Raw genomic sequence first — 115,343 nt, forward strand, 5'->3', positions numbered from 1 at the left:
TAACCTCTACCGGAGGCTCTCCAAGGACTATGAACGCAGCACCAAATCAGCCGAGACAATGATTCAGATTACCATGATACATATCATGCTTAAGAAATTATCTAAATGAAATCAAAACAGCCTCTTAAATGAGAAGGCTTTTTTATTTTAATTTTATGATAGGTCTAATATCAATATCAGTTGGTTCATGCGCATTGCATTTTCATTGACTGCAGATTGCCCTCCTTGGAGGGGCAGGGGTGGGTTCTATAGAACAGCCTCGTACGCAGTATGCAGTTGATAATGGTATAAAGCGTATAGTCTCCCAGCGGGAAAAACTGTCCATAGAAGTAAAGCTGCTCTTCTTGGGCTCCAGCGGAGCATTCTGTTTAAAGTTTAACAGGTCGCTCCTCTGGAGCTGAGGGTATTTCCTTTTTGTCTGGCTATCAACAGTTCGTCCCGCTGGGACTCTAGAAAACTATATATCCGCAGGCAATGAATGAAGACCTGATATCGTAGCAAAATCAGAAGGGATAGCCGATACCGATTTGCAGCGTACTTTGGCTGTTTCTGGTAAAGAAATCCGAGAACCTGAAATCGTTCAGGATAAACTTGTTTCCATAAAGCCCTGCCGGGTCATATACCTTTGTAGCCAGGTCGAAGCGGAGTATCAGTACGGCCAGGTCGAAGCGGATACCAAAGCCTGTGCCCACTGCCAACTCTTTGTAGAACCTGTTGAAGTCGAAGTTGGCTTTTGGTCTGTTGACGTCTTCCTGCAGCAGCCATACATTTCCTGCATCCACAAATAAAGCCCCATTCAGGAAGCTGAAGATATTAAAACGATACTCTACGTTTGCCTCAAGCAAAACTTCACCGGGTTGCTCCAGGCTATAGTCCCGCTCAACACCTACCGTGTAAGCCCCGTCATTTCCATTTTCCTCTACAGGTCTCACAGAAGCATAAGAACCCAGGCCCAGGCGGCGCGACTGCCAGGCACGTACACTACTGGCGCCTCCAGCAAAGAAATGCTTTTCATAAGGCAGCACCTCAGAATCTAAAATAGGGGAGGCTACTCCTCCGTTCACGCGGTACACGAAGTACCTTTTCCCTCCCAAGGGGATGTAGCGCCTAAAATCCGGGTTGATTTTGGCATACTGAAAGGTCTGAAGGTTGTTGTAGCCTATGTCAAGTCCCAGCTGCCTTGATAGTCCGCCCACTTCCACAAGGGTACGGAAATAGTGCGCGTTTCTGGTTTGCGTAAAATCGTTGGTGTTATAGATAAAGTTAAACCCTACAAATGAGATAATACCATCTGAAAAACTCTCTATCAGTGACCTGCTGCCCTCGCTGTTGTTTATGAGATTTTGCCGGAAATTATTGTCCAGTATTTCTCCCTGCACAATGTTCAGGTTTACAGGAGAAAAGATGAACTGCATCACCGGTGGCCGAAGCGGATTTCTTGTAATCTGCCAGATATAGTCGAGGCCAAGCTGGTAGTTTGTGCGGGTGTACTGCTCCCGGTCACTACTCGTATAGCCGGTATAAAACCGGGTTCTGGGGCTGTATTCTGATAGAAGGCTCCTGTTGGTAAACGGAAACAGGATAACAGGAAATGACAATGACACATCAGCACCAAATTCCTTAATAAGTACAGCTCTGTTAGGATCTGTGAAGCTTGCCTGCCCCTCAATACCTCCTCTCAGGCCTATATCCAGGTTTTCTGCCCCGCCAAAGATATTCCTGATTCGCAACCTGATACTTGAAAAGGGACCTGGAATCCTTTCAGTATAGTTTAGACCTATCTCCAGTGTTTCCTGAAATTTCTTGGCTGGTAAGGCATTGATGTAAGCATTCAGCAGGTAACTGGAGTCTGTGGTGGCGTCTATCCTGCTGTACAGCACATTGTTGAATTGAAAGACGTCTAACTCTGCCAGCTTGCGCTGCGTGGTGGACGTGCGTAACTGGCTGAAGCGCTGGCCGGGGTATATATCAATTTTCTTATCCAGAATACCCGGTGAAAACCTGTGTCTGTAGGCAACATAGTTAATGCCATTGTACACTATCGTGTCGCGCGGAATACCAAAACGGTCCTCATCGGTTTTAAAATAAACTTCATTAATTGTGTATAACCTATGCGTGGAGTCCTGCTCCGGGTTCTGTATGTTGGTTTTGATGGTAGCGGCTCTACCAGTAGAACTTGTATCAACTTCGAACTCTATATATGCACGTGCAAAGTCATAATAGCCCCTGTTTCTCAGCAAGCTGTACAATCGGTCGCGTTCTGCGGTCAACACATCCTCATCATATTTATCCCCTAACTGCAGCAAGGATCGGTGGGCGGTAGCCTGCACCAGTTGACGAATGTCTCCGTCAGGGATGCCATAGTTAAACTCCGTGTACCGGTATGGGGCATTTTCCTCTATATTGATGGTGATGTAAACCAGCTTGTCCCTTTTTACTTCCTTCTCATAATCCGTTTGGTGGTTGAAGTAGCCTTTGGCGTTCAGGTAAATGTCAATCTGATCCATTGTCTTCTCCATCAGCGTAGAATCGTAGATGGTGGGAGGCTCTCCAAGCTGCATCAGAAAATTGCCTTCTGTTTTTCTTTCCTGTAGCCTGTCGATGCGGCTCTCAAACTTTAGCCGCAGGCGCTGTATCTTTGCTGAATCAGTGCCTGCCTCTTCGATTTGTTGCTGCATCCTAGCTTCCTGCTTTTCGATGCGCGCCTGGATCTGCTGCGGATCGTAGAACCTTTTGCCGAAATTATAAAGAGCCAGATAGGGGGTTGAGCCAAGCACCATACGGTTTGGCTCCTGCTGGTAAAGTGCCTGTATAGCAGTGGGTTCCACTGTTTCAAGTCCTTCGGGTTGTATGCTTACCAAAAGCCTTTCATCCTCACCTATATACCTGGTGGGCACACAGGACTGTACACACAACATTGTTAATACCAGTACAGATATGTATAATCGTGATTTCAAACGTTGAATTATGTTATCAAAAGCAGTTGTAAAGTATATCAAATCGTTGCAAATAAAAAAATACCGCAAGCAACACCAGGCCTTTGTAGTAGAGGGAGCCAAGAGCGTACTGGAATTACTTCAAGCTGATTTTGAGCTGGAGTATGTGTTTTTAACCGAACCATTTTACAGGCAACATACCAGTAGTTTGCCACAGGGACTAGCTTTTGACGTTGTTACAGAAGAAGAACTAGTAAAGGCAGGTAGCTTCTCAAGCAATAACGCGGCGCTTGCCGTGGCTCGTATACGGCAGCTGCCTCCGCTGCAAATTAAAAAAGAAGAACTTGTTATTGCTTTAGACGATGTAAGGGATCCGGGTAATCTCGGCACCATTATCCGCATCGCCGACTGGTACGGCATTAAATCGATTGTATGTTCTGAAACATGCGCTGACTTTTACAATTCAAAGGTTATTTCTGCCACCATGGGTTCTTTTACACGTGTTAACGTGCATTACCTGAACCTGGCGGAATGGTTACAGCAGCACACAAAAGAATTCAATATTTACGGTGCCTCACTGTCCGGGGAAAACCTGCATGCCATGGCTCTGAAACCGGAGGGTATAGTGGTGCTGGGCAACGAAGCGAATGGCATACGTCCTGAAATAGCGGCCCAGGTGAATCAACTCATCAAAATACCCTCATTCGGCGAAGCCGAGTCGTTAAACGTGGCTACTGCTACTGCCATTATCATCGATAACTTCCGTCGCCATACCCAATCATAATAAAAAAAGAGGAGTGGTACACCGCTCCTCTTTTTTACTTATCACATAAAACTCAGTTACGTTACAAGAACAACCGCAATCCGAAGCTCACCACATTTGTCTGTGGGCCGCGATTATCTTTAAAAAGGTCGTTCATATTGTACTTGGCAAACAGGTTCAGACTACCGTAGCCTACTACACCTTCCACGCCGTACTGTAAATCGCTTAGGTTATAGGAGTCACGGGTTTTATCTTTTTCTGTTCTGCCATCTTCCTGGTACTTCAGTTTGGTGTGGCTTCCCAGGCGGTAACCTACAAAAGGGCCAGCACCAATCATAAAGCCGTCTTTGCCGTTTTCACGCTGAAACTGTAGCAGTGCCATCAGGGGAAGATTTACGGACGAATGCGTTAGTTTAGTTTTCTGGAAGTTTACGTCCTGCACCTCCCTGAAAAAGGTTGTGTTTCCTGTTTCCTCCACCACTATGTTGTCTTCAAACATATAGTTGTTGAAGGCAAACTCAAGGCCGGACACGATGAGGAAAGGGCTTTTGCGGCCACCCACCCGGGACTTCAGGCGCCAGTTCAGACTCACATAGCGGGAACCCCATGGTTTAAGGTCCGGGATATCTGCAGCGTCGCTTGTAAAGGCATTCAGGCCCAGGTCCAGGTCAAAGCCCATTTTAGTGGCTTTATAGTTTTCCTCCTTACGAGCGGCACGGGTACTGTCGCGCTCTGCTTTGTTCGGCACATCCACGTTTACTCTGGTGTTGTCACCGTCTTCCTCCACTTCCACATCAATCTTAAATGACTTGTTAATGCGGATTTCGTGACGCTCCTTTCTTACTTCACCCTGGGGAGTGGTTTCCTGCACCGTTACGGTCACCTCGTCACCAGAGCCATCCGCAGCTTCAGATGTGTTGAATGTTACGGTCATGTCTTTAGAGCCAGGGTTAGAGTTCTCCATCTGGTCTACCCGATCCACATACGTGTTAAGCTCCCGCATCAGCGAGTCCAGGCTGTAGTTCTGGAAAGCTTTCAGTTGCTGAATGTTCTGCAGTTGCAGTATCATTTTAGCACCATTTGCCATTCTGATTATGATGGTGTCCTGTTCGTTTCCGAGTCGTTCGCCTATGGTAGGACCGCCTTTGGCAGACACACCGGTAGCGGTGGCCATGAAAATGGCCATGAGTAATAATATTCGTTTCATGATTTTGTAGGGTTAGAGATTGATTACTTTAGAGAATTTTTGCTTGCCGATCTGCGTGTTCAAAGCCACCTTATCAGCGTTAATACCCAACTCAGAGAGTTCCACTTCTTCGCCACTTGCCAGGTTACGCACCTGCTTAAAGATATTCTTTGCAAGTCTTGCTCTTTTGTCTAAACCACCAGGAGTGTCTTCCGTCTCTGCCATGGCAACTTGCGTTGGTGACGTATTGGCACGTTTGATGATGATTTCGACAGGCGCAGCGTTCATGTTGGCGTCGGCATTGGCTACAGCGAGGGACGTGGAGGTAACAGGCTTCTCAGCTGGTACAGTCACGGCCTCTGCAGCTTCAGCGGCTCTTTCAGAAGGTGTATTTGCGGCGATGGCCTGCTGCACAGTCGCCTGAGGTTGTTTTGAGGTTAAAGCCTTCACTTGTTTTTGCTGTACAGCTTTGGGTGTCGCTTTGGCTATGGCCTCGGTTTTAACATCCTCTTCTGCTTTATTAGATGCGGCAAGATTTGCATCGGTTGCCTGAGGGGTAATATTTTTTTCTTCAGTACTACTTTCTTTTGTAATATCAGCCTGCGCCATAGCCTCAGGTGCTGGTTGGGTGATAACAGGCGTTTCATGTAACTCCACACTGCCTTTCTCTGTGATAGCCTGATTAATTTCCGGTGAACCCGTGTTGATGTTAAAGAACACAACACCTACTGTTAGCACCAGCGAAATAGAGGCAGCCACAGAGGAGTAAATCCACATATAGCTGCGCTTTTCCTCTTTTGGCTGTAGCGGTGCCTTTTGTGGCATCTCTTCCTCCATGCGGTCCTGCAGGCGGCTCCAAAGATCTGCGGGAGGCGTGGGGGAGGTGTTTCCCAGGCGCTCCTTAAATAACTTGTCTATGTCTTCTGGTCTCATGGTCATCTCCTTGTTGTTATATGGTAATAGCTTCCTGGCCTGTGAGCCGGCGCTGCAGCATGGCGCGGGCCTTGCTCAACTGCGACTTGGATGTGCCCTCGGTTATACCGAGCATGTCGGCTATTTCCTTATGTGAGTATCCTTCAATGGCGTACAGGTTAAATACCGCTCTGTAACCAGCGGGTAAAGTTCTTAACAGCTCCATCAGTTCTTCCTCTGCCAAATCCTGATCTGCCCCTGATGTGCCAGCCACTTGTACGTGGCTGTCGTCGATAGCGAGGTGCAGCAGTTCTTTCTTTCTTAAAAAAGCGAGGGCCTCGTTCACCATAATGCGGCGCACCCAGCCTTCAAAGCTGCCTTTCGCTTCAAAGCGATCAATGTTCTGGTAGATCTTCATAAACCCGTTCAGGAGTGCTTCTTCTGCGTCCATCTCGTTTTTGAGATACCGCTTGCACACCCCATACATTTGCGACACGAAACGCTCATACAGGAGCTTCTGCGCCTTAGTGTCTGCCTTCTGGCATCCTGCTATCAGTTCTGCTTCTGTCACGCTTTGTATAGGTTTATCAAATAATCTTAATTAAGTCGAAATTCTGGAGCAATCTGTTGCTCTTTACCCCTTAGATGCAAGGTACCCGTGGTGTGGTTGCCTGAGACTAAATAAATATTTTATTTTTTTCCGAATGTGCCAACTCCTTCACTAGAAATAGTTGATGTTCAACCATAAAATTAATCTGCTTGTGCTATATATGCTAAACTTATTTTAGTTATTGAAGGTGTGTGTCCTGGATGTTGAGGCAGGGCAGGAGTTAAAGCGTTTTATAAAAGAAAAAAGCGCCTACGAATGAGGCGCCATACAGATAAGTATCTTAAAAAAAGAGAAAGGTTTAGTTTATCCAGGAAGTAGAAAATAGGGATGCAACAGGCCATAAATAGCCGGAGTAGCAGTCGAGTTGTTATTTACAGGCTGAATGAAAAAAGAAAAGGCTCCTGCAGATGAGGAGCCTTTTCTTTTTTTGAAAAATTAAATTTTCAACTTTTAGCCATACACATATACGCTTTCCGGTCAAAGTAGTTGTTGTTGCTTCCTAATTTAATTCAACAGCAAATTGTTATTCATCACCGTTTCTTATACTTCCTCCTCCTGTATTTCCTCTTCCAGAACAAGAGTTTCTAAAGTATCCCACACATTTTCAGCCAGAATCTTTTGGCCTTCCTCCGTCGGGTGTATGCCGTCTCCCTGATTTAGCTCCCTGTTACCCGCTACACCTTCCAGCAAGAAAGGAATAAGTGCTACGTTTTCTTCTTCAGCGATGCGTGTATACACATCTCTGAAGTCCTGAGCATATTGCTGTCCCATGCTAGGGGGGATCTGCATCCCTGCCAGCACGACTTTTACATCCGGGTATTTTGCGCGCACTTTGCCTATAATAGCCTTCAGGTTGTTGTAAGTTTCCTCTGTACTAACACCGCGTAGTCCGTCATTGGCGCCCAACTCCAGCACAAAAACGTCAACAGGCTGTTTCAGGAGCCAGTCGATGCGGCTTCTGCCTCCGGATGTGGTTTCGCCGCTAACACCCGCGTTGATAACTTTATAAGGCAGATTCAGGGAATCAATGCGCTGTTGTATAAGCGCTGGAAAGGCCTGGTCCGGTTCCAGTCCATAGCCTGCCGTCAGGCTGTTGCCAAAGAAAAGAATTCGCTTCGTTTCAGTTTCTGTATTAGCCGCTTCAGTTCTGGGAACTTCTACCCGTGTCTTCTGCTCCGTTTCAAGCTGATCTGCGGTATTCACGTTACCACAACCGTATAGAGCCAGCAAACTGGCCAGGCATATCGTTAAAAATCTATTATCTATCTTCATACAAGCAATTGTTTGCTAATTTTATACTCCTCCAACCAAAACTAATAACGTGCTGTAGTAGTTATTTGGTTTAAGATGGAGGTGCTTTGGTATAATATGTGTTAACAAACGTTATACCAGTACTTATACATAAAAATAATTATTCGTGTCTACAATTCTCGATATTCAGGACTTAAAGAAAACCTATAACAGCGGCGACCGCCATTTAACGGTGCTGGAAGGTATTAATTTTTCACTTCAGGCTGGAGATACCTGCTCCATTGTAGGTCCTTCCGGTAGCGGCAAAACAACTTTGCTCGGCCTCTGTGCAGGGCTCGACCGCGCCAGCTCCGGTTCTGTTATTCTGAATGGTGTTAAATTAGACAATTTGTCAGAGGATGAACGGGCACAGGTACGAAATCAATATGTAGGATTTATTTTCCAGAACTTCCAGTTGATACCAACCCTGACAGCGATGGAGAATGTGATGGTGCCGCTGGAACTTAGAGGCGAGCGCAATGTGCAGCGGCAGGCCATGGAACTGCTGGGCAGGGTAGGGTTGGCTGAACGCCACGACCACTATCCAACACAGCTCTCAGGTGGTGAGCAGCAGCGGGTGTCGCTGGCCAGGGCATTCTCTAATCGACCGACTATTCTTTTTGCAGATGAGCCAACCGGCAACCTGGACGAAGAGACAGGCCAGCGGGTGGAGCAGCTGCTATTTGACCTGAACCGGGAGAGCGGTACGACCCTTGTGCTTGTGACGCATGACCTGGACCTGGCAGAGAAAACGCAGCGCATTATTCGGATTAAAGGAGGCAATGCTGTCTCTGATACAGGCGCTCCTGTTTCTGTGAGCAGAGATGAACTATAGGAAGATGTAGCACGACGAGAATGTATGGCACCTAACTTCTGGTAAACGCTTTTTCTGCCATTTTACATACAAGAGCCCACTGTTGTAAATGTTTATTTACAACAGTTCATGAATAAAACAAATCAACAAGCAACTATCAGCAATATAGCAGTGCCCGACACCATCATCCATTTAGAAAAGAAAAACAATCTGAACCTGCGTTGGCTCCTGAAAATGGCGTGGCGTGATAGCAGGCGTAACCGGGGTCGTCTGGCCCTGTTTATTTCTTCTATTGTGCTGGGTATTGCAGCGCTTGTGGCAATCAATTCTTTTTCCGATAACCTCCGCACTGACATAGATAACCAGGCGAAGTCCCTTATAGGAGCAGACCTGGTAGTAGCCAGTAATAAGGAAATTGAACCCGAGATGCAGCAGTTGCTCGACTCCATTGCCGTGGGAGGCGACCGTTCTGATGAGGTTCGTTTTGCCTCCATGGTTTACTTCCAGGCATCTGAGGGTACGCGGCTGGTGCAGGTGCGGGCGCTGGAGGCAGGTGGATTTCCCTACTATGGCGAGATAGAATCTGAGCCGCAGGACGCCAGCACGACTTTCCGCAGTGGCGGACGCAAAGCACTCGTAGACCATACGCTGCTGCTACAGTACAACTCTGAACCCGGTGACTCAATAAAGGTAGGTAACCTTACATTTGAAATTGCCGGCGCACTTCATAAAATTCCAGGTCAGTCAGCCATGACGGCCACCATAGCTCCAGCTGTTTATATTCCAAAGCAGTACCTGGAAGAGACGGGCCTGCTGCAGAAAGGTAGCCGCATCAATTACTACCATTACTACCGCTTACCCGCTAACACAGATGCTGATGAGCTTGCAAAAAAGCTGGAGCCTCGGTTTGATGCAGCGGGCTTTGGTTTTGATACCGTGCAGAGCCGCAAAGAGAGCACAGGGGAATCGTATGCCAACCTGGCGCGCTTCCTGTCGCTGGTTGGCTTTGTGGCCTTGCTGTTAGGCTGTGTGGGTGTAGCCAGTGCTGTGCATGTGTACATCAGGGAAAAGTTGTCTACCATTGGCGTGTTGCGCTGCCTGGGCATGAGTGGCAAACAGGCCTTCCTGATTTACCTGTTCCAGGTGGCGGCAATGGGTCTGATTGGTTCTATAGCAGGCGCTATTCTTGGCAGCTTAATTCAGCTGTACTTACCACAATTGTTCCAGACTTTCCTGCCTGTGGAGGTCACAATGGGAATATCATGGACCGCCATTGCCGAGGGTATCGGAATTGGTCTGGTTGTGTCTGTCCTGTTTGCGCTGCTGCCGCTGCTGTCTATCCGGAATGTTTCTCCCCTCATTACATTGCGTGCCGGAATAGAGCATGTCTCAAAGCAGCCCGATAAATTGCGCTGGGCAGTGAGTGGACTGATATTAGCCTTTATTTTCGTTTTCGCTTACCTGCAGCTAGGTACCTGGCTGAGAGCATTGTCGTTTACAGCGGGTGTACTGGTTGGCTTTGTGGTGCTTGCCCTGATTGCCCGCCTGATGATGGGGCTGGTGAAGCGGTATTTTCCCAGGAGCTGGGGTTATGTATGGCGACAAAGCCTGGCAAACCTGTATCGCCCTAATAACCAGACACTGCTGCTCACTGTATCTATCGGTTTAGGAACGGCCCTGATTGCGACACTTTTCCTGATGCAGCGCCTCCTGTTGAGTGAAGTAGCCATTGCCGGAAGCGAGAACCAGCCAAACCTGGTCTTGTTTGACATTCAGAATGCCCAGAAGGAAGAAGTAGCCCAACTTACCCGGGAACAGGGCCTGCCTGTGTTGCAAATGGTACCGGTGGTAACAATGCGCATCGATGAAATTAAAGGATATACGGCTGCTGATGTGCGCAACGACACGACACTCGGTATTTCAGAAAGAGCTTTCACTAACGAGCTCCGTGTAACGTACCGCGACTCGCTGATAGACTCTGAAAAGGAAGTAGGCGGAAACTGGCAGGGAAAAGTAGGTTCATCCGGAGGAGCTATACCCATTTCTTTAGAAGACCGCTATGCAGATAGACTGGAGGTAGCTGTTGGCGACACTATTGTATTTAATGTGCAGGGAGCTTTGATACCGACCATAGTGGCCCATTTGCGTGAAGTCGAGTGGAACCGGGTACAGACAAATTTCAGGGTGGTGTTTCCGGAAGGTGTTTTAGAGGAAGCTCCCCAGTTCCATGTGCTTATGACGCGGACCCAGACAGATAATCAATCGGCGCAGTTCCAAAGAACAATGGTGCAGCGCTTTCCAAACGTGTCGGCTATAGACCTGGACCTGATATTACGTACGCTAGATGATATTTTGGGAAAAATCGCCTTTGTGATTCGCTTTATGGCGCTCTTCAGCATAAGCACCGGCTTACTGGTGCTTATCGGCTCGGTGAACATCAGCAAGTTTCAGCGGGTACAAGAGAGCGTGCTGTTACGAACACTCGGTGCCAGCAGAAAGCAGATACTATCTATCAATGCATTTGAATACCTGCTGCTAGGGGCATTAGCCGCAGGCACGGGTATAATTCTTTCGCTGGGTGCCAGCTGGGCCCTTGCGGTGTTTAGCTTCGAAGTGCCTTTTGCTCCTGATCTGGCACCGCTTCTACCCATTTTCTTAGGTATAACCGCCCTGACTGTTTTTGTGGGAATGCTGAATAGCCGCGGTATCTTAAACCGACCACCACTCGAAGTATTGCGCAGAGAGGGCTAAACATTATAGACTGTTTCTTTAGTCTTGGTATTAGCGCATAAGCTAGTTATAAATCTAAAGCCCAAGGCATTGCGTTGGCTTTCGATTTTTTAGCTGATAGGCTTCTGCTGTTTTTTGTTAAACCTGCCTCAATACGGCCTTAAACGATGTTCAGAAGCGCCAGGAATACTCGGAGGCAACCCATTTGCTGTTTAGTTGGTAAAAGATAACACTGCCGCATCTTGATGGCAGTACTGGAACTTAAACTATGAAAGCAATGAACGAGAACAACAGAGGAAAAACAGTATTGATAACGGGCGCTTCAAATGGCTTCGGTCTGGAGTTCGCCAGGCTTTTTGCAAAGGACGGTTATAACCTGATACTGGTATCCCGCAGCACCGACAGAATGAAGAAGCTAGCTTACAAACTGCAGGACGACCACCAGTTAGAGCATGTCTGCGTTGTTACTTCTGATCTGGCACGTCCGGAATCAGCGAGAGAGGTATACGAAGAGGTGAAGAAGAGCGGCATTCAGGTAGATGTATTGGTCAACAATGCCGGGGCTGGTATACATGGCTTTTTTCATGAAACAGACCTGGAGCGGGAGAATGCTATCATACAACTGAACGTTAACACACCCGTGGCTCTCACCAAGCTGTTCCTTCAGGACATGAAGTTGCGCGACGAAGGTAAAATATTGAACGTAGCTTCCGTCGTAGCCCAGATACCTTCGCCGCTAATGGCTGTATATGGTGCAACAAAAGCCTTTCTGCTTTCATTTTCTGAAGCATTAAGCAATGAACTGCAACATACAAACATAACCGTGACAGCCTTATGCCCGGGTGCCAGTAACACCATGTTCTTCCGAAGAGCCGGTGCTGCACATACCAAAGCAGCGCATGGGCCCCTATCAGAGCCAGCAGAGGTTGCCAGAGATGGATATGAAGCGCTGATGAGCGGAGAAACTAAGATTGTTTCCGGTATGATGAACAAAGTGCAGGCTACAGCATCTAATATGGTGCCTGACAGTACGTCTGCCGCCGCCATGCGCAAAATGATGGAAGAAGCGGAAGGTGAAGAAAAGTATCATGTTGAAACCTGATACTTAACCTTCTGAAACAAAACCCCATCTGCTTTTAAATAAAAGCTGATGGGGTTTTTTATTTGCTATGCCAAAAAACGAAAGAAGGGACCTTGCCTTAAGGTCCCTTCTTTGAGCATAGACAACAAATGCCATCTGCTATTTTCTTCCTTTTACGTGCTGATATGTGTCAGGTTAATCTTTTTTTAAATAATTTTTAAAAAGATTAGTAGCTATCGGTGGCCAGCATAACGAGCGTGCAGTGATGCAGTGTTGTGATGTTTGCTTTCTCGGCCATTTGCTCAAATTCCCTGTTTTCTGTTCCCGGGTTAAAGATGATGCGCTTCGGTTTCAGGTTCAGGATATAGTCATACCAGGAAGGCTGGTTCTGCGGCCCTACATATAGTGTCACCGTATCTACATCCTCAATGGGTTCGTCTTTATCGTGAATAATTTTCTTACCGCCCACTTCTCCTTTTTTTATACCTACAGGCACCACTTCATGACCATGCTGCTGCAGCCTGTGTACAGCTTTGTAGGCATAACGCGCAGGGTTATCGGAGGCACCTAATACAACTGTCTTTTTCATATATGATTAGTTTTAAATGCTTCGTTCAACAAGTCTGTTCTGTATTTTACCGCTATGTGCCCTAAATAGTTGGTGTTTCTACCTACTTTGCCCTGCAATACCTCAATGATTAGTAAGATTATAGCCATTTTAAGGCCTAATTAGGCACTGTAACACCAGCTCTTAGGGCTGCCATCTCAGCACAACGCTCACCATCCATGGCTGCAGATACAATGCCACCAGCATAGCCGGCTCCTTCACCACAAGGGAAGAAACGCTTAACCTGCACATGTTCCATTGTCTCTCTATCACGGGGTATTCTGACAGGGGAGGAGGTACGGCTTTCCACCCCCACGATCTGGGCCTCATTGGAGAGGTAGCCACGCATTTTGTTGCCAAAGGCTTTGAAGCCTTCGCGCAGGCGGTAACTCATATCCTCCGGGAACAGTTCATTCATATCTACCGGCACCAAACCAGGCTGGTAAGATGTTTCTAACAAGGCGCCACCTGTTTTGCGACGGGTAAAGTCCTGCAGCAATTGGGCAGGAGCCGCTTGTGTACCACCCGCCATCTGACAAGCCTTCTGCTCCAGGGCCTGCTGCATACGCAAGCCAGCCAAAGGACCATACTTTTCCAGTTCCATATCTTCCAGTTCAATGGCCACCACAATGCCTGAGTTCGAGAAGCGGGAGTCGCGGCGGCTTGGGGACATACCGTTCACTACTACCTCACCGGGCGCTGTGGCTGACGGAACGATAAAGCCACCAGGGCACATGCAAAAAGAGAATATACCGCGCTGCCTGTTATTGTAGTGGGTCTGTTGCACCAGGGCATAGGAGGAGGCAGGTAACCAGGGACCGCGATCTTCGCACTTATACTGTATGCTATCAATCAGGCTTTGCTGGTGTTCTACCCTAACGCCCATCGCAAAGGGCTTGGCCTCCACTGTAATGTCCTTCTGATGCAGCAGCTCAAAAATGTCGCGGGCGCTGTGGCCGGTGGCAAGTATAACTGACTCGCCTGTATAAGCTTGTCCATCCTGCGTAACCACACCGCGCATTTCCCCCTTCTCCAGAATAAAGTCTGTTACACGCTTATCAAAAATAACTTCGCCACCGGCGTTTCGGATGGTTTCCCGGATGGCTTCAATAATTTTGGGAAGTTTGTTTGTGCCAATATGCGGGTGGGCATCAAACAGGATATCCGGTGTGGCTCCATGCTGTACCAGTATCTGCAGAATACGCTGCAGATCGCCGCGCTTTTTGGAGCGGGTGTATAGTTTTCCGTCAGAGTAGGTACCGGCACCTCCCTCTCCAAAGCAGTAATTAGAATCCGGGTTAACGGTATGCTCCTTATTGATGGCAGCTAAATCACGGCGGCGGCTGCGTACGTCCTTCCCGCGCTCCAGCACGACTGGTTTCAGTCCGAGCTCAATGCAACGCAAAGCAGCAAATAAACCGGCAGGACCAGCACCCACAATCACCACATGCCTGGCGTTGGTTACATCAGGGTAATGGTACTGCGGAGAAATAATATCTGTAGGAGGATTGTCTAAGTAAACGTCTGCCCGGACACGCACCTGAACTTCCCGTCCACGCGCATCGATGGAGCGCTTAATACGGTGCAGAAATTTTACATCTTGGGGCTTGAGATGGGCACTTTTCAGGATTTCGTGCTCTAATTGCTGCGCATCAAACGCAACCTCTGGCGCTAACACCAGATCAAGTTCTTTTTTTCTCATGATATAGTGGGTAAGGGATTTATCCTTAAACCGATTGAATTGTTGATTCCTTATAGTTGATTGTTGCTCTAGAACAAGATTTATGTAGTAGTAGTTCTATATAGGCTGCAAAGGTATGTGCCTAAAAACCACCATCAATTAAACATCATCATTTAGAATCTTCTCAACCCATCCTTTGCCCCATTCCTCTACTTCCTGCGGTGTCCAGAGTTCAGGATAAAAGATACGCTTCTGGAAACGCGGAGGCAGGTATTTTTGCCAGTTGGTACCACCGGTAGCCGCTATAATTTCCGGATCTTTCTGCAGGTAACGAACAGCGGATTTATAATGCATCAGCGGCCAGTTCACGTTCACATTGCTATCGAGTGAGCGCAGGGCATTTGTGATTTGAGGATTCTGCTGGTCTTCTACCGGAAGCCGCTTATAAACAGACCATACATTCGTATGCTCATATTCCTTAGCAAACTGTATCAGTTGGCTTGTGTATTTTTCCTCAAACCGGAGCAGCGTCAGTGTTTTCGTGCCTGAAGCCACTTCCGTAGCACCTTCTTTCCAGTAAATGCAGCCAATCATCTCTTCCTGCGTACTTTGCAAACCCAGTGCCGCCCGCTTCGCTTTGTCCACGAGGTTGCGCAGATCGGTGGAGGCAATTTCGATCATGCGGTATTGCACCGATTGAAACCCACTGGCAGGCATGAGGGCCATCCGGAAGTGCAGGAACTGCTGCGGGTCCATGCCCTCCACCATCACATCAAAGGAACTGATCAGGTTATCGAAATAGCGGTTGATGCGCTTTAAGCGGCGCAGGAATATGTCGGTTGTTATCTCCCTGTCTTCAGCAATTTGCCTGTACTCTTCCAGGCAAAGCTTAAAGTATAGCTCTGTTATCTGGTGGTACATAATAAAGATTTTCTCATCCGGAATATTGGTGCGCGGATTCTGAAGGCTTAACAGTGTATCGAGGTGAATGTAGTCCCAGTAATTTAGGAAGTCAGTATAGTAAAGCCCTTCGAGGTAGGCGGCCAGGTTCTGGCCTAGCGGAACGTATTTCTCCTCCAGCCGCTTTAGCTGCTCCAGCACTTCCGGGTCAAATCTGTGCTCCATTTAAAGACGATTTGTGGTACGTGATTTTTGAACAACTACAAAGTACGTAAATCTCACCTTTGCCACCCAGCATGGGTTTAAATAATTTCCCCTATCCAAAAAATGGTGTATCTTCATGTTGAGGCAACCAACTGCAAAAAAATTGCATCCTTAGTACATAGTGAAGCAGGAAAATAGGTAAGACGCCTGGAAGTTTTGTGAGAAACCAGAAGAAAACTCTCTCCTTCAATAGATTTGTCTCTTTATTAGTGGAGGCTGCTCCTTGTTTTGTAGATGGAAATGCGGTGTTGGTAGAATTAAATCTAAATAAACTTTTTAATAATGCAAAACTCTTAGTTTCTTGCTAAATTTGATTTTTGCGATATTATTACGGGAGCAAGGGTATGGCTGAGAAAAGCAGCGTTTTTGATATGATTGGGCCTGTCATGATTGGCCCCTCCAGTTCGCACACGGCAGGAGTGGTACGGATAGCCCGGGCTGCTATCAGGTTGCTAGGTGCCGCACCGGAAGAGGCTATCATTACTTTTTATAATTCATTTGCCCGCACCTACGAGGGCCACGGCAGCGATCGCGCCATTGTGGCTGGGCTTCTTGACTTCAAGACAGATGACAAGCGAATCAAAGATGCTTTTGAGCATGCAGTGGAACGTGGGCTGAAATATACTTTTAAATCGGTAGGCAATTCTTCTACCATGCACCCCAACACTATTAAGCTAAATCTTAAAGCAGATGGCCGCGAGGTAGAAGTAATAGGGCAGAGCCGTGGAGGTGGGGTTATCAAAATTGTAGAAGTTGATGGCTTTGCTGCTAACTTTTCGGCAACACTGCATACTTTGATCATAGACGCGGAGGATGTGACAGGCAGTATTGCTTTTATCGCCTCGGTACTGGCACATGACCAGTGTAATATAGCCACCATGAGCGTGTCAAGAAAAGGACGGAATGAGCTTGCCCGGCAGTTTATAGAGATGGATTCAGGTATCAAACCCATTACCCTGGAGTACCTGCGGCAACTAGACTGGGTAAAGCATGTAATCTATATTCCCAATATCGATCTATAATTATATCACTATGAAAAAAATGTCTAAAAAGCTGCTTCTGGTCATTGGCCTGTCTTTAACAGGCATGGCTGGAGCTATGGCTCAGCAGCAGGGAGCGGGATCCGACAATGTCTGGTCGCTGGAGGAGGCTGTGAGTTATGCAAGGGCAAACAACCTTCAGGTGAGACGTAGCATGCTAACTAATGAATTAGCTAGAACAGATCTCACACAGTCAAAGTTTGGACGCTTGCCTTCCATAACCGGCGGGTCCTCTTACAACTTTAACTTCGGTACTTATGTGGATCCGACGACATCTGAACTGCGTTCTGAGGAAAGCCGCACGAACAACTGGCAGTTAAATGCAAACCTCCCTTTGTTTGCGGGGTTTCAGCAGGTAAACACCATTAAGCAAAACGAAATTGAACTGAGGGCCAGCGAGCAGGACGTGCTGTCAGCGCAAAATGACATTACCATTCAAATTATCAACTCGTATCTGAACATCCTCTTTGCTGATGAGCTCATAAAAATTTCACAGCAAACGAAAGATTTAACCCAGCAGCAACTAGACCGCACCAGGATTCTTTTTAAGGCCGGCAGCGTGGCAGAGAACGCCGTGCTGGACCTGGAATCGCAGTTAGCTGCAGATGACCTAGAACTAATTAACGCACAGAATCAGCGCGATTTTTCACGCCTCACCCTCATGCAGGTGTTAAATCTTCCTTCTTCTGATGATTTCCGGATTGTAGTGCCAGAAATTCCAGAACCAGATCAGGACCCTGTGCTGATAAACGGGCAGCAGGTATATGAAGTGGCGCTACAGACACTACCAGCCATACAGGGAGCGGACCTTCGGGTGCTAAGTGCTGCAAGAGGATTGGAAGTGGCAAGAGGAGCTTATTATCCGCGGCTGTCCATGTTTGCGGGATATAATACCTTTTATTCGAGTGCGAGGGACTTCCGCTTTCCGATTGAAGGCGTTTTGCAGCCATCTCCTATTGGTTTCACAGATTCTCAAGGAACAAACCCCTTCATTGTTTATACTCCTGTCACCAGAAGAGAAACCTATGCTTATCTTGATCAATTGAAAGATGGAGTAGGTAAGAACTTCGGCTTCTCGTTGCAGGTGCCTATCTTCAACGGGATGCAGGTACGCAGCAATGTACAACGGGCAAAATTACAGCAACGGGATGCTCAACTAAATGCTGATATTGCCCGTAACAACCTGCGCCAGACGATAGAGCAGGCTTATGTGGATGCTGTAGCCGCCCAACGCAGGTATTCCTCTGCAAAAGAGCAGCTGAGGGCCGCTGAGAAAAACTACAGCAATGCGCAGCTAAGGCTGAACAGTGGTGTAATCAACACCGTTGACTTCAACATTATTGCGAATACCTATCGCGCTGCCCAATCCAACCTGATGCAGGCGAAGTATGAGTATACATTTAAACTTAAGGTCTTGGACTTCTATCAAGGCGAAGATATATCTTTCTAAAAAACCATGGCTAAAAGAAAATCAAAGTTAATTCCTATTCTGATCGCAGTACTTGTATTTGTGCTTGTGGGTGTTGTAGTCGCTAAAAAAGCAGGCTGGATAGGACAAGACGAAGGCACTGAAGTTATGCTTGCCGAAGCAAAAAGAACTGAGATTGTAGAAAAGGTAAGTGCATCCGGTAAAATACAACCGGAAACAGAAGTTAAAATCAGCCCGGACGTATCCGGAGAAATCACTGAACTGCATGTAGAAGAAGGAGACTCTGTTATAAAAGGACAGTTACTGCTTCGTATCCGCCCTGATAACTATCAGTCAATGGTGGATGCACAAGAAGCATCGGTTAATTCACAGCGTGCCAACCTGGCCCAATCCAAAGCCAGACTGGCGCAGGCAGAGGCTAACCTTTTACAGATCGAGCAAAACTTTGATCGTAACAAGCCTTTGTTTGACCAGAAGGTGATTTCAGAATCAGAGTGGCAGCAGATTAAAGCTAACTATGAGTCTGCGCGCCAGGAGGTGGCATCGTTGCGTCAGAGTGTTCGTGCTGCTGAGTACAATGTAGAGAATGCCCAGGCCTCCTTAAAAGATGCACGTGAAAACCTGAATAAAACCACTATTTACTCGCCTGTAAGCGGCACTGTATCTAAGTTAAATGTGGAGCAGGGCGAGCGCGTGGTAGGTACCTCACAAATGGCCGGTACTGAAATCATGAGTATCGCCAATTTGAACAACATGGAGGTACGCGTGAACGTGAATGAGAACGACATTATCCGGGTAGAGCTTGGTGACTCAGTGATGGTAGACGTAGATTCTTATGCCAGCCGGGATGAGAAGTTTAAAGGCGTTGTAACGGCTATTGCCAACACAGCGAAAGACGCGACCACCCTGGAGGCTGTAACTGAGTTTGAAGTGCGCATCCGCCTCATCAACGACTCCTATAGCCACCTTACCGCTCAAACCAGCCGCCCTTTCAGGCCGGGAATGACCGCTTCTGTTGAAATTATAACAGAAAGAAAACCTAATGTTTTATCTGTACCTTTGTCTGCGGTAACAACACGTTCTCCAGGTGTAGCTGGGCCGGGTTCAAGCCCTGAGGCAGAAGAAGGGGAAGAAGGGCAGCAGCAACAACAGAATGTTCCTCCTGCTACACCGCCTGCACAGGTAGAGGAAGTTGTTTTTACCTATAACAGCGCCACAAACACAGTTGAGACTGTTAATGTTAAAACCGGTATCAGTGACTTTGAAAACATCGAAATAATCAGCGGGCTGGAGCCGGGGCAGAAAATAGTGGCAGGTCCTTTCAGGGCAGTATCACAGACGCTGAACGACGGTGCTAAAGTAGCTGTGAAAGACGAAGCAACCCTGAACAAGCAGGCAATTGCCGCTGACACTCAATAGGAATAACCTAAAACACACCCTTGGAAAAAGTAGCAGTATTGGGAGGAGGTAGCTGGGCTACAGCCATTGTAAAAATTCTCTCAGAAAATAAATCTCAGGTACATTGGTGGATGCGCAACAGGAATGACGTGCAGCACCTGATAAGTTACAAACATAATCCGCGTTACCTCAGCCAGGTATCGTTTGATTTAAATTATGTAAATCCTTCTTCTGATATACAGGCAGTGCTTGCTGCCGCTGATTGGGTAATATTGGCAGTGCCAGCCGCATTCGTGCGGCTGGCACTTGCTGATTTAGCAGAGGATGCACTGCAAGGCAAGGTGGTTGTATCAGCAATTAAAGGCATGATACCAGAGGAGAATGTGCTGATTACTGATTATGTGGAGCGCACCTATCAGGTGCCAGATTCGCACCAACTCGTTATTGCCGGCCCTTGCCATGCCGAGGAAGTGGCCTTAGAAAAGCAATCGTATCTCACCATCGGGTCGCATAACATGGCAGCAGCAGAACATTTCTGCGAACTGCTCCGAAATCGCTATGTGAAAGCTAACCCACTTGATGACCTGGACGGAATAGAATATTGCGCCGTAATGAAAAACATCATTGCCATGGCCTGTGGAATAGCACGTGGCCTGAATTATGGCGATAATTTTCAGGCGGTGCTGGTATCAAACGCGATGTTTGAGATCGAACGTTTCCTGGATGCAATTATGCCCATTCACCGCGACCTCAGCGGGTCCGCTTATTTAGGGGATCTGTTGGTTACAGCTTATTCACAGTTTAGCCGTAACCGCACGTTTGGTAACATGATTGGACGAGGGTACACCGTAAAGTCAGCCCAGATAGAGATGAACATGGTGGCAGAAGGATATTATGCGGTGCAGAGCATTTTCGAACTTAACAAAAAGCTTAAAGTTGACATGCCTATTACCAATGCGGTATATCATGTATTATATGAACGCATAGCGCCAGCCGTTGAATTTGAAATTCTGAAAGACAAATTCAAATAAAAGAAAGAGGCATGGCAAAACCCGATGTTGAACGCTGCTGAGTGCCAGAATAGGTTAGAACAGGTTTTGGGATCTTTAGCTTAAAGCAGTATAAGATTACTTTTCAATACGAACAGAGCACATTTGCTAAGATGCAGATGTGCTCTGTTTGTTTAACCTACTCTTACGAAGCATAGTATAATCACCTAAAGCTCTGTAAACAGAAATCACAGTTACCGCCCCAGCCACCGAACCCGCATGGAGCAAGAAAATGACCATATACTCCTGGTATGGCACCTGTTCTACTTGAATCAGCCGGAATAAAAAGAGCGTAAGGGAAGCCATTAAAACACCTGCCAAGCCAAGCATGAATGCCCTTTGCAGGAGAAACTTAGGAAGTCTGTCAATGAGTGTTTGGCTTTTGAGGTGCCAGTGCAGTGGCAGCACTTTTTTAGCCAGCAAGGCCTTGTGTGTTAACTTTGTGGCAATCATGCTTAAAATAAAGCCCAGAGCAAAGCTGAAAGTAAGAAGTTCGGTAGAGAGGCTTTTCTGCCCCCAGAGAGGCACCATTTCTGCACGATGCCCCAGCACCTGCATCAGCAGCACACTCAGCAAGCCTGTGGCCAGCACTAACCAGCCTCCAATGCGAAAAAGAAACCTGTAATTTATGCTGATAGTCATGTGCTGGTTTAATGGAGCAAAGGATTCTGACCTGGAGTATAAATAAGTTTTAATCTGATAACGCACTATTGCAGTTCAAAGTAGAAAGCATAAGATATGCTATCATGGCTTTTGCACAATTAATATACTGAATTTTAATTAAATGTATTATAAAATTTTCTCATATAAGATTATTTATGTGGTTTTCTAAACAACTTATAGCTTTCTGTTTCAGATTATTGCTGAATACAACTAAAAGTCACCTGCATGTTTTCCTGGTAGGCATACCGAACTTGTTGTTGGAGCCGACTGATTTCATTTATAATTTTTAGATAAGGATGCTAAAAGTAACGTGTGCCATTATAGAACATGAAAACAGGGTGCTGGTAACGCAACGCGGTGAAGCGATGCCTGATCCACTGCTGTGGGAGTTTCCGGGAGGTAAAATGGAGCCAGGCGAAACAGAAGAAGAATGCCTGGCGCGGGAAATAAAAGAAGAATTGAACATAACCATACAGCCCCTACAAAGGCTGACTCCCGTGTTGCATCGTACCCAAACGAAGACGATAGAGCTAATTCCTTACATTTGTACCCTGAGGAGAGGTGACATCAAACTGCTGGAGCACCGTGATTATAAGTGGTCTTTAGCTACAGACCTCCATAGGTATAACTGGTGCCTTCCCGATTTGCCTGTTGTAGAAGAATACCTTCGGTTGCGGGAGTACACATAGGTACTTTTCTAAATTGGCTGTATTTTCATCTGCATCAAAATAGCCGTACCTTTAACTTATTATGCAATTCCCTACCTCTTTTACAGAACGCATGCAGCGGCTTCTGGGCAGTGACTACGATCAATTTGTGGCAGCGCTGCAGCAGGCGCCGCCGACAAGTGTACGCCTCAATCCCGCTAAGACATCTGCCAGGCCAGCTTTACCCCAGGTGCCTTGGGCAAAGCATGGCTATTATTTATCGGAGCGCCCCTCTTTTACGCTGGACCCGCTGTTGCATGCCGGCACCTATTACGTGCAGGAGGCTAGCTCCATGTTCTTAGAACAGGCCCTGAAGCAGGTAGTGAACCTGGAACAGCCACTACATGTGCTGGATTTATGTGGCGCCCCTGGCGGCAAATCTACCCATCTTGCCAGCTTGATTTCTCCGGATAGCCTACAGGTGTCGAATGAAGTGATTAGGAGCAGAGCCTCCATCCTGGCAGAAAACGTGGCCAAGTGGGGGAGTGGTAATGTGCTGGTCACCAGCAATGACCCCAGGGACTTTGGCAGGTTGCAGGACTTCTTCGATGTGATGGTGGTAGATGCCCCTTGTAGCGGCGAGGGCATGTTCCGGAAAGATCCTCAGGCCATAAATGAATGGTCAGAAGATAATGTAAACCTTTGTGCGCAGCGACAGCAGCGGATTCTGATGGATGTATGGGGTGCTTTAAAACCGGGAGGAATCTTGATTTACAGTACATGCACCTGGAATGAGCAGGAAAATGAAGAAAATATAGCATGGCTGGCTGAACAGGAGCAGGCAGAATCTCTAAAGCTGACCTTGCAACCCGAGTGGGGCGTTGTGCCTACACAGCTAAAGGGAATTGAAGGATACCGCTTTTATCCGCACCGCGCCCAGGGAGAAGGCTTCTTTATGGCTGTAGTTCGCAAAGCAGGCGAAGCCGAAGAAGCGGTTTCTCATGGCAAAAAGAAGAAGTATAAGCTGACTTTGGCCGGAAAAAAGGAGCAGACGCTGGTACAGGACTGGCTCATAAACCCGGATGAGTTTACCTGGATACAGCATGGTGATATTATCTCTGCCATCCCTGCAAACTTGTTTGAGGCCGCCGATAGAGTGTTCCAGAGCCTATATGTAATTTACGCGGGCACCGAGATAGCGGAAGTGAAAGGTAAGAAGCTAAAACCATTGCAAGGTCTTGCATTGTCGCAACACCTGAATAAAGGTGCCTTTGAAACGGCTGAACTGGATTTAGAGCAGGCACTCCGTTACCTTCGCAAGGAAGATATCAGCTTAGGAACAAGTGGCAACGACTGGCTTCTGCTTCAGTACAAAAACATTCCCCTTGGATGGGCAAAGCAGGTGGGTAACCGCATGAATAATTATTTTCCAAAGGAATGGCGAATCAGAATGGAGCTACCGCAGGAATTATCTTCTTTTGAAATACTGAATGGTTAACAGGTTAGGAGCTAATTATAAATTGTTAGCTCCTGATAATTATCATTCCGAACGTAGTGATTAATCTATACTAATTATTATAAAGATTAATAACTACGTTCGGAATTAATTAAAAGAATGTGACGGAAAGGTTATAAAAGCCCCTTTTAAATTACTGAACAAACAGCACTAAACCTTTCAGGTACTCCCCCTCCGGGTGAAAAATAGAGATAGGGTGGTCTGCGGGCTGGGAGAGGTGGTGCATGATTTTGATGTTGCGCCCTGCTTCTATGGCAGCTGCCATAACCGTGCTGTTGAACAGGTATTTATCTACTACCTGTGAGCAGGAGAAGGTAAATAGTATACCTCCCGGCTTTATTTTTTTCATCGCCTCCGCATTCAGGCGCTTGTATCCCATCAGGGCATTGTGTCGTACCTTCTGGCTTTTGGCAAAGGCAGGCGGATCCAGAATGATGACATCGTACATTTCCTCTTTACCCTTCAGAAACTCGAAGGTGTCAACGGCAAAAGCCTCGTGCCGCTCCGGTGCCTGGCTCAGGTCACCGTTTTTTATAGTAAGCTCAATAGCTTTTTTAGATACATCTACGGAGTGTACTTCTTTTGCACCCGCATTCAGGGCATAAACAGAGAAGCCTCCGGTGTAGCAAAAGGTATTCAGCACTGACTTGTCCTTTACGTAACGGGCCAGCAAATCCCTGTTCTCGCGCTGGTCTATAAAAAAGCCAGTTTTCTGCCCGCTTTCCCAGTCCACAAAAAACTGGTGCTCATTCTCTGTTACCACTACGCCGCCAGTAGACTCCCCATACAGGTAACCGTTTACTGCGTCAACTGGTGACTTTGCCGAAAGCGATTCAGCACTTTTATCATATATGGCCCTCAGTTTGTTGCCGTATATTTCCTGCAGTGCATTGGCTATATGCTCCCGCACCTGGTACATGCCCAGGGTATGGGTTTGGATCACAGCCGTATCTTTGTAGAAATCAACTATCAAACCGGACACGCCATCACCTTCTGCATAAATCAGGCGGTAAACGTCTGTATGCGGATTGTCTATCAGGCCTAGTCGGGAACGATAGTCATAGGCCTGCTGAACTTTTCCTTTCCAGAAAGTATAATCCGGCGTTACCTGCTCAAAGGAAAAGATGCGTACAGCAATGGAGCCCGGTGCCCAGTGGCCCATTCCCAGGAACTCATGTTTACTGGAGTACACTTCCACTATATCACCTTCTGCCGGTTCTCCATCTGCTTTTCTGATAGCACCCGAAAACACCCAAGGGTGCTGGCGTTTTAATGAATGCTCCTTGCCTGGAGCCAAATATAATTGAATAAAAGACATGCTTTTAATGTGCTAATGCTAAATGATGTGACAAATATCGGTTGAGACTGACAAAATTGTTTGTGAAGGCTGCATATGAAACCAGCACATCAACTAATCAACCCTAACGCTTTCAACTGAGTGTATAGTTTCTGCACCGGAAGGCCGACTACATTAAAGTAGGAGCCTTCAATTCTTTCGATTCCTATCATGCCAATCCACTCCTGTATGCCGTAAGCGCCTGCCTTGTCGAAGGGCTGGAAATTTCGGATATAATAGTCAATTTCTGTCTTTGTCAGCTTTTTAAAAAACACTTTAGTGATGTCATGAAAAACGGCTTTTTGCTCTTTTATAAGGACACAGACACCCGTTATTACCTCGTGCGATGTTCCGGACAAAGCGCTCAGCATTTCAAAGGCTTCTTCGTAGTTAGCAGGCTTATTCAGGATACGCTCCCCGAGGCAAACAATGGTGTCGGCGGTGAGTAATATCTCGTTCTGCAAATCGTGTTGGTAAGCATCTGCTTTATGCGAAGCAAGGTACTCCGCGACCTCCGCCCGTTTCAGGTGTTCCGGGAAATCCTCGTTTACTTCCTTTACTCTTATTTTAAACTCTAAACCAAGCCCGGCCAGCAGTTCTTTGCGGCGGGGGGAGTTAGAGGCAAGCAGCAGGGGCCGTGATAAATTCATCTTCTTTGATGGAGCTAAATAAGAAACCACTAATAACTTTAGGATAGAAAAAGGTTGACTTCTGAGGCATGATGGCTCCACTGTGGCAAACGCGTTTCACCTGATCCATGGTAATCTCGTTCGTAATCAGCGCCAGCCTTGCCTCACCCGAATCCACCTGCCTGATGCAGGAGGTGAAGCTGCGTACGTAGCTTAAGTCTTCGTAGTCGCGTTGCGCCATCCGGTAAATGCCCAGCACTTTCTCAAAAATAAAATAATGCATCACTGTTAAGTCAAGGTTCTTGACCTCAGCCGGAAAGTTCCAGTCTATTTGCCCGTGCACTTCTGGTTTCAGGCGCAGTTTGTAGGCATTTCCGCTTAGAAATAGGCCAAAAGCCCACTGCTTACCAGCAATCACCTCGTTCAGTTCCAGCGGGTCTTCCTTCGGAATAATGGTGAAATAGCTACTTAGTTCTTTCAGGAATTCCTCATCTGTTATCTCCATCTGTTTCAGCACCCGATGCGTGGGCAAAATGCGCAGGTCATCGTGCTCGGAGTTTGTCAGGTACATGAGGTGGTAATTGTATGGTTCTAATCCGGTGTGGTTTGGATTCTGCGCCATTTGCTTTTTGCGGTACTCCAGTGAGCCTTCATAGCGGTGATGCCCATCAGCGAGCAGAATCTGCTTCCCATGCAGCGTATCCACGAAAAGCCGGATAATTTCATGGTCATGAATTACTGCCATCACATCCCGCACTCCTTGGTAATCTTCAGTCTCATAAAGTGGTGATCGGATGCTTTCGTCCAGGTAAGGCTCCAGTATAAAGGCCTCATCGGTATAAAGCCCATGCGTGGGGCTTGTATTCATTTCCGTCTCCTCCAGCAGCGCAATCCGGTCGTTAACAGCAGCGGGAATGGTGTTTTCGTGCCGAAGCAAAATGCCCTCTTTCCAGTCATAGGCTTTAATATTGCAGATAAAGCCTTTCCGCACATGTTCTTTGTCATTACCTGGTAAACGGAAATATTGGTAATACACATAAATCCCTGGCAAGTGGTCCTGCAGCAGCACGCCCTTGTCTTTCCATTGTTGCATCAGAATGGCTGCCTCCTGCGCAGGATTCTCGCCAAGTGGCACAGACAAGTGTATGCTGTTGATGGGATTGCGGTACAGCGCCTGCCGCTGCTTTTCAGAAACCACATCAAACAAAGGTGCCGTCAGTTCATCTATTTTGTCAGACAGGGTGTCGTTGTAGCGCCAGGCGCGGAGGGGTAGTATTTCAGCCATTAATGTTGTTGTTGATATGTAGAGAAAGAAGCCTTCAGATACTTCCTTCAGGGGGCAAGCCTTATGATTTTCCAGCTTTCTTCCTGCTGCTCATACACAATGCGATCGTGCAGGCGATTCGGGCGGCCTTGCCAGAATTCTATGCGCTCCGGCTGCAGCTGATAGCCTCCCCAATGCGGGGGGCGTGGTATCAATTCTGAGGTGGCATACTTCTCCGAAAGTTTTTTATCTGCTTCTTCAAGCACGCTGCGACTTTCTACCTCCTGGCTTTGGGGAGAGGCACAGGCGCCAATCTGGCTGCCTTTCGGGCGGCTGTGGAAGTATTTGTCCGACACCTCGGGCGCCACTTTCACCACTTTCCCCTCTATTCGCACCTGGCGCTCCAGTGCCGGCCAGAAAAAAGTAATTGCGGCAAAAGGCTTTTCGTTCAGTTCCCGGCCTTTTCGGCTATCGTAGTTAGTGAAAAAAGTAAATCCTAGTGCCGATACATCTTTCAGCAGCACAACACGGGCAGACGGCTTTCCTACGGCATTCACAGTAGACAGCACCATGGCGGTGGGTTCTTCAGCCTTAGCCGCTATGGCCTCCTCCAGCCACACGTCAAACTGACTTATCGGGTCTCCTGAAACAGACTCCTCAGAAAGCGCCTGCTTTGAGTAGTTGTTTCTTATATCCGCAAGATTATGAGTTAAAGCCATACTTTTAAGATTTGAATCAAAATTATAAAATTATCTGCTGTCTCTAAACTTATTTGTGCCGGCAGGTCTGCCTCATAGCAAAGTGAAGTGCTATTGTACAACCAGACAACGTATGTTTTTAAGCTAAACGGAGCTGTTTTTCTCGCAACAGCGCTACTTATACTTTCAGAAAGAGCCTTATAGGAAACATAAAACATCAATTCAGGCTTAATAAAAGCTAAATGCGAACATGCCCATACTGCTCTAAACCGACTTTTTTGTCACTTTCAAGGAAAAATTTGCTCCCTATGGCATCTTGGTTTATCTGTATTCGACCATATTTGCTGCTTTGCGTAAGAATGATAAAAGCTTTAACTTAAAGAAATCAGCATTGTTTAAGCCTGATGTTCCTTAATTACACTTAGAGCTTGTTTTTCATTTTGTTTTTGATGCGCACATGCGTGTTTTTAGTTTCTGACGGGGATTAGTATAAATGGGATAGCAAAACAGTTGCAAAAGCACTAGCTGTGGTCAGGTTCTAAAGGCGCTGTTTTGCAGCACAAAAAGAAAGGCGGAACAAGCTCTTTTCAGCGCGTCGATTCATGGAAGATAAAAGTCTAATAAAGCCTCAAAACGGCAGCTTACTTATCTCAGAGCCTTTTCTGGGAGATCCTAACTTTGAGCGGACGGTCATACTTATTTGTAACCACGACGAAGAGGAGGGTACATTTGGGTTGGTACTAAACCGCACCTCTAATTTGAAGTTGTCGGATGTAATTGATGTTTACAACGAAGCCTTCGATGCAGAGTTAGGCGTAGGCGGGCCTGTGCAGTACAACACCTTGCACTATGTACACCGCCTGCAAAGCCTGCCACAAGCAGTGAAGCTGGATGACGGACTTTACTGGGGTGGTGATTTCGAATTGCTGCGTACCATGATAGGGGCCGGATTGGTAAATACAGAAGATATTAAGTTCTTTTTGGGGTACTCCGGCTGGACTGCAGGCCAGCTACAGGAAGAAATAGATAAAAATGTTTGGATTGTAAACAACGATGCTGCGAATAAATTATTTAATTTGGATTCTGATACCCTTTGGCGCAGTGTTTTGCGTGAAATGGGAGGAAAATTCAAGGTGCTTTCAAATTACCCTACAGACCCGCGCCTGAATTGAGCACGTGTTATCTGTACTAAAGAATGTTGACATGACTACTGAAAATAACCAAATGGACACTACCGGAGCAGAGGCTAACAAACCTGAAAACCAGCAAAACGCTGGCACGCCTAATAGCATTCTGGAACAAAGGCTAGCTGACATAAATGCACGTAAACAAAGCGAACCGCAGCCAGATGAGGCGGCACCGAAAGAAGAACAGCCGGAAATGAAGCCAAATCTGACTTCCGAAAAAGAAGCCGATGAGGTTGAAGCAATTACGGAGGCCTTTGCTGAGGCGAACACTGATGTCAGAGACACAGAGACACCTGAAGAAGCCGCTATGCAGGAAGTCACTGCACCGGAGCAACAGGCTGCTTCTGCTGAACAGGACCCTGTAAAGGAGTATGCGCCTGAGCCAGACGCCGGTAAAGAGCTTGAAGCTGCCACGCCAGATTTACTTGACAAGCCTACCCCGGCTGCTGCCACAGGCGCCGCTACACAACACCACGAGGAAGAGGAGGAAGAAGAAGAAGAAACAGTTGATTACAGTCTGCTCTCTTTAGATGAGCTCCGCCAGCAGTTACAGACGGTGCTGAAGGGGTCAGATGCTATGAAGCAGAACAGGGTAATTAATGAACTGCACCGCCACTACGATCAGAAGTTCCAGGCGGAGCGTTATGAAGCCCTCGAAAGGTTTAAGCAGGAGGGTGGCACGGAGGATGATTTTGCCTATAGTACCTCCAAGGAGCATCAGGACCTGGAGAAACTGCTTTCCGCCTACCGCGAGGCCCGGCATCAGCAGCGCCAGAACGTAGAGGAGCAGCGCCAGCGTAACCTGGAGCGCAAGGAGCAACTGCTGACCCAGCTACGGCAACTGGTGGAGTCTGCTGAAACAAAGAACAGTAGCGATGAGGTGAAAAAACTGCAGGCAGAATGGAAGTCGATAGGGCCGGTGCCAGCCGGTGAAGCCCAGGAGCAATGGGATTCGTACCACGCCCTGCTCGACATCTTCTACAACAACCGCAGCATGTTCTTCGAAATGAAGGAGCTGGACCGCAAACGAAATCTGGATGCTAAAATTCATCTGGTGGAGCGTGCCGAAGCACTTAAGGAAGAACAATCTATAAACAAGGCTTTGCAGGAACTGCGCCACCTGCACGAAGAATGGAAAAACATAGGCCCTGTGCCCAATGATCAGCGGGACCCAATCTGGGAACGGTTTATTCAAGCCTCAGAACAAGTACATGAGCGCCGCAGGGCCTACCATGGGGAGCGCAACCAGCGTGAACTGGAGAACCTTACCAAAAAGCGCGCACTGCTGGAGCGTCTGCAGGAGTATACTGATTTCAAGACAGAACGCATAAACGAATGGCGTGACAAGACAGATGAGATACAGAAGCTGAAAGAAGAATGGGATGCGGCTGGTCTTGTGCCGAAAGAGCATGCCGAAGAGGTGAACAAGAACTTCTGGGGCAACTACAAAGCGTTTTTCCAGCATAAAAATCAGTTCTTTAAAGCACTGGACGAGCAGAAGATGCAAAACCTGCGCCTGAAAACAGAGCTGTGCGAAGAAGCCGAAAGCCTGAAGGACAGCACCGACTGGAACTCCACCAAAGAGAAGCTGATACAGCTACAGAAAAAGTGGAAGACAATTGGGCGTGTGCCTGATAAGCACTCAGATAAAATCTGGCAGCGTTTCCGTGCCGCCTGTAACGAGTTTTTTGACAGGAAGCAGTCCAGTGAGCAAAGCAAGAGTGCAGAGTTGGAGAAGCTTTCCGCAGAAAAAGCAGAGTTGTGCGACAGGATAGCTGAAAAACTGGCTATACCAACTACCGTTGGCTCAATGCTAGAGTATGAGGCGTTTGTTACAGAGTGGCGTGCCCTGGATACGGATAAGCGGCGCAGTAGCCCGAAAGTAGAAGAAAAGTTTATGGCCCTGATCGAGAAATACCTGGAGCGTGTGCCGGCACTTAGCCTGCAGGAAAGAAACGATTTGCTTGTAAAGCTGCAGGTAGAACGCATTAAACATAGCCCGGATGCCGGCCAAAAGCTACAGCAGCGTGAGCAGCACATACGCCGTGAGATAACACACCTGCAGAATGACATACAGACCCTGCGCACCAACATAGAATTTTTTGGCCGTTCTAAAAACGCCGATAAACTGCGCCAGGAGTATGAGGGAAAGATTGCGGATGCACAAAAGCGAATAGAACAGTTGCAGCACCAGCTGCAGGCGTTCAGAGGGTAAAAATTTCCCTCTGAGCCTCAAATCCTTAGCAGATGCAACAGATTTTTTTTAGAATAGCTGTTGCATGCTATAAATCTTCACCATACTTTTGCAACGCTTTAACACAATAAAGCACATCAAAAGTGTAAGCCTCCTTAGCTCAGCTGGTAGAGCAACTGACTTGTAATCAGTAGGTCGCTGGTTCGATCCCGGCAGGGGGCTCCACTCCAAAAAGCAGAAGTGTGTACTTCCTCTGCTTTTTTAGTAAAAATAGTACAGGCCTCCTTAGCTCAGCTGGTAGAGCAACTGACTTGTAATCAGTAGGTCGCTGGTTCGATCCCGGCAGGGGGCTCTTAATAGAAACCACTTACACCGATAAAAGGAGTAAGTGGTTTTTTTGTTGGGTCTGCTTTCTACCTGTTTTTCATTTAATGTGCTTGCTGCGCATGACGGGCAATATGCTTCCTTTTCTTTAAGATAATGCCGTAATTTGCAATCCGACTCCCTAAGGAACAACTATGCAACTGATAGAGGTAAATACCCCTGAACTGGCTCAGGAATTTTTAATGATGCAGGTCAGGCTCTACAAAAAAGACCCTAATTATATTCGCCCACTGGACAAAGACGTTGATAATGTATTTGACCCGAAGAAAAACAAGCTCCTCCGGGCAGGCGACGCGGTGCGTTGGGTGCTAAAGGATGAAAAAGGAAAATCCATTGGGCGTGTGGCTGCGTTCGTCAATAGGAAAACGGCCAATAAATACGACCAGCCCACAGGAGGCATGGGCTTCTTTGACTGTATCAACGATCAGGCGGCTGCCAACATGCTTTTTGATGCATGCCGTGATTGGCTGAAGGAAAAAGGCATGGAGGCTATGGACGGTCCTATCAACTTAGGGGAAAGAGACAAGTGGTGGGGCGTGTTAATTGACGGCTTCTACAAGCCAACTTACTGCATGCACTATAACTACCCCTATTATAAAGACCTGCTGGAGAATTATGGCTTTGAGTTGTATTTCCGCCAATACACCTACTACCGCACAGTAGAAGATCCGGTTCCACCGGAGTACAATGAAAAGGCACAGCGGATTCTGAAGGACAAACGCTATAGTTTCAGGCACCTCGACAAAAAGGACTTGAAAAAATATACAGAAGATTTCCGGAAGGTGTACAACAAGGCCTGGACAAAGCACCAGGGGGTGAAGGAAATGAGTGAAGCACAGTCCACAGTTATCATGAATACGCTAAAGCCTATACTGGATGAGCGCATCATGTGGTTTGCTTACTTTGAAGAGGAACCTGTTGGCTTTTTCGTTATCATACCTGAGCTAAACCAGTTGTTCCAGTATGTGAACGGGAAAATGGATTTTTGGGGAAAGCTGAAATTTGTATTTCACCGCTGGCGGGGTGCATGTACTTCTATGCACGGTATTGTTTTTGGTATTGCTCCCGAATACCAGGCAAAAGGCGTGGAGGCAGCCATCATTGTGGCAGCTGGTAAACTTATTCAGGGCAACCCCAGCATCCCTTACCACGACCTGCAGATGAACTGGATTGGTGATTTTAACCCTAAAATGATGAAGGTGATTGAGCAGGTGGGCGGGCGCATCTATAAAACCCATGCTACCTACCGTTACCTGTTCGACCGCACCAAAGAGTTCAAGCGAATGCCTATTATCCGTTAAAGCATGGACTCAAGGTCCATGTCTTTGCCTAAAACAGGTGACGAAATTTCTTTCCATTCCCAGCCATTATACTCTACCATGTACTTCAGTGCGCGACGGCGCTTGCTGAGCTTTTCTATTTTGTGCATATCAGGCTGTAGGATAGGAAATTCTGCCTGTTGCAGTTCATCTATATGTATGGCAGGCAGGTCACTTTTATCAGGCTGAATATAAAGGGAGGTAAGTGAGCCGATGAAGGTGGTGATGGCTTTCCGAAGCGGGACCAAATATTCATCTGCCGGACGCATTTGCTCCGGAACATACAGGAGCATAATCGTAATAGCTTCATCGAGGGCTGCCAGGTTCGGCAGGAGAGATTCTTCCTTATTTTTGTGCTGAAAGTAATGCAGCACCGGGTAAGACAAGTGCATCTGTCCCTGATGAACAATTTCGTGTGTTATATTCTGGAACTGGCCCTCTAGTTTTTTTAGATTCTCTCCGTTCCAGTTATTAAGCAAGATGCGCTGCGGGCTATTCCCAATGGAGGCAATTTGGATACTAAGCGCTCTGCGTTGCGTAACAGCCGACAACACAGGCACCATGTAGGTAATGGCGATAGTGATAAACATAAGGCCGGTAAAAGAGATAAAAGCTGTATAAATACTCCAGCCATCTGTTCCTGCTTTAAAGTCGCCATTTCCCAGGGTAGAAAGCGTATAGCCGGTGAAGTAGATGCGCTCCATCGAATTAGCAGGGAGCAGTGTAGTTGTGCTTATGACGGATTCATCATCAGAGGAATAGATAAAAGCATTTCCCGTCCAAAGGAGCAGCACCCATGTTATTAAAATAGTGAAGACAATAGTAATACCTGCCCCTGTGAGTGGTTCCCTCGTTTTCTTGATGCGGCCAATCCGATAATAGATTCTCCAGACAGCAAGTGTTACAGGGCCACTGATGATGCTTGCACCCCGTGGGGCAAAGGTGGTGTAAATGAGATCATAGGCTGTGCAGCAAACAATTATAACGCCTATAATGAAATATATAATCGATTCCATGGAAAGGGTGCATAATGAACCATATTCTTATGGCTTTTAATTTTTTGAGTTTATACCTTCGCGAGCTATTACAGGTTGCCAACAGCTGCTCGCTGTCACTTTTCATGCTATAGGCTAAAGGCTACTTCACCATGGATTCATTAACGCAAATTGTATTAGGAGCCTCCGTTGGGGAGGCTGTGGCAGGCAGGAAACTGGGGAACAAAGCGATGGTGTGGGGGGCTATAGCCGGCACCATCCCTGACCTGGATATACTGGCAAACCCATGGCTGGATACGGTAGAGCAACTTAGTTTTCATCGCTCCATTACCCATTCGCTACTTTTTGCTGTTGTCGTATCGCCAATTCTCGGGTGGCTGCTCCGGCGGTATTACAGGCACGAGTCCGCTACCTTCCGCGACTGGACCTGGCTGTTCTTTTTAGGCTTTACAACTCATGCCTTGCTGGACAGCTGCACCACATGGGGCACCCAGCTACTGTGGCCCTTCAGCAACTACGGCATTGCCTTCTACAATATCTTTGTTGTCGATCCACTCTATACCGTTCCTTTTATGGTGTTTGTGATAGCTGCAGCCTTCTATGCTCGTCACAATCCTAAAAGAGCTTACCTGAATTACGCCGGACTAGGTATTAGCTCTGCTTACCTTTTATTTTCATTTATAGCCAAGGCATCAGCAAACGAAGCCTTCGAAGAAAGCTTTCAACGTCAACAAATAAGCTATAGTGATTATATAAGCAAACCTACACCACTTAACACTATTTTCTGGTCTGTTACAGCTAAGGGCGAGGGTGGTTTTTATAATGGTTTTTACTCTTTGCTGGATGAGGATGACACCATAGAATTTGAGTATGTGCCGCAGCAGGCAGCACTGCTACAGCCATATCTGGGCAACCCCAAACTGGAGCGACTGCTCGAAATCACGAAAGGTTACTTTGCCGTTGTACCCGCTGAGGAGAATGGTATCCTTATACAGGACCTGCGCTTCGGAAAGTTTGACGGGTGGCGTGAAGAAGGCGGACAGTATGTGTTTGTCTACCATGTGTGGCAGAATGAGCAGGGAGAACTGGAGGTGGAGGAAATCAATAACCGGCCTGAAATAGATAAAGATTATTTAAAGGACTACTGGCAACGGATAAGGGGGATAAAAGAATAAGGCGCCTTTCAAAGCGCCTTATTCTTTACCTATTTTATAAGTTAGAGGGATTCGTAAAAAACCAACGCTTTTGCCCATCCTTCACCGGAATTTAAATCTATATTTTGTGCGGACACATATTCCTGCACTTTATCCTGCTTATCTGGTAGGGCTTTTAACAGGGACTTTCTGTTTAATTTTACTTTAACGGCCTTTTTATCCGGTGCTATAAAATAAAAAGTTTGCGAATCTATAAGTTCGTCATATTTTCTTCCTGCACTATAACCGCCTTTAAAGTCTGCTTTAACTAATTTCTTTTCTGGCACCATTACCAATTGCGTTCTACTGCCATCATGCATAACCAGTACAAACTGGTTAGCTAACTTTGCGTCTAGCTTTACCAAATCCGGTAAACGCCTGAAGTTATATTCCTGCTTTGTCTTGTTGTCTTCTATAACAAAACTCTCCACTTTATTAGGCTCAAGCACAAACTGCTCTCCTTTGGTATTCCGGTACAGAATATTATTCTCATAGGCATTGTATTTTACCTCCATGTTAGCGAAGAGTTTATTACCTGTTGTAACAGTCGCCTTACTCCATTCCTCATTAAAAAATGGCGTACCCTTCACACCTTCATATCGATTGTCGTAAGTACGTATCATCGTACCAGTTTTATTGCTTCCTATATCTGCTAAGTTTCTTTCAGCATCAAGGCCAGTAGGTACATTGGTTTGCGCAAAGGACAACTGGGTAACAAAAGCGAAGGGAAGTAGGAGCGTAAGCTTGTTCATATCATGTAGTGAATAGGTGAAACAGCAGGTTAATTTATCATCAAAGCAGCAAAAAGACCTCCTGAATATAGCTAAATAAACTTAATTAGAGTAGCATAAAAATTCCACTTATAGTTCCATCGAAAGAAAGGGGCTATTTAGTCCTTTTTTACGTTCTTTAAGAGGTTAAATATCTAAAATATTACACAATGACACAAAACAGGTGGTCACTGACTGGTAAGAAAGCAGTTGTTACGGGAGGTTCCAAAGGAATAGGAGCCGCTATTGTAGACGATTTTATCTCCCTGGGAGCAGAGGTACTGGCTGTAGGCCGAAAAGAGGAAGACCTGAAACGCCTGAAAGACATGTACCCGGAGCGCTTATATGTTGTTTCTGCTGATGTAAGTACCGCAGAAGGGCGAAAAATATTAACAGATAAAGTGCAGGAACAATGGGGCACGCTGGACATTCTGGTAAACAATGCGGGAACAAATATCCGGAAGCCTACTGCGGAATATACACCAGAAGAGTATGATTTTGTAATGGATACCAACCTGCGATCGGCTTTTGACTTAAACCGCCAGCTATACCCGTTGCTCCAAAAGTCCGGTCAGGCAAATATCATCCATGTTTCCTCGGTGGCAGGCTTGGTTCATGTGCGCACCGGCAGCATCTATGGTATGACAAAAGCCGCCATGAACCAGTTAACACGCAACCTAGCTGCTGAATGGGCCAAGGATGGCATACGCGTGAATGCAGTTGCCCCTTGGTATATCAGCACACCGCTGGCACAGACAGTGCTCCAGAACCAGGAGTTCTATGACTCAGTTGTGAGCAGAACTCCGATGCAGCAGGTCGGAAAACCAGAAGATGTAGCCGGTGCTGTTTCCTTTCTCTGTATGCCTGCTGCGGCTTATATCACCGGGCAGACCCTGGCGGTTGACGGTGGTTTTACCATCAATGGCTTCCATCCTCTGTAAATGGCCAACAGGCAAGGTATAAGGCAGAAAGTACCTGTAAATTTACTGGATATTTAAAGCAAATTTGATTACTTTTGTAGGATATGGAATGGAGAGCCTGCTGTAGTAGCAGGCTCTTTTTAACCTAAAAATATGGCTACACCCAGACTGCTGATTATTCTCCTGATTGCATTCCTTTCTGCTTCCGTAATTTCGTGTAAACCAGCTTGTCCTATTGCCTCCTGCCAGGTGCGCATGGTGCATCCGCATGGCGAGCAGGATTATAGAGGGCAGCCTATCTGGAAAAAACAAAACCCTAAAATGGGGCAGAAGCTTCCGAAAACATCCAAGGAAACGGTGCCAAACAGGAAGGACAACAGTAGAAATAAGAACTAGCCTATATAGCTGTTAGAGCATTTTTGCCTAAATTGCCTGAATTTATCAACCAACCAAAACACAAACATTAGATTTTAGACATGATCGAAGGCGAACGAATAATACCGATCAACATTGAAGACGAGATGCGCGGTGCGTATATCGACTACTCAATGTCTGTTATCATTTCAAGAGCCTTACCCGACGTTCGGGACGGACTGAAGCCTGTGCACCGCCGCGTGCTGTATGGTATGTCCGAACTGGGGGTATCTTATAACAAAGCGTATAAAAAATCGGCCAGAATAGTAGGAGAGGTGCTGGGTAAATACCACCCGCACGGTGACTCTTCTGTATATGAAACCATGGTGCGTATGGCCCAGGAATGGTCGTTGCGCTACCCGCTGGTAGATGGCCAGGGAAACTACGGTTCCATAGACGGTGACTCACCGGCTGCCATGCGTTACACGGAGGCGCGCCTCAAGCGTATGGCCGATGAACTGCTGGCTGATCTGGATAAGAACACCGTAGACTTTGTGCCCAACTTTGATGACTCCCTGAAAGAGCCATCTGTAATGCCTGCCAAGTTTCCGAACCTGCTCGTAAACGGAACTTCCGGTATTGCGGTAGGTATGGCTACGAACATGGCGCCACATAACCTGACAGAGGTGGTGAACGGTACCATCGCCTACATTGAAAATAATGAAATCACCATTGCTGAACTGATGCAGTACATTACTGCCCCGGACTTCCCGACAGGTGGTATCATTCATGGATACGATGGGGTGAAGTCTGCTTTTGAAACAGGTCGGGGACGTGTGCTGATGCGTGGCCGTGCCAACTTCGAAACAACACCTTCCGGTAAGGAGCAAATCATAGTAACAGAGATTCCTTACATGGTAAACAAGGCAACGTTGATTGAGAAAACGGCTGGTCTTGTAAATGATAAGAAAATTGAAGGTATAGCTGATCTACGTGATGAATCTGACCGCGACGGTTTACGCATTGTATACGACCTGAAGCGTGATGCTATTCCGAACGTGGTACTGAACAACCTGTATAAATACACGGCGCTACAGTCTTCTTTTGGTGTAAACAACGTGGCTCTGGTGAAAGGCCGCCCGATGACGCTGAACCTGAAGGAGCTGATTCATTACTTTGTGGAGCATCGCCACGAGGTAGTAATCCGCCGCACGCAGTATGAACTGGATGAAGCAAAGAAGCGGGCACATATTTTAGAAGGCTTGCTGATAGCGCTGGATAACCTCGATGAGGTGATCAACCTCATTCGTTCATCCCGAGATCCGGAAATTGCACGCAATGGCTTGATAGAGCGCTTTGGCCTGTCTGAACTTCAGGCACGTGCAATCCTGGATATGCGTTTGCAGCGCCTGACAGGTTTGGAGCGTGACAAAATTCAGCAGGAATTTCAGGAGATAATGAAGCTGATCGATTATTTGACGTCTATCCTGAACGATGAAGGTCTGCGCATGCAGATCATCAAAGATGAGCTGATTGAAATCAGGGATCGATACGGAGACGAACGCCGCACCGGCATTGAAGCCAGCACCGGCGATATTTCTTACGAGGACATGATCCCGGAAGAAAACATGGTGATCACCATTTCGCATGAAGGATATATTAAGCGTACTTCCCTTAGCGAATACCGCAGCCAGAGCCGTGGAGGCGTAGGCTCAAGAGGAGTGGCCGCATCAAAGGAGAGTGATTTTACAGAACATCTCTTTATTGCCAACACGCACCATCACATGCTGTTCTTTACAGAATCCGGTCGTGTATTCTGGCTAAAAGTATATGAACTGCCAGAAGGAGGGAAGACGACTAAAGGACGCGCTATCCAGAACCTGATACAGATTGAGAAAGAGGATAATGTGCGTGCTGTACTGAATGTACGCGACCTCAAGAATGAGGATTATGTACTCAATCACAATCTTGTGTTTATCACGGAGAAGGGCACCATCAAGAAAACGGCTCTGGAGGCATATTCACGCCCCCGTACAAACGGTATAAATGCCATTTCTATTAACGATGGAGACCGTCTGCTGGATGTGCAGCTGACAAACGGCAGCAGCGAGATTGTTATCGCGCTGGAATCCGGACGTGCCATTCGCTTTAACGAAACACAGGTTCGTGGAATGGGACGCAACGCTGCAGGTGTTCGCGCCGTAACACTTGGCGGACCCGATGACAAGGTAATTGGTATGGTTTGTGTAACAGATGAGAACACAGAACTATTAGTGGTTTCAGAGAATGGCTTCGGCAAACGCTCTCTTTTAGAAGAGTACCGCATCACAAACCGTGGCGGTAAAGGAGTGAAGGCCATGAACATTACTGACAAAACAGGTAAGCTGATTGCCATTAAAGGTGTGATAGACACGGACGACCTGATGATCATCAACCGCTCCGGCATCACTATCAGGTTACGTGTGGCAGATCTGCGCGTAATCGGTCGAGCCACACAAGGTGTTCGCCTGATTAAGCTAAATGAGAACGACCAGATTTCTTCGGTAGCAAAAGTGGAGAAGGAAAACGAGGAGGAAATTGTGGAAGCAGTGCTGGAACAGTCAGAACTGGCGCCGGAAGAATCGCTCAAACCAGATGAAATGATTGATCCTGAAAAGACTGAAGACACTCCGGAAGATACGGAAGAAATATAAGTTTTTTTAGTAAACGAACTAATTCACAAAGATTTAACGTTACACAAACAATCACAAACCATTCAAATTTAAGTATGAAAAAAATACTTTTAACAGCCTTGGCAGCCGCAAGCATTTCGGTAGCAAGTGCACAAAACTCGGCCGTGAACAGCGCCATCTTGAATCACAAGAACGGTACGTTGGACAAAGCCCAGGAAAGTATCGACAAGGCCATCGAGCACAAAAAAACCAAGGATAAAGCAAAAACCTGGTTTTACCGTGGTGTTATTTACCAGGACATGATCGGCAACCCGATTTATGGTAAAATGGCAGATGACAACACTCCAACTCTAGTACTGGAATCATTTGATAAAGCGGTAGAGTTAGATGGTGGCAACGGCGAATTTGCCAAGCAGGTACCTGAGCGTAAGGAGCAGCTTTATGGCCAGGTGCTGAACCAGGCGGTGGAATTCCACAACAACCAGGACTGGGAGAATGCTATTGAGAAGTATCAACTGGCAAGCAAAATCAGCCCTACAGATACAACAGCAGTATTATATGCTGCTTATGCCTCAACTGCAAACCAGGATTATCCTGCTGCAATTGGTTTTTATGACAACCTGATTGAAATGGGCCACACAACAGAAGATGTTTACAAGAACAAAATTCAGTTGATGCAGGCTACTGAAGCTTCTGACGAGGAAGTCATGAATGCATTAGCTTCTGGCTTAGAGAAGCAGCCAAACAGCGTTTACCTGATGCAGGAAGAACTTCGTTATTACCTGAAGAACGACCGTGCCGAGGAAGCAATGGATAAGCTGGACAAAGCTATAGCAGCAGACCCTAGCAACGCCAGCCTTTTAGCAGTAAAAGGAAACCTGTTAGAGCGTAAGAAGGATTTGGATGGTGCGACGGCAATCTATAAGAAAGCCATTGAAATTGAGCCTAATAACTTTGATGCTAACTACAATCTGGGCGTTTTAGAGTTTAACAAAGGTGCTGATGTAAACAACAGAGCAGCTAAAATGGATTATGCTACTTACCAGAAGAAAGGTAAAGCCCTTGAAAATGAGGCGAAGAAGCATTACCAGGCTGCAGTGCCGTATTTCGAAAAGGCACTTGAGATTCAGCCTAAAGACGAGGCTACCATGCAGAACCTTGTGAAGCTTTACACAAGACTTGAGCGCAAAGCCGATGCTGAGAAAATCAGCGCCATGATGAACAACTAAGATTTAACTAGTCTATATCAAAAAAGGAAAGCTATATAGCTTTCCTTTTTTTGTTTTAATTACATTTATCATAAGTTAAGATAGAGAATGCTGTAGAAAGAAGATACAGTGTCTTATATCTAAACACTACTTAACATAATATAAATTATAAGACTTATAATATACGATGTAAATCATCTATTTTAAGTGTCACATATAATATACTTTATGTTAAATAGCGACAACTGTCACAAGCAGCAACTCAATTAGTCATAAAGATTGTTTTTGTTTGAAGTATAGAAATACGGTGAGACTTAGAAACACCATTAGTGAAAATATTTTAATTATCTCGTAAGTTTTCATTGCTGCAAAATCAGAAACAAGTTCTATGATAATTGCAGTGAGCAGAAACAGATAAAGCAGAACTGTCGGTAAAGTAATTTTCATTATCGTGTTGTTTTATTTGCGAGACATCTCTTTTAATTTCAAAGCTGCTCCGTACAGCATGTATCTCTTTTCTTACAGGCTCAGTTAGTTAATGTTGCATAATAATTTCAGCTGTTAATATTATAGTTTTACAGCGATCTGTTTTTGATTTTAATTAACTCTTGTTGCAGGTGCTCTGTGTGCGTGTGCGCGTTTTCAGTACGTGCCATTTCAACTGCTTTTTCCTGCATAGCTTCCGCTTCAGTATAAAATTCCAACTTGTATAGCAAATGTGCCAGCGTGTCATAATAACCTGAATTCGGTGCTAATTCTACGGCACGTTTGCTCCAACTTAAGGCCCGGGTTAAATAGCGGTTATTTGTTGTGCCGGTCCTGTAAACGGCATATGCCGAATTGTTCAGCATCATCAGGTGACTCCTGCCAGCGTTGGGCTGAGCTCCTGTTCTCATATACGCCCGTTGATGCACCTGCACGGAGTCGCTGTTAGGTTTGTTTTGGCTTAGAAGCCTCATTCTGTCCCGGCTGGCTGCCATCGCAGCGCTGTCTGCTGCCAGCATTTGCTCTACAGAATCAACAGGCACCCCCATATAATACTCGTCTACATAGGAAACCAGCAATTGCAGGTATTGTGCTGTATCTCCGGTACTATTGTAAAACCGCATCATGTTGTTCTGAAATGTCATATTTCCACGCTTATAGTCAGTAGTATAAGTGCCACGGGCAAAAGAAGCTCCTTTATAAGCCAAATCCCGATCTCTTTTCGCGATTGCTTCCTCCATTGTGTTGCTGATGATCAGGTTGTTAATGCTGATGCGCTCCTGTAGCGGCAATGTAGTATACAGGCTATCTACAAGTTTCTGGTTGAAGCGAGCACGTTTAAAAGCTTTGCTATCTACATGTGGCCCTTGCTGATGTATGAAGACAACTTCAGCAAAAGAATTAAAAGCTTTGGCTGGTAAGGCATCCACGTAAACGTTTAGTAGCACCTGCTCTACTGTTAATCCTAATTCATTGAGAAGCAAGATGTAACTTTTGATAAAATCAGCATCCCTCCTGCCCGCTACAAGCTCCCGCTGATAATAACTCACACTTTTGTTGGCGGCTTTTCTCTGCTTAAACTCCTCTATATCACTCAGGTATCGTTCAACACTTGTAGTTGTAGAACCCTGCCTATAAACTAATCCTCCATCAGAATCAAAATACAGGTAAGTAGGATACTGCTGCACATTATACTGCTGTTGCATCTGACGGGCCAGAGCGGAGCCATAAGGAGCCTTCACATTCAGAAATTCCTTGTTGAGAATGCCCGTAACAGCTGGATCATATAAGCCGGAATCTGTCCATGCCTTTCTTGCCTCTTCAGATAAATTTGGAGAAACATGAGGCCGTGATTCTACCAGAATAAAAACAGGTTTACCTGTCCTTTTTGCCTTTGCCATCACTTCGGGCAGGGCATCATTTTCAAACTGAATCTGCTGGCTATAACTGAAGCGGATGATTAGCAGAAGAAAAAAGCAAATAGTAAGTAAAGTTTTCATGTGTAGCTTAAGGAGGTGTAGCAATAGATTTATATGGTAATATATGGAAATTATATATAAATCACTTCTTATTACCATTGTTTAAACTTTTACAATTGGCAGGAGTATCAATATAAGGAGTCTTTTATTTAGTCATCCACCTTAAACAAATCTTAACCAACCAGTAAAACTTAAAACTTATGGGAATAACATTAGAACAGGCGCAAGCAGCTGTAAACGCAGCCAAAGAGAAAGCACAGGAACTAGACCTGAAAATGAACATCGCATTGGTAGACCCTGGTGCTAACTTAACAGCCTTCGCACGTATGGATGGTGCCTGGCTCGGATCTATTGATATTGCGGTAAAAAAGGCCAGAACAGCCCGCTTCTTTGACATGCCGACCGGCGACTTAGGTCAGGCGTCGCAGCCAGGCGGCTCACTCTATAACATTGAACACTCCAATGGTGGTTTAATTACGTTTCCGGGAGGCATTCCGATCAAAGACGGCAACGGAGAAATTATTGGTGCTATTGGCGTGTCTGGCAGCACAGTCGAGAACGATCACACAGTGGCCGAAGCCGGCATGAACGCTGTAAAATAAGTTAACGAATCAATTACATAATAAAAAAGGAGTCGCAGCATATGGCCGCGACTCCTTTTTTATTGTATAGTATATCCTGTTCTTTAAAAGATATACTTTGTGCTCAGGAAGTTAGAATTTCCTTCGTTTATAATTTCATTGATGAGCTTCTTGTTATTCTCGTTGAGCTTCGTGGCCACCAGCGAGCGGATTGAGAAGGAACGCAAAGCATCTACCACTGACAAAGTCCCTTCTGCACTGTCTTTACGACCCGTAAACGGAAAAGTGTCTGGTCCGCGCTGGCACTGGCAGTTAACATTCACGCGACTCACCTGATTTACCAGTGGATCTATCAACGAGGCTGTTTCTGCAGCATCATTACTGAAAATACTGACCTGCTGGCCGTGCGTAGATTCAATTAAATACTGGATTGGCTTCTCCAGGTCATCAAAAGGCACTACCGGAATAACGGGTCCGAATTGCTCTTCACGGTAAACTTTCATGTCCTGGTTTACAGGGTAAAGTATGGCTGGATAAACAAAAGACTTAAAAGAGGTACCTCCTCCTCTATTCACCACAGAAGCGCCATGTGCGGCGGCATCATCAATCAGTTCTTTCAGATAGGCAGGCTTATGAGGCTCCGGCAGTGGCGTTAGAGCCACTCCTTTCTCCCATGGCATGCCAATCTTCAGTTTACAGACAGCATCACTTAACTGCTCTAGGAACTGATCCACCTTCGAGCGGTGTACAAATACAATCTTAAGTGCTGTACAGCGCTGCCCGTTAAAAGAAAGCGCACCCAGCACAGTTTCAGAAACAGCCAGGTTTACATCTGCATTTTCTGTAACGATGGCGGCATTCTTGGCATCCAATCCTAGTATGGCCCGCAACCTGTTCACCTTCGGGTGAAGCTTCTTCAGTTCATCGGCTACTTTACTGGAACCAATCAATGTTAAGACATTTATTTTGCCTGACTGCATCAGTGCCGGTACAATGGCATGCCCGCGCCCGTAAATAGTGTTGACTACCCCTTTCGGGAAACACTCTTTGAAAGCCTGCAATAATGGGTAGTGCAATAACGTACCGTGCTTTGGCGGCTTGAACAACAGCGTATTCCCCATGATAAGGGCAGGAATAAGTGTGGTAAACGTTTCGTTCAGCGGGTAATTAAATGGCCCCATACACAGCACCACTCCCAGCGGTGAACGACGGATTTGGGCAACAATCCCCTGCTCAATCTCGAAGCGGGAAGAATCGCGGTCGAGGTCTTTAAGGGCATCAATGGTCGCATAAATATATTCCACTGTTCTGTCAAACTCTTTCACAGAATCCGCAACAGATTTCCCTATTTCCCACATGATGAGCTTCACAACAATGTCTTTCTGCTCAATCATTTTATGCGTAAACTGCTCTACACAACGGATGCGGTCCTGCACACTCATGGTCGGCCACTGCCCGCGGCCATTGTTATAGGCTGCCACAGCTGCATCCAGTGACTCCATTGCTTCCTTTTCCGTGCAAACAGGGTAAGTGCCGATAACCTTGCGTTTGAAGCCTTCAGGGGTTTTAACAGCTACCGGAGAATAAACTGTATGCACAGCCCCCTCCCACTGTTTCATTTCTCCGTCAGAAAGAAACTCACGCTGATGGATTTCCTGTTTCAGCTTAAATTCTTCCGGAATCTGATTTTCCTCAACAAAAATTGATTTTACCTGGTCTTCTGTTGCATTCTCTGCAAAATCAGTTACACTCATTGCACGTTTATTAGGTTTCGTAATAATTCATGAAGCAGCTCATTTAATGGTGTGTCAGCAACAGCTCTAGTTCGATAAGTAAAGGAGCAGGTAATCACACACCATCACGCGTAGCTACTTTTAGTGCTACAAAAGTAGAGGTAGTTTTTGAATTATAAAATATTAGGCCGGAATAGTTGCGTAAATAATAATTATGCAAGCCTAATACTGTTATTTTACTAACAAGTGTTAGGTTCTTCTATATAAATGTAAAGTCACAAGCTCCTGTACGCGTAAACAAGAGACCATGACGGCCTGGCTACTAAATCGAAAGGACCTTGAAGAACGGCAACAGTTTTGCCATCAGTATTTGTAGAGTAAGAAAGAAGAAGCCGCTTTAGCATAAATTACCTAAGCCTGCAGTTTTCTGCTGAAAAACCTTTGGAGTGGTTCCCACCTTGTTTTTGAACGCCCGGATAAAATAATTGAGGTTCTGAAATCCCGCCATGTAGCAGGTCTGTGTCACAGAGTTGAGTGGGTTCCGGAGATATTCTTTAGCCAGCCTTATTCGCTCTTTCAGAATGTAATCGGCGGGTGTGAAACCAAACTCTTCCTTAAACTTCCTGAAAAAGCTGGCGCGGCTCATGCAGGCTTTGTCGCTGAGTTTATCCACGTCTATTTTGGATGTGATATTTTCTTTGATGTACTGGATGATATGGCCGAAGCGATGGCTATTGGCAAGAGACTTATAATTGTTTTCGAAAAACTGCCTTGCCTGCGTCTGCATCAGCCGGACGAGTAATTCGCGGAGAGCCAGGTTAGCCAGAATATCCTTTTCACGACTGTGGTCATTGATGCTGATGCGGATAAGGCGGTTAATGATATCAGCAAGTTCCACATTATTAGCCAGGTGAAAATACTGTTCATTTACCTGCCACTCTTCTCCTGCCTCTGCTTTAGGGTGTTGCTCATTTAACAGCTGTATCGTGCTTTGTATCTGCTCTGCCGAAATGGCAAGCGCAATGCACTGGGTGGGATTTTGTTTTTCAGCCTCCGGAAAATCAATCTTCATCAGCTCGTTCGGCGGCACAATAATTGATTCGCCGGGGAAATAGTCAAAGCCGGGCTTATCGAAGAGGTGCATCACTTTTTTGCCCCGCAGCATACTTGTCAGTACCCAGTATCCAAAAGCTAAGTTCACTCCTTTCGCTGCCTCATGTGTTTCAAATACATTCAATTCGCAGGCATCCAGGGTGTAAGCAGATCTGTTTTCAACTAAAGTGAACAGGGAACGCTCATCGCGCACTGGTATAGGTTGCAGTGTGTTTCCGGGTGCCATACGGTTTTCAGTAAGTGATTGCTCAATATATAAACCTTATACTTCAATATCAACCTGATACGATAAGAATAGTTTTTGATATAATAAGAGAAGTTTAACTGTATTTATCTGCGGACCTTAGACAAAACGAAAAAAAACAAATTTAACACGTTAAACTATGGACACAGTAGCAATGCCTCAGGAAAAGTCAGCTGTATTGGAGCGGCCTTCCTTTAAAGAAAAATACGATCACTTTATCGGGGGGCAGTGGGTAGCACCTGCCAGCGGAGAATATTTCGACAACATCTCTCCTATCGACGGCAAGCCTTTCACCAAAGCAGCCCGTGGTAACAAAGAAGACATAGAAAAAGCCTTGGATGCCGCGCATGAAGCTTTTAAATCTTGGTCTAAGACCTCCGCAGCCACAAGGGCCAAAGTACTTCTTGACATAGCGGATGTGATAGAGAAAAACGCGGAAATGCTGGCCAGAGTTGAAACCGTGGACAACGGGAAAGCTATACGTGAGACACGCGCAGCCGATATTCCGCTGTGCATCGACCACTTCCGATACTTTGCCGGCGCTATCCGTGCCGATGAAAGCACTATGTCAGAGCATGACGAGTTCACTATCAGCATTAACCTGCAGGAGCCGCTTGGCGTGGTGGGGCAGATTATCCCCTGGAACTTCCCGCTGCTGATGGCCACCTGGAAAATGGCCCCTGCCCTGGCTGCCGGCTGCTGCGTCGTGATGAAACCAGCTGAGCAAACCCCAACTGGTATTATGGTGCTGATGGAGCTTATTAAAGATATCATTCCAGCCGGGGTGCTGAACATTGTGACCGGATTCGGCACAGAGGCAGGCAAGCCGCTTGCGCAATCGCCAAGGGTAGCAAAAGTGGCCTTTACGGGCGAAACCACCACCGGGCGACTGATCATGCAGTATGCCTCTGAAAACCTGGTGCCGGTTACAATGGAATTAGGCGGTAAGTCACCAAATATCTTCATGCCAAGTATAGCCGAGGCCGATGATGAATTTTTTGACAAATGCGTGGAAGGCGCCGTAATGTTTGCCCTGAACCAGGGAGAGGTTTGTACTTGCCCTTCGCGCATACTCGTGCACGAAAGCATCTACGACCGCTTTATGGAGCGTGTCATCCAACGCACAGAAGCTATCAAATTAGGCCACCCGCTATCTGAAGATACCATGATGGGCGCGCAGGCTTCTAACGACCAGTTTGAGAAGATTCTCTCATACATGGATATAGGTAAACAGGAAGGTGCTGAAGTGCTGACAGGTGGCGGTGCCGCCGGCCTTAACAGCGGCCTGGAGAACGGGTACTATATCAAACCAACCATCTTTAAGGGCACAAACAAAATGCGGGTGTTCCAGGAAGAGATTTTCGGACCGGTTGTATCTGTGGCTACCTTCAAAACTACTGAAGAAGCCATCGAAATGGCAAACGATACGCTTTACGGCTTAGGTGCCGGCCTCTGGACCCGAGATGCGCATGAAATCTACCAGATTCCACGTGCCATACAGGCAGGTCGTGTATGGGTTAACTGCTACCATGCCTACCCGGCTCACGCTCCGTTTGGTGGTTATAAAAAATCAGGTTTTGGCCGTGAGAACCACAAAATGATGCTCAACTATTACCGCCAGACCAAAAACATGCTCATCTCTTACAACAAGAATAAGCAAGGTTTCTTTTAATCTTTCAATGTATCACAGAAACCCTGTAGTTTTGCTACAGGGCTTTCTTATTTAATATGAAAGACAATGGAGGTAAAACGCGTAGACATAACCGATAAGGCCAAAGAGGTGATTGACCAGCTGCGGGACAGGCATGGGCCTTTAATGTTCCATCAGAGCGGTGGCTGCTGCGATGGCTCAACCCCCATGTGCTTTGAAGATGGAGAGTTCCGGGTAGGCGACAGTGATGTGCTGCTCGGGGAAGTGCACGGCTGCAAATTTTATATTGCTCGTGATCAGTACGAGTATTGGAAGCACACGCAACTGACACTGGATGTAACGCCAGGCCGGGGTGCCAGCTTTTCGCTGGAGATACCGCTGGGCCTGCGTTTCCTTATTCGTTCTAAACTGTTCACTCAAGAAGATCTGGAACAGCTGCCAACTTTATAGTACAAGAATTTTTAGATAAGGGTGTAACGGAACTCACCAGCACAAACTCCTGCTCTTTCTGAGGCAGGAGTTTTTTTTGTACCTCTTTATAGTTTAAAGAAGCTGCTTTAACTGAAAATAGTAGCAGGTGTACCAACATCAATTCAGATATAACATAGGCTACTCATGCAATAAATATCATTGATTCATACAGGAAAATATAAATATACCGCGCTAACGCAACTACAAAACTCCCGTACAACATGGCTGACTTTGCTACTGCTCAATATAATACAGCATTAGCCTGTCATTATTTTGTACCTGTTGAACTGGAATTTAATGGATAAAGAAGATATACATTTATGGGACTGGGAACGCCTTTTACTTGGTGATGCTCCCAGGGAATTTATGGCAGAAGTATTTGTACGCACTTTGGTTATGTACATCATCCTGATTGTGGTGCTGCGGCTGTTTGGTAAGCGAATGAGCGCGCAACTAAGTATCACCGAAATGGCTGTGATGATTACACTGGGTGCTATTATAGCTGTTCCCATGCAGATACCTGACCGCGGGATGTTGCCAGCTATTGTCGTGCTGCTCTGTGCCCTCCTGTTTCAGCGCGGCCTGAACTGGCTGACTTTTATAAATAGTAAGTTTGAAAATATAGCGCAGGGCAAAACGAGCCTTTTGGTTGCAGAGGGTTGCATGGAGCTGAAGGAAATGAAAAAGACAACCGCTTCGCGGGAGCAGGTTTTTGCAGTGCTTCGAAACAAGAATGTACAACACCTGGGCCAGGTAAAACGGCTTTACCTCGAGCCTTCCGGTAAATTCAGCCTTTTCAGGAATGAAGACCCATTGACCGGACTGAGTGTATTACCATTGCAGGACGAGGACTTACTGACAAATCAGCCACACGACAATGGCCACTATGCCTGCAACAACTGCGGCAATACAGTGGAAAGTGATGATAAACCAAATGATGAATGCTCGCGCTGCGGTGCAAACATGTGGACACAGGCATTCTCTTTGATTCCTGAAAACCACAATGATTTCACCCTGAAAGAAGCGGATGAATAAAATAATTTATCAAATAAATTTAGACCAATAGAAAAATGGGCGCAGATGATATAGCTATAACAGATTACATGCGGATAATCTTAGGGGATGTTCCCTGGAGTTTTCTCATAGAAGTTATTATCCGTATTACCTTCATATACCTCCTGCTCATGGTGTCGATGCGGTTTATGGGAAAACGTATGGCCTCGACCCTTAGCAACAGTGAGTTGGCTGCGCTCGTGTCGTTGGCTGCAGCCGTTGGAGTACCCATGCTTGCCCCCGAACGTGGCATGTTGCCTGCCCTGATTATAGCCGTTATTGTAGTGAGTATTCAGCGGATTATTTCCTACTATTCCTACAAAAGCAGCAAGTTTGAGTTTTTGGCTTTAGGTGACATTAGTGTTCTGGTGAAAGATGGCAGAATGCTGCTGGATGTAATGAAATTAAACCGGGTATCTCCTGAACGGCTTTTAGCAGAATTAAGAAGTGCCGGTATCACCAACTTAGGCAAAGTGAGAAGGTCTTATTTTGAGGCAACGGGTGAATTCACTAATTACCTGTATGAAAATCCGATACCAGGCCTGAATATCCTGCCTGAATGGGATGAGAGTTTCAGGTCAGAGCAACAGGAAACAGTGGACACATTTGCCTGCCGTAATTGCGGCAATACAGTCGAAAATGAAAGAGACAGGGAATGGAACTGCAGCAACTGCGGTGAGAAAGACTGGACAAATGCCATCGTAAGCTGAATTACTGAAGGAAGGCTAAGAACCACTTAAATAAAAAGGTCCTGCATCAGAATGTGCAGGACCTTTTTATTACGGTCACGAAGGATTATTTGGCAGCTATACGCATCTCAGTTTGCTGCGGTGCCTGCTCCAGCATAGCGTAATCATCATTTCCGCCCCTCATCCAGCTTACGGCAGCAATGGTCAAAGCCGTTACAAGCGCAATAATAAAAGCAGGCAGGAAGCCATCTGTTTTAAAATTGCCCACCAGTTTGTCAACCAATTTTATCATCAGGGCAACCACGAACAAACTGACAATGGCTTCCAGTAAGAAAAAGGTAACCAGGTTGAGTAAACCGCTAAGCAACCAACCAATGGTTGCATTTAAAATGGCTATCAGAAACGCCACCCACAGCGCAGTCCAGAAACTTTTTACATGCACACTGGACATGGCATACGCCAAAATTAAAATGACGCCGGCTGTTATAAATAAATTCAGTATAAATTCCATAGTGTTAATTTGTTGTTTAACTATAGAACACTACTACGCAGGCAGCACTGGTTTTGATAATAAAAATTATCAGTTCCGATACTCAGGCTTCATCTTATTCCGGTAATTCGCTTCAAATTTTATTACTTTAGGCCTTGCTACAGACACTACATAGGGGTCTGTCGGGTTGATGCGGTAATAATCCTGGTGGTAATCTTCTGCCTCCCAGAACTTTTTTAAAGGCTGCACTTGTGTAACTATATCATCCCGATAAGTACCTGCTTCGTCTAACTGTCGCACATAGTTTTCTACGATGCTTCTTTCTTCAGGCGTGCGGTAAAATACCACAGAACGGTACTGTTTGCCATAATCGGGGCCTTGTCTATTGAGCGTGGTCGGATCATGCGTAGCAAAAAACACCTCTACCAGCTCCCGGTAAGAGATTTCCTCTGGATCATAGTAAACTTGTACTGCCTCTGCATAATCCGTCTCGCCGGCGCTTACTTCATGATAAGTAGGATTATCCTTGGTACCACCGGAATAACCTGATACAACCGCGTTCACCCCTTGCAAACGCTCAAAATAAGCCTCTGTACACCAAAAGCAGCCGCCAGCGAAGGTCGCCTTCGCTAAGCCTGCTGTGTCCTCAGGCAATAACACCGCGCGGGTATCACTTGTGAAGCTGCTGGAATAGCGGTCGGTCGTGGCTTCGGTACATGAAGTAAAAAGAAGGAAGAGGGGTAATAATGAGTAAAGGTATAGTGAAAATATTTTCATAGGATAAGTATAGCGTTCTTTCTTAATAATGATAACAAGCTTTCAATGGATTTAGTTTGGACAGAGACTCTTCCTGCCTATCTTTGATTATAAAGATTAGCATCTAACATCATGCAACTGCTCTATAACAACCACCTGCTGCAGGAAAATGAGTTGCGGCTGCCCCTCACCAACAGGGCCTTTCAGTATAACGACGGTTTTTTTGAGACTATCATTATCAGGCAGGGCCGATTGAGCTTCTGGGAAGACCATATACTGCGCATGAAGGAAGCTGCCACCGCATTGCAGTTATCGTTACCCCCGTACCTAACCTCACCTGCCATCCCGGAAAAGCTTCTGAACCTGGCCGAACAACAGCAGGCAATGGAGCACGGAAGGCTAAAACTAAAATTCTGGAGAGCCGGCGCCGGTATCTATACCCCTGAAACAAACCAGGCAAATTGGCTGGCCACCGTACAGCCAGCCACGCCAGTGTCTAACCTGCCGCTGCAGGTGGGCCTTTGCAGGCAGGTCCGGACACAGTATTCTCCTCTCTCCCATTTTAAGGGCCCAAACGCGCCTTTGTACATCATGGCAGCCATAGAGAAAGACAACAGGAATCTGAATGACATATTGCTACTAGACCTTCAGAACAATGTGGCTGAGTTTATTTCCTCTAATGTGTTCTGGGTAAGCGATAACATAGTATATACTCCAGCTTTAGAAACAGGGTGTGTCAACGGTATAGTGCGACGCAACATTATGCGATGGTGTCGGCAAAATGATTTAGAAGTAGCAGAGGTTTTAGCTGATGTAGATCAACTGTATCATGCTGATAGTGTGTTCTCGGCGAATGTAACCGGAATAAAAAGAATAGCCAGCATAGAGGAGATTTCGCTTCCCACGCAACACCCGCTGGTGGATAAGCTAAAAAATGAACTTTTTAAATAGAGGGAGTAAATTAAATTTAACTATGAGCACGCTAAAATTTAATTCTTTTCTAAGCAAGGTTAGATGATTTTAGGCTCTGACAAGGCTTATAGAGAGGTGATAGCAATACTATTATGTGAAAAGTTGCCGCCGCCGGTTCTGAAAGACCGTATTTGCAGCTCAAATAACAAATCATAAGCATGCTCTAAACCTAATCATCTATTTTTGCTATAGAGCAGCATATCTTCCACGAAAACCTTGGCAGAAAACCTGTGCCAGGACCACCTGCCACACTTATTTTAATTAAAATGCTTTATTAGTTAATAGTTAAAAGCTCATATATAGCTCATTTTCATACCTCTAGTTAGTACCGGGGTTTTGGTATTTTCTATAGAAGAAGAATTATTATAAATAGACAAAAATTCTAGCTAACTTATTTGTATTTTGGGCGTATTAAGCTTTTAGGATATAATACAACACGCATATTAATCTGCTTTATCATCAGAATACAGCGCGGGGAATTTTAATATCGTTGTTTTATAACACCTCCAACATACTAATCTTACATACTTTTCATTCACCTGCTTTCAGGAGAAAGAAACATTTCTTCGCTAAAGATAGCCTCTAGCTATACTGTAGTATCCTTTTCTGAACACACACACACAACAAAAATTACCTCTGTATTTATGTTTCATATTTATACTTATTCCTATGAGGAAATTTTACGTGTTAGCCTCCCTGCTACTGGGTGGCATAATTTTTACCCAGGAAGGATATTCACAGCAGAAAGAGCGGGTGAAGGAAAGTCTGGAAAATGCAAATGAGGCACCCTCCTTCATCAAGTTTAAAGCCGGTGAAGAAAAGAGTTTCAGGCCAGATCAAGCCAGCCAGGTGCTTAAATCTTTTCTTAAGCTACCTGCTGAAGAAGAACTGAAGCCGGTAAAGCAGGAAACAGACAAGGAAGGTTTTCTGCACCAGCGCTTCGCGCAGTATTACAAGGATGTGCGGGTAGAATATGGCAGCTACAACGTGCACAGCAAGAATGGTGTGGTACAGTCTATCAACGGCGAAATCAAGAGAATAGGAAAGCTAAACACCAAGCCTGCACTGGCAGAAAAAGCAGCTTTGCAAAAAGCGTTGGCCTTTGTGGGAGCCAAAACATACATGTGGCAGGACCCGGGACAGGAAGCCTGGATCAAGAAATATGAAAATGATCCGAAGGCTTCTTTTAAACCAAATGGTGAGCTTGTAATCGTGAATAACTACCTGGCTTTGTCTAAAGAGAAAAGCGATCAGCCTGTACTCGCCTGGAAGTTTAATATCTATGCGCAGGAGCCATTGAGCCGTGACTACATCTATGTTGATGCGCAAACAGGCGAAGTTGTTCACAAAGATGCCATTATCAAGCATGCAGCTGCCTCAGGGTCAGCAGCAACCCGTTACAGCGGCACACAAAACATTACCACTGACAGCTACAGCGGAAGCTACCGCCTCCGCGACTATTCAAGGGGTGGCGGTATCGAAACATATAATTGCAAAACCGGCACCAGCTATAATACGGCGACCGATTTTACAGATGCCAACAACAGCTGGACAGCCGGCGAGTTTAACAACACTGCCAAAGACAATGCGGCACTTGATGCACACTGGGCAGCGCAGAAAACCTACGACTATTTTAAAAGCCGCTACAACCGCAATAGTTTCGATAATGCCGGGACAAAAATCAGAAGCTACGTGCATTACGACAAGAGCTATGAAAATGCCTTCTGGAACGGCTCTGTAATGACTTACGGCGATGGCGGCACCCGCTTTGATGCCCTGACAAGCCTGGACGTGGGAGCCCACGAAATTGGCCATGCCGTTTGCTCCAGCACAGCCAACCTTGTTTACAGCAATGAGTCCGGTGCTTTGAATGAAGGCTTATCAGATATATGGGCAGCCGCCGTAGAGCAATATGCTGCACCAACCAAATCAATCTGGCTTATAGGCGAAGACATAGACAAGCAGCGCCCTGCACTGCGTTCTATGAGTGACCCAAATGCAGAAGGCCAGCCTGATACCTATAAAGGCACCAACTGGTACAGCGGCACTGGCGACAACGGCGGCGTGCATACCAACAGTGGCGTGCTCAACCATTGGTTTTACCTGCTGTCAGTAGGCAAGTCAGGCACAAACGACCATGGTGCCGGTTATAGCGTGGCTGGCATAGGTATTACGGATGCAGCTAAAATCGTGTACCGTATGGAAACTGTTTACCTCACCGCTAACTCTGGCTATGCCGATGCCCGTACCTATGCTATTCAGTCAGCGGCTGATTTGTTCGGCGAAGGTTCTAACCACGTAATCCAGACAACGAATGCCTGGCATGCGGTGGGTGTAGGTGGCAAATATGGCCAGACTGCCTACTGTGCATCTAAGGGCAACAGCACAACAGATGAATGGATTGCCGGAGTGAAGGTAGGCAGCTTTACAAACACTTCGTCTGCTGCAGGCTATTCTGACTTTACGGGCAAAACAATCAGTTTGAATGCTGGTAGCACCTATGCCCTTACTCTTACGCCTGGCTTTTCCGGTTCAGCCTATAATGAATACTGGAAAATCTGGATTGACTATAACAAGGATGGTGATTTTGATGATGCCGGAGAACTTGCCTTCGACGCAGGAAAACTCAATACTACAGCAGTATCCGGGAATCTTGTTGTAGCTTCCGCAGCATCAGGCACAACCCGTATGCGGGTGTCCATGAAATACAACGGCGCTCAAACAGCCTGCGAAACATTCAGCTATGGAGAGGTAGAAGATTATACCGTCAGCTTCTCCGCCCCTACAGCCTGTGCTGTTCCGGCTGGTTTAGCGACATCCAATATTACGGCTTCCACTGCTACACTTTCCTGGGCAGCCGTTTCCGGCGCTTCCAGTTATAGTCTGCGTTCAAGGGTAGTAGGCACCACTACCTGGAGCACCAGCACAGTTACAGGTACTTCGGCAAATGCAACTGGCCTGGCGGCGGCTACACAGTATGAGTTCCAGGTAAGCAGTACCTGTGCCAGTGGCAGTTCCGCCTACTCTGCCTCTAAAACCTTTACTACCGGCGCTGCCAGCCTAAGTTACTGTGCTTCGAAAGGCGGAAATGCCAGTTATGAGTGGATTGATTTAGTGGAGTTTGGAGGGTTCAAAAATGCAACGGGCAACAACGGGGGCTATAAAGACTTCACAAGCCTTACCGCCACTGTGGCTCGCGGAAGCAGCAGCACCATTTACATCAGCGCGGGCTTCTCCAGCACAGCCTACACCGAGTACTGGAAAGTATGGATAGACTTTAACCAGGACGGTGACTTTGATGATTCCGGTGAGTTGGTAGTGAGTGGCTCCTCGTCCAGCAGTGCTACGCTGAGTGCAGCCATTAATGTGCCTTCCGGCGCCTTACTGGGCAAAACTAGAATGCGAGTATCTATGAAGTATAATGCCGCACAAACTGCCTGCGAGAGCTTTGGCTACGGTGAGGTGGAAGACTACAGCGTGAATATTACAAATACCTTACAGGGTATTGCTACTTCTCAGAGCGTAGAGGCAAACACCTTGGGAAGTGAAGTATCACAGGATGTTATAGTATATCCGAATCCTGCCGATAGCTACATCCGTGTAACAACACTTGCGGATGAAGCAAAAGGAAGAGTAATGAGTATGACTGGTGCAGCAGTGATGCAGTTCGAGCTGAAGCATGGAAGAAACCAAATGGATATTTCAGCCCTGCCTGCCGGTATCTATATACTGGAGGTGCACGATGGGCAGAAACCACACCAACAGCGCTTTGTAAAGCAGTAAAAACTAAACTAAATACCTTCTAAAAACTCTGACTGGCATTGCTGGTCAGAGTTTTTATTTTTAATTATATGACAAACTGATAAATTACCGCCCTCTGCATTCGGTGAGCCCGGTGGTGCGGGGCTTGGCAGGTCGTGCATTTGTTTTCAGGAAGCCGAACAGGTTGCCCGTAGTGTCTTTTTCTTTGTTACTCATACCTTCAGAAATACAAAAAGATAAGTGGCTGGTGTACTTTTAAGAATTTCATTTAGCAGCACAACAAGCCTGATTATCAGAAATCGTCCCTACATTTGCAGTGTTATATATTTTAAAAATTATCCGGTATACTAGCAGCATGCTGCAAAGCCTGCTTCTGTACTGTCTTATACATACTCCTCAACATGATTATCTGCGTCATCGGACTTGGTCTTTTAGGCGGCTCTTTTGCTTTAGGCTTAAAAGCCGGAAACACTCCTGTTACTATACTTGGTGTAGACAACAACCCACAGCATGCAAAGCAGGCACTGGAACGTGGTATTGCTGATGAGGTATTACCCTTAGAAGAGGCAGTCTCCAAAGCTGAGCTGGTGGTGTTGGCTACACCGGTAAATGCCATCCTGCAGCAGTTGCCTGCCGTGTTGGATATATTGCCGGAAGGCGCCACATTAATTGACTTTGGCTCTACAAAGCAACAGCTGTGTGATGCGGTGGCAGCGCACCCTAAAAGAGATCAGTTTGTTGCCACGCACCCTATTGCCGGTACAGAGTATTCCGGGCCTGAAGCTGCTTTTGCGGCCTTGCTCGAAGGCAAAACCATGATTATCTGTGAAAAGGAAAAATCACGTCCTGCCTCACTGGCGATGGTGGAAAAGCTCTGCCGCTCTCTTCATATGCCCCTGCGCTATATGCCTGCCGCGGAACACGACCTGCACTTTGCCTATGTATCGCATCTGAGCCACATCAGCTCTTTTGCCCTTGGCTTAACGGTGCTGGACAAAGAGAAAAACGAGAAGAACATTTTTGACATGGCTGGCAGTGGTTTCTCCTCCACCGTGCGCCTCGCCAAAAGCTCCCCCCAAATGTGGGGACCTATTTTCAGCCAGAACAGGGAAAATGTATCAGAGGCATTGGCAGGGTATATAGCGCAGCTGCAGCAGTTCAAGGAAGCCATCGATGCCCGGGACGAAGAGCAAACAAAAGCGCTGATGGCAAAAGCCAACGACATCAGAAAGATATTGGGCTGATTCCCCTCTTCTGTTTCATCTATACCAATGTCCGGCTTTTGCTAGTATCCATTAAAATGTTTAGACGTATATTTGTAGCTACAAACATTTACGTTATTAAAAAAAACATACTATGGAATCATTAGCAGGAAAAGTGGCCCTCGTAACCGGCGCAGGCAAAGGCATAGGCCGGGCTATTGCCGTGGCCTTGGCCAAAGAAGGTGTACATGTAGGGCTTCTTGCCCGCACCGAGAGCCAACTGAAAGAAGTGGCCGGCGAGGTGAACGCTGCAGGAGTAAAAGCTGCTGTTGTTTCGGCCGATGTAGCAGACATCAATGCCGTGAATAAAGCAGTAGCACAGGTAAAGCAGGAACTAGGACCTATTGATATTTTGATTAATAATGCAGGAACGGCCACTTTCGGTAAGTTCCTGGAACTGGAGCCGGCTGAATGGGAGAAAAACATACAGGTGAATCTGATGGGTGTATACTATACCACCCGTGCCGTTTTACCAGGCATGATAGAGCGTTCAACAGGCGACATTATCAACATTTCATCTACAGCAGGTCAAAAGGGTGCAGCTGTTACAAGTGCCTACAGTGCCTCTAAATTTGCTGTGATGGGTCTTTCTGAATCGCTGATGCAGGAAGTGCGCAAGCACAATATCCGCGTGAGTGCCCTTACCCCTAGTACGGTGGTAACAGAATTAGCGCATAGCAACAACCTGATTAGCGGTGACCCTGAACGCGTGATGCACCCGGAGGATTTAGCAGAGTTTATAATCGCACAACTCAAGCTTAACCGCCGCGTGTTTATCAAAGAAGCTGGTTTATGGTCTACTAATCCCTAAAAAATAAAGCTTTTAGCAAAGCATTATACAGAGCCGCACCCTTACCTGGTGCGGCTCTTTTACTTGTCTCTGTTCTGTAAGATACTATTGCCTGTAGTAAACAGGTATTTGAGTGCTGAGACACATTTTGAACTTTAGTAATATAGGCTTAAACAAAGGACAATTATAAATCACGGCTATACTTGATTTAAAATAATTATATTCAGCTTTATAACTTCTTTATCATGATAAAACTATAGCTGGAACCGTACGTATTAACCTCTATGTATTTTTAACGAATCCAATAATCGGTAGCATGCAGGAAAAGCAGACACTATCGGGTTGGAACAAACTTAACATTTTAAAGAAAAAGATTATGTCACATACAGTAGTAGGAGTTTTCGACACTTCCAATGAAGCACAAACAGCCTTGCAGCAACTAGTGAGCAAAGGCATTGATAGAGACCGCATTGATATTGCGCCACAGTCAGCTTCCGCAAGCGAAAGAGAGGAAGACAATGACAGTATCAGTAATTTCTTCAGCAACCTGTTTGGTAGCGATGAGCGATCAAAAAAATATTCATCCTATGCCCGCTCAGGTGCAGTCGTTACGGTACATGCCAGAGCTGCACAGGAGGCAGAAATGGCAGCCGATATCATGGATGAGTATGGCGCTGTGAATCTTGATGAGCGTGCCTCAGCTGCCGCCCCTGGCCCGGCAGCGAGAGATACCACCCGAACTACCGATACAACCAGAAGAGATACCACTACTTCAGATACTTCTATTCCAATTATAGAAGAGGAGATGAAGGTAGGCAAGCGCACCGTAGAAACAGGAGGCGTGCGCGTGCGCAGTCGCATAATAGAACGCCCGATTGAAGAACACCTGCGCTTGCGCGAAGAGCATGTGCATGTAGAACGAAATCCGGTAAACCGCGCAGCTACACCAGGTGATATAAACTCCTTCAAAGAAGGTGATATTGAAATCACGGAGCATGCTGAAGTGCCTATGGTTGACAAAGAAGCCCGCGTGGTGGAAGAAGTAAATATAGGCAAAGACGTAGATGAGCACGTAGAGGATATTCACGGCACAGTTCGTAAAACGGATGTAGAGGTTGATAACCTCACCGAAGAAGAATTGAGAAACCGCAGAACTAATAGTGGTCCTGATCGTCCACGCAATGCGTAGTGATATAGGAATATATTAAACAAAAAAAGCGGAGGCTCTTCAGGAGTCTCCGCTTTTTTTTGTTTATAGACGTTGGGTAACAGTTGGTATGTTTTCGCCCTTGCCAATAGTTAGTTTCGATCGCTGTGGCCCAAAGGCCGCTCCGGCGCAATTTTATCCCGAACCAACTGCTTGAGCTCTTTTGACTCCGGGAAGCGGCCTTGCTCCTTTCGGGAATAAATAAGCTCTCCATTCAGGTGCACATCGAATACACCTCCCGTTCCAGGCACCAGCGCCACCTCCCCTAACTCTGTTTCAAAAGTCGTGAGAAGCTCCTGTGCCATCCAGGCGGCACGCATCAGCCAGCGGCATTGGGTGCAATAATTTATTTCTACTCGTGGACTAGCCATACCTCTTATTTATGAACGCATTAGTTGAAAGCGCCTTTACTTACTTGTTTTCAACAGTAGTTACTCTGCCGGCCCTTCCAGTAGAATCAATAATCCGGAGCTTAACTGTGCCTTTTTCAGAGATAGGCCCAGTATATAACTTGCTGCTTAAGGTTGGATCTGCACCATCAGTGGTGTAACGTACTTCCATGCCAGGCAACTGTACATTGGCTACTACTTTGCCATTTTCTACCTTAGCTCCGGCAGTTGGGATGCGGTAATTGAAGCCGCCGGCATAATGGTTCAGGCGTGGCAGTTCCCGCTTACCCAGAATATTTACAAACTCTGACCAGGCCTCATTATAAGCTGTCTCGCTTTTTCCTGCGTCTGCTTCTGTCGCCCAAACCGGATCTGGTGCCCAGGCCCTTTCGGCAAGTCCAAGCAGTTTTGGCAACAGCATATACTCCAGGCGCTCCGGCGTTCTTACTGTTTCACTCCAAAGTGGGGCCTGTAAGCCAACGATGTTCTTCTTTCCTGCTTCAGTTAGACGCTCTTTACCAGCAAAGGCATTTCGATTAATCGGCTTGTTTTCCGTATCCACTTTCATATTCTTCATGTAGTCGTAGGGTATGAAGTAGAAAGGCTTGTCTACATCCAGAAAGCCGCCCCAGTTCAAACCCGGCTCTTCGTATGCCTTCTGATAAGCAAGGTCGAGGTACATGTTCGTTACATTCGTTAACACAACTTTATACCCAGCATTAGCCAACCTATAGGCCAGATCTATGTTACTTCCCAGGTTGTTCCATACATCCACATGAAAGTTCTCATTTGCAAAATCAGGATTAGCGATATAGGTTGTTTTGCCATTCTGCTTCACTTTCCGCATGCCAATCTCTTCCCAACCTGAGAGGTACAGGTTACGCTCTTTTAGCATGTCATTGATCTTGCCGAAGAAGTAATACCAAAGGTCGTCTGTGTTTTTTACATTACTGTTGCTGGCCATCACTTTCTGCACAGCCGGCGACTTTTCCCAAACGCCCGGCGGCACCTCATCTCCTCCGAAATGAATGGTTTCTATGGGCGCACCCACTTCTTTGTACATCGCCAGAATCTCATCCGTTACCTTCTCCAGAAAGGTATAGGTAGATGGCAAGGCTACGTCAATCACGTTGTCGTTCCAATTCTGCACTGAGCGGTAAACAGATTTGTCTTTCAGGTCACGGAGTAAGTATTTTTCAGCTTCTGCCTGCTTTCCCTCTTTCATCAGCCGCTCGTAACGCGCATCCATCGCTTTGATGGCAGCACGGGCATGGCCAGGCGTTTCTATTTCAGGAATAACCTTAATATGGCGGGCGTTCGCATAGCGGAGTATTTCTACATAATCTGCTTTTGAATAGTAGCCGCTGCCACTCGACGCATCCACATCAGGTCCTGAACCTAAAGAAGGCTGCAGGTTTTGACTGTCATCCGAGGTATGGCCGCGCCTGCTACCTATTTGTGTCAGTTCTGGCAGGGCCGGTATTTCTAAACGCCAGCCTTCGTCATCGTTCAGGTGGAAGTGCAGCACGTTCAGCTTATATAGCGCCATCAGGTCCAGCACCTTCAGCACCTCTTCCTTTTGCTGGAAATTACGGGCTACATCCATCATAAAGGCGCGGTGCCCGAAGCGGGGAGCATCTTTCACGTTTACGCCTGTCAGGGTAACAGAGCTTTGCTTTGTAGCTAAAGCGGATGGCGGCATCAGCGTCTTCAGCGACTGTATACCATAAAATATCCCTGCAGGAGTGGATGCTGTTATAACCACCTGCTGAGGCGTAACCTGTAGCTCGTATGCTTCTTCTCCCATGCCTTGCTTCTGCTGTAGCCTGATAGCTTTGCCTGTGCCTGAAGTCTTCACCGCAGGTTTCTGGCCGAAGACCGTGGACAGGTATTCTGTAAGCAAGGCAGCCTCATTAGTAAAAGCATTGTCTGCAATAACAGGTACTGCTGAAGTCAAAGTAAAGCGCTGCCCGTTCTCGCTGTATTGCGAAGGCGTCGGGAATACTTTCGTGAGCTTTTCTACCGGTATATCCTTGATGACTTTATTCTGCTCGTAGATTTCCCCAGACGCAATCCAGCCGATTTTGTTCTGCGTAGGCTTTTTATTGACAACACTGCCTATAGTATAGCCCTTTGCAGGATTATCGTTCCAGACAAGGTAAAAGCCCTCTGGTGCTCTTGACTCATTTACCATCTGCCCGGCCGACACTAATTCAACTCGCTTAGTGGAACCGGCAGAAAGACCACTGAAACTGGCAGTAGGCACTATGCGGAGCAGGTCCCCGTTTACATGTTCTATTTTAACAGGAGCATTAGTGTCTTTCGTTTTGAAGGACGGGGAACCGTGAAAATAAAGGCTCCAGCCTGTTGCCGGTAAAGGATTCTGGCCTGTGTTCTGAAGGGTAAGCGCTGAATGGGTCTGGTTTTTATTCTGGTACCCCTCCTCTACTACTTCCCAGGTTAAATTCAGGTCCTTAGGGTTTAACCTGTTGGCGCCGGTTTGGGCCTGCATAGCAAAACAGATAAAGAGCAGACAAAATGCTGTAATCAAAAGTGGTCTTATCATATACTTATGAAGAAATTATATAAACTGATTTTATGAGGATACTCTGTAAACATCATTAAAAAGGCCCCAAATTAAGCCTGCTTTTTACAAAACGCCCTTTTGTATAAATATATGAAAAATAAAGAGACATGAAAAAAATGCTACCCCAACACCTTTTACAGGCTTAAAAAGAACCAGGAGCGTTACAATTCATGATGCTACAGCTACTGGTGTTTTAGAAGTAGAAGCATCTTCTCACGTGATTTCACTGGTATTTAGGCTCTTATTCATCTATTAGGTCAACCTTTTGTTCATATATCCTTATATAGGTAAAAATTATCTTTTTCTAACCGCTGTCAGATCTATGAAAAACAACGACTACCCCAGCTCAAATAACCGACGGAAATTTTTAAGAGGTATCTCGCTGGCGCTTGGCACCACTGCCTTTGGAATACCATTGCTCTCGCTAAATGCATGCCAATCTGGAAATTCCGGCAACCAGGAACAGGCGGATCAGGCAAACCAGGATGGTGCACAAAACAGAAAACTAGGTATTGCATTGGTCGGTCTCGGTGGCTATAGCACAAACCAGCTTGCTCCGGCTTTACAGGAGACCGAGAATTGTTACCTGGCGGGTATTGTAACGGGCACCCCATCCAAAGCCGAGGAATGGAAATCAAAATATAACATCCCAGAAAAGAACATCTACAACTACGAAAACTTCGATCAGATAAAAGATAACCAGGACATTGATATTGTCTATGTCGTGTTGCCAAACGGAATGCATGCAGAGTATACCATAAGGGCGGCTCAGGCCGGGAAGCATGTGATCTGTGAGAAACCAATGGCGACTTCCGTAGAAGATTGCCAGCGCATGATTGATGCCTGTAATCAGAATAACGTAAGTTTGTCAATTGGTTACCGCCTGCACTATGAACCCCATAACCAGCGCGTGATGGAATTAGGGCAACAGCAGGTTTTTGGGCCAGTGCGCAGAATTGAGGCAGCCGACAGCTTCGTGATCGACGAGCCTGATGTGTGGCGCCTGGATAAAGAACTGGCTGGCGGTGGACCACTGATGGATTTGGGTATCTATTGTGTGCAAGGGGCTGTGTATACCATGGGAGAAACGCCTGTGGCCATCACGGCGCAATTTGGGGAGGTAACGAAGCCGGAATATTTTGATGAGGTGGAAGAAACAATCATGTGGCAGATGGAGTTTCCGAATGGTGCTGTGGCCGATTGCCGCAGCAGCTACAATGAAGAAGCAGGTAAGTTAAGAGGCGAAGCTGAGAATGGCTGGTGGGAATTAGACCCAGCCTACAGCTACTCCGGCATAGACGGCGAAACCAGCGAAGGCAACATGGATTACCCGCAGGTAAACCAGCAGGCACGCCAGATGGACGGGCAGGCGCAGAGTGTCATGGAAAACAGGAAGTCAAGAGTACCAGGCGAGATGGGGATGCGGGATGTGCGTATTCTAATGGCAATTTATGAAGCGGCCCGAACAGGCAACAGAGTCCAGTTGGATATATAGGTAGTATGACAACAGTCTAAATACAAAGGACAAAAGACTTCATTATTGAAAATCTTTTGTCCTTTGTATTTAGACCCTTTACCTATACAGCATTACTTTTCCGGATACCAGTTCTTCAGCCTTACTTCTATCGCATCGTTTTGCATATCCACCTGGTTTTTAAATGTCTGTACATCCGTTAGCCCGTTCTGGCCCCGGTAGTGATACGGGTAAACAATTTTGGGCTTGAAGTCAAGCACTGCATCAGCCGCCTGAAACTCATCCATAGTATACGGCAGGTTCATAGAAACAAAAGCAACATCTATATTCTGAAGCCCACGCATTTCCGGCGTCCCTTCCGTGTCGCCTGAAAGGTAAATGTTTTTACCGCCCATATTCAGAATATAGCCGTTCCCCCTGCCCTTGGTGTGTCTGCTTTCCTCGCTTTCCGGGAGATTATACATCGGTACAGCAGTAATAGGTATTTCTAACAATGTTGTGCTTTCACCGTTTCCGATTACCTTCAACTGGCCCTTGTATTTATCCGGCAACTGATCCGCAACCGCCTGTGGCACGACCATTACAGTACCATCTGTCTCCAGTGCGTCCAGTGTTTCCTGATTCAGATGGTCGCCATGGATGTCGGTAATGAGGATCATACCGGGTTTGGCTATTCCTGTAAAAGCCTCTGCCCCCCCTGTTGGGTCTACATAAATCGTTTTGTTATCCCAGTTCAACACCAGCGTTCCGTGCTGGATAGGCTGTATACTAAGGTTGCCCTTGTTCGTTTGCACCTGATCCGGCGAATCACGGTGTTGGGCGTTAGCCTGTAGTAGAGTTAGGGTAAAGAGAGCTGCTAAGGTGGTTGTTAGTTTCATAGTTTTGCTGTTTGTGTGGAAACAGATGAATCCAGATTTAGTTTTTGCGCATCAGAAGGTGATACAAAAACGCTGTTATTATTAATAGTTAAGTTTATAGCTACTAGGATTTTATCCTAATAGTTGGAAACTTGGTTGGCATATCCTTGAATATGATTTGATATATCCTTTCAATACGGTCTGTATCAAACGCGTCCGTCACTTTTCGTTCCTCTTTCCATCTTAAGTAAAAGAGAAAAGAAGGTTCCAGTATGTACAACGTCTTTAACTTCTGGCTCCACTCCAGTAGCTCAAAGGCATATTTATTCTGCAATTTGCTGAGCACTCCTAACGTGCTGTTGATAGAAGTGGCGGGAGGCGTGGTGAACTTTAAACTGAGTTGCGCCAGCCTTTCGTCTATCTCATGCCGCTGAAGCTTGAAGGTGATGGGGTCTAATGTGAAGATCAGCAGCAGCAACTCATAGGAGTTGTATTTCTGCCCGCCCTTCCGGAATCCTCTGATGATTACATCATAGATATCCTTGAATACGCTGAAATCGGTATGCGCCACATTGTATAAAGACTTAGACAAATCATCTATATCGAATGCAGGCTTTGGGCCTCCCTTTTTTGTGTCGATCTCAGAAATCCTCTTATCAAAAAACATCCGCAGGCAGCAGCTTTGCGTGATGATGGGCAAGCCCACGCATTCTGTTGCAATAAACTTTACCAGCGACTTTTGTATTGGCACGTTCAGGTAGCTGAAGCCGCTGGTGATGATCTTCTCAATATCAGGGGTGAGCCAGGTGCCGACTTCTATGTGCGCTATCCGGCCAACGAGGTCCCTGTTTGAATAGGCCAAATCGACGGCATGGTGGGTTGTGCCCAGCACAATGACAGAAACCTCTTCGTCTACAAAGGCTTTCCACTGCTGGAAAAGGCTTTTCTTCACCTCATCGTTCAGGTAATGAAAATCCTCGATTACCAAAACGTAGGGCAGGTTCTTTAAAATCGGGATAAGGTGCTTCGGCGAGGGCTTTGAGATGATCTTTTCCCTGGCAATGCTCTCACTTACTTTATCTGAAATACCCAAGCTGACCTCGCCTATGAGTTTTGCCAGCCAGGCCCATCCTATATTACCACCCACTTTCGCGCTGCCCGATATCTGCAAATCCTCCGATGCAGTTGAAGCGGTAATACGGTCGAAGTTTACATCCTCCAGCGCTTTTCTCCAAACATCATCTATGGTCATCTGTTCATCACAGCGCATAATGAGCGGCAACCGGTTCATATCCGCCAGCACTTTCTGGTAAAGCGTAGACTTTCCGGTTTTAGACGGCCCTGTTATCAGGCAAAGCTTACCTGCCACCTCCAGGTTCTCCGCGAGCAGTCTTTCATACTCTCCATCGTTCCTGCTCACGTACGTGATGCTTGGCGTTCCAATGGTTTTAAAAACGTCCTTGATTTTGACTATCATACAGCACAACTCCTATCATGTTCAACTATATCAAAGAAACGAAAGCTGCTGCCAACTACACTGCCACAGGCGCCTTTATTCCAGGATGCGGGTTGTAATTCACCAGTTCGAAATCTTCATAGGTAAAGTCGAAGATATCCTTCACCTCCGGGTTAAGCTTCATGGTAGGCAGTTCGCGTGGCTCGCGGGTAAGCTGCAGCTGCGCTTGCTCCAGGTGGTTGAGGTATAAATGCGTGTCGCCGCCTGTCCAGATAAACTCGCCTGGCTGCAGACCTGTGACCTGTGCCATCATCAGTACCAGCAGCGCATAAGAGGCAATATTGAAGGGCACACCCAGAAACACATCGGCAGAACGCTGGTAAAGCTGGCACGACAATTTGCCTTCCGCTACATAAAACTGGTAGAAGGCATGGCAAGGCGGCAGCTTCATGTTTTCTATTTCGGCCACATTCCAGGCACTTACAATGATGCGACGAGAGTCGGGGTTGTTTTTCAGCTGATTCACAACCTGTGTTATCTGGTCGATGTGGCGGCCATCCGGCGTTGGCCAGCTGCGCCACTGCGAACCGTAAACGGGACCTAAATCACCGTTCTCGTCCGCCCATTCATCCCAGATGGTAACACCGTTCTCCTTGAGGTACTGAATGTTTGTGTCACCTTTCAGAAACCATAGCAGCTCGTGCAGGATAGACTTCAGGTGCACCTTCTTCGTCGTCACCATCGGGAAGCCGTCTGCCAGATCAAAACGCATCTGGTAACCAAACACGCTCAGGGTGCCTGTTCCGGTTCTGTCTTCCTTCTTTACCCCCTTATCGAGGATGTGCTGCATCAGGTCTAAATACTGCTTCATGGGTATATTTTATGCTTTTGTTATCGGTCTGAAGTTAAAGATAGAATGATTTGCTGTAATGCGTAAACCTTATAGAAGAAGAAATGCTGAGAAAATAATTTAACCCTAAATAATCAGCCTGCCGCAACGTTACCTGAAACATAAAGAACCGCCTGTTGTTGTATCTTTGCACGTCAACAACCCTTTGGTAAAGCACCTATAGTATCTTGAACTACAAAAGATTAAGTTTTCTTGTCCTGCTGCTGATAGCCATCCTGACAGCATGCAGCGTCTACTTCGCCACCCGACTCCGCTTCGACTATAACTTCGATAATTTTTTCCCGAAAGGAGATCCTGAACTCGCTTACTACTTCAGTTTTCGGGATAAGTTCGGCAACGACAACGATTACCTCCTGATAGGGCTGGATAACAGCCAAAGTATTTTTGAGCAGGATTTCCTGACGCGGGTAGACAGCCTCACGGCCTTTCTGCAGCGGCAATCGAACGTGGAGGCGGTGCTCTCCCCTACCACAGTAAAAAGCCCCGTCATTGAGCAGTTCGGCTTTTTCGAGATTCCGTACCTGCACGTAGATGAGCCGGGGCGGTATGCCCAGGACTCTGTGAATATTTACAACTCCAGGGAATTGGTCGGCACTTTGTTTTCGGAAGATGCGACTGCTGTTTCCCTGTTTATGCAGACAACAGACGATTTAAGTAAAGGAGCCAGCGATACACTGATGGCCTCGCTGTACGACAAGCTGGAGCAACTGGGCTTAACAGAAAGCCATATTGCGGGGAAGGCGCTGGCGCAGTCGGTGTTTGTGGAGAAGATGAAGATAGAGCTGGCCATCTTTATGTCGGCTTCCATTCTGCTGGTTATACTGTTTCTCTGGATTACCTTCCGGACGGGCTGGGGCGTCATTGTGCCACTGGTGGTGGTACTGCTGTCGGTGCTCTGGGCGCTGGGTGTGATGGGGCTTTTTGATAAACCGTTGGATGTGATGACGATGCTGCTTCCAACTATTCTTTTTGTGGTGGGCATGTCGGATGTCATTCATATCCTGTCGCGCTATTTAACAGAAATCGGACAGGGTATGGAGAAAGTGCCGGCTCTGAAAATCACTATCAAAGAGGTAGGTCTCGCCACTTTTCTGACATCTATTACCACCGCTATTGGTTTCCTGACGCTGCTCACCACCGCTATCGTGCCCATTAGGGATTTCGGGCTTTATACAGCCATTGCTATTTTCCTGGCTTTTGCGCTTGCCTTTACGCTGCTGCCGGCTATGCTACTCCTCATGAAGAAGCCAAAGCCAGTGCCGGAAAGCCGGTTCAGTTTCTCCTGGCCTATGCTGTTGCGTCGTATGTTTCGATATGTGTTGGTGCACCCCAAAGCCATCCTCTCCACCAGTGCTTTTGTTGTTGTGCTGAGCCTGATCGGCATCAGCCAGATTAAAGTGGATACCACTCTTTTAGAAGACTTAGGAGACGATGATCCCATTCTGCAGGATTTCCAGTATTTCGAGGAGAAATTCTCCGGTGTACGCCCCTTCGAGCTGCACCTGATAGCCGCAGAAGGCCATAGCATGTACGACCTGGAGGTACTGCAGGAAATAGAGGAACTGGAGCAGTACCTCTACAATACCTATGGACTCAACTTTGTGACCTCGCCCGCCACAGTGGTTAAAACAATTAACAGGGCGCAAAATGGCGGTCTCCGTGACTATTACACCTTGCCTGAAACCAAGCGCGAGATGCAAAGCATTAAAAGGCGGCTGCAGGCCTTCCAAGGACGCAGCGAATTACGAGGAGTAGTTACAGCAGATGCCAAAGAAGGACGCTTATCAGGCAAGATGACAGATATAGGTAGTGCAGGAGCCACTGTGCTGAACGATTCCCTTCGTATCTTCATGGATCAGAACATCAACGAATCCATTCTGTGCACCCGCCTTACCGGCAGCTCCATCCTTCTGGACAAGAACAATGAGTACGTTACCACCAATATGATGCAGGGGCTTCTCATTGCCTTTGGGGTAATTGCAGTCATTGTGGGGATTATCTTCCGCTCCCTCCGCATGGTGCTTATCTCGCTTGTGCCAAACATCATCCCTTTGCTGATGATTGGCGGGCTCATTGGCTTTCTGGGCATCAACCTCAACGTATCTATTTCTATTATTTTCACCATCGCTTTCGGTATTGCCGTGGATGATACCATCCATTTCCTGAGCAAGCTGAAGCTGGAACTGATGGCTGGTAAATCATTGCCTTACGCTATCAAACGCACGTTCATCTCTGCAGGCAAAGCCATCATCATCACCTCCTGTATCCTGGCCGCCGGCTTCCTTACGTTGGTGCTCTCTACCTTTGATGCCACCTTCTATGTAGGGCTGTTTGTGAGCCTGACGCTGGTGTTTGCCGTGGTGGCCGACCTGTACCTGTTGCCGGTGCTTATTCTTCTTTTTTACAAGGTTCCACAAAAATAAATTGGTGCTTATCCAATAAGGTGGCCATATTTGCGTGTAACTTGTGAGTAAAGTTTAGGAGAGATGATGAAAAGACTATTGGCCATGGCCGTGTGCTGCCTCTGGTTTGCAGGAGCACAGGCCCAACAGCAGGATAAGTTGACAGATTTGATGAGTGAGCGGGAGCAATTGGTGCTGGAGTATCAGTTTTATAACCAGCAGAACAGTAACTTCTGGGGTAAGAAATCAAAAAAAGACCTGATCAGCATCATCGAAACCCTCAAAAAAATCATCAACACAGACTCCGAACTCATTGGAGCCATTAAAGAGGCAAGCATCCGGAAAGTGGCCGAGAGTACCGTAGAGATACAGCGCGAAGGCAAGATAACGGTGCAGGACCAGCGCATTGTAAGTGCCCAGATAGCTGAGTTACAAGGCCAGATCAGAACGCTTCAGACAAATATCAAGAAGCGTGAGCGCAGCATAAAAGACCTCGAAGTACAGGTAGCAGAGTCGTCTAACCTGCGCTATGGTAAAGACAAGGTGATATCGGTATTAGGTGTAACATCCTTTATGCTGCTGCTTTATGCTATCTTCCTGCAGGTACGCCTGAACCGTACACCTGCAAAATCACGTAAGAAAAAAACAGCAAAATAAAAGCAGTATACCCGAAGCTGATAAACCATTTGTAATCAAGTAATTTATCAGCTGGTCAGGAATTTTTAGAGGCATGGTATTTGTTCTTTACCTGCTGCAGAAAAATAGTACAGCCCAGGCAGTAAATACTGTTTTACAACCGCCTGGTTCTTTTATAAAATACCGAAAGGCTGGAGCATTTATGCCAGCCTTTCTTTTTTGGATATACATGAGCGAAATATTAAATGAACTGAGGCAGGTACAGGAACTGCTGAAGATAGAACAGGAAGAGGACCGCCAGCAATATAAAATCAAGAGCATGAAAAGCACTGTTGCCGAACGCAAGGCAATGGGCTTCTGTTGGTATCCGGTTACGATTACGAAAGAAGAAATTGGTTTTGGCAACAAGGTCGTGCTGGAACTGGAACGCACGAAAGACCGTGACCAACTGCATCTCTTTCAGACAGGTAAATCAGCGGCCATATTCAGCAACAATGGCGAACGGCAGAACCTGAACGGTGTGATTGTTGGCCTGAAGCGCAACAAGGTGCTGCTGGCCACTAACAAAGAAGATTTGCCGGACTGGATTGACGACGGCCGCCTCGGGATAGACCTCACCTTTGATGAAATGAGCTACCGCGAGATGGAGATCGCCATGAAAAAGACGATCGATGCCTATAAAACCCGCCTAGCAGAGCTACGCGATATTCTGTTAGGTGATGCCGCTCCCCGCTTTACGGATGAGCAAATGGAGGAAATCCCCGCGCTAAACCCTTCGCAGAACGAGGCGGTGCAAAAGATTGTGCAGGCAAAGGATGTCGCCATTATCCATGGCCCTCCGGGTACAGGTAAAACGACTACCCTGGTGCAGGCTATATTGAAAACGCTGGAGACGCAGAAACGCCTTCTAGTAACGGCCCCCTCCAACACCGCTGTGGATTTACTTACAGAGAAACTAGCATTAGAAGGAGTAAATGTCATTCGAATCGGTAATCCGTCGCGGGTGTCGGATGTGCTGCTGGAGCATACACTGGATGCCCAGATTATGGAGCACCGTTCTTATAAGAACCTGAAGGATTACCGCAAAACGGCAGAAGAGTACAAGCGGATGGCATCGCAGTTTAAACGCAAGTTCGGATATGAAGAGCGGGCACAACGCCAGTTTTTCAAAGCCGAAAGCAAGCGCTTGCTGGACGAGGCAGACCGTGTGGAAGAATATATTACAGAAGACCTGCTGAACAGTGTGCAGGTGATTACGTGTACGCTGGTGGGTGCCGCCAACAGAGCTATCCGTCACCTGGAATATGAAACTGTTTTTATTGATGAGGCCGCACAGGCGCTGGAGCCTGCCTGCTGGATTCCGATAAGCCGTGCCAAGCGTGTTGTACTGGCCGGTGACCATTGCCAGTTACCGCCTACCGTTAAGTCGTTTGAGGCAGAAAAAGGCGGGTTGGGAAAATCGCTGTTCGAGAAATGTGTGGAGCGCCAGCCGGAGGTATCGGTGATGCTGAAGACACAGTACCGCATGCATCACGACATCATGGAGTTTTCTAACCAGCAGTTTTACGAGGGAGAACTGGAGGCGCATGAAAGCGTGCGCAACAGCGACCTGCATCAGTTTGACCCACACTTTGCGCCAGGGCTGGCGATGGAGTTTGTGGATACAGCTGGCTGCGGATACAACGAAGTGGAAACGCCGGAGAGCACCAGCTCTGCCAATCCCGACGAAGCAAACCTGCTGCTCAACCACCTGTCGCTTCTGCTAAAGGACTATACCCCTGCAGAAGATGAAACAGAGCCTTTGCGCATTGGTGTGATAGCGCCTTACCGGGCCCAGATCAATTATCTCCAGGACCGTATAGAGCATATGCCGGATCTGCATGAGTTGAAGCTGAAGCGGCTGCTTTCTGTTGGTACCGTGGATAGTTTCCAGGGGCAGGAACGGGATATCATTTACATCAGTATGACGCGCAGCAACGAAAGCGGTGAAATTGGTTTCCTGGCCGATATCCGGCGCATGAACGTAGCGATGACGCGGGCAAAGAAAAAGCTGGTTATTGTTGGCGACAGCGCCACTTTAAGCCAGCATCCATACTATGCCGCGTTTCTTACGTACGTAGAAAGTATAAATTCCTACCGCAGCGCCTGGGAGTTAACCGAGTGCATGCCGTAATACAGCAAAAACAACAAAAAAGAAACAGAAAGGTAAAAGAAGGTGGGAATTTAACCGTAGAAGGGCATAAAATGCCTGTTTCTATGGCATTTTAACCCGTAAATCTTAACTTTAAGATATTCACTTCTTAAACCTTCAAACGATACAGCATGAAGATAGAACAAAATAAAGTGGTTACGCTCACCTACGAGCTCCGGATACTGGACGAAAACAATGAGCAGAACCTTATCGAAACAGCCACAGAAGAACAGCCGATGGTGTTTATCTACGGCATGAGTGGCTTGCCTGAACAGTTTGAAGAAAGTCTGCAAGGCCTAAATACAGGCGATAGCTTCGACTTTAAACTGGATACAGAGGATGGCTATGGCGAATATAACGAGGAAGCAGTTGTAGAGCTTCCTAAAAATGTATTTGAAGTGGATGGCTCCGTTCCTAACGATATGTTGGAGGAAGGCAACTACATTCCAATGGCTGACAGCGAAGGCAACCAGTTGCAGGGCCGTGTGCAGGAAGTTGGTGAAGAAACCGTTACAATGGACTTTAATCATCCGCTGGCCGGCAAGCAGTTGTTTTTCAAAGGTAAAGTGCAGGATGTACGTGACGCTACGAAAGAAGAAATTGACCACGGCCACGTACATGGCGAAGGCGGGCACCAGCATTAAAAATATTCATTTAAACAAAAAAGGAGCAGCTGAAGTTTGCTCCTTTTTTGTTTGCTTCAACACTGCCTTTGTTCCGCCAGGAGCTTTAAGCGCTCACAAACTTATTTTCGTTTCCTCCACAAACTGCACCAGTTCCGGGAAGAAAGCATCAAACTCAGCGGCATATAAAGCATAGTTCTCCTGCAACTCTACTCCTGCCGTTTCCATACCTGATACAAACTTTGCCCTGCGGCTCATACCGGTGAGCGCCTGTGCTATTCCCTCCAGTCGCGCATATGAAAGCAGCCAGTTATGCTGCTGCATGTACGGGAAAAGGTGCTGCACACGGGGAGGCAGCAGCTCATAGTGCCGCTCGATAAGCGCGTAAACCTCCTGCGCAAACGCTGACAAGGGTTTAGGTGCGTATCTTTCAAAATTGGCGGCCAGAAAATGATCGTAGTACATATCGGCAATAACCGGGGCAAACTTGCGGTACTTTGGCCTTAAGCGAGCCTTGGATTCAGCTACAATAGGATGTGTGTCTGTATAGTGGTCTATCAGGCGGTGCAGTCGGATGCCTTTGGCTATGCCAGGTGTATATAAATCCACCTGTTTTCCTTTTACAGCGTCGGCAATAAAATTACCTATCAGCAAGGCCTCATCTTCACCAGATAAATAAATATGTGCTAAAAAATTCAATGGAGGAGGATTAGGACAAACAGAAACAACAGTCAGCTGCTCTTAATGTTTTAGTGCCTGATTTGCGGGTCCTGTAGCAGCCTGCTCTTATAAACCCAAAGCCGCCGCCACCCGTAATCAAACAAGAAACCGAACATGTAAAACTATGAATAACGACCCAAATACACAGAAAAACCTGGAGAAACTGGTAGAATTAATTAAAGATATAGATGTGGCGATGATGACGACCATGGAAGATGACGGTTGCCTTCGCAGCCGTCCCATGCGTGCCATGGAAACAAAGGCAGACGGTGAAATTTGGTTCTTCACCGGATATGAGTCTGGCAAATCGCATGAAATTGCACATGACTCCCATGTAAACCTAAGTTATGCCAAGCCAAGTGATGAGCATTATGTATCTGTTTCCGGTACAGCAAGAGTGCTGCGGGACAAGCAGAAAATTGAGGAACTATGGAATCCGTTTATGAAAACCTGGTTCCCTCAAGGTAAGGATGATCCAAATATAGGCCTGATACGAGTAACCATAGACAAAGCAGAATATTGGGATGCCCCTAACAGTGCCGTGGTGCACCTCTATGGTGTAGTTAAAGCCGCTATAACAGGGGAAAGACCTGATGCAGGCGAAAACAAGAAAATCAACCTGTAGACAATCAAGTAGCATCATACCTATAGACTTGATGTACTGAAAATAAATCATAAGGCACCTGCTGAACAATAGTGTTCAGCAGGTGTTTTTATGTTCTATGAAAGCAAAATAAGCATTGCTTGCTGCTCCTGCTTAATTATAAGACGTAAAAAATATACCTTTAGCATCTATCAACCTGAAATTAGAAATCACTTGCCTGAGACACCACATACTCCTTCTGCCAGATTAACTACCCTTACGCTTTTTGGCATCCGGAGTGGCCATGTTCGTTGGGGACTGGCGCAGATGGGTACTTCCGGCCCCAAACTTGATAAAGTGCCGGGCCTGCTATTCTATAAACTGCTGGGAAGCGGACAAGGCAAAGGTTTTAGCTTAAAGCCTAATTTCAGGCGCTACGGTTTGTTTTGTACCTGGGAGAGTGAGGAAGCAGCAGATGACTTTTTCAAGCACTCCGACTTAATGCAGGAATACCGCCAGCACACAGACGAAAGCTGGACCGTGAAACTGCTGCCATACCAATCGCACGGGCAATGGGACGGGCAGGAACCATTCGCTCCTGCACTTTCTGAGAAATATACACAGGGGCCTGTTGCCGTACTTACACGTGCCAGTATTAATTTAAGGCGCCTGCCTAATTTTATCCGCTTTGGGTTGCGCACCAGTGCAGCATTAGATCAGGCAGAAGGATTGCTTTGTTCTATCGGATTGGGAGAACTGCCTTTTATCCGGCAGGCTACCTTCAGTATCTGGGAATCGGTGGAGGCGATGAAACAATATGCTTACAAAGACCCGCAGCATCAGGAAGTAATGCGCCGCACCCGGGCCGAAAAGTGGTACAGCGAAGAACTGTTTGCCCGCTTCAAACCTATTGGTAGCACAGGCACCTGGAATGGTTCGGATCCGGTTAAAGGTGCGTTAGCAGCAGTATAGCTTAAGCTTTGGAACGCGCCATTATATCCTCGAGCAGGTCTACCTGTATCTGCTGAATTTCCATTAGCCGCTGGTTCTGGTGCACAATTAAATGATCTACTTTTTCGTGCAGTAACCTGATTTCAAGTTCCGCTTTCAGGTTCACCTTATAATCATACTCTGAGCGCTGCCGATCTTTTGACTCCTTTCGGTTCTGGCTCATCATAATGATGGGTGCCTGTATGGCAGCAAGGCAAGAGAGAATCAGGTTAAGTAAAATGAAAGGGTAAGGGTCGAAAGGCCTGACGGATAAAACATAGACGTTAACAAGCATCCAGAGCAGCAGGAAGGAAAAGAAGAGGGTAATAAACCGCCAGCTGCCCCCAAAGCTGGCAATGTTATCTGCCATCCGGTCTCCTAAAGAAATATTCTCAGCCAGTTCGCCTTCAATGTTACTGGTGACCAACTCCTGTCCGCTGATGCTTTTTATCACCTCCTGTTCTACCGTCGTCAATTCACCCATTTCCCTTATGAGTAACTGCTCGAGGTACCTTTTTCTGTAAACACCTAATTGCTCCAGCGTGATGTAAGACCTTTCATCAAAATCCGGATGATCAGTCTTGACCAAATCAAAGATATTCTTGCGTATGCTGGACCCCAGAATGAGATGTCGCAGTGGGAGCTGCTTGTGCGTAATATGGCAGACACCTGTAAGCGCATGGTGCTTCTTCATGGCCTTGAAGATTTATATAAACTGAGTCGCAACGAACAGAAAAAACTGCAACAGAAAGATATACTGCTGTTGCGCCTTTTATAGGTTGTTTATTTTCTCCAGTGTATTCCGTAGATGAGCAGACATGCCATCGTAGGTGCGGTAGCCACGGCTAAGCAAGTGTACGCTGGTGCCATTCAGCAGGTACAGGCTAGGAAAAGCGTTTGCCTGCAGGTGCCGCGCAATAATAAAATCCTGCTGCGTCTTTTCTTTCATCTCCTCCGAGTTAAACTTTTCCAAAAAACTTTCTGTATCTATGTCAAATCTACTGGCGATAGCGGCCAGCACTTCAGGCTTTGTAATATCCTGGTTTTGAGCGTAAAATGCATTTTGCATCTCCTCAACCATCTCAAACTCCGCGTCTGGTTTCAGATAACGCACCGTAACCACAGCACGGCAACCTGGCTCCGTGTCATACACAAAATCCTCCCGTTCAAAAAAATTATAATCAATGGGTTGGCCTGACACTTTCTCAACATCCTGCCAATGGTGTTTAATGGATTCCTTCATAGGCCCATCCAATGGCTGTTCGGTACCGGGTCTTAAACCACCCATTACCAGCTTCAACTGCATGGTTCCCTCCTGCTCCTTTACCAACCGCTTTATAACCGGGGCAAAGCCATAGCACCACGAGCACATGGGATCCATAATGTAAATCAGGTGCAGTATATCGAGTAAGTCTTGTTTCTTCTCCATCATCTTCCAAATTTTCACAAAGGTATACCTAATTGTTAAACGTTTAAATAGCTGAACAGATAGTGTAGGTATATGCAGTTTGAAGCCTGCAACAGGTAATTGGTTTGCATTTTGAACAGGATAAGGGAACCTATTGAACAATTAGCAATGCAGCCGTTCAACAATTTAATAATTAAGAATTATCTTAGCGGTTTAATACAGATTCAACGAACACGATAATAAACAATGTCAGAGTACAATTTTAATCAGATTGAGAAAAAGTGGCAGCGTTACTGGGAAGAGAACCATACCTTCAAAGCCACAGCTAAAAGTGATAAACCGAAGTATTACGCCATGGATATGTTTCCATATCCATCTGGCTCCGGGCTGCACGTAGGGCACCCACTCGGTTATATCGCCTCTGACATTGTAAGCCGCTACAAGCGCCTGACCGGTCACAATGTGCTCCACCCGATGGGTTTCGACTCTTTCGGGCTTCCAGCAGAGCAGTACGCTATCCAAACAGGTCAGCACCCTGCTATTACCACAGAAGAGAACATTACGCGCTATGTGGAGCAGCTGAAGAATTTGGGCTTTTCTTTTGACTGGGACCTGGAGATCCGAACTTCTGACCCAAGCTACTATAAATGGACGCAGTGGATTTTCATGCAGCTGTTCAACAGCTACTATAACATCAACTCCGATAAAGCCGAGCCGATAACAGAACTTGTGAAGGAGTTTGAGCAGCATGGTAACAAAAATGTGAATGCTGCCTGTGACGAAGACACGCCTGCTTTTTCGGCTGACAAGTGGAAGCAGATGAACGAGCAGGAACAGTCTGAGATGCTGCTGAAGTACAGGCTGACCTATGTGGCCGAAGCGGTGGTAAACTGGTGTCCTGCTTTGGGAACTGTTCTGGCAAACGATGAAGTAGTGGGTGGCGTGTCGGAGCGTGGCGGCTATCCGGTGGAGCGAAAGCTGATGCGCCAGTGGATGATGCGCATCACGGCCTATGCCGAGCGTTTGCTGCAGGGGCTGGAGAATATTGACTGGCCGGAGCCGGTGAAGGAAATGCAGCGCAATTGGATCGGGAAATCCGTCGGAGCAATCATGTCTTTCCCGCTTGAAAGCATAGACAAGAAAATCAAAGTTTTCACAACCCGCCTGGATACTGTTTATGGTGTCACTTTTCTGGTACTGGCCCCGGAGCACGAACTGGTCGAGCAGATTACCTCAGAGGAGCAGCGTAAAACGGTAGAGGATTATGTGAACGTAGCCAAAAACCGTTCGGAGCGGGAGCGCATGACAGATGTGAAGACAGTTTCAGGTGCCTTTACGGGAGCATATGCTATTAACCCTTACAACAATGAAAGGATACCTGTTTATATAGCCGATTATGTTCTGGCTGGCTATGGAACAGGGGCTGTAATGGCAGTGCCTTCCGGCGACCAGCGCGACTGGAACTTCGCGAAGCACTTTGGCCTGCCAATCGTGCAGATTCTAGATGGCCAAAAAGACCTGGATACGCAGGCTGATGCTACCAAAGAAGGTCATTACGTGAACTCTGAAATGGTAAATGGCCTGACGTACCAGGAGGCGCTGCCTGTGCTGGTAAAGTACCTGGAAGAGAATAATATTGGCAAGAGTAAAATAAACTTCAGGATGCGGGATGCCGTGTTCAGCCGCCAGCGCTACTGGGGTGAGCCAGTTCCGGTTTACTTTGAAGATGGTGTGCCGCACCTGCTTGATGTGAGTGATTTGCCACTGGAGCTACCAAAAATTGATGCCTACCTGCCTACTGAAACTGGTGAGCCACCACTTGGCCGTGCCGTAGATTGGAAATATGAAGATGAGTATCCGTACGAACTGAGCACCATGCCTGGATGGGCAGGCTCCAGCTGGTACTGGTACCGCTACATGGACCCAAAGAATGATGAAGCCTTCGCAGATAAAGACATCATCAAGTACTGGCGTGATGTGGATCTGTATATAGGAGGATCAGAGCATGCGACAGGACACCTCCTCTACTCCCGCTTCTGGAACAAGTTCCTGTTTGATATGGGCTTGGTTGTAGAAGAGGAACCGTTTAAGAAGCTGATTAACCAGGGAATGATCCAGGGGAGGTCTAACTTCGTGTACCGGGTAAAAGACAGCAACACCTTTGTGTCTCATGGCCTGAAGGACCAGTACGACACCACTGCCTTGCACGTGGATGTGAATATTGTAGACAATGATATGCTGGACCTGGAAGCCTTTAAAAAATGGCGTGCAGAATACGAAACGGCAGAATTTATACTGGAAGATGGTAAGTACATCTGCGGCGTAGAGATTGAAAAAATGTCGAAGTCGAAGTACAATGTGGTGAATCCTGACGATATCGTAGAGCGGCAGGGAGCTGATACACTGCGCATGTACGAGATGTTCCTGGGGCCACTGGAGCAGTTTAAGCCCTGGAACACGAATGGCATGGATGGCGTGAACAAGTTCCTGAAGCGCTACTGGAAACTCTTCCACGATAATGCCGGCAACTTCAATGTATCCGATGAAGCACCAAATGCTGAGGAGCTGAAGTCGCTGCACAAAACCATCAAGAAAGTGGAGGAAGACATTGAGCGTTTCTCGTTTAATACCTCTGTTTCTACGTTCATGATTTGTGTAAACGAGCTGACGCAGCTGAAGACAAACAAACGCGCTATCCTGGAGCCTCTGACTATTATCCTGTCTCCGTACGCCCCGCACATCACCGAGGAGCTTTGGGAGAAACTGGGCCACAATGAGAGCATCAGCTATGCAGCTTTCCCCCAGTGGGAAGAGAGGCACCTGGTAGAAAGCACTTTTGAATATCCGGTTTCCATCAATGGTAAAATGCGTGCGAAGATGACCTTTTCACTCGATACGCCACGGGAAGAAATGGAAAAAGCTGTCGTGAACGATGAGCAGGTGGCAAAGTTCATGGAAGGGAAAGCTCCAAAGAAGATCATCATCGTACCGAACAAGATAATAAACGTGGTGGTATAAAACCGCCGGTATACTCATTGTTTTTGCAAAGCCGCTAAGCCATCAGCTTAGTGGCTTTGTCTTTTTACTTGATGGCTGTTGTTACCAGATTATGAATCATAAAGGAGGTAGAAGAGAAACACAGTCCCTCCTACCTCCTTTTAAATGAAGCTATAATAAGAAGCTATTTATTATGCATCAGCGTCTACTTGCTCTTTGGCAGCAATGCGCTCATCAGCTGTTTTCAAAGATTCTCTTACTTTGTAAAGCAGCTCTACCAATGTCTTAGCTTCCTCCTCAGTAAGGCCTTGCATCACTGCATCCAATTGATGTAAATCTTTGTCTATAGTTCCAATTACTTTTTGCCCTTCCTCTGATATTACAATATTTACCAGACGTTTATCTGCTGTATTCTGTGTTACTTCTACCAGCCCTTTAGCACCGAGCCGACTCACAAGCCGGGAGGCATCAGACATTTTATCCAACATCTTCTCTCGAAGGAAAGAAGTGGAAACAGGTTTAGGGAATTGGTCCCTTAAAATGCGAAGGGCGTTGTACTGCTGCGTAGTAAGACCATGCTGTTTGAAAAAGCTTTCGTAACCATTTGAAAGAAAGCCATAGGTGTACAGAATGCTTACGCTTGCTTTCTGCCATTCATTTCGAAAGGCAGAAATGCCGATTTCGTTCTCTAATATCATACGTGTTGTCAGGTGAGTTTATCAAGTATAGCTAAAAAGTTTTTAAATTCATTGCTTTTATTGCCACAACTTAAATAAATATATGAGGAAACGACAATAAAAGTGCTTCTTCACTCATAAAACGCAACTTGGTTAAGATGTACCTACATAAAATATAAGTGTGGATCTTAATCTTTTTGTTGCCCTCTCTTAAAAGAAAAGAGCCACATTTGAGTGGCTCTTTTCTTTAGCTATTGTTAAAATCTATCTCCTGCTTTACCTTCTTTGTTAGTTTAACCCATACCAGCTTTTAAGAATCATCTATCCAAATTTGAAGAAGTTGCTCGGGCAATCCGGCTTCCGGCAGTATTGTGTTCCAATGCAGTTTGCTTATATGATATCCCGGTGACACTTGCGGATACTGCTCCCGCAGCTCTACCGCCTTCTCAGGGGGCACATTTCAGGCTAATGCCTTTGTCGTAATTAGCAAGGCTGCACAAGGAGAACATTTTGCCTCCCACCTTAAAAACAAGTGTGTCATCATCAAAAGGAAATTCTTCTGTTGTACCGGGTTTAACTAAGCAATATGTTCTGAAAGCCTCAATATGCACTGTTACCAGTGGGTGATGATGAAGTAAATAATGCAAGCCAGGAACATCCCCATGGAGATCTTGTTGATAGTGTGCATGGCGCGCAGGTTGAAATTAGTTTTACGACTGGAGTCTTTTTTGCGGAAGAAATAGTTGCCTACTTCAGAGAAATCAAATAATCCCTTCATATAATGTTTCAGTTAGTAGTTATCAAATGCCTGTAACGCAAAGGCTATAGTATTAGCTCTCGCTCCACACTATAATATAAACATAACCGGGAATAAAAAGATTGCTTTTTAATGCGATTGAAGCAAATAAAATACAAACCCTTACTCCCTCCTAATTAGTCCTCTAACCGCACAGGCTCAATCCATTTATCATCCTCCCGTATCAGCTCAATCAGCTCATCCACAGCTCGGTCGGCAGGCACAGCCTTTTTGATGACAGTTTGCCCACGGTAGAGGGCGATTTTGTCTTTTCCTACACCTACATAGCCATAATCCGCGTCCGCCATTTCGCCGGGGCCATTTACAATACAACCCATGATGCCGATCTTAACACCTTTCAAGTGATCGGTGCGCTTGCGGATCATGGCAGTGGTTTCCTGTAAATCAAACAAGGTGCGGCCGCAGCTAGGGCAGCTGATATACTCTGTCTTGCTCATGCGGGTACGGGCCGCCTGCAATATTCCAAAGCTGAGGCTGTTGTACTGTCCGATCGTTTGCAGCCACTCCCCTTTCTCCTGCTCAGTAAGCAGCTCAGTACCTAACATGATACCATCACCAAGTCCGTCTATCAGTAAACCACCCACATCAGTGGCAGCATACAGTTGTATCTCGTCAGGCGAAAGTTGGCCATAGGACCGCTTTATGATGCAGGGCGTCTGTACGCCATTGTTCATCAGTCGGAAAAAGCATTTTCGCAGCTCCGGCATTGCATGCTCGTTGCTGGTTTGCAGCATAAGTATCGCCGTCTTATCCTGCTTCAGGCGCTCTAACAGTTCGTTTGTCAGCTCACTGATAGAAAGTTGAATAAAATTTAGTGTGTCATGCCGATCCACGCTCCTCAGATACTGGTCCGCATGCAGCAGCGGATGGCGGTCCTTTCTTTCTTCAGCCGTTAGCCAGGCATCATAATTCACAATCTCCTTCAGGCCATTTGGCAGCATAAAGCTGATAGGAGTATCTCCTGTGTAGATAAAGTCTGCTCCCTGATCATTCATATTGAATTTATCGAGCAGCATGGAGTACAGGTGGCCCACGCATTTTAGGTCGGCATACTGCACTTCAGTCAGGCGGCTCAGGTCGGCCACCACACGCGGCACATTAAGCCCTCCCAGGTTTCCCACCTCTGCTGTCTCCCTACGGTGATACTGGAACGGGTTGATAGGGACGTTACACACAGGTTTCATAGGCGTAGCCTTTTTTGCACGATGCCTGTAACGGTCAATAAGTGCTTTGGCCACCGGAGCCTCTGCCTCAGGCGCTTCAGTTAGCGAAACACGCACCGTGTCCCCTAATCCATCCTCCAGCAAAGTGCCAATGCCCACAGCCGATTTTATACGTCCGTCTTCCGCTTCGCCAGCCTCTGTTACGCCTAGGTGGAGCGGGTAAGGCTGCATACCTTCTTCCTCCAGCTTCTGCACCAGCAGACGGTACGCCTGTACCATCACCTGCGTGTTGGAAGCTTTCATGGAGATAACGATGTCATAATAGCCTTCATCCTCGCAGATACGCAGAAACTCCAGCGCACTCTCCACCATGCCCAGCGGAGTATCGCCATAGCGGCTCAGGATGCGATCAGACAAAGAACCGTGGTTAGTACCGATGCGCATGGCCGTGCCATGTTCCTTACAGATTCGAACGAGCGGCACAAAGCGCTCCCGGATACGGTCCAGTTCTGCCTGGTAGGAAGCATCGTCGTACTCAATTACCTGGAACTTCTTTTTGTCAGCATAATTACCCGGATTCACACGGACCTTCTCTACAATACGTGCCGCTACCTCAGCAGCATTCGGAGTAAAGTGGATGTCGGCAATAAGAGGCACGTTATACCCCCGCTTGCTTAACTCCTCCTTGATATTTTTGAGGTTCTCAGCTTCTTTTATACTCGGCGCCGTGATACGTATATACTCGCATCCCGCCTCTATCATGCGGATGCACTGCTCCACAGAACCCATAGTATCCATGGTGTCTACCGTCGTCATCGACTGTACCCGTATGGGGTAATCACCACCCATTGGCAAACCGCCAATGTTCACCACGCGGGTTTTTCTGCGTTCGTAAGCTGTAAGGCTTGGGCAATAAGATTTGTTCATAAAGAAAAATGCGTCAGCTCGTCTCTTTAACTAAAGATATACCTGCTTTGTTCAAAGGCAAATTACGTAAATTTAACACGATTATCCTTATAAGGCTTATTATAGTGGCAGGGTATAAAGATGGAAAACAAACCAATCGCGATTTTAGGCAGCGCCCGGCGGGAGAGTGATACTAAAAAGCTGGTCGAGGTGCTATTCCCTGAAAACACCGTAAAAGTGCTGGACCTGCTGGATTATCATGTTTGCCCCTACAGCTACTCCGGCCAGTATCCGGCAGCCGATCAGTTCCTGCAGGTGATGGAAGAGATATTACTCCATAAGCAGGTAATTTTCGCCACACCGGTATACTGGTATGCCATGAGCGGCCTGATGAAAACGTTCTTCGACAGGTTAACAGACATTATTACAGTTCAGAAAAGCCTTGGCAGGAGATTGGCCGGTAAGGAGACTCTCCTGCTGGCGATCGGCTCTGACGAGGAGTTGCCTCCGGGTTTTGAGAAACCCTTTGAGCGTACTTCTGATTACTTTGGCATGACGTATAAAGCCTGTTACTATTGCCCTACTCATGCCATTCACGTACAATCGGTTAGCCGTGAAGGTTTTCTTAAAGCTTTGAATTCAGAACTACACTATAGATAACTAAGAATATGATACATATGAGAACGTTTTTCCCGAAAACTGCCCCAGAGAAACTGCACGCCCTGTTAGCATGGAGTAAACTACGACAGGAGCAGCTAACAGAGGCTGTTTCTGTTACAAAGGACACTGTCACAGAATTCCTGATGCGGCAAATTGAGCGTGGCAACTGGAAAGAAGTACAGGAAGTGCTGCGGGGAAAACCCATGACGAAAGCCGGAAAATTTCTGCTGGAAGAACTGCGGGACAGTGTAGCAACAAAATTAATTGTCCGACTTGGGCTACGCAAGGTAATTGCCGTTGGGCTTGCAGTGGTGCTCCTGCCACTTATTTTCGCTAAAGTAGCCGGCCAGTTAATGAGTAAAGTGAGGCAGTAACAATAATCAATACACAAACATATCTATCTGTTATACAGTATATTACTATAACACAACGAAAAAACCGCTTTAATCATAGTTATAAACAACAAAAGCACCCGAGGGGGTGCTTTTGTTGTTTATATTGATAGAATAAATAATGATTAATGCAGGAATAGCAATTCACGGTACTTCACCAGTGGCCAGTCTTCATCATCCACCATCAGTTCGAGCTTATCTACGCTGTAGCGTATTTTATCGAAGAAGCTGAAGATGTTCTCATTATACATGATGGCACGATCACGGGCATCCTCTACCTTGTTGGCTACCTTGCGGGCCTCCACCATGTCATTTACATTCTGCTGGATAGAAGAAATGTGCCGCGACATTGTTTTGATGGCTTCCACTGTTGACCTTGTGTACTCATCTTCCAGCCCAAGTTCTTTCAGACCGCGCACGTTCTGGATCAGCTTGTTCTGGTAAGCAATAGCAGTAGGAATAACATGGTTCACAGCAAGGTCACCCATGGTACGGGCTTCAATCTGTATCTTTTTCATATATTCCTCCAGCAGGATCTCATGGCGGGCAGCTAGTTCTACCTCTGTAAAGATGCCGTGCCTGGTGTACAGTGCTTTCACTTCCTCCCGGTCATATACATCCAGTGCACGCGGTGTGCTCTTGATGTTAGAAAGCCCACGCTTTTCAGCTTCCTGTGCCCATTCTTCGGAGTAACCGTTGCCTTCAAAACGCACGGCTTTAGATTGTGCTACTAAATCGCGCAGCACCTGAATAATGGCTACTTCTTTCTTCGTACCCTCTTCGATCAGGTTATCTACTTTATGGCGGAATTCAATCAGCTGATCAGCCACCATTGTATTAAGGGCCGTCATCGGAGAAGAAGTGTTGGCAGAAGAACCTACCGCACGGAATTCAAACTTATTACCTGTGAAGGCAAATGGCGAAGTACGGTTTCTGTCGGTGTTATCAAGCAATACCTCCGGGATTCTGTCTATTCCCAGTTTCAGGTACATGTTATCGCCTTTCTCAATCGGAATTTTAGAAGTGCGCTCAAACTCATCTAATACAGCTGTCAGCTGCTGGCCAATAAATACGGACATGATAGCTGGTGGCGCTTCATTGGCTCCCAGGCGGTGGTCGTTGCTGGCAGAGGCGATGCTGGCACGTAAAAGGTCAGCATACTTGTTTACAGCCGCAATAGTATTGATGAAGAACGTCAGGAACTGAAGGTTCTCTTTTGGCTTTTTACCAGGCCCTAACAAATTTACACCAGTGTTGGTGCTCATTGCCCAGTTGTTGTGCTTACCACTACCGTTTACACCTTTAAATGGCTTCTCATGAAGTAATACTTTAAACCCATGGCGCTCTGCCACATGGTCCATAATGTCCATTAGCAACTGGTTGTGGTCAACAGCAAGGTTGGCATCTTCAAAGGTAGGCGCACACTCAAACTGATGGGGAGCCACCTCGTTGTGGCGGGTTCTCAATGGAATACCCAATCGCAGCGCAGAACGCTCGAAGTCAAGCATAAAGGCGTGTACACGCGTTGGGATGCTTCCGAAATAATGATCTTCCAGCTGCTGTCCTTTAGCAGGTGAATGGCCAAACAGCGTACGGCCGGAAATAACAAGGTCAGGACGAGCCTCATACAAAGCACGGTCTACGAGGAAATATTCCTGCTCTATACCCAAGGTAGTATTTACCTTGTTTACATCCTTATCAAAGTACTGGCAAACAGGTACAGCGGCATCGTTCAACAGCTTGATTGACTTTAACAAAGGCGTCTTATAGTCCAGTGCCTCACCCGTATATGCCACAAAAATAGTAGGAATACAAAGGGTTTTAATTCCGGCATTGTCGATTAGGAAGGCCGGTGAAGACGGATCCCATGCACTATAGCCACGAGCCTCGAACGTGTTTCGGATACCACCGCTCGGGAAAGAAGAAGCATCCGGCTCCTGCTGCACAAGAGCACTGCCTTTAAAATTCTCGATGGCTTCACCATCACTTGTCAGGTCAAAGAAAGAGTCATGCTTTTCAGCTGTGGCACCTGTAAGGGGCTGGAACCAGTGCGTATAGTGCGTAGCACCTTTGCTCATGGACCAGGTTCTCATGGCAGATGCTACGGCATCAGCCAAATCGCGATCCACCTTTTCACCAGCATCGATTGTGCGGCGCAGACGCTTATAATTGTCGGAAGACATAGTGGAACGCATTTGTTCGTTGTTGAATACGTTCTCACCGAAATATTCAGATATTTTTTGTGAAGGGAGGACCACTTCACTTCGTTTTCGCTGGCTTACAAATTCCAGCGCTTTAAAGCGTAGTTTTGACATGAGTTTAGAGAGAGTTTTGTTTTAAGAGTAGCAAAGATATAGAGAAAAATCACATTGCAAACTTGTAGAGGTTAAAAAATCAGGGGGATCTACGAAAATTTGCACCTGTTTCTACTAAATCACCTATAATTTAGCAGGGTTATGCCAAAAATTTAAGTTGTTTGATTATAACTACCCTATGATTGCTATATCCCCTGTCTTTTTTGTGCCTGCCTTATATATAGCTGAAATATTATAGCTACTTAATTAACAATGGCCTCGTATATACCTTAAATTTGCAGTGTGAAAAAACCTTTCATTTATCAGCCGCTGTACTTCTTTTTTTGGGTGCTGTACTTTATAGTTGCCAGGGCCCTGTTTTTACTATACCACACAAAGCGTAGCTCTGAACTTACCACACCAGAAATTCTGGACACCTTTATTTTCGGCCTGCGGCTGGACTTTTCATTTACAGCCTACGTCTGTGCCATTCCTTTTTTCTCCTTGTTGGTCTTTGCTTTGTGGCCCAGGCTTAGGGTGCAGGGTTTTATACATGTGTACACTTTTACTTTATTGGTGCTTTTATCGCTGCTGCTTGCAGCGGACTTAGAACTCTACACGTACTGGGGCTTCCGGCTGGATGCTACGCCACTGCAGTACCTGAACACCCCCGGCGAAATGGCCGCCTCAGCTGCCGCCGCTCCTCTGTTCCTGCTGTTGCTGTTTATTATGATTCTCAGCAGCGCATCGGTTATCGTATACAGGCTGTTTTTCGATCTGAAGAAGTTCAATTCACCGCAAAACAAAAGGAAATATAGCATTCTGTCACTTCTCTACCTGGCTTTGCTTGTGCTGCCTATGCGCGGCGGAGTGCAGCAGATCCCTATCAATCAGAGTGTGGCATACTTCTCGAGCAAGCCTTATGCTAATCATGCCGGGTTAAATATGCCCTGGAATCTGATGCATGACCTGATAAAGTACAGGAAGACTAGCAAGAATCCATATAAGTATATGTCACCAGAGGAGGCAGCGCAACGGGTACAACTCCTCTACGGCGCTACTACTTTCACCAGTACAGTTCAACAATATATTGCTGCAACAAAGCCCAACGTACTGCTTATCATACTGGAAAGCTATACAGCTAAGTTTGTAGAAAGTCTTGGTGGCGAGCAGGGTGTTACACCAAACTTAGATAGGATTGCTGCTGAGGGTATAAGCTTTACTAACATCTACGCCAGCGGGGATAGAAGTGAGAAAGGTATGGTTGCGCTGTTAAGCGGATACCCGGTGCAAACTACCACTTCTATCATCAAAACACCTAAAAAAACAGCGAAGCTGCCCCAGCTCAGTAAAGTATTTAAGCAGCAGCACTACAGCACCAGCTACTACTATGGAGGAGAGCTGGAATTTGCTAATATCAAATCGTATCTCATGAATGGTGCTTATGACCGCCTCATCGCTAAAGATGATTTCCCGGCCAGCAGTTATAACTCAAAATGGGGCGCGCACGACCATGTTTTGTTCGAACGTGTACTGCATGACTTAAAGCAGGAACACAACCCGTTCTTTACAACAGTCTATACCCTGAGCAGCCATGAGCCATTTGAAATTCCGATCGAACCAGTTTTCAACGGGGATGACGAGGAGGCGGAGTTCCGGAACAGTGTATATTATACAGACCAGGCGTTAGGCAAATTTATAAAGCAGGCAAAGCAGGAGCCCTGGTGGCAAAATACCATCGTGGTTATTACCGCTGATCATGGCCATATCATGCCGGGCAACGATCCACCATATGCTGCTTCAAAATACCATATTCCATTTGTACTAACAGGAGGAGCTATCACAGAGAAAGGTGTTAAAGTAATGACAATAGGCTCTCAGACAGACATTGCGGCTACATTACTAGCAAAGCTGAACCTGGCGCACCAAGACTTTACCTGGAGCCGTGATTTACTTAAACCCAATCCGGATCCTTTTGCATTTTATGTCTTCAAAGATGGTTTCGGTTATGTCACACCCCGGGGCATCCTTACATTCGACAATAACGCACAGCAGCTTATCACTTCAGATACTGGTGTTACGGAAGATCAATTGAGAACCGGTAAAGCCTACATGCAGTACTCTTTTGAAGACTTTGTAAGGAAATAGTGCCTGTTGTTTAAGTATAAAGCATTCAGCGTTGTCGCTATACAAGCTTTTTACAGGCATTATCACTTTAACAAACCTGCAACTAATTCTTTAACTCTCAACCCTTTACTTGTGCTGCCTTTTGGCAACAGGATTGCAATAGTAAGGCAGAAAATTCTTATCTTTGCACCCTGATTATGAAAAAAGTAGCTTTTTATACCTTAGGCTGTAAGCTGAATTATTCTGAAACCAGCACCATTGGCCGTATTTTCCAGGAGCGTGGGTTTGAGAAGGTGGAGTTTACCGACACACCTGACATCTACGTTATTAATACCTGCTCGGTAACGGATAATGCTGACAAGAAGTGTCGTAAGATTGTGAAGGAAGCGCTGAAGCATTCTCCGGATGCCTTCATCACTATTGTCGGCTGTTATGCGCAGCTGAAACCAAAGGAGATTTCAGAGATTCCGGGAGTAGATGCCGTGCTGGGAGCAGCCGAAAAGTTTCAGTTAGTAGATATACTGGAGACATTCGAGAAAAAAGAAAAGGCACAAATCTATGCCAGCCCTGTCTCTGAGGCAAATACTTTCCATAATTCCTACTCTTTCGGCGACCGTACCCGCACCTTCCTGAAGGTACAGGACGGCTGTGACTATTCCTGCTCCTTCTGTACTATACCGCTGGCGCGGGGCAACAGCCGCTCTGACAGCATAGAGAATGTGGTGCGGTCTGCAAGTGAAATTGCGGAATCGGGTGTGAAGGAGATTGTGCTCACGGGTGTAAACACCGGTGACTTTGGCATACAGGATGGCAAGCGTGTAGAAACTTTCTTTGATCTTGTTAAGGAACTGGATAAGGTGGAAGGTATTGACCGTTTCCGTATCTCATCTATTGAGCCCAACCTGCTGAAAGACGAAATTATTTCTTTTGTCGCGCAGAGCAATCGCTTTATGCCCCATTTCCATGTGCCGCTGCAGTCTGGCTCCAACAAAGTCTTAAAGCTGATGCGTCGCCGTTACCAGCGTGAGTTGTACGCCGATCGCGTAGCAACAATAAAGCAACTGATGCCGCACTGCTGCATCGGTGTGGATGTAATTGTGGGTTTTCCCGGCGAAACGGAGGAGGACTTTCTGGAGACCTATAACTTCCTGAACGAGCTGGATGTAAGTTACCTGCACGTGTTTCCTTACTCTGAGCGCGAAAACACACTGGCTCCTGAAATGCCGGGTAAGGTAACGAATAAAGACCGTAACCGCCGCGCTGATATGCTCCGCATCCTGTCTGAGAAAAAGAAGCGGAACTTCTATGAACAGAATATTGGCCGTGAATTTAATGTGTTGTTTGAGGACGATGTAAAAGACGGCTTGATGGAAGGCTGGACGGAGAACTATGTACGCGTGGTAGCTAAATATGACCCCGTGCTGGTGAACGAGACCAGACACGTACGCCTGACTCAGCTCAACGCTGCCGGATTAATGGAGGCAGAAGAAACTTACCAGGAACTGCTGAAGCATTAGACAAGCTTAATATTTTGTTTTTGCAGCGCAACGAATGATTTTTAAGGATGGGCTTAGGTAATTGGTAAAGTTTAGTGTTATATTTAAACTGATAATTCTTTCAACAAATCAAAACCCAAAGAAATAGTGAAAGTTCTAAAGATTTCCTTAGGCCTGGCAATGGCTGCTTCCCTTATGTCAGCCTGCACAGAAGCGCCTAAAGTAGAAGGAGTAAACACACCTGCAACCGGCGAAACAGCTGGTGTACATGACATTGTATACGTGAATTCTGATTCGCTGCTTACAAACTACGAATACTTCAAAGATGTTCGTACCCGCCTGCAGGGCAAAGGTGAGAAGGCAGAACAGAATCTTCGCTCACAGGCAGAGGCTTTCCAGAAAGAAGTTGAAAGGTATCAGCAGACTGGCCAAACCATGAGTGAACAGCAGAGAGCCCAAACAGAGCAGCGCCTGCAGCAAAAGCAACAGCAGTTACAGCAACTACAGCAAACTGCTGGTAACGAACTGGCCGGCGAAGAGTCTGAGGAAATGAAGAAAATCTATGACCGCGTAGAAGAGTACCTCAAGAAACTGAGCGAAGAAAAAGGTTATGAGATGGTATTAACCTACTCTCGTGGTAGCAGTGCTATTCTTTACAGCAATCCTTCACGTGATATTACGTCAGAAGTAGTGAGTGGCCTTAACGAGGCTTATACTACTGAAAAAACAGCAGCTGATACAACAGCTACAGAATAGTAAGACATATCTTATTTCTATAACAAAAAACCTCTGCTGAATAGCAGAGGTTTTTTGTTTCTAAAGTATCTGTTGCAGTTTTGCTTATTCGTATCTAAGAGAATCAATTGGGTCAAGTTTAGAGGCTTTGGAGGCAGGATAATAACCTGAGACAACACCCACAAACACACAAATTGCCATTCCAATCACTACCCAAAGCCAGGGCACTATGAAGCCGCCTTCTCCAATCATAGAGGCAATGCCGTTCCCCATGAGCACACCTAACAACACTCCTACAAAACCACCGAGAATACAGATGACGATGGCTTCAATCAGGAACTGCTGGCGTATCTGGAACGCAGTAGCACCCAATGCTTTCCGCACCCCAATTTCCCGGGTACGCTCATTTACAGACACCATCATAATATTCATTAAGCCAACAGAGGCACCCAACAGGGTAATAAAACCGATAATAAAACCTCCTACCTTCAGGTATCCGGAAATTTCATCGAGGCTCTGCACCAGCGAATCACTCCTCCTTATTTCAAAAGAATCCTCCTGCCCCAGTGCATCCTGCCGTATTTTGCGCATGATCCCGGTGGCCTCGCCCATCACGTAGTTCAGTTCATCTGCCCTGTGAATGGCTGTTTTAATTGTAATATTGAGTGTAGCATCACCTGTTCGCGGTATCTGACGCCCCGCTTCCAGGGGAATAATGATACGGCGGTCGTCGCTGCCGCCCATGCTGCTTCCTTTCTTCTCCAACTGCCCAATCACTTTAAAGCGCCGCCCCAGAAAAGTGACGAAATTGCCTACAGCTTCTCTGTCTTTGAATAATGTGGTCGCTATTTCATCACCTACAATAGCAACATTAATACCCTGCTCATGCTCAAAAGTTGAGAAATCACGTCCTTTCGCTAAGTTTATGTTGTTGTTTAGCATGTAGTTTTCATCCCCAGCTGTGATGTTCACATTCGGGTTTGTTTTTTCTGTATCGCTTTTTACCACAGTGGCGCCGGAAACATGTGCGGATAAGCTTACCCGCGCATCATCAGGCATTTGCTCCTTGTACATCACCGCCTGGTTGTAAGAGATAACAGGGTAAATTTTTTCGGTGCGGCCCTCACTTCTACCCCTGTTGTTCATGCCGGCACGGCGAATATCGAACGCATTGGCACCAAGATTGGAGAAGGTTTGCGTCAGGGAGTACTTCATGCTGTCTACAGCCGTTAGTATACCAACCAAAGACATGATACCAATGGCGATAATAAGGCCCGTTAGCACAGTACGTAGCAGGTTCCCATGTATCGACCGAAGGCCCTCCAGGATATTTTCTATTAAATTCATATGCTAGGATGATGTGCGCTTTGTTACTATTTTACGTTATGTACTCTTATAAGGGCATTGCTTCTAAGTTAATGCCATTTTATGAATTAAAAGACAATATTATACATTGAGCCGTATTTTAAAGACGAACCGCATGATTTTCCGTACCACCACGCTTATTCTGACACTTTTCCTACTCTCGTTTTCGTCCATAGCCAGCACGATTCTGCTGCCAATGGATGAAACCCAAAAAGACCACTTAAAATCTTATGGCGTTGCCTATTGGGCGCTGGGTAATAATGTTTCTGTAGATTGGCTGTTGAATTACCGTGGCGGCAGTTTCGCCTTTCAGCATGCCCCACAGCTGGAGAATGAGCTGATCGTGCGGGGCGTGAGCTATAAAGTAATTTCTGATGCCCAATATAATAGCATCTTAACAGAGATAAGCAACCCGGAAGCTAATATGGACATCATGAAGCTGGAAAAGGTACCGAAGGTGGCGGTATACTCTCCTAAATCTAAAATGCCCTGGGATGACGCCGTGACACTTGTATTAACATATGCAGAGATTCCGTATGACGTGATCTATGACGAAGAGATTGTGAATGGCGAGCTGCCGAAGTATGACTGGCTGCACCTGCATCACGAGGACTTTACAGGTCAGTATGGCAAGTTCTATGCAAGTTACCGGCACTATCCCTGGTACCAGGAGCAACAGCGTGAATTAGAAGAATCAGCTGCCAAGCTAGGTTTCAACAAAGTGTCGGAGATGAAGTTAGGGGTAGCGAAAAGAATAAAGGAATTCTGTGCAGGTGGCGGCTTCTTGTTTGCTATGTGCTCTGCCACCGACACCTACGACATTGCCCTGGCTGCTGAGGGAGTAGACATAGTGGAAGCTATGTTTGATGGTGACGCAGCAGACCCACAGGCACAACAGAAACTGGATTATGAGAAATCGCTGGCCTTCCGCGATTTCAGAATCTCCCGAAACCCGCTGGAGTACGAGTACTCCAACATCGACGTGCAGCCGCAGGAGCGGCCGGTAACAGAGGCAAATGATTACTTTCAGCTGTTTACCTTTTCTGCCAAGTGGGACCCGATTCCGACAATGCTCACGCAAAACCATGAGAAAACCATCAAAGGTTTTATGGGGCAGACAACCGCTTTTAGAAAAAAACTTGTGAAGCCAGAAGTGGTGGTAATGGGCGAAAACAGCGAGTTATCTGAAATCCGCTACATGCACGGCACCTACGCCCGCGGCACCTGGACATTTTACGGCGGCCACGACCCGGAAGACTACCAGCACTTAGTAGGCGAAGACCCCACTGACCTGGCGCTGCATCCGAACTCGCCCGGCTACCGCCTTATCCTGAACAACATTCTTTTTCCTGCCGCCAAAAAGAAGAAGCAGAAAACTTGATCATTTAACAGTTGTCATTTAACATTTACCAGGTCCTTCAATAGATTAATTTAAAGGCAGAAACAGGAACGGCTGAAGATTTTTTCTTCAGCCGTTCCTGTTTCTGATAATTGACAAATGTTAAATGATAACTGTCAAATGACTCAGTGCATCCGGTCAGCCCTTGGCGCCAGGTTACGGATAATGTCGGCTTCAATGGCCAAAAGCTCTTTCAGACGGGCATCTACAACAGCTGCCGGCATGTATTCCTTCGCCAGCTTTACAAAGCTTACATAGTGCCCGGCTTCTGATACCATCAATTCATAATAAAACTGCTGCAGGCCTTCATCCGCAATGTTCTTCCAGAGCAGTTTAAAACGCTCGCAGCTTCGGGCCTCAATGAGGGCATTCACCAGCAGGTGGTCCATCAGTTGGCGTTCCCGCTTGTCACCTTTCCGGATATGCTTGGTGAGTTCCACCACGTACTCATCCGGGCGGTTGCGGCCCAGGCTGTAGCCGCGCTTTTTCAGCTCGGCCAATACCCGCTCAAAATGGCTCCACTCCTCTGCCACCAGGTCCGTCATCTCCTCTACCAGCTTCTCCTTATCAGGGTACTTTACAATGAGGGATATACCGGACGTAGCAGCTTTCTGCTCGCAGTAGGCGTGGTCTACTAATATTTCTTCTATGTTCTTTTCCGCGATGTTTACCCAGCGGGGGTCGGTGGGCAACTCCAAGCGAAGGATGGTTTTAGTTGGCTGATCAGACATAATGTAAGCGTATTAACAGGGAAACAACTTTATACAAGCGACAGAATCAGAAATCAATCAAAGAACATCCACTTCAGGCCAAACGTGAAGCTGCGGCGCATACCAGGGTAATAAGGCGTTACAAAGTATACCGGCTCCAGCAACTGGTCATTTACATGGCTCATCTTCACGAAAAGGTTTACTGTTTTGATGTCTGCATTCAGAAAAACATCAACCACCGGATATCCCTGCACCTGGAAATGGTCCTGCACATAAAACTGCTGTGTTACAGGCATATATGCATCAGCATAGTAACTAGACATGTAAGTAGTCTGCACCCCTAACTGGCTGAACAGGGCCTGCTTGAACAGGAAACCTTCAATGTAAACAGTTGACTCCAGCAGAAAGTCCGGTATTCTTACTTTATCTGCTTCATCGGTATTGGTATAGGCCACCAGGTTCTTGAAATACACAGGACCGAAGCGTATATGGTGTGACAGGTCCGCCCCCCACAGCCGCTGGTTACCACTCAACTGTTGCGGTTCGGCATTCTGGTTAAAGAAGATGTGGCGCTTGATGTTGGTATAGTGGGCATTCAGTTTCACATACTGGCGTGTGCCAAAGGCGCCGGCATAACCTACACCGATACGGTCCGTCACAGAGGTTTCGAAATCATTGTCCCACTGGAAATGGTTGCTTAGCATATAATCCTCTACCCGGGAAGGTGAAAAGAGCGTGCGCTCCAGGGTGGCAAAAGCGCCTCCTATACGAGCCCTGCCCTTCACGCGGTAATCAGAACCCAACTGGTATTCCGCCTCTCCGGTCAATTCTGCCAGATTCTTGTACATGAGCCTGATGTCACCACCTATCAAAACCTGGTTATAAGCATCACTGCGATCTACAGGAACAAACCTGGTACTGTCTGTAGGTAATGGGGATTGTGCGCTATACGCCATGGTGGCGTTCCGCAGTTTGGCGTAGGCGTTGTAAGACGAGAGTTTATAGTTACCCGTTACACCGAATGTATTCTGTAATTCTTTGTAATTCGTGATGTCAATTGTCCGGCGGCGACTCAGTTTGTAGTCTGGGTAAATCGTAAAAACATCATTCAGGCTCCCATTCGAAGCATCCAGATAGCTTTGAATGGTTGTTCTGTAATTTGTAAGGGTTGTGTCTTCAAACCTGTTCTGCTGCCTCCTCCAGTCCAGCACATGATAGACCTTCAGGTTCTCTTTCGCTAGCCTGTAAATCTGCATGAGGTGGAAATTGTTCCGGGTTTCCTCATTCAGCGCTGTGGTAAGCTGTACCGGTGCCTCTTCAAAGCGGGAAAGAATGGAGGGCGCTGTCACATCATCCTGAACGGTAGTATCAGGTATAATTCCACCTGTTTCAACCTGTTCCACCCCCATATAAGTAAAATTAAAGAACAGGTTATAGTTCTCGTTTTCGGAACGATAATGTGAGAATACTTTGATCGCCTGGTTGTCCAGGAAGCTTCTTGATCTTCTGTCTCCGGCTGCAGGACCTATTTGCTGGTTCGCCGTGATGATCTGGTAAGCTGCGCCAGCATTCCAGCGGGGGGTGATGTTGCGCGTATGTAAACCTTCAAACACCTGCTCTCCCCGCGCGCCCTGCACATAGAAAAGATGGGTATAAGGCGACCGCGTATTGAAATAGTTGATCTTATAGGGATCATAAGCATAGCGGTCAAAGACGTTCTTGCCCAGCCTCACCCCTATCTTTTGTGGCGGATAGTAAAAAAGAGGCTGCGCCGCAGTACCTGTATTTCCAAGATGCTGGTAAAAGGCGGTGTCGTTGTACCAATAACGCTCATTCTGTAAATTACTCAGTGAAGTGTCTATCGGCTGCTCCAGGTAACGTCCCCTCAACACATCCTGCGCATAGAGTTGCAGGGTTGTTTTCGGGCTGTAGTACAGCTTGGTCGTATCATCGATAATCTGGGAGTAAGCAGCCTGGCTCAAGAAGAGTAAACCAAGAAAGGGAAGAATAAAGGCTATTATCTTTTTTTTCACGTCGCAAAATTAGCGAATTAAATATTATTTCTGATGCTACAGCTTTCTGCTGCTAAAAGTGACTGCGGCTTTACCGTATATTTACTGTGTAATGGGTTTCTGAAACTGCCGCACATGTTGTAGTACCAGTTGGTCAAATCTTTCCTGCAAGCCCAGCAACTGCACCACAATGGGTATATAAAATACCGGGAGTTTTTTTGTAAGGCTTTCCAACTCAGGCCCTGCCAGTTTAACGGCGTCTTTCCGGGTAGTTAGTATAGTAGCCCCGGAAAAAACAGGCTGTTGCAACAGTTGTTTCAGCTTTTGCAGGTCCTGGGCACTATACTGGTGGTGGTCCGGATACTCCAGGTGATGCACCATCTTATATCCATCGGACGCAAGATATTCCTTCAATGGCTGCGCGTTGGCAATCCCCGTCAACAGCACAACCTTCTGCGTAGGCGCTACAGGTAAGCCTATTGCTACTGGTGCTCCATATACAAACGCAGAGAAGAACACGGGTGTATCCGGAGCCGTATATTTTTCTATTTCGCTTCTGATGTTACCTTGCTCCTGCATATCCAGTTGCAAGGGGCACTTGCTCATGATGACGGCATCTGCCCTGGCGGCCCCCTGCCTCGGCTCCCGCAGCAACCCTGCCGGAAGCACAAAGTCTTTATAAAATGGCCTGTTGTAATCTGTAATCAATATGTTCAGGGATGGCTGTACCGGACGGTGCTGCATGGCATCGTCCAGCACCACTGCCGCTAATTCCGGTACCAATTGCTGAAGCTTCTGTATTCCCGCTACCCGGTCTTCGGAAACAGCCACGGCTACACCCTGGAAGTCACGGTGGTACTGGTAGGGCTCATCGCCGAGTATTGCTGCCGTGCTTTGCCCGTCGGCCAGCAGAAAACCTTTGCTCTGGCGCTTGTAGCCGCGGCTGAGCGTAGCCACCTTATACTGCTGCAACAAACGCAGCAGGTACTCTACATGGGGTGTTTTGCCTGTGCCTCCCACTGTCAGGTTTCCAACGGCAATCACAGGCAAGTCGAAACGCGTGGAAGTCAGCGTTCCTTTGTCGTATAAGATGTTTCGCGCCACCGTTACCCCCCCGTAAAGCAGTGAAAAGGGCCAGAGCAGCAATTTTAAATATTTCATCATTATTATGTAGCGGAGTAAAATTAAAACTAATTTTAAATTGAAGACGATAAGAGCATAACGATGGCAAAAATAAAAGACATAACACACCTCCTTGAGCACCTGGCTCCTCTCCGCTACCAGGAAAGCTATGACAATGCCGGTCTACAGACCGGAGATGCCCAGGCAGAAGTAAAAGGCGTGCTCCTCACGCTGGACTGCACAGAAGCCGTGATAGATGAGGCACTTGAAAAAGACTGTAACCTGATTGTGGCCCACCACCCGGTTATATTTAAAGGCCTGAAGCAGCTCACGGGGCGTAACTATGTAGAGCGCACCATCATAAAAGCCATACAGCATAACATTGCGATATATGCCAGCCACACCAATTTAGACAATGTGCTGCATGGTGTAAATACCAAAATAGCTGACAAGCTTGGGCTGCAACAGCAACGGATACTGGTAAACAAACCCCAGACACTGATGCAACTGGTAGCTTTTGTTCCGTTAGATAACACAGATGAAGTGCTGCAGGCGCTGCACAAAGCGGGTGCCGGCAACATCGGGGAATACAGCAACTGCAGTTTCCAGGTGACAGGCACCGGACGCTTTCTGCCATCCGATAAGGCCAATCCCGCCATAGGGCAGGCTGGCAAAGCAGAAGAGGTGCAGGAGAACCGGATAGAAGTGCTGTTCCCGGCTTACCTGCAAGGCGCCATCATGGCAGCCTTAAAAAAAACACACCCTTACGAGGAAGTGGCCCATTACCTCTACAGCCTCGAAAACCAGAACCAGGAGGTAGGCATCGGGATGGTTGGAGAATTAACTGAAGAAATGACAGAAGAAGCATTTTTAGCTTACCTGAAACAGAAAATGCAGCTGCAGGGGCTTCGTTACACTACCATAGGTGATAAAAAGGTGAAGCGGGTGGCAGTTTGTGGTGGCGCAGGAAGCTTTCTCATAAAAGATGCCATACGCCAGGGTGCTGATGCCCTCGTAACCGGCGATGTAAAATATCATGAGTTTTTTGACGCCGAAAGTCAGTTGATGATAGCTGACATCGGCCATTATGAAAGCGAGGTATTCACAAAGGAGATTTTTTATGACACGATTTCAAAAAATTTCTCTAATTTTGCAGTCTTAATATCAGAAGTAAACACAAACCCTGTCAGATACACTTTTTAATACATGGAAAGTACTGTAGCCAGCAAACTGGAAGCACTTTTAAAGCTTCAGACCATCGATTCACAGCTTGATGAAATCAAAAGAGTAAGAGGAGACCTCCCTGAGGAAGTTCAGGACCTTGAAGATGAAATTGAAGGGTATGCAGTGCGGGTTCGTAAGTTTGATGATGAAGTAGCAAGCCTGAATGACTCTATTGCGCAACGCAAGCAGGCAACGAAAGACGCTGAAAGCCTGATTCGCAAATATGAGGAGCAGCAGCAGAACGTACGCAACAACCGCGAGTACGATGCTATTACAAAGGAGATAGAACTTCAGAAGCTGGAAATCCAGATCAACGAGAAGAAAACAAGAGAAGCCCACTACCAGATTGAGCAGAAAATCAACGAGATAGAAGGCACAAAGCATCGCCTGGAAGAGCGCCGCAAAGACCTTGAGAACAAAAAGAAGGAGCTTGATCAGATTGTAGGGGAAAGCGAAGAGGAAGAAACAGCGCTTGAGAAAGAACGCGCTAAAGCGGCTGCCAACATCGAAGATCGTTTGCTTACTGCTTATACCCGTATCCGCGGAAACGTGCGCAACGGTTTGGCTGTTGTAACGGTGAAGCGTGATGCCTGCGGTGGTTGTTTTAACACGGTACCGCCTCAACGTCAGGCCGATATCGCTGCTCAGAAAAAGGTTATCGTCTGCGAACACTGTGGACGTGTGCTGGCTGGCGTAGAGCTACGCGTATTCTAGTATAAAATTTCGGCGGTAAACGCTTAGATACTTTAAAAAGGATGGCTAAACCCCATCCTTTTTTTTGTTGTTGGCCTTTTTCTTATTTATTACTTATCAATTGTTACGCAAGCGTCCTGGCGGGACGGCCGTTGTTAGAAAATGTGTCACACTATTCTTTCGCTCCAGCAGAGCGACATGTTAAGGAAGTTTTTACAGGCCGCTCCGCTGGAGCTAAGGGCGGTTTCTGCCATTTAGCTATTAACAGATCGTCCCGCTGGGACTTGAATCAAATTACAATCTGGAGTTGCATAACGTTAATTTTTGAAAGGTGAGACTAAACAGCCCGGATTGATACCCTCTCTTTATTAGTAAAAAGCATGTTTTCTGCAGAAATAAAGGCCACAGATTTACCCCTTTCACTGGAGGAATTCAGATTAAAGGCACTAGCCTGGGCTGATCAGCATCCGCATGTAGCCTATTATAACCCCAATAATATTCCCTATCCTCACCACGGGTTTGAGCACCTGTTAGCTGTTTCATCTGGTGCTCCGCTACCGCTTCTCGAGGAAGACGCCTTCAACAGTCTTCGGCAGGAGCTACAGCAGGAACACCCGCTTCTTTGCGGTTTCCTGACGTACGATTTGAAGAATCAGGTGGAGAAACTACAAAGTCAGAACATCGATAATATAGGGTTCCCTCTCCTGCACTTCTTCTCTCCTACACTATACCTGTACTTTAAGCAGGATGGCATAAACATCTACAGTGTAGAAGATAACATAGCGACAACTAAAGCTTCTATCATAGCAACACCTGCTCCTTTCCCTGTTGCTCCTATGAATGTCGAAGTAAAGCAGCGGCTAGCCAAAAGGCAATACACAAATGATGTGGAGCGCATACGACAGCACATATTGGAGGGCGAGGTGTACGAACTCAACTACTGCATCGAGTTTTATGCGGAGAACACAGTGCTTCAACCACTGCCCCTTTACCTGGCGCTGAACGAGGCTTCCCCTACTCCGTTTTCAGGCTATTTAAAGTGTCAGGACAAATACTTGCTCTGTGCTTCCCCGGAGCGATTCTTGAAGAAAGAAAGCCAAAAACTCATTTCGCAGCCCATCAAGGGCACCATACGTCGCGGGGCAACACCACAGGAAGACGCAGCACTGCAGTACCAGCTACGTCACGATGAAAAAGAACTCGCTGAGAACATGATGATCGTGGACCTGGTGCGAAATGATTTAAGTCATTCCTGTGCCACCGGAACCGTGCAGGTAGAGGAAATGTTCGGCATTTACGGCTTCAGGCAGGTATCGCAGATGATCTCCAGCATTGTAGGGGAACTGCGGCCAGACAAGGATTTGGTAGATGCACTTAAAGGTGCTTTCCCGATGGGCAGTATGACGGGGGCTCCTAAAATAAGCGCCCTGCAGCGCATAGAGGAACTGGAGGTAACCAGGCGGGGCTTGTATTCAGGCGCTTATGGCTACATTAAGCCGAACAACGACTGTGATTTTAATGTGGTAATCCGCAGCATACAGTACAATGCCAGCCAGCAGTACCTCTCCTTTATGGTCGGAAGTGCCATCACCTATGACTCAGACCCGGAGCAGGAGTATGCGGAATGCCTGCTGAAGGCGCAGGCCATCTTAAAAGTACTTGGTCGGGGCTGATCTTTGCGCCTTCAATTATGAATGACGAATTATGAATTAGAAACTGATTAACAGAAAGAATGAATGCATACTATTAGCTTTTCACTTTGTGAAAATGAAGAAACAAAGTACTCCTCATTTTTAGACACTTAATTCATAATTCGGAATTCGGAATTCATAATTAATTAAAGCGCCTGTCATTCTGTCACGTTTTTAGAGGAGTTTATTGTATATTTGCAGCTGTAATTTGATACCATGGATCCAATAGTAGATTTAGATTTTATAGACAACCGCACACCGGAGCAAGCTGCAGCCTGCGATACAAAGGTAACTGCGGAAACAAACACGGGTAAGGGGCGCAAGCTATACATTGAAAGCTACGGCTGCCAGATGAATTTCTCCGATAGCGAAATTGTGTCATCCATCATGTTTGAGCAGGGTTTTGACACGACGGCTGACATCGCACAGGCTGACCTGGTGTTCCTGAATACCTGCTCTATACGCGAAAAGGCAGAACAGACGGTTCGGAACCGCTTAGGACAGATCAATTATTATAAGAAGAAAAAGCCGGCAATGATGGTAGGCGTGCTGGGCTGCATGGCCGAGCGTCTCAAAAAATCCTTGCTGGAAGAAGAAAAGATAGTAGATCTGGTAGTAGGTCCTGATGCTTACCGCGACCTACCGAACCTGATCAGTGAAGTGGATGGCGGACAGAAGGCAGTCAATGTGCTGCTTTCCCGAGAAGAAACCTATGCTGATATCAACCCTATCCGACTGAACAGCAACGGGGTAAGCGCCTACATCTCTATCATGCGGGGCTGCGACAACATGTGCTCGTTTTGCGTAGTGCCGTTTACCCGTGGCCGCGAGCGCAGCCGCGATGCCAACTCCATTGTGCGTGAGGCGCAGGCGCTGTCAGACCAAGGGTATAAAGAAGTAACGCTGCTGGGCCAGAATGTAGACTCTTACAAATGGGCCTCAGAAGACGGTACCGAATCGGTAAACTTTGCGCAGCTCCTGGAAAAAGTAGCCTTGGTGGATACCAATATGCGTGTCCGGTTTTCCACTTCGCACCCCAAAGACATCACCGATGAAGTGTTGTACACCATCAAAAAGCACGACAACATCTGCAAATACATCCACCTGCCTGCACAGAGCGGCAACTCCCGTGTGTTGGAGATCATGAACCGCACCTACGACCGTGCCTGGTACCTGAACCGCGTGGATGCAATCAGAAGAATTTTAGGTAACGAGTGCGGTATTTCTTCCGATATGATTGCCGGCTTCTGCACCGAAACCGAAGAAGAGCACCAGGACACCCTCACGCTTATGGACTATGTGCAGTACGACTACTCCTATATGTTCTTCTACTCTGAGCGACCAGGAACACTGGCTGCGCGCAAATTGGAAGACGATATTCCACTGGAAGTGAAAAAGCGCCGCCTGGCCGAAATCATAGAAAAACAACGCGAAACCTCCCTGAACCGCAACAAGCTGGACGTGGGCAGGGTGCACAAAGTATTGGTAGAAGGATTCTCAAAGAAGTCAGATGAGCAGCTGAGCGGACGCAACGACCAGAACAAGGTGGTTATCTTCGACAAGAAACATTATAAAAAAGGCGATTACGTGAACGTGTTCGTGCACGACTGCAGCGTAGGCACCCTTTTCGGGAAAGCCATAGATTAATGTGCTGATTATTTAATAAGGTAATGTGCTGGCAGATTGATAGCATCTCTCCGGAGGAAGCACATTAGAAATTTAACTGATTAGCACATTTACCCATTAGCACATTGAATTACATGCGCAATATTGATATACAAAGCATAAAGCAGCGTTTTGGTATTATAGGCAACTCCCACCTGCTCAACCATGCCATACAAGTGGCGGTGCAGGTGGCGCCTACAGATATGACAGTGCTTATCACCGGGGAAAGCGGTAGTGGTAAAGAATCATTTTCGAAGATCATTCACCAGCTGAGCCCTCGCAAGCACGGGCAGTTCATTGCCATTAACTGTGGTGCCATCCCAGAGGGCACGATAGATTCTGAGCTTTTCGGACATGAGAAAGGTTCTTTTACAGGTGCCCAGGAAGCACGTAAGGGTTATTTTGAAGTAACAGATGGCGGCACTATTTTCCTGGATGAGATCGGGGAAATGCCCTTAGGCACGCAGGCACGCCTGTTGCGGGTGCTGGAAAACGGTGAATTTATCAAAGTGGGTTCCTCGAAGGTGCAGAAGACGGATGTGCGGGTAGTAGCTGCCACAAACGTGAACCTGATAAGAGCAGTAGAGAACGGCCGGTTCCGGGAAGACCTTTATTACCGTCTGAATACAGTACCTATCACGGTTCCATCTTTACGTGAACGTGGAGATGATATCTACCTGCTGTTCCGCAAGTTCGCTGCCGATTTTTCGGAGAAATACAAAGTAAAACCGATTACGCTGACACCGGATGCGGTGCATGAACTGATACGCTTTCCTTTCCCGGGCAACATCCGCCAGCTAAAGAACATGGTGGAGCAGATATCGGTGCTGGAGTATGACCGGGAAGTAGACGGGCAGAAAATGCGGCAGTATCTGCCGCAGGAACAGGTAAAAAGCAACCTGCCTGCCGTGCTGGCAAAAGAGCAAAGCGGCGAGCACAACTATTCGGAACGCGACCTGCTCTACAAAGTGCTGTTCGACATGCGGCGCGATGTGTCAGAGCTTAAAAAGCTGGTTTTTGACATGATTACTACACATCAGCCAAACGAAGAAGAACTGCTGAAAGAGCACGGTCACCTTTTTGAGAACATTGAACAGTACAACGGCAACGGCCGAAGTTATCAGCCACAGGAGCCCCTGCACAAGGAACCGTACTACTTGCCCGTTAACAGAGCACAGGTGCAGGAGTACGAAGAGCAGAAAGTGGAGGATATTCCGCACGAGTATGAGGAAGAAAGCCTGTCGCTGGAGAACAAAGAAAAAGAACTTATCCTGAAAGCGCTCAAAAAGCATAACAACAAGCGCAAGTATGCTGCCCAGGATTTAGGGATTTCGGAGCGCACCCTTTATCGAAAATTAAAACAGTATGACATTGAAGATTAGCCTGCGACATGTAAGCTTTGCTTTAACCTTGCTGCTGCTGTTGTGCAGTGGCTGTGGCATTTATTCTTTCACCGGCACCACTATTTCTCCGGATATCAGGAGCATCTCCATTCAGAATTTTGAAAACCTGACAGGAGAAGGCCCCGCAAACCTGACACAGGTGGTGACAAACAATTTTACGGACTACTACCGCCGCAACACAAACTTAACGGTACTGCAGGACGAAGGCGACTTGCAATTGGAAGGACAGATTGTTAGCTTTAATTATTCTCCTGCTGCTATTCAGCGGGAAGGGCAGAATGATATTGCCGGGTTGAACCGCCTGACATTAAGTGTACAGGTTCGCTTTATGAACACAAAGGAGCCTGAAAAAGACTTCGACAGGGCGTTTACCATTTCCCAGGACTTTCCGGCGGATACGGATATCACTCAGCTGTCTACCGTGCAGATAGAGCAGCTGTCAGAACGCTTAGTGACAGACGTATTCAACAAAACAGTGGCAGATTGGTAGTGCCCCTTTTATTTAAGTAGTTAGCCAGCATGAACAAGTCAGCATTTCTTGAACTGATCCAACAGGCAGCGAGTATCTCCGACCAGCAAACAGAAGAACTGGAGAAGATGGCCGCTACTTTCCCGTATTGCCAGACGGCTCATCTTCTATTGGCTAAATCGGCTTACGACAAGGGCAGCATGCTTTCTACGCAGCGCCTGCGCCGGGCTTCAGCCTATGCCACCAACCGGCAGGTGCTGAAGCGTATCATCTATACCTCGCCTGTGCCTGCGCCGGTATTTGAAGAACCGGTGGTAGCGGAGCAAGAAGTAATGGTTCTGGAAACTTCTGAAAACCTGGCGACAAAAGTTACAGAATCACATCAGGAGGAAACCATTAACGCTCCTGATGCTAAAGAAGTTACATCAACGCAAACATTGCAGCAGGAGGCTCCCGCTGATGAAACCGTAGCCGGGGAAACAGCATATATTCCGGACGAGATAGCAGCTGAAGATAAACTCTATATAGAAGATGATAAAGCTGAAGCTGTAGCTGGACCATCTGATAATATTAATGCTGTTGAAAGCCTGGAGGAAGAAAACCTGGAGGCAACACAAGAGCCTGACGAGCTGATTCCGTACGAGCTGGCCGAGTTGCTTACTATCAACAGCCTGAATACTTCCTTTACTGACCTTCTGGCGCAAAAGCCGGATACTTTCAACACAGTTACAAAAGAAGAAGATCAGCCAGGTCATGTCATTTTTCCGGATGATTTCAGAGAGGCAAATGATGAACTGGCTCAGATTATAGCGGAGGAAAGCCCTGTTTCAGCACAGGAAGTTTATGTGCTGGAAGACAGCGCCACCTCCCCCGCTCTTGTAGAGCATCATTCACCTGAGCCTGACCATGCAGATGCTGTTCCTGCCTATGACAGGCAAACAACTGTGCCAGCACCCGAGGAAGCACCGATTAATTATTCACTTGGTGAAATTGATCGCATGTACGCCGAAGACTCCATCGGTTACTGGATGTCCTCCAGCCGCATGGGGGAAGTGCTGCAGTTAAAGGATGAGGTAACGCGTCAGCGACCGGCTGGTTTCCACCCGGAACTGATTCTGGAGTATAGCAAGACCCATGAACTGGAGGAGAAGCCAGAAGAACTGAAAGCCCCTTCCCTGCACCATCAACTCAATATCATTGATCAGTTCCTGAAACAGAACCCGCGCCTGAAAGCGATGAACAACATCAAACTGAAGCAGGAACCGCAGGAAGATTTGTCTTTACGGAACTCAAAGATTAAAAAAGGCATTGCATCAGAGAGCCTTGCCAATATTTTCCTGAACCAGGGAAAGGTAAAAAAGGCCATCAAAATATATGAGCAGCTCATTTTGAAAAATCCGGAAAAAAAGAGTTACTTTGCCGAACAGATAGAAAAATTACAAAACTTAGACTAAGATGTATATCGCCCTTATCAGTATCATTATCTTTATTTGCGTACTACTGGTATTAGTTGTACTCGCTCAAAACCCGAAGGGCGGTGGCCTTTCAAGCCAGTTTGGCGGCGGTGGTGCCAGCCAGCTAATGGGCGTGAAACGCACCGGAGACCTGTTAGAAAAACTGACATGGGGTTTCGCCATTACACTGGTTGTACTGACATTAGGTACACACATGATGGTTGACTCTGCCGGTGATTCTACTGTGAGCAGAAGCGTTAACGAGGAGCGTGCACGTCAGTCGCAACTTCCTGGAGGTGCTGCCACCTTCCCAGGTGCTGGTGTAGCCGGAGAAGACAGTGCTGCCGTTATTCCGGACGCCGCTGACATTCCTGAAATGATAGACACAGCCAACGCGCAGTAAGCGTTGCTTCTTATTCCATATAACAGAAAAGCCGATCGTTCAGGTCGGCTTTTTTGTTTACTGCCGGTACCAATCTTGTCAGCAAAATCAAAAAAAGTTCCCTGTATATGGCAGAATCTGCCAAACATGACAGAAAAAATGGCGCTTTACGCTGAAAAAATGGCTTAAAATGGCAGTATTCGTGTCTTGGCAAAGGAATTGATAGAGCAGTAGTGTTATTAACTCATTTCTAAACAATATAACCTAATAACAAAAACATATGTCAATCAGCATTAAACCATTAGCAGACAGAGTAATCGTAGCTCCTGCTGCAGCAGAAGAGAAAACAAAATCAGGCATCATCATTCCTGACACTGCCAAAGAGAAGCCACAGCGTGGTGAGGTAGTAGCCGTAGGTGAAGGCAAAACTTCTGAGCAGGGCGCCCTGCTGAAGCCACAGGTACAAGTTGGCGACCAAGTGTTGTATGGCAAGTACGCAGGCACAGAGATCGCCGTAGACGGTAACGACTACCTCATCATGCGCGAGTCTGACATCCTGGCTGTCCTTTAATTCATTTTCTGTAAATCGTAATCCAAAAGTATATTAAACTATGGCTAAGAACATCACATTTGATACAGACGCCCGCACCAAGATTAAGGCCGGCGTTGATAAATTAGCAAATGCAGTTAAAGTTACGTTGGGTCCTAAAGGCCGTAACGTAATCATCGACAAAAAATTCGGTGCCCCAACCATCACGAAAGATGGTGTTTCAGTTGCGAAAGAAATCGAGCTGAAAGACCCTATCGAGAACATGGGTGCACAACTGTTAAAAGAAATCGCCTCTAAAACAGCTGACCAGGCTGGTGACGGTACTACTACTGCTACTGTACTGGCGCAGGCTATTTACACTGCCGGTATTAAGAACGTAGCGGCTGGTGCTAACCCAATGGACCTGAAGCGTGGTATCGACAAAGCCGTTCATGCGGTAGTAGAAAACCTTCGCTCTCAGTCAAAGAAAATCGAGAACTCTTCTGAAATCTCTCAGGTAGGTACTATCTCTGCCAACAACGACGCTGAAATCGGTAAAATGATTGCCGATGCAATGGATAAAGTTGGTAAAGACGGTGTGATCACTGTAGAAGAAGCAAAAGGTACTGAAACAGAAGTAAAAACTGTGGAAGGTATGCAGTTCGACCGCGGTTACCTGTCTCCATACTTTGTGACCAACGCAGAGAAAATGGAAGCGGAGTTTGACAATCCTTACATCCTGATCTACGACAAGAAAGTTTCTACTATGAAAGAACTGCTTCCTGTATTGGAGCAAGTGGTTCAGACTGGTAAAGGCCTTGTAATTGTTTCTGAGGATGTAGACGGAGAGGCACTTGCTACACTTGTAGTGAACAAACTGCGTGGCTCCCTGAAAATTGCCGCTGTAAAAGCTCCTGGCTTCGGCGACAGAAGAAAAGCAATGCTGGAAGATATCGCCATCCTGACAGGTGGTACTGTTATCTCTGAAGAGCGTGGCTACAAACTGGAGAATGCAACCCTGGAGTATTTAGGCCAGGCAGAGAAAGTTATCATCGACAAAGACAACACGACACTTGTTAACGGTGCCGGTCAGAAAGATGATATCGTGGCTCGTGTGAACCAGATCAAATCTCAGATGGAGTCTACTACATCTGACTATGACAGAGAGAAACTGCAGGAGCGTCTTGCGAAACTGTCTGGTGGTGTAGCTATCCTTTACATCGGTGCTTCTACAGAAGTAGAGATGAAAGAGAAGAAAGACCGTGTAGACGATGCATTGCACGCAACACGTGCTGCCGTTGAAGAAGGTATCGTAGCAGGTGGTGGCGTTGCCCTTATCCGTGCGATTGATGCCCTGAACAACATCGACGTATACAATGCTGATGAGCAGACAGGCGTGCAGATCATTAAGACTGCCTTGGAGTCTCCGCTTAGAACTATCGTTTACAACGCTGGTGGCGAGGGTTCAGTAGTAGTACAGGCAGTTCGCGAAGGCAAAACTGACTACGGCTACAACGCCCGCGACGACAGGTATGAGAACATGTTCGCCGCTGGTATCATCGACCCAACGAAGGTAACTCGTTTGGCCCTTGAGAACGCTGCTTCTATCGCTGGTCTGTTGTTAACTACTGAGTGTGTAGTTTCTGAGGATCCGGAAGAAGAGAAAGGTGCGCCAGCTATGCCAGGTGGCATGGGCGGCATGGGCGGCATGATGTAATCAATTCCCATAGTATAAAAGAAAACCCTGAGTCATTACTGGCTCAGGGTTTTTTGTTTTAGATCATCTGAATTTCAGCCACTATACAGTACAGTGCGCTTAAGCAAATACACTCTGGCTATCAGCCTCCTCTAAATCATCACTTCCGGAAGCTCCCGAATGGTGATAGTGACATCGTGTGGTGCTGTTTCATCGCCTCCAAAATAAGGATAAAGCTGGTAGCCCTCTCCTGTTCCTGTGCAGGCCCTAGGCAAAGACACAGACTTTCCATTTAAATAGAACACATATTTCTTGTTCTCCATCCTGATTTCGCAAATGGCAGGTTCACCTAGTGTTACAGAGCCTACATAAGCAGCGTTTCGCTCATTGTTAAAGTAAGTATAAGCGTGTAATTCCAGTTTGCCGTTGTACCACCTCCATCCAAACCGGGCACTGTTGGTATGGTGCGCGCTGCCGCAGTCTGACAAACCATACAGCTTGTTTATATCTCCCTGGTTATCTGGGTCTGCTGTTGTATAAATAGCAGTACTGTCGAAAACAACGGAAAATCGTAGACGATCTGTAGTTCGCCTCTTATAGGAATTTATATCTGCATAATGAAAACCTTCTTTAATAGTATAGATTGCTTCTCTATCTACCTGCGGCTGTTCCTGTTTAGGTACCACATCAGTGATCTGTTCGCAGGAAGAAAGGGCGCAGCAAGATAGAAGTGCTGCAGGAATACAGCACATTTTTCTGAACGACAACATAACTTCTATGGAAATGAAAATACTTGTTGTAAGGGTTGAAATAATTAAAATTCAGAGCATCACCACTCTGAAGTTATCACATCAACGAAGAAAACCCTACACAAAGTATGCAATCGATATGCCCTAATAGAAAAAGTGCAGATGCAGCAGAGACTAAGTTTAATGTAATATGACTGATGTTAAGGCAAACCAAACCGGCCACTTTTTAGTCCCCAGCGGGAGGATAGGTAAATAACTTTAATGACTACCAAACTAAAAGAGAAACAAACTTTGTAAATTGTTTTTAGATGTAGAGGGAGTAAGTTACAATAGGCCCATAAAAAAAGCACTGGCTGATGATGGCCAGTGCTTTAGAATTTTAAACCTACTAGTAACAAGCAGGAATTAGATTATTACATATCCAATACAATCGCGAAGATAAGTGGCGCCACAATCGTAGCATCCGACTCAATCATATATTTCGGAGTGTCTTTCCCTAACTTACCCCAGGTAATTTTTTCGTTCGGCACAGCGCCAGAGTAAGAACCATAGCTGGTAGTGGAGTCAGAAATCTGGGCGAAGTACCCCCAAAGCGGAACACCTCCACGCTGTAAATCCTGGTGCAGCATTGGTACTACGCAAATCGGGAAGTCACCGGCAATACCACCACCAATCTGGAAGAAACCAATAGTAGATTCTTCTTTGGCAGTTTCTGTATACCAGTCAGCCAGCTGCATCATGTACTGAATACCTGTTTTCATGGTATGCACATTCTTGATGTCACCGCTGATAACGTGACCGGCATAGATGTTACCTAAGGTAGAGTCTTCCCAACCCGGGCAGATGATCGGAAGATTCTTCTTTGCTGCTTCCAGCATCCAGCTGTTCTTCGGGTCGATCTGGTAATATTGCTCCAAATCACCGGATAATAGCATCTGGTAAAAGAATTCGTGCGGGAAATAGGATTCACCAGCCTTATCTGCTTTTTCCCAGTACTTCAACACAACATGCTCCAAGCGTCGCATGGCTTCTTCTTCCGGGATACATGTATCTGTTACACGATTCAGGTGGCGACTTAAAAGCTCCTCTTCATCGGCTGCAGACAATTCACGGTAATGCGGAACACGCTCATAAAAGTCGTGCGCCACCAGATTGAAGATATCTTCTTCGAGGTTAGCACCTGTACAGGAGATGGCATGAACTTTATCCTGGCGAATCATTTCAGCCAGAATAATACCTAACTCAGCTGTAGACATAGCACCTGCCAATGTCACCAGCATTTTACCACCGTTATTCAGGTGTGTTTTATAACCTTCGGCAGCATCAATCAAAGAAGCTGCGTTAAAATGTTTGTAGTGTTTCTTTAAAAAATCTGTTACCTGCATAGTTGATTATTTTGCACCAATCTGTGTCCTATTTGGCAGCTTGGCTCGGCAATTTATGAATTATTTACTGATTTATACCTTACGGCATATAAACAGCAGCTGTTCGAACACCAAACATATGAGGGTGGAATGATAGCCGGGTATATGACCTCCGGATTCAGATGCATAACATAAATTGCACAGAAAAATTCATGAAATCTTAAATTTTCTTTCTTTATCTGAAGGTGGTAAAATAGATTATTTAGCCGGCTTCTCTATCACCAGGTTATGGTTAGTGTAGATACAAATATCGGCTGCAATGTTCAGCGCTTCGCGCACCATCTCTTCTGCAGATAAATGCGGCGCATGCTTTTTAAGTGCCAGAGCGGCAGCGTGCGCATACATACTACCAGAGCCAATGGCTGCAATCTGGTTATCCGGCTCCAGCACATCACCTGTTCCGGATATAATCAGCAGTTCGTCTTTGTTGGCCACCACCATCATGGCTTCCAGCTTGCGCAGGTACTGGTCTTTGCGCCAGTCTTTTGCCAGTTCTATGGCAGCGCGTTTCATATTGCTCTGGTAGGCGCCTAATTTTTCTTCAAATCGTTCCAGCAAAGTAAAAGCGTCTGCAGTGGAGCCTGCAAAGCCTGTTACTATTTTACCGTCCAGCAGCTTACGGATTTTCTTAACATTACTTTTGGCGATATGTTTGTCCATGGTAGCTTGCCCATCGGCACCAAGTGCTACTTCGCCATTGTGGTATATACCACATACAGTAGTTGATCTTATTTTTGTCATGGTTCTATTTATGTCAGGCTCCCCGCAGGTTGTTCCTGGTGTTGCAAGTTCATATGATAAAGCTACGCTATAATCAAACAAGAAGCCAATGCAATAAATACAGCCAAATTGTCTGCCTTTTAGTATGAGGTTTACGGTGTCGAATAATTCTACACCTCTTATGAGCACCGACGGTAACTCTAAAACATAAAACATTCACCCTCTGTATATATGCATGTTGCATTAATTCAATCTACTATCTTCTTTTTGATATGTAACTCAAAAAACTATGAAAAATTTAGAAATCCAGTGGCTCTACAGCCTTCTGTTCCTGCTCTTCACACTTACGCTTAGTAGTTGTGACTTTGTGGGTGATGTACTGGAGTTCGGTTTCTGGACAATTCTTATCCTCATCGGCATTGTATTACTCATTATCTATTTTATCGCAAAGATGTTCAGGGGAAGGTAAAAAGTGGCCTTTGCATATGTACCGGATAATTGCCTATACAGCTGGCGGATGCTATGCTAATGGTTATATACTTTCCACTGTTCACGCTTTAAATAAAACGCCTTTTACATGGGTTTACTGATTCTTTACCTAGCTATTGCGCTGGTTTTTTCTTTTCTATGTTCATTACTGGAGGCTTCCCTGCTCAGTATTAATCCCTCTCATGCAAGCATTGTAGGGCAACAGAACCCCTCCCTGGGGAAAGACCTGCAGGATTTTAAAGACAACATTGACCGGCCGCTTGCAGCCATCCTCACACTCAATACTTTTGCCCATACAATTGGTGCTGCAGGCGTGGGGGCACAGGCACAAATCATATGGGGCGAGGAAGCCCTGACTATAGTCTCTGTGGTGCTGACGATTATTATCCTCATTCTCACCGAAATAATACCTAAAACGCTCGGGGCAAACTACTGGCGCCAACTCACCCCATTTACTGTGCGCACGCTGAAGATTATGATATACTCCCCACTTTACCCCATCATCCTCTTCTCTCAATTCATCACTAAACGCATGAAACAGGATAAGGGCAAAAGTGTACTGAGTCGTGCTGACTTTACAGCCATGGCAGAAATTGGGGCCAAAGAGGGCGTTCTGCACCAAAATGAGTCGAGGGTTATTAATAATGTGTTACGCTTTAACGTCATCCTGGCCAGCCACATTATGACGCCCCGTACAGTAATCAGAGCAGCACCGGAAACGGAATCCATTCAGGCGCTTTATGAAGATACGGAAAACTTACCTTTCTCCAGGATACCTGTCTATGATGTCTCTATTGACCATATTACGGGATATGTGCTTAAAAATGAAGTGCAACATCACATTATTGAAGGAAAAGGAAACATGGCACTTACAACTATCAAGCGTCATATAAAGGCTGTTAGCGAACACACACCAGTCCCTACCCTATTCACCAACCTGATGGAAAACAAAGAACACATCGCGCTTGTAGTGGACGAATATGGTGGCACAGCAGGCATTGTAACGATGGAGGATATTATAGAGACACTGTTGGGGCTGGAAATAACAGATGAATTTGATGCTATAGAAGACCTTCAGAAATGGGCACGGGATAAGTGGAAAAATCGGTCCAGTCGGCTTGGCATAGATGATAACGACAAGGGTATGGAAGCATCCTCAAGTGTTTGAGGGTTATTCACTTCAAGTATTCATAAAAGTATATTATAGTTTACTGCTTGTATAGCGTAAAACAGGTATAGATTTAAGCCGTACAAATTCTAAGCACCCTTCACTTAGCAGCAAGAGCTATGCACGGAAAACTAAAGAAAGAGGGAGAGTACGAACTTTTCAAAACAACAGCGGGACATCAAATCCTTTCGTTGGATGAAAAAGAGTGGTATGCGGTGGTGGAGACAAGTCAGGGCCACATCCTGGTGAAATCTGATTCAGACCACGAAAAAGAAAAGACGGTGGACAAGGGCCAGTATTATCTGGCTGACTTCAAAGACGACCCCGAGTTTAGGGACATGCCCCACCTTTTCCTGAAGGATACTAAAACGATGTATAAGGAATTTGTGCTGCCCAAAGGCCTCCCCACAAATAACGACAAGCGCAAAAAAGTAATTGTGACGGATGACAAGGTAAAAGCTGACAAGGTGGATTACCATGTAAAAGGCCCCGGGGACAAAGGCAGCGAGAAGCAGTACCACCAGGATCAGGGAAATGGCTCGAAAGGCAATAAGCAGGACTTTTCGGATATGACAAAGGAGGAACTATACGAAAAGGCAAAGGAACAGGATATTCGCGGACGTTCTAAAATGGACAAGGAAGAGCTAAAAAAACATCTGAAGTAGAAATTTTGGAAAATGCCTTCATGAAAAAGAAAGCTATCAAATGGCCTCCCAGCCTCATATTTCTATTCATCTCCCTACTACTTGGAGGCTGCGACTTTGACGATGATGCTGTTATGCGCCCTAGCTCCTGGGCAGCTATTTTCGTTATTGCAGCTATTCTGCTGTTCTTCTACTATGTTTTTAAGATATACAGGAGAAAATAATTAGGTGCAGCTACAATTTGATATATAAAGTTACATTGAAAGACAATTAGATAAAGGAAGCAGTAGTGTGTCCGCTGCTCGTGCAGCACAGGTGCAGACACATTTTTTTTAAATAATATGCCATTCATGCTGCTTCTTCGTATTCTGCCAGATACTCTTTTAGCTCTTTAATTTGATGCTTGTAGCGCCTCACAATAAAGTAAATAACAGCACCGGTAAACAAGATTGACAAAGGGAATCCAATGAGCACTCCCGTGTCATCCAGGTCCTGAAGTCCTCTGCCATAGAAGAACCTGCCAATGATGATCATGCTGAAAAAGAACAGCACAACGAATGTCACTTCCGTTTTGTAGTTCCGCTGAAGCATGACTAATAGCTGTTCCATTCGCTCCTTTAAATGATCGCTTAACTGCAAATGATTGATGTTTTTTAGTTTCTGCCAATAAAAGATAATCAGTACAAGGTAAAAGAACATCAATTTAACGTAGCCATTTATCGAACCTGGGTAGGTAAAGCCATCCGTGAGGATTGGATGCACCAGTACCATAAGGAGCATACCTCCCAACATAATGCTAATAATCTTCTCATACTTTCGCTTCATAGAAGTAATGAGGTCAGTTGTCTTCCCGTTTAAAATATCTTGGATCTGTGCCATGCTCTTCTGATTTAAATGTGAATGATTCGTTGTTTCACTTTGCCATTTTGCCTTTAAGTCATCCAGTTCCATCGGCTTAAGGGTTAAGTATTTGTTTTAGCTTCTTCTTTATTCTGTTAATCTTCACGCCAATGTTGGCTTCAGATAACTCCATAATTTCAGCCATTTCCCGATAACTCTTCTCATCGAGGTAAAGCATCACGAGGGCTTTATCTAATTTGTTCAGGACATTCACTGCTGTCTGCAACTCCTGGTCATAGACTACATCAAGGCGCTCAGTTTCAGGTTCAGGAATGTTGCCATGCCCCGTGCTTAATGGCTGCCACTGCTGCTTTTGGCCATTTTTGCGCAAGCTGGTTATGGCGGTGTTCAGCGCCAACCGGTACATCCAGGTGGTAACCTTTGCATCTTGCCGGAAGCCTGGGAATGACCGCCACAACTGAAACACTATCTCCTGAAACAAATCCTCAGAGTCATCACGGCTGCTGCCATACATTCTGCAAACTTTCAGAATGATAGCCTGGTGCTTTGTGATGATTTCTAAAAATTCTTTTTCCAAGGGATCAGGGCCTTTAAACTATTAGTCGCA

At 46.5% G+C, this 115,343-nt stretch carries 98 protein-coding genes and 2 tRNA genes; 57 read left to right on the plus strand and 43 right to left on the minus strand.

Translation table 11 applies throughout. The annotated features are described in order from the left end of the window. Positions 1-503 precede the first annotated feature (503 nt). Complete coding sequence (tamL, locus tag DXT99_RS03465; RefSeq protein WP_449577937.1) at positions 504-2,918, minus strand: translocation and assembly module lipoprotein TamL; 2,415 nt, start codon at positions 2,916-2,918, stop codon at positions 504-506. Between the two features lie 49 nt (positions 2,919-2,967). Here tamL and DXT99_RS03470 point away from each other — a divergent pair, with 49 nt between their 5' ends. Next, positions 2,968-3,720: a TrmH family RNA methyltransferase gene (locus tag DXT99_RS03470; protein WP_115564142.1), complete on the plus strand. Its 753-nt coding sequence runs from the start codon at positions 2,968-2,970 to the stop codon at positions 3,718-3,720. A 61-nt stretch (positions 3,721-3,781) separates the two neighbouring features. Here DXT99_RS03470 and DXT99_RS03475 read toward each other — a convergent pair whose 3' ends face one another. The 4 genes from DXT99_RS03475 to DXT99_RS03490 all read right to left on the minus strand — a co-directional run bounded on the left by DXT99_RS03475 (position 3,782) and on the right by DXT99_RS03490 (position 7,679). After that, positions 3,782-4,906 carry an outer membrane beta-barrel protein gene (locus tag DXT99_RS03475; protein ID WP_115564143.1) on the minus strand — a complete coding sequence of 375 codons (1,125 nt, stop codon included), beginning with the start codon at positions 4,904-4,906 and terminating at the stop codon, positions 3,782-3,784. Positions 4,907-4,918: 12 nt separating this feature from the next. Continuing rightward, entirely contained in the window at positions 4,919-5,824 is a 906-nt protein-coding gene (locus DXT99_RS03480) for a hypothetical protein (protein ID WP_246000431.1), read from the minus strand. Between the two features lie 10 nt (positions 5,825-5,834). Then, complete coding sequence (locus DXT99_RS03485) at positions 5,835-6,368, minus strand: RNA polymerase sigma factor (RefSeq protein ID WP_115564144.1); 534 nt, start codon at positions 6,366-6,368, stop codon at positions 5,835-5,837. Positions 6,369-6,947: 579 nt separating this feature from the next. Beyond that, entirely contained in the window at positions 6,948-7,679 is a 732-nt protein-coding gene (locus DXT99_RS03490; RefSeq protein WP_115564145.1) for an arylesterase, read from the minus strand. Positions 7,680-7,824: 145 nt separating this feature from the next. On the opposite strand from DXT99_RS03490, the gene DXT99_RS03495 reads away from it, so the two are divergent. From DXT99_RS03495 to DXT99_RS03505, 3 genes are all read left to right on the plus strand, one after another. Next, positions 7,825-8,532, plus strand: a complete 708-nt coding sequence (locus tag DXT99_RS03495; RefSeq protein ID WP_115564146.1) for an ABC transporter ATP-binding protein — start codon at positions 7,825-7,827, stop codon at positions 8,530-8,532. A 108-nt stretch (positions 8,533-8,640) separates the two neighbouring features. Then, entirely contained in the window at positions 8,641-11,262 is a 2,622-nt protein-coding gene (locus DXT99_RS03500; RefSeq protein WP_246000432.1) for an ABC transporter permease, read from the plus strand. A 247-nt stretch (positions 11,263-11,509) separates the two neighbouring features. Next, positions 11,510-12,343: an SDR family NAD(P)-dependent oxidoreductase gene (locus tag DXT99_RS03505; RefSeq protein ID WP_115564147.1), complete on the plus strand. Its 834-nt coding sequence runs from the start codon at positions 11,510-11,512 to the stop codon at positions 12,341-12,343. Positions 12,344-12,548: 205 nt separating this feature from the next. Here DXT99_RS03505 and DXT99_RS03510 read toward each other — a convergent pair whose 3' ends face one another. From DXT99_RS03510 to DXT99_RS03520, 3 genes are all read right to left on the minus strand, one after another. Then, positions 12,549-12,911 carry a CoA-binding protein gene (locus tag DXT99_RS03510; RefSeq protein WP_115564148.1) on the minus strand — a complete coding sequence of 121 codons (363 nt, stop codon included), beginning with the start codon at positions 12,909-12,911 and terminating at the stop codon, positions 12,549-12,551. Between the two features lie 136 nt (positions 12,912-13,047). After that, complete coding sequence (locus DXT99_RS03515) at positions 13,048-14,631, minus strand: NAD(P)/FAD-dependent oxidoreductase (RefSeq protein ID WP_115564149.1); 1,584 nt, start codon at positions 14,629-14,631, stop codon at positions 13,048-13,050. Between the two features lie 138 nt (positions 14,632-14,769). Continuing rightward, the gene (locus tag DXT99_RS03520; protein WP_115564150.1) at positions 14,770-15,735 is read right to left on the minus strand and encodes a tryptophan 2,3-dioxygenase family protein; all 966 of its coding nucleotides are present in this window, start codon (positions 15,733-15,735) and stop codon (positions 14,770-14,772) included. A 383-nt stretch (positions 15,736-16,118) separates the two neighbouring features. On the opposite strand from DXT99_RS03520, the gene sdaAB reads away from it, so the two are divergent. The 4 genes from sdaAB to DXT99_RS03540 are packed head-to-tail and all read left to right on the plus strand — an operon-like array spanning position 16,119 to position 20,672. Then, the gene (gene sdaAB / locus DXT99_RS03525; RefSeq protein ID WP_115564151.1) at positions 16,119-16,796 is read left to right on the plus strand and encodes an L-serine ammonia-lyase, iron-sulfur-dependent subunit beta; all 678 of its coding nucleotides are present in this window, start codon (positions 16,119-16,121) and stop codon (positions 16,794-16,796) included. Between the two features lie 19 nt (positions 16,797-16,815). Next, positions 16,816-18,264: a TolC family protein gene (locus DXT99_RS03530; protein ID WP_246000433.1), complete on the plus strand. Its 1,449-nt coding sequence runs from the start codon at positions 16,816-16,818 to the stop codon at positions 18,262-18,264. A gap of 6 nt (positions 18,265-18,270) precedes the next feature. Continuing rightward, positions 18,271-19,662: an efflux RND transporter periplasmic adaptor subunit gene (locus DXT99_RS03535; protein WP_115564153.1), complete on the plus strand. Its 1,392-nt coding sequence runs from the start codon at positions 18,271-18,273 to the stop codon at positions 19,660-19,662. Between the two features lie 20 nt (positions 19,663-19,682). Beyond that, positions 19,683-20,672 carry an NAD(P)H-dependent glycerol-3-phosphate dehydrogenase gene (locus DXT99_RS03540; RefSeq protein WP_115564154.1) on the plus strand — a complete coding sequence of 330 codons (990 nt, stop codon included), beginning with the start codon at positions 19,683-19,685 and terminating at the stop codon, positions 20,670-20,672. Positions 20,673-20,798: 126 nt separating this feature from the next. Here DXT99_RS03540 and DXT99_RS03545 read toward each other — a convergent pair whose 3' ends face one another. Then, positions 20,799-21,332, minus strand: coding sequence for a hypothetical protein (locus tag DXT99_RS03545; protein ID WP_115564155.1), 534 nt, complete (start codon positions 21,330-21,332; stop codon positions 20,799-20,801). 317 nt (positions 21,333-21,649) lie between these two features. On the opposite strand from DXT99_RS03545, the gene DXT99_RS03550 reads away from it, so the two are divergent. Together DXT99_RS03550 and DXT99_RS03555 are read left to right on the plus strand one after the other, a co-directional pair. Beyond that, positions 21,650-22,042 (plus strand): (deoxy)nucleoside triphosphate pyrophosphohydrolase, encoded by a 393-nt coding sequence (locus tag DXT99_RS03550; protein WP_115564156.1) that lies wholly within the window; start codon positions 21,650-21,652, stop codon positions 22,040-22,042. 61 nt (positions 22,043-22,103) lie between these two features. Then, positions 22,104-23,498, plus strand: coding sequence for a methyltransferase RsmF C-terminal domain-like protein (locus tag DXT99_RS03555; RefSeq protein ID WP_115564157.1), 1,395 nt, complete (start codon positions 22,104-22,106; stop codon positions 23,496-23,498). 151 nt (positions 23,499-23,649) lie between these two features. On the opposite strand, the gene DXT99_RS03560 is transcribed toward DXT99_RS03555, so the two are convergent. From DXT99_RS03560 to pdxH, 4 genes are all read right to left on the minus strand, one after another. Beyond that, positions 23,650-24,834, minus strand: coding sequence for a class I SAM-dependent rRNA methyltransferase (locus DXT99_RS03560; RefSeq protein WP_115564158.1), 1,185 nt, complete (start codon positions 24,832-24,834; stop codon positions 23,650-23,652). Between the two features lie 89 nt (positions 24,835-24,923). Then, a complete protein-coding gene (locus DXT99_RS03565; RefSeq protein WP_115564159.1) occupies positions 24,924-25,502 on the minus strand; it encodes a Maf family nucleotide pyrophosphatase in 579 nt (192 codons plus the stop codon). Next, positions 25,468-26,766 carry a DUF1015 domain-containing protein gene (locus tag DXT99_RS03570; protein ID WP_115564160.1) on the minus strand — a complete coding sequence of 433 codons (1,299 nt, stop codon included), beginning with the start codon at positions 26,764-26,766 and terminating at the stop codon, positions 25,468-25,470. The genes DXT99_RS03565 and DXT99_RS03570 overlap by 35 nt, the downstream gene beginning before the upstream one ends. Before the next feature lie 47 nt (positions 26,767-26,813). Next, on the minus strand, positions 26,814-27,464 hold the full coding sequence (pdxH, locus tag DXT99_RS03575; protein WP_115564161.1) for a pyridoxamine 5'-phosphate oxidase: 651 nt from the start codon (positions 27,462-27,464) through the stop codon (positions 26,814-26,816). Between the two features lie 581 nt (positions 27,465-28,045). Between pdxH and DXT99_RS03585 the strand changes: the two genes are divergently transcribed. The 5 genes from DXT99_RS03585 (at position 28,046) to DXT99_RS03605 (ending at position 32,509) form a co-directional block, all read left to right on the plus strand. After that, positions 28,046-28,615 (plus strand): YqgE/AlgH family protein, encoded by a 570-nt coding sequence (locus tag DXT99_RS03585; RefSeq protein WP_115564163.1) that lies wholly within the window; start codon positions 28,046-28,048, stop codon positions 28,613-28,615. Between the two features lie 31 nt (positions 28,616-28,646). Then, positions 28,647-30,845, plus strand: a complete 2,199-nt coding sequence (locus tag DXT99_RS03590) for a DUF349 domain-containing protein (protein ID WP_115564164.1) — start codon at positions 28,647-28,649, stop codon at positions 30,843-30,845. Between the two features lie 128 nt (positions 30,846-30,973). Next, positions 30,974-31,049 (plus strand) — tRNA-Thr (locus DXT99_RS03595). A gap of 54 nt (positions 31,050-31,103) precedes the next feature. Continuing rightward, a tRNA-Thr gene (locus tag DXT99_RS03600) sits at positions 31,104-31,176 on the plus strand. 166 nt (positions 31,177-31,342) lie between these two features. Then, positions 31,343-32,509, plus strand: a complete 1,167-nt coding sequence (locus DXT99_RS03605; RefSeq protein ID WP_115564165.1) for a hypothetical protein — start codon at positions 31,343-31,345, stop codon at positions 32,507-32,509. Here the strand turns inward: DXT99_RS03605 and DXT99_RS03610 are convergent. After that, the gene (locus DXT99_RS03610) at positions 32,506-33,543 is read right to left on the minus strand and encodes an ion channel (RefSeq protein ID WP_115564166.1); all 1,038 of its coding nucleotides are present in this window, start codon (positions 33,541-33,543) and stop codon (positions 32,506-32,508) included. The genes DXT99_RS03605 and DXT99_RS03610 overlap by 4 nt on opposite strands. Positions 33,544-33,674: 131 nt before the next feature. On the opposite strand from DXT99_RS03610, the gene DXT99_RS03615 reads away from it, so the two are divergent. Continuing rightward, on the plus strand, positions 33,675-34,697 hold the full coding sequence (locus tag DXT99_RS03615; RefSeq protein ID WP_115564167.1) for a metal-dependent hydrolase: 1,023 nt from the start codon (positions 33,675-33,677) through the stop codon (positions 34,695-34,697). A 41-nt stretch (positions 34,698-34,738) separates the two neighbouring features. Here the strand turns inward: DXT99_RS03615 and DXT99_RS03620 are convergent, their stop codons facing one another. After that, positions 34,739-35,467 (minus strand): hypothetical protein, encoded by a 729-nt coding sequence (locus DXT99_RS03620; RefSeq protein WP_115564168.1) that lies wholly within the window; start codon positions 35,465-35,467, stop codon positions 34,739-34,741. Positions 35,468-35,655: 188 nt separating this feature from the next. Here DXT99_RS03620 and DXT99_RS03625 point away from each other — a divergent pair, with 188 nt between their 5' ends. The 4 genes from DXT99_RS03625 (at position 35,656) to DXT99_RS03640 (ending at position 40,660) form a co-directional block, all read left to right on the plus strand. Next, entirely contained in the window at positions 35,656-36,426 is a 771-nt protein-coding gene (locus DXT99_RS03625; RefSeq protein WP_115564169.1) for an SDR family oxidoreductase, read from the plus strand. A gap of 132 nt (positions 36,427-36,558) precedes the next feature. Then, on the plus strand, positions 36,559-36,801 hold the full coding sequence (locus tag DXT99_RS03630; RefSeq protein WP_115564170.1) for a hypothetical protein: 243 nt from the start codon (positions 36,559-36,561) through the stop codon (positions 36,799-36,801). A gap of 80 nt (positions 36,802-36,881) precedes the next feature. Further along, positions 36,882-39,452, plus strand: coding sequence for a DNA gyrase subunit A (gyrA, locus tag DXT99_RS03635; RefSeq protein ID WP_115564171.1), 2,571 nt, complete (start codon positions 36,882-36,884; stop codon positions 39,450-39,452). Between the two features lie 74 nt (positions 39,453-39,526). Continuing rightward, complete coding sequence (locus DXT99_RS03640; RefSeq protein ID WP_115564172.1) at positions 39,527-40,660, plus strand: tetratricopeptide repeat protein; 1,134 nt, start codon at positions 39,527-39,529, stop codon at positions 40,658-40,660. A 554-nt stretch (positions 40,661-41,214) separates the two neighbouring features. On the opposite strand, the gene DXT99_RS03645 is transcribed toward DXT99_RS03640, so the two are convergent. Beyond that, positions 41,215-42,624, minus strand: a complete 1,410-nt coding sequence (locus DXT99_RS03645) for a hypothetical protein (protein WP_115564173.1) — start codon at positions 42,622-42,624, stop codon at positions 41,215-41,217. 179 nt (positions 42,625-42,803) lie between these two features. Here DXT99_RS03645 and DXT99_RS03650 point away from each other — a divergent pair, with 179 nt between their 5' ends. Further along, on the plus strand, positions 42,804-43,205 hold the full coding sequence (locus DXT99_RS03650) for a GlcG/HbpS family heme-binding protein (protein ID WP_115564174.1): 402 nt from the start codon (positions 42,804-42,806) through the stop codon (positions 43,203-43,205). Positions 43,206-43,288: 83 nt separating this feature from the next. Here DXT99_RS03650 and DXT99_RS03655 read toward each other — a convergent pair whose 3' ends face one another. Together DXT99_RS03655 and DXT99_RS03660 are read right to left on the minus strand one after the other, a co-directional pair. Next, entirely contained in the window at positions 43,289-44,938 is a 1,650-nt protein-coding gene (locus DXT99_RS03655) for an NADP-dependent glyceraldehyde-3-phosphate dehydrogenase (protein WP_115564175.1), read from the minus strand. 376 nt (positions 44,939-45,314) lie between these two features. Then, positions 45,315-46,256 (minus strand): helix-turn-helix transcriptional regulator, encoded by a 942-nt coding sequence (locus tag DXT99_RS03660; RefSeq protein WP_115564176.1) that lies wholly within the window; start codon positions 46,254-46,256, stop codon positions 45,315-45,317. Positions 46,257-46,413: 157 nt separating this feature from the next. On the opposite strand from DXT99_RS03660, the gene DXT99_RS03665 reads away from it, so the two are divergent. The 4 genes from DXT99_RS03665 (at position 46,414) to DXT99_RS03680 (ending at position 50,159) form a co-directional block, all read left to right on the plus strand. After that, positions 46,414-47,946 carry an aldehyde dehydrogenase family protein gene (locus DXT99_RS03665; protein WP_181885021.1) on the plus strand — a complete coding sequence of 511 codons (1,533 nt, stop codon included), beginning with the start codon at positions 46,414-46,416 and terminating at the stop codon, positions 47,944-47,946. A gap of 66 nt (positions 47,947-48,012) precedes the next feature. Continuing rightward, on the plus strand, positions 48,013-48,375 hold the full coding sequence (locus DXT99_RS03670; protein ID WP_115564177.1) for a DUF779 domain-containing protein: 363 nt from the start codon (positions 48,013-48,015) through the stop codon (positions 48,373-48,375). 318 nt (positions 48,376-48,693) lie between these two features. Continuing rightward, positions 48,694-49,431 carry a DUF421 domain-containing protein gene (locus tag DXT99_RS03675; RefSeq protein ID WP_115564445.1) on the plus strand — a complete coding sequence of 246 codons (738 nt, stop codon included), beginning with the start codon at positions 48,694-48,696 and terminating at the stop codon, positions 49,429-49,431. Positions 49,432-49,499: 68 nt separating this feature from the next. Further along, positions 49,500-50,159 carry a DUF421 domain-containing protein gene (locus tag DXT99_RS03680; RefSeq protein WP_181885022.1) on the plus strand — a complete coding sequence of 220 codons (660 nt, stop codon included), beginning with the start codon at positions 49,500-49,502 and terminating at the stop codon, positions 50,157-50,159. An 85-nt stretch (positions 50,160-50,244) separates the two neighbouring features. On the opposite strand, the gene DXT99_RS03685 is transcribed toward DXT99_RS03680, so the two are convergent. Together DXT99_RS03685 and msrA are read right to left on the minus strand one after the other, a co-directional pair. Next, the gene (locus DXT99_RS03685; protein ID WP_115564179.1) at positions 50,245-50,649 is read right to left on the minus strand and encodes a phage holin family protein; all 405 of its coding nucleotides are present in this window, start codon (positions 50,647-50,649) and stop codon (positions 50,245-50,247) included. A 69-nt stretch (positions 50,650-50,718) separates the two neighbouring features. After that, positions 50,719-51,405, minus strand: a complete 687-nt coding sequence (gene msrA, locus DXT99_RS03690) for a peptide-methionine (S)-S-oxide reductase MsrA (RefSeq protein ID WP_115564180.1) — start codon at positions 51,403-51,405, stop codon at positions 50,719-50,721. Between the two features lie 111 nt (positions 51,406-51,516). Here msrA and DXT99_RS03695 point away from each other — a divergent pair, with 111 nt between their 5' ends. The 5 genes from DXT99_RS03695 to DXT99_RS03715 all read left to right on the plus strand — a co-directional run bounded on the left by DXT99_RS03695 (position 51,517) and on the right by DXT99_RS03715 (position 59,359). After that, positions 51,517-52,335 carry an aminotransferase class IV gene (locus tag DXT99_RS03695; protein WP_115564181.1) on the plus strand — a complete coding sequence of 273 codons (819 nt, stop codon included), beginning with the start codon at positions 51,517-51,519 and terminating at the stop codon, positions 52,333-52,335. Positions 52,336-53,025: 690 nt separating this feature from the next. Beyond that, complete coding sequence (locus DXT99_RS03700; protein WP_115564182.1) at positions 53,026-56,139, plus strand: M4 family metallopeptidase; 3,114 nt, start codon at positions 53,026-53,028, stop codon at positions 56,137-56,139. 380 nt (positions 56,140-56,519) lie between these two features. After that, complete coding sequence (locus DXT99_RS03705) at positions 56,520-57,362, plus strand: prephenate dehydrogenase (protein ID WP_115564183.1); 843 nt, start codon at positions 56,520-56,522, stop codon at positions 57,360-57,362. A 112-nt stretch (positions 57,363-57,474) separates the two neighbouring features. Then, complete coding sequence (locus tag DXT99_RS03710) at positions 57,475-58,191, plus strand: 3-ketoacyl-ACP reductase (protein ID WP_115564184.1); 717 nt, start codon at positions 57,475-57,477, stop codon at positions 58,189-58,191. 355 nt (positions 58,192-58,546) lie between these two features. After that, a complete protein-coding gene (locus DXT99_RS03715; RefSeq protein WP_115564446.1) occupies positions 58,547-59,359 on the plus strand; it encodes a YsnF/AvaK domain-containing protein in 813 nt (270 codons plus the stop codon). Positions 59,360-59,469: 110 nt separating this feature from the next. Here the strand turns inward: DXT99_RS03715 and DXT99_RS03720 are convergent, their stop codons facing one another. Continuing rightward, positions 59,470-59,748 carry a SelT/SelW/SelH family protein gene (locus tag DXT99_RS03720; protein ID WP_115564185.1) on the minus strand — a complete coding sequence of 93 codons (279 nt, stop codon included), beginning with the start codon at positions 59,746-59,748 and terminating at the stop codon, positions 59,470-59,472. Positions 59,749-59,788: 40 nt separating this feature from the next. After that, positions 59,789-62,278 (minus strand): family 20 glycosylhydrolase, encoded by a 2,490-nt coding sequence (locus DXT99_RS03725; protein ID WP_115564186.1) that lies wholly within the window; start codon positions 62,276-62,278, stop codon positions 59,789-59,791. A 397-nt stretch (positions 62,279-62,675) separates the two neighbouring features. Between DXT99_RS03725 and DXT99_RS03730 the strand changes: the two genes are divergently transcribed. Beyond that, on the plus strand, positions 62,676-63,848 hold the full coding sequence (locus DXT99_RS03730) for a Gfo/Idh/MocA family protein (protein ID WP_115564187.1): 1,173 nt from the start codon (positions 62,676-62,678) through the stop codon (positions 63,846-63,848). Between the two features lie 92 nt (positions 63,849-63,940). Here the strand turns inward: DXT99_RS03730 and DXT99_RS03735 are convergent, their stop codons facing one another. From DXT99_RS03735 to DXT99_RS03745, 3 genes are all read right to left on the minus strand, one after another. Then, a complete protein-coding gene (locus tag DXT99_RS03735; protein ID WP_115564188.1) occupies positions 63,941-64,705 on the minus strand; it encodes an MBL fold metallo-hydrolase in 765 nt (254 codons plus the stop codon). 103 nt (positions 64,706-64,808) lie between these two features. Next, entirely contained in the window at positions 64,809-66,161 is a 1,353-nt protein-coding gene (locus DXT99_RS03740) for an ATP-binding protein (protein ID WP_115564189.1), read from the minus strand. Positions 66,162-66,216: 55 nt separating this feature from the next. Continuing rightward, entirely contained in the window at positions 66,217-67,011 is a 795-nt protein-coding gene (locus DXT99_RS03745; RefSeq protein ID WP_115564190.1) for a thymidylate synthase, read from the minus strand. A gap of 206 nt (positions 67,012-67,217) precedes the next feature. On the opposite strand from DXT99_RS03745, the gene DXT99_RS03750 reads away from it, so the two are divergent. From DXT99_RS03750 to DXT99_RS03765, 4 genes are all read left to right on the plus strand, one after another. Beyond that, complete coding sequence (locus DXT99_RS03750) at positions 67,218-69,473, plus strand: efflux RND transporter permease subunit (RefSeq protein ID WP_115564191.1); 2,256 nt, start codon at positions 67,218-67,220, stop codon at positions 69,471-69,473. 63 nt (positions 69,474-69,536) lie between these two features. Then, positions 69,537-70,109 (plus strand): hypothetical protein, encoded by a 573-nt coding sequence (locus DXT99_RS03755; protein ID WP_115564192.1) that lies wholly within the window; start codon positions 69,537-69,539, stop codon positions 70,107-70,109. A 208-nt stretch (positions 70,110-70,317) separates the two neighbouring features. Continuing rightward, entirely contained in the window at positions 70,318-72,261 is a 1,944-nt protein-coding gene (locus DXT99_RS03760) for an AAA domain-containing protein (protein WP_115564447.1), read from the plus strand. 149 nt (positions 72,262-72,410) lie between these two features. Further along, on the plus strand, positions 72,411-72,923 hold the full coding sequence (locus tag DXT99_RS03765; RefSeq protein ID WP_115564193.1) for an FKBP-type peptidyl-prolyl cis-trans isomerase: 513 nt from the start codon (positions 72,411-72,413) through the stop codon (positions 72,921-72,923). A gap of 93 nt (positions 72,924-73,016) precedes the next feature. On the opposite strand, the gene DXT99_RS03770 is transcribed toward DXT99_RS03765, so the two are convergent. After that, complete coding sequence (locus DXT99_RS03770) at positions 73,017-73,601, minus strand: acyl carrier protein phosphodiesterase (RefSeq protein ID WP_115564194.1); 585 nt, start codon at positions 73,599-73,601, stop codon at positions 73,017-73,019. A 145-nt stretch (positions 73,602-73,746) separates the two neighbouring features. Here DXT99_RS03770 and DXT99_RS03775 point away from each other — a divergent pair, with 145 nt between their 5' ends. Together DXT99_RS03775 and DXT99_RS03780 are read left to right on the plus strand one after the other, a co-directional pair. After that, entirely contained in the window at positions 73,747-74,247 is a 501-nt protein-coding gene (locus DXT99_RS03775; RefSeq protein ID WP_115564195.1) for a pyridoxamine 5'-phosphate oxidase family protein, read from the plus strand. A 192-nt stretch (positions 74,248-74,439) separates the two neighbouring features. Beyond that, complete coding sequence (locus DXT99_RS03780) at positions 74,440-75,177, plus strand: DUF3291 domain-containing protein (RefSeq protein WP_181885023.1); 738 nt, start codon at positions 74,440-74,442, stop codon at positions 75,175-75,177. A gap of 1 nt (position 75,178) precedes the next feature. Here DXT99_RS03780 and DXT99_RS03785 read toward each other — a convergent pair whose 3' ends face one another. Together DXT99_RS03785 and DXT99_RS03790 are read right to left on the minus strand one after the other, a co-directional pair. Then, complete coding sequence (locus DXT99_RS03785; protein ID WP_115564197.1) at positions 75,179-75,889, minus strand: DUF1003 domain-containing protein; 711 nt, start codon at positions 75,887-75,889, stop codon at positions 75,179-75,181. 78 nt (positions 75,890-75,967) lie between these two features. Then, the gene (locus DXT99_RS03790; RefSeq protein ID WP_246000434.1) at positions 75,968-76,627 is read right to left on the minus strand and encodes a DsbA family protein; all 660 of its coding nucleotides are present in this window, start codon (positions 76,625-76,627) and stop codon (positions 75,968-75,970) included. Between the two features lie 222 nt (positions 76,628-76,849). On the opposite strand from DXT99_RS03790, the gene leuS reads away from it, so the two are divergent. Then, positions 76,850-79,621 carry a leucine--tRNA ligase gene (leuS, locus tag DXT99_RS03795; RefSeq protein WP_115564198.1) on the plus strand — a complete coding sequence of 924 codons (2,772 nt, stop codon included), beginning with the start codon at positions 76,850-76,852 and terminating at the stop codon, positions 79,619-79,621. A gap of 170 nt (positions 79,622-79,791) precedes the next feature. Here the strand turns inward: leuS and DXT99_RS03800 are convergent, their stop codons facing one another. The 5 genes from DXT99_RS03800 to ispG all read right to left on the minus strand — a co-directional run bounded on the left by DXT99_RS03800 (position 79,792) and on the right by ispG (position 83,184). Continuing rightward, on the minus strand, positions 79,792-80,298 hold the full coding sequence (locus DXT99_RS03800; protein WP_115564199.1) for a MarR family winged helix-turn-helix transcriptional regulator: 507 nt from the start codon (positions 80,296-80,298) through the stop codon (positions 79,792-79,794). Positions 80,299-80,587: 289 nt separating this feature from the next. Further along, positions 80,588-80,734 (minus strand): MmcQ/YjbR family DNA-binding protein, encoded by a 147-nt coding sequence (locus tag DXT99_RS27845; protein ID WP_317048115.1) that lies wholly within the window; start codon positions 80,732-80,734, stop codon positions 80,588-80,590. Further along, positions 80,724-80,888, minus strand: coding sequence for an MmcQ/YjbR family DNA-binding protein (locus DXT99_RS27850; protein ID WP_317048121.1), 165 nt, complete (start codon positions 80,886-80,888; stop codon positions 80,724-80,726). The genes DXT99_RS27845 and DXT99_RS27850 overlap by 11 nt, the downstream gene beginning before the upstream one ends. 2 nt (positions 80,889-80,890) lie before the next feature. Continuing rightward, complete coding sequence (locus DXT99_RS26965) at positions 80,891-81,055, minus strand: DUF6728 family protein (RefSeq protein ID WP_181885024.1); 165 nt, start codon at positions 81,053-81,055, stop codon at positions 80,891-80,893. Positions 81,056-81,210: 155 nt separating this feature from the next. Beyond that, positions 81,211-83,184, minus strand: coding sequence for a (E)-4-hydroxy-3-methylbut-2-enyl-diphosphate synthase (ispG, locus tag DXT99_RS03810; protein ID WP_115564200.1), 1,974 nt, complete (start codon positions 83,182-83,184; stop codon positions 81,211-81,213). A gap of 120 nt (positions 83,185-83,304) precedes the next feature. On the opposite strand from ispG, the gene DXT99_RS03815 reads away from it, so the two are divergent. Next, on the plus strand, positions 83,305-83,823 hold the full coding sequence (locus DXT99_RS03815; protein ID WP_115564201.1) for a flavodoxin family protein: 519 nt from the start codon (positions 83,305-83,307) through the stop codon (positions 83,821-83,823). Positions 83,824-83,840: 17 nt separating this feature from the next. Beyond that, a complete protein-coding gene (locus DXT99_RS03820; RefSeq protein WP_246000435.1) occupies positions 83,841-84,197 on the plus strand; it encodes a hypothetical protein in 357 nt (118 codons plus the stop codon). A 143-nt stretch (positions 84,198-84,340) separates the two neighbouring features. Here DXT99_RS03820 and DXT99_RS03825 read toward each other — a convergent pair whose 3' ends face one another. Further along, entirely contained in the window at positions 84,341-86,530 is a 2,190-nt protein-coding gene (locus DXT99_RS03825) for a glutamine synthetase III family protein (protein ID WP_115564203.1), read from the minus strand. Positions 86,531-86,812: 282 nt separating this feature from the next. On the opposite strand from DXT99_RS03825, the gene DXT99_RS03830 reads away from it, so the two are divergent. From DXT99_RS03830 to DXT99_RS03840, 3 genes are all read left to right on the plus strand, one after another. Continuing rightward, positions 86,813-88,657: an LTA synthase family protein gene (locus tag DXT99_RS03830; protein ID WP_115564204.1), complete on the plus strand. Its 1,845-nt coding sequence runs from the start codon at positions 86,813-86,815 to the stop codon at positions 88,655-88,657. Between the two features lie 176 nt (positions 88,658-88,833). After that, positions 88,834-90,153 carry a tRNA (N(6)-L-threonylcarbamoyladenosine(37)-C(2))-methylthiotransferase MtaB gene (gene mtaB, locus DXT99_RS03835; RefSeq protein ID WP_115564205.1) on the plus strand — a complete coding sequence of 440 codons (1,320 nt, stop codon included), beginning with the start codon at positions 88,834-88,836 and terminating at the stop codon, positions 90,151-90,153. 126 nt (positions 90,154-90,279) lie between these two features. Then, positions 90,280-90,888 carry an OmpH family outer membrane protein gene (locus DXT99_RS03840; protein WP_246000436.1) on the plus strand — a complete coding sequence of 203 codons (609 nt, stop codon included), beginning with the start codon at positions 90,280-90,282 and terminating at the stop codon, positions 90,886-90,888. A gap of 84 nt (positions 90,889-90,972) precedes the next feature. Here DXT99_RS03840 and DXT99_RS03845 read toward each other — a convergent pair whose 3' ends face one another. Continuing rightward, entirely contained in the window at positions 90,973-92,214 is a 1,242-nt protein-coding gene (locus DXT99_RS03845; protein ID WP_115564207.1) for an ABC transporter permease, read from the minus strand. Positions 92,215-92,347: 133 nt separating this feature from the next. On the opposite strand from DXT99_RS03845, the gene DXT99_RS03850 reads away from it, so the two are divergent. Beyond that, positions 92,348-93,613 carry an asparagine synthetase B gene (locus DXT99_RS03850; RefSeq protein WP_115564208.1) on the plus strand — a complete coding sequence of 422 codons (1,266 nt, stop codon included), beginning with the start codon at positions 92,348-92,350 and terminating at the stop codon, positions 93,611-93,613. Between the two features lie 143 nt (positions 93,614-93,756). Here DXT99_RS03850 and miaE read toward each other — a convergent pair whose 3' ends face one another. From miaE to lpxK, 3 genes are all read right to left on the minus strand, one after another. Continuing rightward, positions 93,757-94,362, minus strand: coding sequence for a tRNA-(ms[2]io[6]A)-hydroxylase (gene miaE, locus DXT99_RS03855; protein WP_115564209.1), 606 nt, complete (start codon positions 94,360-94,362; stop codon positions 93,757-93,759). Positions 94,363-94,415: 53 nt separating this feature from the next. Continuing rightward, the gene (locus tag DXT99_RS03860; protein ID WP_115564210.1) at positions 94,416-96,374 is read right to left on the minus strand and encodes a putative porin; all 1,959 of its coding nucleotides are present in this window, start codon (positions 96,372-96,374) and stop codon (positions 94,416-94,418) included. 81 nt (positions 96,375-96,455) lie between these two features. Further along, positions 96,456-97,517 (minus strand): tetraacyldisaccharide 4'-kinase, encoded by a 1,062-nt coding sequence (lpxK, locus tag DXT99_RS03865; RefSeq protein ID WP_246000437.1) that lies wholly within the window; start codon positions 97,515-97,517, stop codon positions 96,456-96,458. 60 nt (positions 97,518-97,577) lie between these two features. Here lpxK and DXT99_RS03870 point away from each other — a divergent pair, with 60 nt between their 5' ends. The 10 genes from DXT99_RS03870 (at position 97,578) to groL (ending at position 108,702) form a co-directional block, all read left to right on the plus strand. Next, positions 97,578-98,678 carry a Nif3-like dinuclear metal center hexameric protein gene (locus DXT99_RS03870; RefSeq protein WP_115564211.1) on the plus strand — a complete coding sequence of 367 codons (1,101 nt, stop codon included), beginning with the start codon at positions 97,578-97,580 and terminating at the stop codon, positions 98,676-98,678. A gap of 3 nt (positions 98,679-98,681) precedes the next feature. After that, the gene (locus tag DXT99_RS03875; protein ID WP_115564212.1) at positions 98,682-99,413 is read left to right on the plus strand and encodes a zinc ribbon domain-containing protein; all 732 of its coding nucleotides are present in this window, start codon (positions 98,682-98,684) and stop codon (positions 99,411-99,413) included. A gap of 359 nt (positions 99,414-99,772) precedes the next feature. Continuing rightward, positions 99,773-101,065 (plus strand): anthranilate synthase component I family protein, encoded by a 1,293-nt coding sequence (locus DXT99_RS03880; RefSeq protein ID WP_115564213.1) that lies wholly within the window; start codon positions 99,773-99,775, stop codon positions 101,063-101,065. Between the two features lie 234 nt (positions 101,066-101,299). Continuing rightward, entirely contained in the window at positions 101,300-102,730 is a 1,431-nt protein-coding gene (gene miaB / locus DXT99_RS03885) for a tRNA (N6-isopentenyl adenosine(37)-C2)-methylthiotransferase MiaB (protein WP_115564214.1), read from the plus strand. A 113-nt stretch (positions 102,731-102,843) separates the two neighbouring features. Next, positions 102,844-104,130, plus strand: a complete 1,287-nt coding sequence (locus DXT99_RS03890) for a sigma-54 interaction domain-containing protein (protein WP_115564215.1) — start codon at positions 102,844-102,846, stop codon at positions 104,128-104,130. Then, the gene (gene lptE, locus DXT99_RS03895) at positions 104,114-104,641 is read left to right on the plus strand and encodes an LPS assembly lipoprotein LptE (protein WP_115564216.1); all 528 of its coding nucleotides are present in this window, start codon (positions 104,114-104,116) and stop codon (positions 104,639-104,641) included. The genes DXT99_RS03890 and lptE overlap by 17 nt, the downstream gene beginning before the upstream one ends. A 29-nt stretch (positions 104,642-104,670) precedes the next feature. Then, the gene (locus DXT99_RS03900; protein ID WP_115564217.1) at positions 104,671-106,074 is read left to right on the plus strand and encodes a hypothetical protein; all 1,404 of its coding nucleotides are present in this window, start codon (positions 104,671-104,673) and stop codon (positions 106,072-106,074) included. 1 nt (position 106,075) lies between these two features. Further along, entirely contained in the window at positions 106,076-106,477 is a 402-nt protein-coding gene (secG, locus tag DXT99_RS03905) for a preprotein translocase subunit SecG (protein ID WP_115564218.1), read from the plus strand. 259 nt (positions 106,478-106,736) lie between these two features. Continuing rightward, positions 106,737-107,027 (plus strand): co-chaperone GroES, encoded by a 291-nt coding sequence (gene groES / locus DXT99_RS03910; protein WP_202915911.1) that lies wholly within the window; start codon positions 106,737-106,739, stop codon positions 107,025-107,027. A gap of 40 nt (positions 107,028-107,067) precedes the next feature. Further along, a complete protein-coding gene (groL, locus tag DXT99_RS03915) occupies positions 107,068-108,702 on the plus strand; it encodes a chaperonin GroEL (RefSeq protein ID WP_115564219.1) in 1,635 nt (544 codons plus the stop codon). Between the two features lie 131 nt (positions 108,703-108,833). On the opposite strand, the gene DXT99_RS03920 is transcribed toward groL, so the two are convergent. From DXT99_RS03920 to hslV, 3 genes are all read right to left on the minus strand, one after another. Then, positions 108,834-109,367, minus strand: a complete 534-nt coding sequence (locus DXT99_RS03920; RefSeq protein WP_246000438.1) for a hypothetical protein — start codon at positions 109,365-109,367, stop codon at positions 108,834-108,836. A 476-nt stretch (positions 109,368-109,843) separates the two neighbouring features. Next, the gene (locus DXT99_RS03925; RefSeq protein ID WP_115564221.1) at positions 109,844-110,815 is read right to left on the minus strand and encodes a deoxyhypusine synthase family protein; all 972 of its coding nucleotides are present in this window, start codon (positions 110,813-110,815) and stop codon (positions 109,844-109,846) included. Positions 110,816-111,052: 237 nt separating this feature from the next. Further along, positions 111,053-111,595: an ATP-dependent protease subunit HslV gene (gene hslV, locus DXT99_RS03930; protein ID WP_115564451.1), complete on the minus strand. Its 543-nt coding sequence runs from the start codon at positions 111,593-111,595 to the stop codon at positions 111,053-111,055. 268 nt (positions 111,596-111,863) lie between these two features. Between hslV and DXT99_RS03935 the strand changes: the two genes are divergently transcribed. From DXT99_RS03935 to DXT99_RS26970, 3 genes are all read left to right on the plus strand, one after another. Continuing rightward, positions 111,864-112,043, plus strand: a complete 180-nt coding sequence (locus DXT99_RS03935; protein ID WP_115564222.1) for a hypothetical protein — start codon at positions 111,864-111,866, stop codon at positions 112,041-112,043. A 108-nt stretch (positions 112,044-112,151) separates the two neighbouring features. Continuing rightward, positions 112,152-113,231 (plus strand): CNNM domain-containing protein, encoded by a 1,080-nt coding sequence (locus tag DXT99_RS03940; protein WP_115564223.1) that lies wholly within the window; start codon positions 112,152-112,154, stop codon positions 113,229-113,231. A 119-nt stretch (positions 113,232-113,350) separates the two neighbouring features. Next, the gene (locus DXT99_RS26970; protein ID WP_181885025.1) at positions 113,351-113,896 is read left to right on the plus strand and encodes a hypothetical protein; all 546 of its coding nucleotides are present in this window, start codon (positions 113,351-113,353) and stop codon (positions 113,894-113,896) included. Between the two features lie 327 nt (positions 113,897-114,223). Here DXT99_RS26970 and DXT99_RS03955 read toward each other — a convergent pair whose 3' ends face one another. Continuing rightward, positions 114,224-114,754 (minus strand): hypothetical protein, encoded by a 531-nt coding sequence (locus DXT99_RS03955; RefSeq protein WP_147294166.1) that lies wholly within the window; start codon positions 114,752-114,754, stop codon positions 114,224-114,226. 76 nt (positions 114,755-114,830) lie between these two features. Then, the gene (locus DXT99_RS03960; RefSeq protein ID WP_115564226.1) at positions 114,831-115,313 is read right to left on the minus strand and encodes an RNA polymerase sigma factor; all 483 of its coding nucleotides are present in this window, start codon (positions 115,311-115,313) and stop codon (positions 114,831-114,833) included. Positions 115,314-115,343: the final 30 nt, after the last annotated feature.

Source organism: Pontibacter diazotrophicus, from assembly GCF_003367245.1.
Lineage (GTDB): Bacteria > Bacteroidota > Bacteroidia > Cytophagales > Hymenobacteraceae > Pontibacter > Pontibacter diazotrophicus.

Excerpts from the sequence above, each read along its gene's own strand:
- DXT99_RS03925 (WP_115564221.1), bottom strand. The coding sequence starts at position 110,815 with ATGCAGGTAACAGATTTTTTAAAGAAACACTACAAACATTTTAACGCA.
- lpxK (WP_246000437.1), bottom strand. The coding sequence starts at position 97,517 with ATGATGAAATATTTAAAATTGCTGCTCTGGCCCTTTTCACTGCTTTAC.
- DXT99_RS03820 (WP_246000435.1), top strand. The coding sequence starts at position 83,841 with ATGAGAACGTTTTTCCCGAAAACTGCCCCAGAGAAACTGCACGCCCTG.
- DXT99_RS03655 (WP_115564175.1), bottom strand. The coding sequence starts at position 44,938 with ATGAGTGTAACTGATTTTGCAGAGAATGCAACAGAAGACCAGGTAAAA.
- DXT99_RS03725 (WP_115564186.1), bottom strand. The coding sequence starts at position 62,278 with ATGCAGGCCCAAACCGGCGCCAACAGGTTAAACCCTAAGGACCTGAAT.
- DXT99_RS03505 (WP_115564147.1), top strand. The coding sequence starts at position 11,510 with ATGAAAGCAATGAACGAGAACAACAGAGGAAAAACAGTATTGATAACG.
- DXT99_RS03755 (WP_115564192.1), top strand. The coding sequence starts at position 69,537 with ATGATGAAAAGACTATTGGCCATGGCCGTGTGCTGCCTCTGGTTTGCA.
- DXT99_RS03710 (WP_115564184.1), top strand. The coding sequence starts at position 57,475 with ATGGAATCATTAGCAGGAAAAGTGGCCCTCGTAACCGGCGCAGGCAAA.
- miaE (WP_115564209.1), bottom strand. The coding sequence starts at position 94,362 with ATGTCTGATCAGCCAACTAAAACCATCCTTCGCTTGGAGTTGCCCACC.
- DXT99_RS03900 (WP_115564217.1), top strand. The coding sequence starts at position 104,671 with ATGAACAAGTCAGCATTTCTTGAACTGATCCAACAGGCAGCGAGTATC.
- DXT99_RS03645 (WP_115564173.1), bottom strand. The coding sequence starts at position 42,624 with ATGAAAACTTTACTTACTATTTGCTTTTTTCTTCTGCTAATCATCCGC.
- ispG (WP_115564200.1), bottom strand. The coding sequence starts at position 83,184 with ATGAACAAATCTTATTGCCCAAGCCTTACAGCTTACGAACGCAGAAAA.
- DXT99_RS03670 (WP_115564177.1), top strand. The coding sequence starts at position 48,013 with ATGGAGGTAAAACGCGTAGACATAACCGATAAGGCCAAAGAGGTGATT.
- groL (WP_115564219.1), top strand. The coding sequence starts at position 107,068 with ATGGCTAAGAACATCACATTTGATACAGACGCCCGCACCAAGATTAAG.
- DXT99_RS03730 (WP_115564187.1), top strand. The coding sequence starts at position 62,676 with ATGAAAAACAACGACTACCCCAGCTCAAATAACCGACGGAAATTTTTA.
- DXT99_RS03940 (WP_115564223.1), top strand. The coding sequence starts at position 112,152 with ATGGGTTTACTGATTCTTTACCTAGCTATTGCGCTGGTTTTTTCTTTT.
- DXT99_RS03815 (WP_115564201.1), top strand. The coding sequence starts at position 83,305 with ATGGAAAACAAACCAATCGCGATTTTAGGCAGCGCCCGGCGGGAGAGT.
- leuS (WP_115564198.1), top strand. The coding sequence starts at position 76,850 with ATGTCAGAGTACAATTTTAATCAGATTGAGAAAAAGTGGCAGCGTTAC.
- DXT99_RS03875 (WP_115564212.1), top strand. The coding sequence starts at position 98,682 with ATGGAAAGTACTGTAGCCAGCAAACTGGAAGCACTTTTAAAGCTTCAG.
- DXT99_RS03765 (WP_115564193.1), top strand. The coding sequence starts at position 72,411 with ATGAAGATAGAACAAAATAAAGTGGTTACGCTCACCTACGAGCTCCGG.
- DXT99_RS03745 (WP_115564190.1), bottom strand. The coding sequence starts at position 67,011 with ATGAAGCAGTATTTAGACCTGATGCAGCACATCCTCGATAAGGGGGTA.
- DXT99_RS03565 (WP_115564159.1), bottom strand. The coding sequence starts at position 25,502 with ATGAATTTATCACGGCCCCTGCTGCTTGCCTCTAACTCCCCCCGCCGC.
- DXT99_RS03640 (WP_115564172.1), top strand. The coding sequence starts at position 39,527 with ATGAAAAAAATACTTTTAACAGCCTTGGCAGCCGCAAGCATTTCGGTA.
- DXT99_RS03610 (WP_115564166.1), bottom strand. The coding sequence starts at position 33,543 with ATGGAATCGATTATATATTTCATTATAGGCGTTATAATTGTTTGCTGC.
- DXT99_RS03620 (WP_115564168.1), bottom strand. The coding sequence starts at position 35,467 with ATGAACAAGCTTACGCTCCTACTTCCCTTCGCTTTTGTTACCCAGTTG.
- DXT99_RS03775 (WP_115564195.1), top strand. The coding sequence starts at position 73,747 with ATGAATAACGACCCAAATACACAGAAAAACCTGGAGAAACTGGTAGAA.
- DXT99_RS03800 (WP_115564199.1), bottom strand. The coding sequence starts at position 80,298 with ATGATATTAGAGAACGAAATCGGCATTTCTGCCTTTCGAAATGAATGG.
- DXT99_RS03560 (WP_115564158.1), bottom strand. The coding sequence starts at position 24,834 with ATGTCTTTTATTCAATTATATTTGGCTCCAGGCAAGGAGCATTCATTA.
- DXT99_RS03570 (WP_115564160.1), bottom strand. The coding sequence starts at position 26,766 with ATGGCTGAAATACTACCCCTCCGCGCCTGGCGCTACAACGACACCCTG.
- DXT99_RS03555 (WP_115564157.1), top strand. The coding sequence starts at position 22,104 with ATGCAATTCCCTACCTCTTTTACAGAACGCATGCAGCGGCTTCTGGGC.
- DXT99_RS03585 (WP_115564163.1), top strand. The coding sequence starts at position 28,046 with ATGGAAGATAAAAGTCTAATAAAGCCTCAAAACGGCAGCTTACTTATC.
- DXT99_RS03550 (WP_115564156.1), top strand. The coding sequence starts at position 21,650 with ATGCTAAAAGTAACGTGTGCCATTATAGAACATGAAAACAGGGTGCTG.
- DXT99_RS03475 (WP_115564143.1), bottom strand. The coding sequence starts at position 4,906 with ATGAAACGAATATTATTACTCATGGCCATTTTCATGGCCACCGCTACC.
- DXT99_RS03785 (WP_115564197.1), bottom strand. The coding sequence starts at position 75,889 with ATGAAGAAGCACCATGCGCTTACAGGTGTCTGCCATATTACGCACAAG.
- lptE (WP_115564216.1), top strand. The coding sequence starts at position 104,114 with ATGACATTGAAGATTAGCCTGCGACATGTAAGCTTTGCTTTAACCTTG.
- sdaAB (WP_115564151.1), top strand. The coding sequence starts at position 16,119 with ATGGCTGAGAAAAGCAGCGTTTTTGATATGATTGGGCCTGTCATGATT.
- DXT99_RS03695 (WP_115564181.1), top strand. The coding sequence starts at position 51,517 with ATGCAACTGCTCTATAACAACCACCTGCTGCAGGAAAATGAGTTGCGG.
- DXT99_RS03470 (WP_115564142.1), top strand. The coding sequence starts at position 2,968 with ATGTTATCAAAAGCAGTTGTAAAGTATATCAAATCGTTGCAAATAAAA.
- DXT99_RS03700 (WP_115564182.1), top strand. The coding sequence starts at position 53,026 with ATGAGGAAATTTTACGTGTTAGCCTCCCTGCTACTGGGTGGCATAATT.
- DXT99_RS03480 (WP_246000431.1), bottom strand. The coding sequence starts at position 5,824 with ATGACCATGAGACCAGAAGACATAGACAAGTTATTTAAGGAGCGCCTG.
- DXT99_RS03535 (WP_115564153.1), top strand. The coding sequence starts at position 18,271 with ATGGCTAAAAGAAAATCAAAGTTAATTCCTATTCTGATCGCAGTACTT.
- DXT99_RS03685 (WP_115564179.1), bottom strand. The coding sequence starts at position 50,649 with ATGGAATTTATACTGAATTTATTTATAACAGCCGGCGTCATTTTAATT.
- DXT99_RS03740 (WP_115564189.1), bottom strand. The coding sequence starts at position 66,161 with ATGATAGTCAAAATCAAGGACGTTTTTAAAACCATTGGAACGCCAAGC.
- gyrA (WP_115564171.1), top strand. The coding sequence starts at position 36,882 with ATGATCGAAGGCGAACGAATAATACCGATCAACATTGAAGACGAGATG.
- DXT99_RS03760 (WP_115564447.1), top strand. The coding sequence starts at position 70,318 with ATGAGCGAAATATTAAATGAACTGAGGCAGGTACAGGAACTGCTGAAG.
- DXT99_RS03890 (WP_115564215.1), top strand. The coding sequence starts at position 102,844 with ATGCGCAATATTGATATACAAAGCATAAAGCAGCGTTTTGGTATTATA.
- DXT99_RS03515 (WP_115564149.1), bottom strand. The coding sequence starts at position 14,631 with ATGAGAAAAAAAGAACTTGATCTGGTGTTAGCGCCAGAGGTTGCGTTT.
- pdxH (WP_115564161.1), bottom strand. The coding sequence starts at position 27,464 with ATGGCTTTAACTCATAATCTTGCGGATATAAGAAACAACTACTCAAAG.
- DXT99_RS03520 (WP_115564150.1), bottom strand. The coding sequence starts at position 15,735 with ATGGAGCACAGATTTGACCCGGAAGTGCTGGAGCAGCTAAAGCGGCTG.
- msrA (WP_115564180.1), bottom strand. The coding sequence starts at position 51,405 with ATGAAAATATTTTCACTATACCTTTACTCATTATTACCCCTCTTCCTT.
- DXT99_RS03680 (WP_181885022.1), top strand. The coding sequence starts at position 49,500 with ATGCGGATAATCTTAGGGGATGTTCCCTGGAGTTTTCTCATAGAAGTT.
- DXT99_RS03615 (WP_115564167.1), top strand. The coding sequence starts at position 33,675 with ATGGATTCATTAACGCAAATTGTATTAGGAGCCTCCGTTGGGGAGGCT.
- DXT99_RS03935 (WP_115564222.1), top strand. The coding sequence starts at position 111,864 with ATGAAAAATTTAGAAATCCAGTGGCTCTACAGCCTTCTGTTCCTGCTC.
- miaB (WP_115564214.1), top strand. The coding sequence starts at position 101,300 with ATGGATCCAATAGTAGATTTAGATTTTATAGACAACCGCACACCGGAG.
- DXT99_RS03715 (WP_115564446.1), top strand. The coding sequence starts at position 58,547 with ATGTCACATACAGTAGTAGGAGTTTTCGACACTTCCAATGAAGCACAA.
- DXT99_RS03845 (WP_115564207.1), bottom strand. The coding sequence starts at position 92,214 with ATGAATTTAATAGAAAATATCCTGGAGGGCCTTCGGTCGATACATGGG.
- DXT99_RS26970 (WP_181885025.1), top strand. The coding sequence starts at position 113,351 with ATGCACGGAAAACTAAAGAAAGAGGGAGAGTACGAACTTTTCAAAACA.
- DXT99_RS03660 (WP_115564176.1), bottom strand. The coding sequence starts at position 46,256 with ATGGCACCCGGAAACACACTGCAACCTATACCAGTGCGCGATGAGCGT.
- DXT99_RS03630 (WP_115564170.1), top strand. The coding sequence starts at position 36,559 with ATGGCTACACCCAGACTGCTGATTATTCTCCTGATTGCATTCCTTTCT.
- DXT99_RS03790 (WP_246000434.1), bottom strand. The coding sequence starts at position 76,627 with ATGATGGAGAAGAAACAAGACTTACTCGATATACTGCACCTGATTTAC.
- hslV (WP_115564451.1), bottom strand. The coding sequence starts at position 111,595 with ATGACAAAAATAAGATCAACTACTGTATGTGGTATATACCACAATGGC.
- DXT99_RS03625 (WP_115564169.1), top strand. The coding sequence starts at position 35,656 with ATGACACAAAACAGGTGGTCACTGACTGGTAAGAAAGCAGTTGTTACG.
- DXT99_RS03675 (WP_115564445.1), top strand. The coding sequence starts at position 48,694 with ATGGATAAAGAAGATATACATTTATGGGACTGGGAACGCCTTTTACTT.
- DXT99_RS03850 (WP_115564208.1), top strand. The coding sequence starts at position 92,348 with ATGATTTTCCGTACCACCACGCTTATTCTGACACTTTTCCTACTCTCG.
- DXT99_RS03955 (WP_147294166.1), bottom strand. The coding sequence starts at position 114,754 with ATGGCACAGATCCAAGATATTTTAAACGGGAAGACAACTGACCTCATT.
- DXT99_RS03880 (WP_115564213.1), top strand. The coding sequence starts at position 99,773 with ATGTTTTCTGCAGAAATAAAGGCCACAGATTTACCCCTTTCACTGGAG.
- DXT99_RS03870 (WP_115564211.1), top strand. The coding sequence starts at position 97,578 with ATGGCAAAAATAAAAGACATAACACACCTCCTTGAGCACCTGGCTCCT.
- DXT99_RS03510 (WP_115564148.1), bottom strand. The coding sequence starts at position 12,911 with ATGAAAAAGACAGTTGTATTAGGTGCCTCCGATAACCCTGCGCGTTAT.
- DXT99_RS03665 (WP_181885021.1), top strand. The coding sequence starts at position 46,414 with ATGGACACAGTAGCAATGCCTCAGGAAAAGTCAGCTGTATTGGAGCGG.
- DXT99_RS03590 (WP_115564164.1), top strand. The coding sequence starts at position 28,647 with ATGACTACTGAAAATAACCAAATGGACACTACCGGAGCAGAGGCTAAC.
- DXT99_RS03650 (WP_115564174.1), top strand. The coding sequence starts at position 42,804 with ATGGGAATAACATTAGAACAGGCGCAAGCAGCTGTAAACGCAGCCAAA.
- DXT99_RS03490 (WP_115564145.1), bottom strand. The coding sequence starts at position 7,679 with ATGAAGATAGATAATAGATTTTTAACGATATGCCTGGCCAGTTTGCTG.
- DXT99_RS03705 (WP_115564183.1), top strand. The coding sequence starts at position 56,520 with ATGATTATCTGCGTCATCGGACTTGGTCTTTTAGGCGGCTCTTTTGCT.
- DXT99_RS03500 (WP_246000432.1), top strand. The coding sequence starts at position 8,641 with ATGAATAAAACAAATCAACAAGCAACTATCAGCAATATAGCAGTGCCC.
- DXT99_RS03605 (WP_115564165.1), top strand. The coding sequence starts at position 31,343 with ATGCAACTGATAGAGGTAAATACCCCTGAACTGGCTCAGGAATTTTTA.
- mtaB (WP_115564205.1), top strand. The coding sequence starts at position 88,834 with ATGAAAAAAGTAGCTTTTTATACCTTAGGCTGTAAGCTGAATTATTCT.
- DXT99_RS26965 (WP_181885024.1), bottom strand. The coding sequence starts at position 81,055 with ATGAAGGGATTATTTGATTTCTCTGAAGTAGGCAACTATTTCTTCCGC.
- DXT99_RS03530 (WP_246000433.1), top strand. The coding sequence starts at position 16,816 with ATGTCTAAAAAGCTGCTTCTGGTCATTGGCCTGTCTTTAACAGGCATG.
- DXT99_RS03735 (WP_115564188.1), bottom strand. The coding sequence starts at position 64,705 with ATGAAACTAACAACCACCTTAGCAGCTCTCTTTACCCTAACTCTACTA.
- secG (WP_115564218.1), top strand. The coding sequence starts at position 106,076 with ATGTATATCGCCCTTATCAGTATCATTATCTTTATTTGCGTACTACTG.
- groES (WP_202915911.1), top strand. The coding sequence starts at position 106,737 with ATGTCAATCAGCATTAAACCATTAGCAGACAGAGTAATCGTAGCTCCT.
- tamL (WP_449577937.1), bottom strand. The coding sequence starts at position 2,918 with ATGTTGTGTGTACAGTCCTGTGTGCCCACCAGGTATATAGGTGAGGAT.
- DXT99_RS03825 (WP_115564203.1), bottom strand. The coding sequence starts at position 86,530 with ATGTCAAAACTACGCTTTAAAGCGCTGGAATTTGTAAGCCAGCGAAAA.
- DXT99_RS03720 (WP_115564185.1), bottom strand. The coding sequence starts at position 59,748 with ATGGCTAGTCCACGAGTAGAAATAAATTATTGCACCCAATGCCGCTGG.
- DXT99_RS03545 (WP_115564155.1), bottom strand. The coding sequence starts at position 21,332 with ATGACTATCAGCATAAATTACAGGTTTCTTTTTCGCATTGGAGGCTGG.